The organism is Eggerthella lenta DSM 2243, assembly GCF_000024265.1.
Classification (GTDB): domain Bacteria; phylum Actinomycetota; class Coriobacteriia; order Coriobacteriales; family Eggerthellaceae; genus Eggerthella; species Eggerthella lenta.
In genome coordinates, this window is record NC_013204.1 from 3505687 (window position 1) to 3621029 (window position 115343).

92 protein-coding genes, 2 tRNA genes and 1 pseudogene (2 of these 95 only partly in view) are annotated in these 115343 nt (G+C 63.1%); 37 read left to right on the plus strand and 58 right to left on the minus strand.

The window, feature by feature from the left end:
* Both ELEN_RS15125 and ELEN_RS15130 read right to left on the minus strand, forming a co-directional pair.
* Positions 1-1144, minus strand: the 5' portion of a protein-coding gene (locus ELEN_RS15125) for an ABC1 kinase family protein (protein WP_015761504.1). It extends 581 nt beyond the left edge of the window; 1144 of the gene's 1725 nt are visible here — the first part of the coding sequence; its start codon is at positions 1142-1144; its stop codon lies off the left edge, out of view.
* Positions 1145-1426: 282 nt separating this feature from the next.
* A complete protein-coding gene (locus ELEN_RS15130) occupies positions 1427-3085 on the minus strand; it encodes an FAD-dependent oxidoreductase (protein ID WP_009305374.1) in 1659 nt (552 codons plus the stop codon).
* A 192-nt stretch (positions 3086-3277) separates the two neighbouring features.
* Between ELEN_RS15130 and ELEN_RS15135 the strand changes: the two genes are divergently transcribed.
* From ELEN_RS15135 to ELEN_RS15145, 3 genes are all read left to right on the plus strand, one after another.
* A complete protein-coding gene (locus tag ELEN_RS15135) occupies positions 3278-4735 on the plus strand; it encodes a helix-turn-helix transcriptional regulator (RefSeq protein ID WP_009305375.1) in 1458 nt (485 codons plus the stop codon).
* A 129-nt stretch (positions 4736-4864) separates the two neighbouring features.
* A complete protein-coding gene (locus ELEN_RS15140; RefSeq protein ID WP_009608508.1) occupies positions 4865-5842 on the plus strand; it encodes a DMT family transporter in 978 nt (325 codons plus the stop codon).
* Positions 5843-6552: 710 nt separating this feature from the next.
* Positions 6553-8031 carry a L,D-transpeptidase family protein gene (locus ELEN_RS15145; protein WP_009305377.1) on the plus strand — a complete coding sequence of 493 codons (1479 nt, stop codon included), beginning with the start codon at positions 6553-6555 and terminating at the stop codon, positions 8029-8031.
* 436 nt (positions 8032-8467) lie between these two features.
* On the opposite strand, the gene ELEN_RS15155 is transcribed toward ELEN_RS15145, so the two are convergent.
* The 6 genes from ELEN_RS15155 to ELEN_RS15180 form a co-directional block, all read right to left on the minus strand.
* Positions 8468-9598, minus strand: coding sequence for a 4Fe-4S binding protein (locus ELEN_RS15155; RefSeq protein ID WP_231566071.1), 1131 nt, complete (start codon positions 9596-9598; stop codon positions 8468-8470).
* A gap of 50 nt (positions 9599-9648) precedes the next feature.
* A complete protein-coding gene (locus ELEN_RS15160) occupies positions 9649-10665 on the minus strand; it encodes a 4Fe-4S binding protein (RefSeq protein ID WP_009305379.1) in 1017 nt (338 codons plus the stop codon).
* Between the two features lie 9 nt (positions 10666-10674).
* Positions 10675-11340, minus strand: coding sequence for a 4Fe-4S dicluster domain-containing protein (locus tag ELEN_RS15165; RefSeq protein ID WP_009305380.1), 666 nt, complete (start codon positions 11338-11340; stop codon positions 10675-10677).
* A gap of 346 nt (positions 11341-11686) precedes the next feature.
* Complete coding sequence (locus tag ELEN_RS15170) at positions 11687-12586, minus strand: dimethyl sulfoxide reductase anchor subunit family protein (protein WP_009305381.1); 900 nt, start codon at positions 12584-12586, stop codon at positions 11687-11689.
* A gap of 3 nt (positions 12587-12589) precedes the next feature.
* A complete protein-coding gene (locus ELEN_RS15175) occupies positions 12590-13249 on the minus strand; it encodes a 4Fe-4S dicluster domain-containing protein (protein WP_015761508.1) in 660 nt (219 codons plus the stop codon).
* A gap of 18 nt (positions 13250-13267) precedes the next feature.
* Complete coding sequence (locus tag ELEN_RS15180) at positions 13268-16849, minus strand: molybdopterin dinucleotide binding domain-containing protein (protein WP_015761509.1); 3582 nt, start codon at positions 16847-16849, stop codon at positions 13268-13270.
* Between the two features lie 269 nt (positions 16850-17118).
* Here ELEN_RS15180 and ELEN_RS15185 point away from each other — a divergent pair, with 269 nt between their 5' ends.
* The 3 genes and pseudogenes from ELEN_RS15185 (at position 17119) to ELEN_RS16640 (ending at position 19891) form a co-directional block, all read left to right on the plus strand.
* Positions 17119-17937, plus strand: a complete 819-nt coding sequence (locus tag ELEN_RS15185; RefSeq protein WP_015761510.1) for a hypothetical protein — start codon at positions 17119-17121, stop codon at positions 17935-17937.
* 18 nt (positions 17938-17955) lie between these two features.
* Positions 17956-18183: pseudogene (locus tag ELEN_RS16635) on the plus strand (UvrD-helicase domain-containing protein); the annotation flags it as partial.
* Between the two features lie 73 nt (positions 18184-18256).
* Positions 18257-19891, plus strand: a complete 1635-nt coding sequence (locus ELEN_RS16640; protein ID WP_015761511.1) for a DEAD/DEAH box helicase — start codon at positions 18257-18259, stop codon at positions 19889-19891.
* A gap of 84 nt (positions 19892-19975) precedes the next feature.
* Here ELEN_RS16640 and ELEN_RS15195 read toward each other — a convergent pair whose 3' ends face one another.
* From ELEN_RS15195 to ELEN_RS15205, 3 genes are all read right to left on the minus strand, one after another.
* A complete protein-coding gene (locus tag ELEN_RS15195; protein WP_009305386.1) occupies positions 19976-20917 on the minus strand; it encodes a PDDEXK family nuclease in 942 nt (313 codons plus the stop codon).
* A 330-nt stretch (positions 20918-21247) separates the two neighbouring features.
* A complete protein-coding gene (locus ELEN_RS15200; RefSeq protein WP_015761512.1) occupies positions 21248-21928 on the minus strand; it encodes a TorD/DmsD family molecular chaperone in 681 nt (226 codons plus the stop codon).
* A complete protein-coding gene (locus ELEN_RS15205; RefSeq protein WP_009608426.1) occupies positions 21921-22748 on the minus strand; it encodes a hypothetical protein in 828 nt (275 codons plus the stop codon). Before ELEN_RS15205 ends, ELEN_RS15200 begins: the two co-directional genes overlap by 8 nt.
* Before the next feature lie 200 nt (positions 22749-22948).
* Between ELEN_RS15205 and ELEN_RS15210 the strand changes: the two genes are divergently transcribed.
* The 8 genes from ELEN_RS15210 (at position 22949) to ELEN_RS15245 (ending at position 34234) form a co-directional block, all read left to right on the plus strand.
* Entirely contained in the window at positions 22949-23410 is a 462-nt protein-coding gene (locus tag ELEN_RS15210; protein WP_009305389.1) for a hypothetical protein, read from the plus strand.
* Positions 23411-23706: 296 nt separating this feature from the next.
* Entirely contained in the window at positions 23707-25416 is a 1710-nt protein-coding gene (locus tag ELEN_RS15215) for a LuxR family transcriptional regulator (RefSeq protein ID WP_009608458.1), read from the plus strand.
* 919 nt (positions 25417-26335) lie between these two features.
* A complete protein-coding gene (locus ELEN_RS15220; RefSeq protein ID WP_009608449.1) occupies positions 26336-27580 on the plus strand; it encodes an FhaA domain-containing protein in 1245 nt (414 codons plus the stop codon).
* A gap of 21 nt (positions 27581-27601) precedes the next feature.
* Positions 27602-28015 (plus strand): FHA domain-containing protein, encoded by a 414-nt coding sequence (locus ELEN_RS15225; RefSeq protein ID WP_009305393.1) that lies wholly within the window; start codon positions 27602-27604, stop codon positions 28013-28015.
* Positions 28015-29202, plus strand: a complete 1188-nt coding sequence (locus ELEN_RS15230) for a Stp1/IreP family PP2C-type Ser/Thr phosphatase (protein WP_015761513.1) — start codon at positions 28015-28017, stop codon at positions 29200-29202. The genes ELEN_RS15225 and ELEN_RS15230 overlap by 1 nt, the downstream gene beginning before the upstream one ends.
* The gene (locus tag ELEN_RS15235; RefSeq protein ID WP_015761514.1) at positions 29199-31973 is read left to right on the plus strand and encodes an FtsW/RodA/SpoVE family cell cycle protein; all 2775 of its coding nucleotides are present in this window, start codon (positions 29199-29201) and stop codon (positions 31971-31973) included. The genes ELEN_RS15230 and ELEN_RS15235 overlap by 4 nt, the downstream gene beginning before the upstream one ends.
* A gap of 87 nt (positions 31974-32060) precedes the next feature.
* On the plus strand, positions 32061-34052 hold the full coding sequence (gene pknB / locus ELEN_RS15240; protein ID WP_009305396.1) for a Stk1 family PASTA domain-containing Ser/Thr kinase: 1992 nt from the start codon (positions 32061-32063) through the stop codon (positions 34050-34052).
* Positions 34053-34158: 106 nt separating this feature from the next.
* Positions 34159-34234 (plus strand) — tRNA-Arg (locus ELEN_RS15245).
* 70 nt (positions 34235-34304) lie between these two features.
* Here ELEN_RS15245 and ELEN_RS15250 read toward each other — a convergent pair.
* The 16 genes from ELEN_RS15250 to ELEN_RS16385 form a co-directional block, all read right to left on the minus strand.
* Positions 34305-35621 carry a histidine kinase gene (locus tag ELEN_RS15250; protein WP_015761516.1) on the minus strand — a complete coding sequence of 439 codons (1317 nt, stop codon included), beginning with the start codon at positions 35619-35621 and terminating at the stop codon, positions 34305-34307.
* 50 nt (positions 35622-35671) lie between these two features.
* A complete protein-coding gene (locus tag ELEN_RS15255) occupies positions 35672-36595 on the minus strand; it encodes a sulfite exporter TauE/SafE family protein (RefSeq protein WP_009305398.1) in 924 nt (307 codons plus the stop codon).
* A 122-nt stretch (positions 36596-36717) separates the two neighbouring features.
* The gene (locus ELEN_RS15260; protein ID WP_009305399.1) at positions 36718-38025 is read right to left on the minus strand and encodes a glycosyltransferase family 2 protein; all 1308 of its coding nucleotides are present in this window, start codon (positions 38023-38025) and stop codon (positions 36718-36720) included.
* A gap of 166 nt (positions 38026-38191) precedes the next feature.
* Complete coding sequence (locus tag ELEN_RS15265; RefSeq protein WP_009305400.1) at positions 38192-38761, minus strand: QueT transporter family protein; 570 nt, start codon at positions 38759-38761, stop codon at positions 38192-38194.
* Between the two features lie 453 nt (positions 38762-39214).
* On the minus strand, positions 39215-39925 hold the full coding sequence (locus tag ELEN_RS15270; RefSeq protein WP_015761518.1) for a ferric reductase-like transmembrane domain-containing protein: 711 nt from the start codon (positions 39923-39925) through the stop codon (positions 39215-39217).
* Positions 39922-40596 (minus strand): TorD/DmsD family molecular chaperone, encoded by a 675-nt coding sequence (locus ELEN_RS15275; RefSeq protein ID WP_009305402.1) that lies wholly within the window; start codon positions 40594-40596, stop codon positions 39922-39924. Before ELEN_RS15275 ends, ELEN_RS15270 begins: the two co-directional genes overlap by 4 nt.
* Before the next feature lie 130 nt (positions 40597-40726).
* The gene (locus tag ELEN_RS15280; protein ID WP_009608419.1) at positions 40727-41389 is read right to left on the minus strand and encodes a 4Fe-4S dicluster domain-containing protein; all 663 of its coding nucleotides are present in this window, start codon (positions 41387-41389) and stop codon (positions 40727-40729) included.
* A 12-nt stretch (positions 41390-41401) separates the two neighbouring features.
* Positions 41402-43870, minus strand: coding sequence for a molybdopterin-containing oxidoreductase family protein (locus tag ELEN_RS15285; RefSeq protein ID WP_009305404.1), 2469 nt, complete (start codon positions 43868-43870; stop codon positions 41402-41404).
* A 248-nt stretch (positions 43871-44118) separates the two neighbouring features.
* Positions 44119-45069, minus strand: coding sequence for a nucleotidyl transferase AbiEii/AbiGii toxin family protein (locus tag ELEN_RS15290; protein WP_035584585.1), 951 nt, complete (start codon positions 45067-45069; stop codon positions 44119-44121).
* Entirely contained in the window at positions 45038-45628 is a 591-nt protein-coding gene (locus ELEN_RS15295) for a type IV toxin-antitoxin system AbiEi family antitoxin domain-containing protein (protein ID WP_015761520.1), read from the minus strand. Before ELEN_RS15295 ends, ELEN_RS15290 begins: the two co-directional genes overlap by 32 nt.
* A 124-nt stretch (positions 45629-45752) precedes the next feature.
* Positions 45753-46466, minus strand: a complete 714-nt coding sequence (locus ELEN_RS15300) for a response regulator transcription factor (protein ID WP_009305406.1) — start codon at positions 46464-46466, stop codon at positions 45753-45755.
* On the minus strand, positions 46459-48147 hold the full coding sequence (locus ELEN_RS15305) for an ATP-binding protein (RefSeq protein WP_009608487.1): 1689 nt from the start codon (positions 48145-48147) through the stop codon (positions 46459-46461). Before ELEN_RS15305 ends, ELEN_RS15300 begins: the two co-directional genes overlap by 8 nt.
* Positions 48148-48313: 166 nt before the next feature.
* Positions 48314-49315, minus strand: coding sequence for a ribosome small subunit-dependent GTPase A (gene rsgA, locus ELEN_RS15310; RefSeq protein ID WP_009608452.1), 1002 nt, complete (start codon positions 49313-49315; stop codon positions 48314-48316).
* Positions 49316-49345: 30 nt separating this feature from the next.
* Positions 49346-49960 carry a hydrolase gene (locus ELEN_RS15315; RefSeq protein ID WP_009305409.1) on the minus strand — a complete coding sequence of 205 codons (615 nt, stop codon included), beginning with the start codon at positions 49958-49960 and terminating at the stop codon, positions 49346-49348.
* Positions 49957-51477 (minus strand): TrkH family potassium uptake protein, encoded by a 1521-nt coding sequence (locus ELEN_RS15320; protein WP_009305410.1) that lies wholly within the window; start codon positions 51475-51477, stop codon positions 49957-49959. Before ELEN_RS15320 ends, ELEN_RS15315 begins: the two co-directional genes overlap by 4 nt.
* A 54-nt stretch (positions 51478-51531) precedes the next feature.
* A complete protein-coding gene (locus tag ELEN_RS16385; RefSeq protein ID WP_009608455.1) occupies positions 51532-51669 on the minus strand; it encodes a hypothetical protein in 138 nt (45 codons plus the stop codon).
* A 223-nt stretch (positions 51670-51892) separates the two neighbouring features.
* Here ELEN_RS16385 and ELEN_RS15330 point away from each other — a divergent pair, with 223 nt between their 5' ends.
* Complete coding sequence (locus ELEN_RS15330; RefSeq protein ID WP_009608478.1) at positions 51893-53275, plus strand: purine-cytosine permease family protein; 1383 nt, start codon at positions 51893-51895, stop codon at positions 53273-53275.
* Positions 53276-53408: 133 nt separating this feature from the next.
* Here the strand turns inward: ELEN_RS15330 and ELEN_RS16045 are convergent, their stop codons facing one another.
* From ELEN_RS16045 to ELEN_RS15355, 5 genes are all read right to left on the minus strand, one after another.
* Positions 53409-53786 (minus strand): HepT-like ribonuclease domain-containing protein, encoded by a 378-nt coding sequence (locus ELEN_RS16045; RefSeq protein ID WP_015761521.1) that lies wholly within the window; start codon positions 53784-53786, stop codon positions 53409-53411.
* Positions 53767-54336: a nucleotidyltransferase family protein gene (locus tag ELEN_RS15825; RefSeq protein ID WP_015761522.1), complete on the minus strand. Its 570-nt coding sequence runs from the start codon at positions 54334-54336 to the stop codon at positions 53767-53769. Before ELEN_RS15825 ends, ELEN_RS16045 begins: the two co-directional genes overlap by 20 nt.
* Before the next feature lie 261 nt (positions 54337-54597).
* Positions 54598-55440 (minus strand): nitrilase-related carbon-nitrogen hydrolase, encoded by an 843-nt coding sequence (locus ELEN_RS15345; RefSeq protein WP_009305412.1) that lies wholly within the window; start codon positions 55438-55440, stop codon positions 54598-54600.
* A 530-nt stretch (positions 55441-55970) separates the two neighbouring features.
* Positions 55971-57551 carry a hydantoinase/oxoprolinase N-terminal domain-containing protein gene (locus ELEN_RS15350; protein WP_015761523.1) on the minus strand — a complete coding sequence of 527 codons (1581 nt, stop codon included), beginning with the start codon at positions 57549-57551 and terminating at the stop codon, positions 55971-55973.
* Positions 57551-58660, minus strand: coding sequence for a DUF917 domain-containing protein (locus tag ELEN_RS15355; protein ID WP_009305415.1), 1110 nt, complete (start codon positions 58658-58660; stop codon positions 57551-57553). The genes ELEN_RS15350 and ELEN_RS15355 overlap by 1 nt, the downstream gene beginning before the upstream one ends.
* Positions 58661-58768: 108 nt before the next feature.
* Between ELEN_RS15355 and ELEN_RS15360 the strand changes: the two genes are divergently transcribed.
* On the plus strand, positions 58769-59731 hold the full coding sequence (locus tag ELEN_RS15360; RefSeq protein WP_015761524.1) for a DUF1177 domain-containing protein: 963 nt from the start codon (positions 58769-58771) through the stop codon (positions 59729-59731).
* Between the two features lie 106 nt (positions 59732-59837).
* Positions 59838-60791 carry an aminopeptidase gene (locus ELEN_RS15365; RefSeq protein WP_009305417.1) on the plus strand — a complete coding sequence of 318 codons (954 nt, stop codon included), beginning with the start codon at positions 59838-59840 and terminating at the stop codon, positions 60789-60791.
* Between the two features lie 182 nt (positions 60792-60973).
* Here ELEN_RS15365 and clpB read toward each other — a convergent pair whose 3' ends face one another.
* The 9 genes from clpB to ELEN_RS15410 all read right to left on the minus strand — a co-directional run bounded on the left by clpB (position 60974) and on the right by ELEN_RS15410 (position 70458).
* Positions 60974-63637: an ATP-dependent chaperone ClpB gene (gene clpB / locus ELEN_RS15370; protein WP_009305418.1), complete on the minus strand. Its 2664-nt coding sequence runs from the start codon at positions 63635-63637 to the stop codon at positions 60974-60976.
* Between the two features lie 18 nt (positions 63638-63655).
* On the minus strand, positions 63656-64048 hold the full coding sequence (locus ELEN_RS15375; RefSeq protein WP_009305419.1) for a heat shock protein transcriptional repressor HspR: 393 nt from the start codon (positions 64046-64048) through the stop codon (positions 63656-63658).
* Complete coding sequence (locus tag ELEN_RS15380; RefSeq protein WP_009608498.1) at positions 64048-64995, minus strand: DnaJ C-terminal domain-containing protein; 948 nt, start codon at positions 64993-64995, stop codon at positions 64048-64050. The genes ELEN_RS15375 and ELEN_RS15380 overlap by 1 nt, the downstream gene beginning before the upstream one ends.
* Positions 64996-65075: 80 nt before the next feature.
* Positions 65076-65792, minus strand: a complete 717-nt coding sequence (locus tag ELEN_RS15385; protein WP_015761525.1) for a nucleotide exchange factor GrpE — start codon at positions 65790-65792, stop codon at positions 65076-65078.
* 5 nt (positions 65793-65797) lie between these two features.
* The gene (dnaK, locus tag ELEN_RS15390) at positions 65798-67708 is read right to left on the minus strand and encodes a molecular chaperone DnaK (RefSeq protein ID WP_015761526.1); all 1911 of its coding nucleotides are present in this window, start codon (positions 67706-67708) and stop codon (positions 65798-65800) included.
* Positions 67709-68086: 378 nt separating this feature from the next.
* Positions 68087-68275: a 4Fe-4S binding protein gene (locus ELEN_RS15395; RefSeq protein ID WP_009305423.1), complete on the minus strand. Its 189-nt coding sequence runs from the start codon at positions 68273-68275 to the stop codon at positions 68087-68089.
* Positions 68276-68520: 245 nt separating this feature from the next.
* The gene (hypE, locus tag ELEN_RS15400; protein WP_009305424.1) at positions 68521-69543 is read right to left on the minus strand and encodes a hydrogenase expression/formation protein HypE; all 1023 of its coding nucleotides are present in this window, start codon (positions 69541-69543) and stop codon (positions 68521-68523) included.
* Between the two features lie 226 nt (positions 69544-69769).
* Positions 69770-70192: a nickel-responsive transcriptional regulator NikR gene (nikR, locus tag ELEN_RS15405; RefSeq protein ID WP_009305425.1), complete on the minus strand. Its 423-nt coding sequence runs from the start codon at positions 70190-70192 to the stop codon at positions 69770-69772.
* A gap of 11 nt (positions 70193-70203) precedes the next feature.
* Positions 70204-70458, minus strand: a complete 255-nt coding sequence (locus ELEN_RS15410; RefSeq protein ID WP_009305426.1) for a hypothetical protein — start codon at positions 70456-70458, stop codon at positions 70204-70206.
* Positions 70459-70563: 105 nt separating this feature from the next.
* Here ELEN_RS15410 and ELEN_RS15415 point away from each other — a divergent pair, with 105 nt between their 5' ends.
* Positions 70564-71019, plus strand: a complete 456-nt coding sequence (locus tag ELEN_RS15415; protein WP_015761527.1) for a hypothetical protein — start codon at positions 70564-70566, stop codon at positions 71017-71019.
* A 79-nt stretch (positions 71020-71098) separates the two neighbouring features.
* Here ELEN_RS15415 and ELEN_RS15420 read toward each other — a convergent pair whose 3' ends face one another.
* Positions 71099-72511 (minus strand): phosphohexomutase domain-containing protein, encoded by a 1413-nt coding sequence (locus tag ELEN_RS15420; RefSeq protein ID WP_015761528.1) that lies wholly within the window; start codon positions 72509-72511, stop codon positions 71099-71101.
* Positions 72512-73464: 953 nt separating this feature from the next.
* On the opposite strand from ELEN_RS15420, the gene galE reads away from it, so the two are divergent.
* Entirely contained in the window at positions 73465-74607 is a 1143-nt protein-coding gene (gene galE, locus ELEN_RS15425; RefSeq protein WP_009608482.1) for a UDP-glucose 4-epimerase GalE, read from the plus strand.
* On the opposite strand, the gene ELEN_RS15430 is transcribed toward galE, so the two are convergent.
* Both ELEN_RS15430 and ELEN_RS15435 read right to left on the minus strand, forming a co-directional pair.
* Entirely contained in the window at positions 74604-76466 is a 1863-nt protein-coding gene (locus ELEN_RS15430) for a GGDEF domain-containing protein (RefSeq protein ID WP_015761529.1), read from the minus strand. The genes galE and ELEN_RS15430 overlap by 4 nt on opposite strands.
* Positions 76467-76641: 175 nt before the next feature.
* Positions 76642-78237, minus strand: a complete 1596-nt coding sequence (locus ELEN_RS15435) for an LCP family protein (RefSeq protein WP_015761530.1) — start codon at positions 78235-78237, stop codon at positions 76642-76644.
* A gap of 390 nt (positions 78238-78627) precedes the next feature.
* Between ELEN_RS15435 and ELEN_RS15440 the strand changes: the two genes are divergently transcribed.
* Complete coding sequence (locus ELEN_RS15440; protein ID WP_009305432.1) at positions 78628-78903, plus strand: helix-turn-helix domain-containing protein; 276 nt, start codon at positions 78628-78630, stop codon at positions 78901-78903.
* Here the strand turns inward: ELEN_RS15440 and ELEN_RS15445 are convergent.
* From ELEN_RS15445 to ELEN_RS15455, 3 genes are all read right to left on the minus strand, one after another.
* Positions 78900-79379: a VanZ family protein gene (locus ELEN_RS15445; protein ID WP_009305433.1), complete on the minus strand. Its 480-nt coding sequence runs from the start codon at positions 79377-79379 to the stop codon at positions 78900-78902. The two genes, ELEN_RS15440 and ELEN_RS15445, sit on opposite strands and share 4 nt — an antisense overlap.
* A 12-nt stretch (positions 79380-79391) precedes the next feature.
* The gene (locus ELEN_RS15450) at positions 79392-80048 is read right to left on the minus strand and encodes an HAD family hydrolase (RefSeq protein WP_009305434.1); all 657 of its coding nucleotides are present in this window, start codon (positions 80046-80048) and stop codon (positions 79392-79394) included.
* A 54-nt stretch (positions 80049-80102) separates the two neighbouring features.
* Positions 80103-80177: transfer RNA gene (locus tag ELEN_RS15455), tRNA-Gly, on the minus strand.
* A gap of 372 nt (positions 80178-80549) precedes the next feature.
* Here ELEN_RS15455 and ELEN_RS15460 point away from each other — a divergent pair.
* Both ELEN_RS15460 and ELEN_RS15465 read left to right on the plus strand, forming a co-directional pair.
* Positions 80550-81176, plus strand: coding sequence for a type IV toxin-antitoxin system AbiEi family antitoxin domain-containing protein (locus ELEN_RS15460; protein ID WP_009305541.1), 627 nt, complete (start codon positions 80550-80552; stop codon positions 81174-81176).
* A complete protein-coding gene (locus ELEN_RS15465) occupies positions 81173-82132 on the plus strand; it encodes a nucleotidyl transferase AbiEii/AbiGii toxin family protein (protein WP_009305542.1) in 960 nt (319 codons plus the stop codon). Before ELEN_RS15460 ends, ELEN_RS15465 begins: the two co-directional genes overlap by 4 nt.
* A gap of 403 nt (positions 82133-82535) precedes the next feature.
* On the opposite strand, the gene ELEN_RS15470 is transcribed toward ELEN_RS15465, so the two are convergent.
* The 5 genes from ELEN_RS15470 to ELEN_RS15490 form a co-directional block, all read right to left on the minus strand.
* The gene (locus ELEN_RS15470) at positions 82536-84032 is read right to left on the minus strand and encodes an ABC transporter ATP-binding protein (protein WP_009305543.1); all 1497 of its coding nucleotides are present in this window, start codon (positions 84030-84032) and stop codon (positions 82536-82538) included.
* Positions 84029-84799, minus strand: a complete 771-nt coding sequence (locus ELEN_RS15475; protein WP_041691684.1) for an energy-coupling factor transporter transmembrane component T — start codon at positions 84797-84799, stop codon at positions 84029-84031. The genes ELEN_RS15470 and ELEN_RS15475 overlap by 4 nt, the downstream gene beginning before the upstream one ends.
* A 1-nt stretch (position 84800) precedes the next feature.
* Positions 84801-85451, minus strand: a complete 651-nt coding sequence (locus ELEN_RS15480; RefSeq protein ID WP_009305545.1) for an MptD family putative ECF transporter S component — start codon at positions 85449-85451, stop codon at positions 84801-84803.
* 84 nt (positions 85452-85535) lie between these two features.
* Positions 85536-87269 carry an ABC transporter ATP-binding protein gene (locus ELEN_RS15485; protein WP_015761533.1) on the minus strand — a complete coding sequence of 578 codons (1734 nt, stop codon included), beginning with the start codon at positions 87267-87269 and terminating at the stop codon, positions 85536-85538.
* A complete protein-coding gene (locus ELEN_RS15490) occupies positions 87266-89140 on the minus strand; it encodes an ABC transporter ATP-binding protein (protein WP_015761534.1) in 1875 nt (624 codons plus the stop codon). The genes ELEN_RS15485 and ELEN_RS15490 overlap by 4 nt, the downstream gene beginning before the upstream one ends.
* 248 nt (positions 89141-89388) lie before the next feature.
* On the opposite strand from ELEN_RS15490, the gene ELEN_RS15495 reads away from it, so the two are divergent.
* Entirely contained in the window at positions 89389-90807 is a 1419-nt protein-coding gene (locus ELEN_RS15495; protein ID WP_015761535.1) for an MATE family efflux transporter, read from the plus strand.
* Positions 90808-90974: 167 nt separating this feature from the next.
* Here ELEN_RS15495 and ELEN_RS15500 read toward each other — a convergent pair whose 3' ends face one another.
* Together ELEN_RS15500 and ELEN_RS15505 are read right to left on the minus strand one after the other, a co-directional pair.
* Positions 90975-92639: an ATP-binding protein gene (locus ELEN_RS15500; protein WP_015761536.1), complete on the minus strand. Its 1665-nt coding sequence runs from the start codon at positions 92637-92639 to the stop codon at positions 90975-90977.
* Positions 92640-92798: 159 nt separating this feature from the next.
* Positions 92799-94259 carry a GntR family transcriptional regulator gene (locus tag ELEN_RS15505; protein ID WP_015761537.1) on the minus strand — a complete coding sequence of 487 codons (1461 nt, stop codon included), beginning with the start codon at positions 94257-94259 and terminating at the stop codon, positions 92799-92801.
* 269 nt (positions 94260-94528) lie between these two features.
* Between ELEN_RS15505 and ELEN_RS15510 the strand changes: the two genes are divergently transcribed.
* The 14 genes from ELEN_RS15510 (at position 94529) to ELEN_RS15575 (ending at position 108593) form a co-directional block, all read left to right on the plus strand.
* Entirely contained in the window at positions 94529-94783 is a 255-nt protein-coding gene (locus ELEN_RS15510) for a hypothetical protein (protein WP_015761538.1), read from the plus strand.
* A gap of 446 nt (positions 94784-95229) precedes the next feature.
* Positions 95230-96525 carry an MFS transporter gene (locus tag ELEN_RS15515; RefSeq protein ID WP_009608932.1) on the plus strand — a complete coding sequence of 432 codons (1296 nt, stop codon included), beginning with the start codon at positions 95230-95232 and terminating at the stop codon, positions 96523-96525.
* A gap of 149 nt (positions 96526-96674) precedes the next feature.
* Positions 96675-97946, plus strand: coding sequence for a CaiB/BaiF CoA transferase family protein (locus tag ELEN_RS15520; protein WP_009305553.1), 1272 nt, complete (start codon positions 96675-96677; stop codon positions 97944-97946).
* Positions 97947-98074: 128 nt separating this feature from the next.
* A complete protein-coding gene (locus ELEN_RS15525; protein ID WP_009305554.1) occupies positions 98075-99232 on the plus strand; it encodes an acyl-CoA dehydrogenase family protein in 1158 nt (385 codons plus the stop codon).
* A 110-nt stretch (positions 99233-99342) separates the two neighbouring features.
* Positions 99343-100884 carry a class I adenylate-forming enzyme family protein gene (locus ELEN_RS15530; protein WP_015761539.1) on the plus strand — a complete coding sequence of 514 codons (1542 nt, stop codon included), beginning with the start codon at positions 99343-99345 and terminating at the stop codon, positions 100882-100884.
* A gap of 51 nt (positions 100885-100935) precedes the next feature.
* Positions 100936-101730 (plus strand): enoyl-CoA hydratase/isomerase family protein, encoded by a 795-nt coding sequence (locus ELEN_RS15535; RefSeq protein ID WP_015761540.1) that lies wholly within the window; start codon positions 100936-100938, stop codon positions 101728-101730.
* A 132-nt stretch (positions 101731-101862) separates the two neighbouring features.
* Positions 101863-103107: a CaiB/BaiF CoA transferase family protein gene (locus tag ELEN_RS15540; RefSeq protein ID WP_009305557.1), complete on the plus strand. Its 1245-nt coding sequence runs from the start codon at positions 101863-101865 to the stop codon at positions 103105-103107.
* 93 nt (positions 103108-103200) lie between these two features.
* Positions 103201-103662, plus strand: coding sequence for a MaoC/PaaZ C-terminal domain-containing protein (locus ELEN_RS15545; RefSeq protein ID WP_009305558.1), 462 nt, complete (start codon positions 103201-103203; stop codon positions 103660-103662).
* Between the two features lie 36 nt (positions 103663-103698).
* Positions 103699-104238 (plus strand): MaoC family dehydratase, encoded by a 540-nt coding sequence (locus ELEN_RS15550; protein WP_009305559.1) that lies wholly within the window; start codon positions 103699-103701, stop codon positions 104236-104238.
* Between the two features lie 281 nt (positions 104239-104519).
* Entirely contained in the window at positions 104520-105278 is a 759-nt protein-coding gene (locus tag ELEN_RS15555; RefSeq protein ID WP_015761541.1) for an adenine nucleotide alpha hydrolase family protein, read from the plus strand.
* Positions 105279-105294: 16 nt separating this feature from the next.
* The gene (locus ELEN_RS15560) at positions 105295-106179 is read left to right on the plus strand and encodes an electron transfer flavoprotein subunit alpha/FixB family protein (protein ID WP_015761542.1); all 885 of its coding nucleotides are present in this window, start codon (positions 105295-105297) and stop codon (positions 106177-106179) included.
* A 348-nt stretch (positions 106180-106527) separates the two neighbouring features.
* Positions 106528-107829, plus strand: coding sequence for an FAD-dependent oxidoreductase (locus tag ELEN_RS15565; protein ID WP_041691685.1), 1302 nt, complete (start codon positions 106528-106530; stop codon positions 107827-107829).
* A complete protein-coding gene (locus ELEN_RS15570) occupies positions 107826-108125 on the plus strand; it encodes a ferredoxin family protein (RefSeq protein ID WP_009304366.1) in 300 nt (99 codons plus the stop codon). The genes ELEN_RS15565 and ELEN_RS15570 overlap by 4 nt, the downstream gene beginning before the upstream one ends.
* A gap of 12 nt (positions 108126-108137) precedes the next feature.
* Positions 108138-108593, plus strand: a complete 456-nt coding sequence (locus ELEN_RS15575) for a MarR family winged helix-turn-helix transcriptional regulator (RefSeq protein WP_015761544.1) — start codon at positions 108138-108140, stop codon at positions 108591-108593.
* A 367-nt stretch (positions 108594-108960) separates the two neighbouring features.
* Here the strand turns inward: ELEN_RS15575 and ELEN_RS16390 are convergent, their stop codons facing one another.
* From ELEN_RS16390 to ELEN_RS15595, 4 genes are all read right to left on the minus strand, one after another.
* The gene (locus ELEN_RS16390; protein ID WP_009305565.1) at positions 108961-109110 is read right to left on the minus strand and encodes a DUF5679 domain-containing protein; all 150 of its coding nucleotides are present in this window, start codon (positions 109108-109110) and stop codon (positions 108961-108963) included.
* 147 nt (positions 109111-109257) lie between these two features.
* On the minus strand, positions 109258-112419 hold the full coding sequence (locus tag ELEN_RS15585) for a prolipoprotein diacylglyceryl transferase (protein ID WP_035584529.1): 3162 nt from the start codon (positions 112417-112419) through the stop codon (positions 109258-109260).
* A gap of 141 nt (positions 112420-112560) precedes the next feature.
* Positions 112561-113883 (minus strand): hypothetical protein, encoded by a 1323-nt coding sequence (locus tag ELEN_RS15590; RefSeq protein WP_015761546.1) that lies wholly within the window; start codon positions 113881-113883, stop codon positions 112561-112563.
* 24 nt (positions 113884-113907) lie between these two features.
* On the minus strand, positions 113908-115343 hold the 3' portion of the coding sequence (locus ELEN_RS15595) for a helicase C-terminal domain-containing protein (protein WP_233946906.1). Its footprint extends 1576 nt past the window's final position; the window shows 1436 of its 3012 coding nt (coding positions 1577-3012); the start codon falls outside the window, past its right edge; the stop codon is at positions 113908-113910.

Sequence of the window (115343 nt, forward strand, 5' to 3'; positions counted from 1 at the left end):
TCACCGTGGTGTACGAGACCAGCAGGTTGCCCAGCTGGCTGAGCAGCCGCCCGTGGTTGACCGGCCCCTCCGAGCGCACGGCGCCCAGCAGCGCTTCCATCAGCGCATACGGATCGTTCTCGGCCACAGCGCGGAACATGCGCCCGATCAGCGCGCGCTCGAGCGCCGACAGCTGGCCCACCATCCCCAAATCGATCCACACGATGTCGTCGCCGCGCACGAGGATGTTGCCCGGATGCGGGTCGGCATGGAAGAACCCGTTGTCCACGATCTGCGTCACGAAGCTCTCGGCCAGGCGCTGGCCCAGCTTCGCCGGATCAAGGCCCATAGCGCGCAGGGCGGGAACGTCGTTGATCATGGGGCCCTCGACGAAGTCCATGACCAGCACGTCGTCGGAACTGAGGTGCGGATACGGGCGCGGGCTTTCCACTCCCGGCTGATCGTCGAGAAACTGGCGGAACCGCACGAGATTGTGCTGCTCGACGCAGAAGTCAAGCTCCTGGCGCGTCGTGCGCTCCAGCTCGGTGACCAGGTCGTCCAGCGACAGCTTGATGCCGTCGGTTGCACGGGTGAGCCCTACGAGCGCAACCGCCTGGCGGATGAGCGCGAGATCCTGCGTCATCTGCTCCACCACGTGCGGTCGACGCACCTTGATGGCCACGTACGACCCCGCCTTCGGAGCGTCGGCAGGCAACGGGACCGCCGCGGCGCCGGTGCCCGCTCCCGCATCGCCAACCGCATGCGGCGCGATGCGCGCCCGGTGCGCTTGGGCGATGGACGCCGATCCGAGCGGCTTCTCCTCGATGCACGAGAACGTTTCCCGCCACGGATGCCCCAGCGATTCCTCGATGGTGGCGAGCACCGTGGAGAACGGCATGGGCGGCACGTCGGCGCGCAGCCGCTTGAACGCGTCGGCGTACGCGGGCGGGATGACGTCGCTGCGGTTCGCCGCGATCTGTCCCATCTTCACGAACGTCGGCCCCAAGTCCTCAAGCAAGCTGGTCGCCTTTTCCGGCGTGAGGCCCGACAGCACGCGATGCTGCCGCAGGATGCGCTCGATCTCGCGCAGGCGCCTCCCCGACCCCGACCCTTTGTCGCGTCGCGCCTCCACGGCCACCTGCGCCACTTCCTTGAGCGTGGCCACGCCGCACCTCCTCGTCTCGCCTGTTCAACCTACATTCGACAGCCCAGCGTACCATGGCACCATGCGGCGAGTGCACCGGTTGCCCAGCGGTTATCGGACGGATGCCGAGCCGGAGGAAGACGGGCGGAAACGCACGCCGCCCCGGCCTGCGCAGACCGGGGCGGTTGAAGGGGGCGCGACGCGGAGGGAGGGGAGAGAACGCGTGCGCCCCGTCGGATTGGATGATCGGTCGAGCGGCCGGCATGCGGGCGATCCCGCATGCCGGGCCGACGCCATTGCCGCTTACGCGTCGATCGTCTCGACGGCGTACTGCCCGGCCAGACGGCCGCCGCAGTAGGCGCACATAAGCGAGTAGCCTTCGTAGTCGCAGTACGGGGCGCTCATCAGCGTGCCGTTGTCGGCGCCGGCCACGTACAGGCCGGGGATGGCCACGCCCTCGCCGTCGATTGCTTGCAGACGGTCGTTCGTGCGGATGCCGCCGATGGTCACCCATGCGCTGGGCTCATACTGGAATGCGTAGAACGGGCCGGTGGTCACGGGCTGCAGGAAGCAAGCCGGCTTGTAGAACTGCTCGTCGTTGCCGTCGGCGCAGTAGCCGTTGTACTCGTCCAGCGTCTCGACCAGCTCGGGCGCGTCGATGGCCTGGGCCAGCGCCTCGATGGTGTCGGCCTTGAAAGCCCAGCCGGCGCTCACGGCATCATCGATGCTGCCCTGCACGTTCTCCAGCGGCTTGTCCTTGAGCGTCATCATGCCGGTGCGCCAGTTCACCTCGTCGGCGCCGCACAGCGTCCACGCGTCCTTGCCGGAATTCAAACCGTCCACGTACGCCTGGTCGACCACCGCGTAGTACTTGCCGCCGACCAGCGAGATGGCCCCGCCCAGCGCCAGCGGCAGATTCGCGAACTTGCCCTCGTTCGAGAAGCGGCGGCCCTGGTTGTTCACCAGCAGCGTGCCGTAGATGCCGATGGTGAACGCGGCGCTCTTGCGGTCGTACAGGCCGTCGGCTTTCTGGTTGGAGCCGGTGAACTCGTTGCCCGCGATGCCCCACTGCGTGGACAGCTGACCGCCCGCAGCCTGCACCATGTCGATGCCCTCGCCCACGGACAGCACGTTGCCCAGCGGGTTCACGAAGGTGCCGAACTTCTCGCGCATCATGTCGACGTTGCCCAGGAAACCGCCCGTGGCCACGATGACGGCCTTCGCCTTCACGTCGGTCACGCCGTCGCCCTCGCACTGCACACCCGTGCATGCGCCGTCTTCCATGATGAGGCGCTTGCCCGCCGTGTTGAACAGGAACTCGCCCCCCTTGCTTTCCACGAACTCTTGGAGGGGCTTCATGCGATCCTCGCCCTTGGCCTGCGTCTTCGAGTCCTTCGGGTCGCTCTGGAAGTTGGCGCGCACGGACGCATGCCCTGCGCCGTAGTTGTCGGGACGCAGGCCGGTAGGCACGCCGAAGTCGTCGGTGAACTGGTCGACCGTCTCGCCGGAGATGGCGACGGCTGCCTTGACGGCCGCAGCGTTCGTGGACCAGTGCGCGTACTCCATAATATGGTTGAAGGCTTCCTCCACCGTGAACTCGACGCCGGCTTCCTGCTGCAGCTTCGAGCCCACCATGAACGGGCCGCCCGCCAGCGAGCCGTTGGCCACGCCCACGTTACCGCCCTTCTCGATGACGACGACGCTCTTGCCGGCGCGCACGGCTTCGACCGCGGCCCACATGCCCGCGCCGCCCGCGCCCACGATGGCGATGTCGCATTCCTTCGTCTGATCGGCGGTCTGCATCGCGGAAGCTGCGTCGTCGGTCGCGCCCTTCGCGTCGGCGTTCGCGCTGCTTGACGCTTGCGGGGCGCATCCGGCAAGCGCGGCCGCGCCGCCCAGCGCCGCAACGCCGCCCAGCGTGAGGAAGCTGCGACGAGAAAGCCCGTTCTTTAAAGTAGCCATGTGAGGTCCCTCCTAAAGGATTCCCTGTGCGCTCGACCGTTCCGATCGAGCGGCGCGCCCTCCCGAGGCGCTGAGGAAAGCATGCCTCGCATCAGGCGGTTTGTCGCGGGTGAAGTCGCGCGCCGAGGGGTGAATCCGCGTTCACCCCTGCGCTCACCCCTGGTACAATGACACGACGAACAGGAGGTTCCCATGAAATCAAGCGACGTGGTGCGCGCGCTGGCGCCCGCAGATCAGGCCGGCGAGGACGAGCCTCTGTCGGCGCTCATGTACCCGCTGCGCTTCTTGGGGATGGGCCTGCTCATCGCCTGGCTGTGCTGCACGCACGTCGCCTCCATCTTCCCGGGCGACGTGTTCGACCCCGCGCTGCGCTCGGCATTCGACACGGGCATGCGCATCGGCGACATCGGCACATTCCTCGCGTTCGTTCTATTCGCGCCGCGCATCGGGCGGCTGAGCAGGCACAAGGCGTTCTCGTGGGCAGCGGTCGCCCTTACGACGGCTGGCACGGCGGCGGTGGGCCTCGCGCTCATTCCCGGCGGGGTCGGCGAGGCGGTCATCATACCTGCCAGCATCGTCACCGCCATAGGCGGCGCTGTGCTGTTCTGCCTGTGGGCCGAAGCGTACAGCCAGATGGGAGCCACGCGCACGCTCATGTACGGCGCGCTGTCCTGCATCGCGGCAGCCGCGGCGTCGTTCCTCATCTCCACGATGGAGGCGCCGTTCGGCGTTATCGCCACCGCACTGCTGCCCCTCGCATCGCTGGCATGCGCGCACCTGAGCTTTCGCCTGTTGCCAACCGAGCGCGCCGTGGCGAAAGGGGTGCACTACCCCATTCCGTGGAAGCTCATCGTGATCATGGCCATTGCAGGCTTGCTGTCCAGCTTCTCAGGCGCGTTCCTCTCGGCCACGGAATACGTCGGCGCCATCCATCGCGTCGCGGCCACCGGCATCGTGGGCGTCGTGATTCTCGTGATGGCCGTTTCGAAGCGCGACCGCTTCGACGCGCGTTTCCTGGCGAAGGTGGGACTGCCGGTCGCCGTCGTCGCATTCGCCGTCATCCCCTTCGTCGCCCCCATGCAGGGCTACATCGTGTCGGTGCTCATGCGGTTCGCTTACGTATGGTTCACGTTCTTCGTGCTGCTCATGCTGGCGAACATCTGCTACCGCTTCGAGATTCCCAGCCTGCGGCTGTTCGCCATCGCGCGCGCGTCAAGCGAGGCTGCGCTGCTGGCAGGCATCCTGGTGCGACGCGCCCTGTGGCAGACCGACCTGCTGGCGGATCCGACGACGCTCGCGGGGTTCGCCTTGGCCGGCATCGTCTTGGTGCTGGTGTGCGTGGTCATCTGGATGAGCGAGAAGTCCGTGAACGGCGACTGGGGCGCGTCGGGCCTGTCGCTGGCCGACCGGCTGCACGTGCCGGGACCGCGCGAGCGCTTCATGAGCCGCTGCGACGACCTGGCCGCGCAGTACGACCTGACCGCCCGCGAAACCGAGATCATGGGGCTGATAGCCCAGCGGAAGAGCCGCGCCGAGATCGAGCAGGAGCTGTTCCTGTCGCAGAACACGGTGAAGACGCACGTGCGGCACCTGTACGCCAAGCTGGGCGTGCACTCGAAAACCGACGTCATCGCGCTGTTCGAAGAGTGAGGGCGCCGCTCTGCGAGCCCATCTTCGCCCGAAAAACACGCCACAGAGGGCTAATGCGTGTTTTTCGGGCGAAGATGTTTCCCGGCGAGGTCGCAGTTGCAAGCCGCGCCCATGCTATGATGCTGCACTATGGCACGCATCGTGAAACATAGCGAGCATCCTCTTTGGATGTACAAGGCCTTCCTCCTGGTGGCGGCTGCCATCTGGGGATTGGGCACCGTGGTCATCAAGTCGACCGTCGACGAGTTCCCGCCCGCATGGCTCGTCGGCGTGCGCTTCACCGTGGCGGGCATCATTTTGGGCATCGTCATGTTGCCGCGGTTCAGAAAAGCGCTGGACCTCGACCACCTGAAAAAGGGCGCCATCCTGGGCGCGTTCCTGTTCCTCTCGTACTGGGCGAACTCCACGGGACTCACCGACACCACCGCCTCGAACAGCGCGTTCCTCACATCGCTGTACTGCGTGATCATCCCGTTTCTCGGATGGGCGCTGCGCGGGCCGCGCCCGACTCGCTTCAACATCGCCGCCGCCCTCGTGTGCGTGGCCGGCGTGGGCTGCGTCTCGTTCGCGGGGCTCTCGGGGTTCTCGCTGCGCTTCGGCGACCTGATCACGCTGCTGTCGGCGTTCTTTCTCAGCCTGCATGTGCTGTACACGGCGAAGTACGCGCGCGGTCGCGACATGACGCTGCTCACGGTCGTGCAGTTCCTGGTGGCCGGCGTTCTGGGCTTCGGCGCCGGGCTTGCGTTCGAGCCCATGCCCGCGTTCGCCAGCTTGGGGCTGGACACGTGGGTGAGCCTGGGGTACTTGGCCGTGTTCGCCTCGTGCATCGCGCTGCTGCTGCAGAACTTCGCCGTCGCGCACGTCGACCCCGCGCCCGCATCGCTGTTCCTGGCAACCGAGTCGGTGTTCGGCGTGACGTTCTCGGTGCTGTTCTTGGGCGAGATCCTCACCGGCCCGCTGTTCGCCGGGTTCGCCCTCATCTTCGCCGGCATCGTGATCAGCGAATACCTCCCCTTGCGCGCAGAGAAGAAACGCCGAGCGCGCGCGATGAAACCGCAGGAAGCGGAAACCTTCCCGTTCGAAGACGACCCCGAGCGGGAAGCATAGCCTTTCCACCTCTCCGCCGCCGATCACCTTGCCAAGCCCCATCCCGATGTTTCACGTGAAGCATCGGGCGCTTCGAGATGCCGCTATCTGGCGGCGCAGGAAACGCGCTAGATTGAGCAGCAAAGCACGCAAGAACCGCGCTGGATCCAAGGGCAACCCGCATGGAATTCGCGTGAGAACTGGGTCAGATTAGCGCTAGATTGAGAAAGATTCGCGCTAGACGTGCGCCATCTGCGCGTAAGACGAGGTCGTTATACTAGGGACACGGCCTTGTTGGGCGGAGAGGATAGCACCCTCTTTACATCCATTTCCGATTCTAGATAACGGAAGGGGGTGTCCTCTATGGATGGATTGGTGTTCGACCTTACCGGAGTTATCTTGCAGGTTCTCTGCTTGCTCGCTGCTCTCTGCAACTTGGGAGTGGAGGCGGCTGCGCTTGTTCTGCAAGTTCAGTCGAAAGATAAACCCCGGTCGCCCCAAGGGGACGAACCGGGACCCAAATAAATCCGAACCGCCGAAGCAAGTCCGAGGGCCGTGGGGAGTAACCAGCTCCCTGCGGCTCGCCTGCATTATACGCGACACGCCCCGTAGCTTCAACCGATTACCGTGATGAGATAACTCACCCTATCGTGGCGAGATGGTTTCCTTTAGAATGGGGCGACGCGCTCGACAAGGACGACGCACATTCGCCTCATCACCCAGGACGCCTTATGAAACACGCCGCACCCGCCGACCAGACGCCCGCTCCTGCAAGCTCGCCTGAAACCACCGCCCGACGGCGTTTCTCGGCGCCCAAGATCATCGGTATCGTCGCGGGCTCCATTGTGGGCCTGCTGCTGATCGCCTACGTGGCCGGCAGCCTTTACTTCACCGACCGCTTCATGCCGAACACCGTGCTGGGGGACCACGACGTGTCGCTGAAAACGTCGTCCGAAGTGCAAGCCATCCTCGACGACGCCTTGAGCGATTACACCGTGGCAGTTTCGGGGCAGGGCTTCTCGATGAAGCTCTCCGCGAAAGATGCGGGCGTCTCATTCGACGGGCAAGCCATCGTCGCCGACGCGCTGGGCAACACGAACCCCTGGCTGTGGCCGCTCGAAATCACGCGCGAGCACGACGAAACCGACAGCTTGGCTGCCTCCAGCGGGAGCAGCCTCGCGAACGCGGTGCGCACCGCCGTCGACGAGTTCAACGCCACGGCCACCCCGCCGACGGACGCGGTCGTCGCATTCGACGAGCAGAAGAACGCGTTCGCCGTGCAGCCCGAGGCGACCGGCACCGCCCTCGACGCCGATGCAGTGGCCAAAGCCATCGGCTCCGCCATCGCCTCGATGCAGCCCACGGCCAAGCTGACCGCCGACGCGCTGCAGCAGCCCGCCGTGCCCGCCACCGACCCGAAACTCCAAGCCGCTGCCGAAGCTGCGAACCAGCTAGTCAAAGCCGATATGCAGCTGATGATGGGCGGCGACGTGGCCGCGGAGGTCAACCCGGCCCTCGTCTCCACCTGGATCAGCTTCGACGAGAGTCTTACGCCCTCCCTCGACGAGGAGGCGCTCGTCGCCTGGGCGAAACAGCTCGAAGTCGCATGCGACACCGTGGGAACCGAGCGCACCTACACGCGCCCCGACGGCAAGGTGATCACCGTGGCGGGCGGCCCGTACGGCTGGCTGACCGACGGCGAAGCGCTGCTCGAACTCGTGAAGGAAGGCGTGGCGAACGGAACCGTCGGCGCAGTGGACATCCCCTGCAAAACCACCGGCACCGCGTACAACGGCGCAGGCGCGCAGGACTGGTCGGCGCGCTACTGCGACATCGACCTCTCCGAGCAGCACGTGCGCTTCTACGATGAAACCGGCACGCTGATCTGGGAAGCCCCCTGCGTCAGCGGCACGCCGAACGGCGCGCACAACACCCCCACGGGCGTGTTCTGGCTCAACCAGAAAGCAAGCCCGTCGGTGCTGAAAGGCACGAACCTCGACGGCTCGAAGTACGAATCCGCTGTGCGCTACTGGATGCCGTTCGTCGGCAACGTCATCGGCCTGCACGACGCCGACTGGCAAGCCGCGTTCGGCGGCACATTGTACCAGCAGGGCCGCGGCAGCCACGGCTGCGTGAACCTCCCCGTCGGATCGGCCGCCGACCTCTTCGGCATCATCCAGTCCGGCGACGTCGTGGTCTGCCACTGGTAAGGGCGAACGCGGAATGTCGAAAACGAAGCCGGTTCTGCAAGTTTTTCGACTCTGTGGCACGCGTGACAATGAGCGACCAGGGGTTTCTCATCAGCGCTTCGGCGCGCTTCGTCATCCCGTTTTGCCGCAAAAGCAAAATGCCTGGTGAGGGCTTCGGTCTTTCGTGGGAACTTGCCACAAAGTCGAAAAACTTGCAGAACCGGCTCGGAAACCGACTGGCCGGCTTCGACACAGATGCTTGATGGCGGATCGCCGCCCGCCGCTCGACGCGCGTTCACCGTCGCTCGATGGGCGGATCGCCGCCACTAGCTATTCCGCAGCTCGCCCATCAGCCCGATCGCTCCGCAACGAAACAGCCCCGCCTACCGGAGAAGGGGGGGTTCCGGTAGGCGGGGCTTGGGCACAGCGCTCCCGAGCGAAGAGGGAGAGGGAGCGCTTACCTCTCGAAAATGTCTGATCCTTGCATGCGAAGGCGCATGGTGTCCACCATCTGTTGGGCGGTGCCCAACTCGACCGGTCGCGGCGTCATGGCATAGCGATGCACCGCGCCTTCAAGCAAGTACGCAGGGCGAACCTCGTCGAGCAGCTCGATGGCGTTCTCGGGACATACGTCGCGACAGCTGCCGCACTTCACGCATTCGCCGGGATAGTGGTAGACGCCCAGCGTTCCATCGTCGTTGTCGAATTTGCGGATGGCGCCCGTCGGGCAGAACGTCGCGCACATGCGGCACGACGAGCACGCACGACCGTCGATCACCACGCAACCCCACAGGCGCGTCGCAACGCTGGGCAGTACGGGCTGGCCCAGCTGCGCCAGATTGTCCAACAGCGCCTCGCGCCGATCGGGAACGAAATGGGGCAACGTGCCGTCCTTCGTAACGCGCGGAAGCGCAGCGGGAGCCGCAGCCGCAGGAACAGCCGACGAAACCGCCATGTGCTCGTTGCCGCGGCGCTCAGCGAAGTACGCCGCCACGGCAGCCGCTGCCCCATCAGGGCCAACGCCCTCGACACAGGCGCCGGCAGGCACGCCTTCGACCACCTGCACCCGAGCATCGCTTCCCCAGGCTTCGAACAGGGCGTTGGACGTTGCGGCCACCAGGCGCGCCGTGGCAACGCCGTGCTCCTGCTCGCAACGCGAGCAGTCGCCGCATGCAAGCCGGATCCGGCGTACGCCTTCAACCGCAAGCCCGCTGGTCAGCGACTCGTCCACACGTCCCAAGCACACCACGTTCGCCACATGGCCTTCGTCGAGCAACCCGCCCGCCGCACGCCGCAGCTGCTCGCACGCCACCACCACTTCGTCGCCAACCCGCGCGCCCAGGCACGCTTGCGCAAGCTGCGCATCGCTGGGGTTGCGCGCTTCCAGCGCGCTCGTGGGGCACACAGTCGCGCACGTGCCGCATCCGATGCACTTCGCCGCGTCCACCCGCAGCTCGCCGTCCACCAGCGCGATACAGCCCGACGTGCATGCGTCGGCGCACTTCAAGCACGCGACGTTGCGGTTGCGCACTTTCGCGCACCGCTCCCGGTGCACCACGATGGCCTCGCTGGACACCCCGTCCAGCACGCCTACGATACTTCGGTTCGACCGCGATCGCTCGCTCGCGCGCCCGTCCATCACTCGGCCGTCTTCTCGTCGATGTCGGCCAGCACGACCGTGCTTGCCTGAGGCCCCGCACCCTTCTTCACCAAAAACGGCATGCTGACCGCCTTCGCCGGACACGCGTCCACACAGGCTCGGCATCGCGTGCAGTCGGCCAGAGTGCGCTCGCCGAAATCGGGATGCCGCAGGTTGATATCGGCCTCGCACGCGATGGCGCACTTGCTGCACGCTGCGCCGTTCACCGTCTCCAGGCACTTCGACTCGTCGATGACCGGCCGCCACGTCTTGCTGAAGCGCGACACGAGGTTCATCAGCCCCGCCATCGGGCAGAACCGCGTGCACCACTTGCGCAAGAACACCAGCTCCACCACTAGCAACAGCGGGATGAGCACCACCGACCACGTCATATCGCCCGCCGCGAACAGGCGCCACACCACCAGCACGGTGGCGAACGTCAGCCCGATGGGGCACACCAGGCAGAACACGGGAAAGCCGAAGACGGCCGTGGACAGCAGCGCGCCGCCCAACACGTAGTGGCGCGAATCCAGCTTCGCACGCACCCCCTTGCACGACGAGCAGCTCCCGCAATCGTGAGAGTACGCGCCGTCGGCCGCTGTCGGAGATCCTTCGACTCGCTTCGCTCGCTCAGGGGATGCCGCCGCCTCGCCCAGCTCGCTCTTCGCGATGCCCAGCATCTCCGAGCGCTTCGCCTGCTCAAGCGCCGTGCGCTTCTTGGGCGAGCGGAAGAACCCGCGCACGCGGTCGAGCAGCGGCACGGGGCAGACCCACCCGCAGAACGCGCGGCCCACCGCCAGCACGAGCACCGCCATGATGACGATGGACACCACCGCGCGCGGCACCACGGTCTTGGTGGCGATCATGGTGGCCAGCGCCCCCAGCGGGCACAACGCCGAGAACGTCTCCCAGCCGAAGCCCGAAAGCGTACCCATGCTCACGCCCGCGATCAGCCCGACGGACAGCACGACGAAGATCGCGGCCGCCACGATGGTGCGCAGCTTGTTCGAGTTCATTGCCGCCTCCTATTCCGCCGACTCGATCGGCTTGACGACGATGGCGCGCTCCTGCGCGCCCGACACGATGGACCCCGCCTTCAGCGATACGCACACACTCTCGCATGCGCCGCACCCGTTGCACTTGTCAGCCAGCACGGACACGTGCGGGTTGGCGCCCTCGCCCGTCAGCTCTATGGCCTCGTAGGGGCACGCGTCGTAGCAGTAACGGCACCCCGTGTCGCGGAATGCAAGGCACTGCGCCTCGTCGATCACGGCCAAACCCAAAAGCGTGTTCTCCGCCGTAGCGTCTGCGGGCAGCGCCAGCGCCTCGGTGGGGCACACCTTCACGCACAACGGCTCCCCGCCGTTCTCGTCGGCGCAGTAGTCGCAGAAATCGGCGTCGAACTTCAGCGCGGGCGAGCGCATGCCCAGCAGCCCGTCCTCGATATGCGCAGGCACGATGACGCCGCGCGGGCACGCCTCGTAGCACTTCTCGCATCGGATGCACGCCGACACGAGGCGCGCCTCGTCCTGCCCTCCCGGCGGGCGCACCAACGGGTTATGCCCCGCATAGCGCAGCGCCCCCAATCCCAGCAGCGCCGCCGTGCTTCCCGCGCCGATGAGCAGCGCGCGCCGCGACACGTCCAACGGCCCCTTCGCCCTCTTCGACGAAATCTCGTCCTCTTCGCTCATGTCTCCTCCTTTGCCCACTGGTCCTTATCAGTCAGCGAGGTTTGCTGTGGTGCCGCATATCGGCGCGTCGCACGGCCGAGCGTGCTTCGCACGAGAGGGGCACGTGCGAAAGCGTCGAGATGGGGTGCCACAGCAGACCGCAGCGTCGGCCCTTTCGTCGTTCGACAGAACGACGAAAGGCAGATGACGGGGCTTCCCTGCCTTGCGAGAAGCGGAGCTGTGCCATTCGAGAAGCCCCGTCCATCACATCTGTTTAAGAGCACCGGCCGCGCTGAGCGGCGCAACCGGTTCGGACGCTCGGACCAAGATCGACCAGAATCTCGGCCCGAGCGCGCCCTTCCGTCTCCTAGTACAAAGCGAAGATGCTGATAGCCACCACGTACAGGATCACGCGCCAGCACAATCCGCCCACGGCGACGCACGCCAGGGCGACGCCCGCGTACGCGGCCAGCTTCTTGCCGGTTTCCACCTTCTTCGCAAGCCACGTCAGCACCAGCGGAGCAACCAGGCCGACGGCCACCGTGCCCAGCCAGAACATCACGGCATTGGCACCGGCGAAGATGCTGCCCACGATGGACGCGCGGTCCACCATGGCCACGTCGGGCAGCGTCGGATCGAAGTAGTACTGGATGTCGGCCGAGTACAGCCCGGCCGAGCCGTTGATGATGAACGCGTAGGTGAACACGGCGATCAGCTGCAGCGCGCCGCCGGCCAAGGCCACCTTCACGCCCAGGTCCTTCGCGCTGTCATCGTTCGTCAAACCGGCGATGACCAGCGCCGTCAAGCCGCCCATGAACACGGTGTTCGCCAAGTAGTACACCGGCAGCAGCGGGGTGTTCCACGACGGCAGTGATGCCATGAGGTAGCTCATGCCCGTGATCACCGGCAGCGCCAGGCCCACGACGATGGCCAGCACACCGCACCATTTCGGCGCCATGCCGTCTTCGGCGCGGCGCATCATCAGGAAGTACAGCACCAGCACCACCGCGAACACGATGCAGCCGATGAACTCCAGCGTGATACCCGAGGTGATGTGGCCGAAGCCGTTGAAGATGCGCTCCCAATGCTGCAGGTGCATGAACACCGACAGCCCGCCGACCACCAACGCCGCCAGCGCGGTGACCAGCGATGCAAGCTGCATCTTCTTGCCCTTGCCCATGACGTTCAGCAGGCCTTGCGCGCCCAGCGCGCCGCCTGCGACGCATAGGAAGAAGGTGAAGAGAATAAGGGGCCATTCAGGATGCATAGTCTACTCCCTCCACTTTCGGCCCTCGCGCATGAGGTACATGAGCTTCGGCTCGTTGCCCACATCCGCAAGATGGTGGATATCGTTTTCGGTGTACGGCTCGACGTAGTCCTTCAGCTTCACGCGCGTCTGGGTCATCTCCTCGTACTGGCAGCCGGGGCTGTCGGGATGCGCCGGCCCCTCGAAGTTGTCGACGCCCTGATCGAGGTCGCCGAAGAAGCGGGCGCGGGCGCCGCACTGGGCCACGCACTGGGGAAGCTCGCCCTGCGAGATACGCTGCTCGCACAGCGTGCATTTCTCCACGACGCGCTCTTCCTGATTGAGGTAGCGCACGCCGTACGGGCACGCCATCGCGCAGAACTGGCAGCCGATGCACTTCGACTTGTCGATTTGCACCGTGCCGTCGTCGCGGATGTGGGACGCTTCCGTGGGGCACACCTTCACGCATTCGGGGTTCTCGCAGTGCTGGCACTGGACGGGAAGGAAGTACATCTCGACGTCCGGGAACGTGCCCGAGCCGCCCTCGATGGGATGTGGTCCGACGCGCAGCGTCTTGATCCAGAACGACCCCACGTCGACGCCGTTGATGGCCTTGCACGCAACCGTGCACGCAAGGCAGCCGGTGCAACGGTTCAAGTCGGTAACGATCGCGTAGTTTGCCATGTGGTGAACCTCCTTCCTTTACATCGATTTCGAATAGGCGCCCAGCGCATCGCCGCCCACGCTGCCGACGGCCAGCTTGCCGCCGGAGAGCAGGTCGGGGCTTTGGACGCTCGGCTGGCAGCCGACCGCCGCCATGTTCGCGAACGTGAGCTCCACCTTGGAATCCTCCAGGCGCGGATCGTTCGCCAACCATTCCTTGAGGCGCGGATCGTTTGCGTTCGTGATGACCGGATTGCCTTGCGGGTCGCACGGAACCGGGTTGCCATGCGGCGAGTTCTCGGGCGTCGCGGGGTACACGAGCACCGGCACGCCGCGCAGCTGGGACGCGCCGCAAATCCAACACTGCGCGTACTTGTCCATCGTGCAGTTGATGTTCACCAGCTCGAAGCCGTGCGAAGCGGTGTCGATCTCGGGATACCACCAGGCGTGGTTCGCGTTGACCGTGCCCTCCTTGATGCCGTAGTACAAGTCCACGACCTCGCGGATGGCGCCCCACGGGCTGCGGATCCAAATCCACTGCCCCTGCTCCAACCCCAGGCGCGCCGCGTCGTTGGGGTTCATCTCCAAACGAGGGCTGGGCCACAGCTCGCGGCACCACGGCAGCTGGCGATGCTCGGAGTGGAAGTACACCGGCTGGCGGGAGCCCGTCGTCATGATGAACGCGCTGTCCGGATGCGCCGTCAGCGCCTCCTTGTACTCCTCCACCAGATGATCGCCCTGGTAGTTGTCGTTGATGTAGGCGTCCGACGTCTTGATCTGGTCGACCAGCGAGGCGTCGAAGTACTCGGGATTCGATACGCGCGAGTTCTTCGGCTCCACCCAGTGCGGGAACTTGTCGATGTCGGGGATGTTCGGATCGACCGTGTTCGTGCTGGCGAAGGTGGCCGCGCCGTCGGGGATGTACGTTTCGGCGATGGTGGACCACACCTCCACCTTGGCGGTGGGGGTCATGAAGCCGCACTTCTCGTCGATGGCCGCGTACAGGTTGTAGCCACCCTGCTGGCGACGGTAGCCCATCTCCCAACGGCGGTACGTGCCCCAACGCTCGGGGTGCCACTTGCGGCAGTCGAACCAGCCTTCTTCCTGGAACTTCGCCGCGTACTGCGGGAAGTCGGGGCCGTCGGGGAACTCCTCGGTCTTCCACCAGTCGGTGGCGTCCTTGAGCACGCGGTACTCCTGCTCCTCGTAACCGACGCTACCGCCCATCTGCACGAAGTCGCGGTAGTCCAGGTTGTTCCATTCGTCGTATTCGGGGTCGCGGTTGTTCCACACCACGCCCATGGCCTTGTACAGGCAGATGACGGCAACCGGGTCGTAGATGCAATCGCCCATCGGCTCCACGCAGCGCTGCCCGGCGCCGAAGATGCCGCCCGCGCCCTGCGACACGCGGCCCGTGTTCACTTCAAGCCAGTGCAGCACGGGGATCACGATGTCGGCGCAGCCGTTGTTCGGGCAGGACCACAGGTTGAAGTCCAGCCAGAAGTCCAGACGGGTGAGCGCCTCCCAAGCCTCCAGCAGGTTGGACTCGTTCATGAAGTCGCCCGACATGCACACGCCGCCGTGGATCTGGTACGGCGTGTCGATGCCGTTGATGGAGTCCCAGATGGCAGCGGAGTCGGCCCATCGGTTCCAGTAGCGCAGCAGCGGGAAGCGCTCGGCGGAAATCTGCTTCTCGTTGCTGTCGAACGACGTCTTGAGCGCCGGCCACGAGCGGCTGGGCTTGTAGGCGCCGCCCTTACGCTCGGCGATCCAGCGCGCCTCTTCGGCGGTGGGAACCTTGTTGCCGTAGCGCTCGGCCAAGGGCGATTTCTCGTCGATGAGGTACTGCACGAAGTTCTGGATCAGCGGGATCTGGTCTTCCACGGACAGGTCGCGCGGGGTGTTGCCCAGCTCCATGGTGCCCACGTCCAAGCCCCAGTCCTTCGGCTCATGGTCGGTCACCAGCATGTTGGCGCGGCCGCAGCAGCCGTCCACCTGGGCCTTCGACGAACCGCGGTTGCCGGCGGGCTCGTCGGAGTTGCCGGTGATGCAGGCGATCAGCTGCAGCGCGCGGGTGTTCTGCACCGCGTGGCCCGTCTGGTCGGGAGCAAGCTGGTAGTGGATGCCGCCGTTGCCGTGCAGCGGGTTCAGGCGCGTCGTGTAGATGCGCACGCCCTCCTCGATCTTGTCGACCGGCACCTCGGTGACCTCGGACACGTACTCCAGCGTGTACTGCTCCAGGCTGTCGGAGAACGCCTCCCACACCGTGTCGGCGCTGATGGTGGAGCCGTCCTTCAGCTTCACCTCCACGCCGCCGGGGAACAGCGCCGGGTTCTTGGGCAGCCCGGCCGGGTTCGAGCGCTTGCCGCCCTCGTTGCCCTCGTCCCAGTAGGCGTCGTACTGCACGTCGGCCGGATTGGCGAACTTGGAGGGGTCGGGCAGCCAGGCGTCCGCGATGATGGGCTTGTACGGATGCTCGATCCAGGTGCCCGTCGTCGGGATCTTGTGCTTCTCGCCCTCCCACTGGCAGGCCTCGGCATCCCAGTACGTAGGCTTGTTGTTGTTCTCGTCCCAGCAGATGAAGCGCTGGTAGCGGCCCTCGTAGTCCCAGTACTGGCCGATCCACTCGGGGTCGCAGTCGGCCTCGGTCAGGATGCGGCTCTCCATGTCGATGCCGCCGTTCATTTCCATGAACCAACCCTTCGCCGTGCGGCCGTCCTTCTCGGGGTTCCACAAGAACGGGGCGTTCGTCCAACGGCGCACGAACGCGTCGTCGTACGCCTCGTTGTCGAGGATCCACTTGAGCCAACCCAGCGACAGGCACAGGTCGGTGCCCACGCGCAGCGGCAGCCACACGTCGGCTTCCTTGCCCAGCGGCGTCATGCGGGGATCCACCAGGATGTGCTTGTAGGCGCGCTGCGAGCAGTCCACCACCGTACGGTTCGTGGAGTCGTAGTTCGAGTACTCCGACGCGGTGCCCCACTGCACGTACACCAGAGGGCCCTGCTCCACCTCCATCCACGGCGAGCCGATCTCGTCGGTGAGGATGCCGCCGAAGTGGCGCGGGCCCTTGCAGATCTCGTAGGCCAGGTGCGCGTTCGGCGTGGGGAAGATGGACTTCAGCGTGCCGTACGGCGGCTGCGCCCACACACGCGAGGTGCCGCCCATGGCGAAGTTGGCTTCCCCGCCGTACTTCTCCACGATCTCGTTGAACTTGGCACCCGCCTCGTCGAACGCCTCGGCAAGCGTGATGCGCACCCAACCGGGGTCGTCCTCGCCTTTGGGGTTCGTGCGCTTCATGCAGTAGCGCAGACGATCGGGATGGTACAGAGCCAGCATGGACGACTGCGACTTCGCGCAGCAGTGACCGCGGCTGTGAGCGTTGGACTCGTCGCCCTCGACTTTGATGACCTTGTTGTCCTGAACGGTCACCCACACGCCGCACTCCACCTTGCCGCACGCGCGGCAGCAGGAGCGGATGCGCTTGATCTCGCCCGCTGAGGCGTCTTCACCTTCGGCCAACGCCGTCGAAGGCGTTGCTGCGAAGCCCACCGTGGTTGCCGCGGCAGCCATGGCAGAGGCCTTCAAGAAGCTTCGACGACTCAGTGATAGGTTCGCCATGTGCCCCTCCTCTCTTCCTTTTCTCGCTTCGTTCATCTCTGCCGGAACCCGGCGCGACCATACGCCGGAACCGGTTTCCCCATTCTAGGAACGGAGCAAAAGCCCAAATCATAAGGGGTGGATGGATGAAACGCGCCGATATCATCCCCAAAGGATTATTTTGCTTTTTGCGCCCAACCTATACTTGATGGCAGCGAAGAGGTTGCCGTTCGCGCCCGTCATCCGAGCGTGCGGCAACGGGAAGAAACCTGTGAACGAAGGAGACTGCCATGGCACAACCGCGTCCGTCATTGACGCTGATCCTCGACCTCGACGAGCGCCTCGACAGCGAGGACGTGCGCCTGGAAATCGACCGCTGCTACTCGTACGTAGGGTCGACACTGGTGCGCACCCATCCCGCCTGCGACGGCGAGCCGCAGAACATCATGCGCTTCCTCGTGAAGCTGGGCACGCGCCGCTACCTGCGCGCCGAGGACGAGGGCGCCGACGAGCTGTGGAACGACGTTATGGAGCGCTGGTTCTACAACGAGCTGTACAAGGTGAGTAACAACATGCTGATCTACAACCGCCGCCAGCGCGAAGTGGGCAACCCCCAGCTGGTGTTCGACTGGATCGACGTGGAGCTGCAGAACGGCCAGCTGCATGCGCTGCTGCATTGCGACAACGTCAGCGGCATCCGACCCGAGACCAGCGAGCTTCTGACGCAGCTGCGCGCAGCGTACAACGAAGGCGCTCTGGGCGAAGACGTCGTGCGCGCCTACCTGCCCGCGCCCGCTTCATACGAGGAAAAGAAGGCCGCCGGGCTGGCGGCGAAGGCCGAGCGCGACGCGCAGAAGGCGGCGGAGCTGGCTGCGGCAGAAGAGGAGGCCCGGGCTGCGGCCGCGGCGGCCGAAGCCGCGGCAGAGGAGGCGTTTCTGGAGCTGCCGCGTTTGGCCGACGACGCCGCCTCCGAAGAAGAGGCCGAGCCAGCTCTTGAGCCGTTCGCCCTGGACGAGCCCGACTTCGAGGTCGACTACCGCTTGTGGCTGATCGAATACGCCGACGGCAGCACGCGCACGTTCGACTCGCACGCCAGAACCCTCGCGTAACCGAAAAGGAGCCTTACCATGATCGAAACCATCGCCTCCTTCGACGGGCGCATCGCCAAGGTGCAAGGACCTGCGCGAAGCGGCAAGACCGAAGCGCTCGTTCGGCGTTGCGCCTGCCTCGTGCGCGGCGGCGCCGCCCCGGAAACCATCCTCGTGGAAACGTCGAGCGCCGCAGCGGCTCAGGCGTTCCGCCGTCGGCTTCGCCGCGCGATCGGCCCCGACCTCCAACACGCCGCCGACGACGTGCATGTGCGCACCGCGCTCGAAACGTGCGTCGCCGTGCTGGACGCGCCCGCCGCGCGCGCCGCCACCGGCCCGCGTGCCGCGCCTGTTGAACGATGCGGAGTACAACTTCTTCCTGGAGGATATGAAGACGCTCGGCCAGCCCATCCGCCGTTTGCGCAAAATGCTCGATTTCTTCTATCGCCAGATGAGCGACCTCGAGCCGCGCGACTCCTGGCTCGCAGGCGGCGAAGAGGAAGCCGTGCTGTCCCACCTCGAGCGCGTGCTGGCCTCACGCGGCGCCATGCTGGCGCAGGAAGCGCCCAGCCTGTGCGCCGCGTACCTGCGCAGCGACGCGGGCGAGGGCGTGCGCGGCAGCTACGCCTACGTGCTGTGCGACGACTTCCAGAACATGAGCCGCGCCGAGCAGACGTGCCTGTGCCTGCTGGCCGACCGCCAGCTCATCGCGTGCGGCAACCCCAACCAGCAGCAGGCCGCGCGCGCGTCGTTCCCCTGCGCCGAGGGCTTCGTGCAGTTCGACGCTCGCCGCCGCGACGTAGCCGTGTTCACGCTGTCCGGAGCGCACGGCAACCCCGCCATCGCCGCGTTCGCCGACGGGCTTTGCGACCAGGGCGACATGGATCCCGCCTTCAAAGCGGGCATCGCGAGCGACGCGCAGACGTCGGACGGCATCATGGCCGTCAAGTGGTCGACGCCGGAAGACGAGCTGGACGGCATCACGAAGTACCTGCGCATTCTGCTCGACGGCGAAGAGGACCTGCACGAGAACCGCACGTGCGTGCTCGTGCCCAACAAGCGCTGGGCGCTCATGGCGCAGCAGGTGCTCAAGCAGCGCGGTTTCGCCGTGGCGCTGGCCGGAGCGTTCTCCCGTTTGGGCGGCGACCCGCGCGACAGCGCCCGCGCCCGCGCGCTCGTGGCGTACACGAAGCTCAACCTGCTGGCCGATCCGCGCGACATGACGGCTTGGCGCAGCTGGTGCGGCTTCGACAACTACCTCACGAACAGCGATGCATGGGGCGGCTTGCAGGCTTTCGCTGAAAAGCGCGAGCTCACGCTCTACGACGCGCTCGCCCTGGCCGACCAGCTGGAAGACGAACCGTTCCTGCGCGCGCACGCCCTGGTCGAGCGCTGGCGCGCGGGCCAGAAGCTTATCGCCGCGAACGTCGGGCGCAAGGGCTTCGGCCTGCTGCAGGCCATCGGAGCCGACGGCCTGCCCGAGTTCGAGGAGACGGCGCGCGCCCTCGTGGGCGACGAGGATGCGGCAGCGGTGTTCGCCCTGCAGCGCGCCAACGTCACCGATCCCGCGCTGCCCGACGATCCTCACGTGCTGCACGTGGCCTCATACGGCGCCCTGTGCGGCGTCGAATACGACAACATCTTCGCCATCGCCGCCGTGGACGGCTTCATGCCGCGGCGCGATGCGTTCGAGGTGATCAGCACCGAGGAAGACCGCGAGCGCATCATGAACGAAGAGCGCCGACTGTTCTGCAACAGCGTGTCGAAGGCCAGCAAACGCCTGGTCGTCTCCTATTTCAGCAAAGCGCCGCTCGAGCTTGCCGAGCGTGCCAAGATGCAGGTGGTGCGCGTGAAGGCCGAGGGCAACGGCCGCGTGGCCTCGGTGCGTCCCACCGCGTTTTTGGCCGAAGCGGGAAACGCCGCCCCCGTCACCACCGGCGGCCAAGCCCTCCTCGCCCAGCACGGGTTGAACTAGCCGCCATCGCGCCGCCGCCCAGCGGCGGCGCGAAGCTGCCTTCGTACTGGCGCTCCAGACCAAGAAGAGCCTTCCGACGCGCGGCTACGCAGGCTTTCCCTGCCGCATATCCTGCAGCAGCTCTTTCCGCAGCCGGTAGCGCTTCATCATCCAGCTCGCGTCGTTCGGCGGAAGGCGCTTTCCCGTCAGCTTCGCCACCGCACGCGCCGATTCGTCGAACTTCCGAGCATCGAAGAACTGGTCGGGCGTAATCGAGACCACCGTTACTCCCTGGGAAATCAGCGCGCTGCGACGAGCCGAATCCCGCGTCTCGGCCGCGTTGCCGCTGTGATGCTCGCCGCTGTCGTACTCGACGGCAACGTGCCGCTTTCGCCAATACAGGTCGCATTCGAAGCGTTCGCGCTGAACCAACCCCTTCGTCCGAACCTCGATGCACGCGTTGAGCTCGGGAAGGTCCAAGCCGTATCCGCCGATCATCCGCGACAAGCACAAGGCCATGACCAGGTTCGTCTCCATAGGAGATGCCGACGAGTCCGCAATGAAGCGCAGCGCTCGCAGCGCCTTGTTCGACCCGATGCAGCCGCGCGACTTCTCGACGAAGCGCCTGAGCGAGCGCACGTCGGTCAAAGGCGTGCGTTTCCGAAAACCTCGCTTGTCGCCATCGTACGCATATCGCGAGCACAAGAGACAGCCATACCGAACAAGCTCGACCAGCGACAGCTCCGTCGCCATCTCCACGAAGGACCGCTCGGGCGAGCTGATGTACAGCCCGTCGCGCAACCGGACGAAAGATCCAGCCGGAAAACCGGCACTCCACACGTGGCACACGGGGCTGCCCGTCCGCACGCGATCGTTTGCCTGAGCGACCACGACGTGCAGCGGCACCCCAAACGCATCCAGCTCTCCATCCGTATCCCCCATACGAACGCCGCAGATCGGATGGGCGCGCGACGGCGTGGGAACCGGCAACGCATCGCTCACGCGCCAGTACTCGTAGGCAGACCAATATCCGATGTATACGCTCATGGTTGCAGCATACCGGGCGAGCGGACGAATGGCTAGCCGTCTTTTGGGTCCCCGAATCCCAAAACGGGAAAAAGAGCCCTCCGTGCAAGTTTTTCGACTTCGTGGCAAATACGGCAGAAGCCCACCTGGGGTTTTTCGTTCACAGTTCCGACAAGCACCCCCGCTTCATTCTCCATGGAACGAAAACGCCTGATGAACGGGTTCCCGTTTTCGAAAGCCTTGCCACGAAGTCGAAAAATTTGCACGGAGGGGCCCGAAAGGAACCCGGGCCCGCAGATCGTCTGCAGGCCCGGCGGGAGGGAGGCAATATCGAGAGGTTTCGGCAACCTACTATGCGGCGACTTCCACACTGTCCAGCAGCTCGGCGAGGATGGACGCATCCTCCTCGGCGAAGCCCATGGCAAGCTGGGCCAACCCCTGGTAGAACAACGTGCGCGAGAACAGCCGCATGTCGTTGGTCAATAGCGGAAGCCAGTTCAGCAGGTGGTCGTGCAGGAAGGTCCGCTGAGTGCGCAACTGCCCCACGGCCTCGTCCTCGTCGCCTGCCGCCAGCGCCTCGACCGCGCGCAGGCTCATGCGTTGCATGAACTCGAACTCCAGCGCCACGTGGTCCTCGCCCTCGTTCCATGCGCCGCGCTTCAAACCGTTCTCGCGCAGCGTCTGCAGCACTTCGGCGCGCGCCTCCTGCATCATCAGGCGACGTTCGGAGGTGTACACGCTCTCGTACGGATAGGCGGCCGAGTACGCGTTCACCCCGTGGCCGATGAACGTGCGCACGAAGTCGATGGCGAGCTCGGTGACGCTGTCGTCCCATGCGGTTTTCAGATAGTCGTACAGCAGATGGTACCCTTCGTCCACCTTCGCGTTGCCCGTAGCGGTGGGGAAGCGCATGGCTTGCAGCTCCCGCAAGGAGTCCGCGTCCACTTCCTCGCGGAACAAGTTTGCCAGCAGGCCGTACGTTTGAGCGCGCATGTTCATGAGCGCAACCAGGTCGACGGTTTCCTCAGACATGGTTCTCCTCCTTCTTCGCAGCGGCGGCTGCTTCCACCGCAGGCAGCATCGCACGTCCCAGATCGGTCAGACGCCACGCGTGCTCGCTCCATTCCAGCGCATCGGTGCGCTCCAGCATGTCGATGAAATGGCCGCCGAAACGCCGCGGGCTCTTCACCTCGTCGAACGTGTCCACCAGGTCTTCTATCTCGGGTTTCGTGCACGGGCGCTCGTCGACGGCGCGCATGACCGCGCGGTACACCTTCACGTAACGGCTGTCGCGATCGAGCACGATGTCGCGGAACGCAGAGCCCTGCGTCAGCCTCTCGTACAGCGCGCTTCCTTCTTCGGTAGTGCGCCACACAGGGTCGACGCGTTCTTTGATCTCGAGAAACGCAACGCCCGCCTCCACGTCCTCGTGCGGTTCGGCGGCTTCGGGCATCTCCAACGTCAAGGCGCCGGCACGTTCGAGCATGCGGCACAGCGTCATGGGCGCGTACACCGAGCGGTTGCTGGCCTGCGCCGCTTCCACGTGCTCGGCCACGCGGCTCGCCGCGCACCCGCCGCGGCACAACCCCATGATGCTCAGCAGCACGGGCCGGCGACCGGGGTTGTGATCCAGCAGCTCCAGCACGGCAGATTCCACGCCACCTTGGCGCTTGGGGGTGTACACGGCTTCGCGCTGCATGCTCTGGGGCATGTTGCGCATGGTGGGATAGTCGACGGTATCAAGCGGGTTGTCGTCGTCCATGTCCTCCTGGTCGATCTCCAGATCGTCGGCCATCAGAGGATCGAACTCGTCGTCTAAGCCCAGCACGTCGTCAAACGATACGGTAGGCATCATTCCTCCTTCTTCTCTCTTCGCTGCGTTCGAGTATAGGGGCTGCGCGCGACGGCTCATCATCCTACAAGGCGTAATTACGCAGGGATTCGCGCGCATCATACGCCGGGGCCGCGAAATCACCTTGACGCGCGCTTCGCCGGCTCCCTATAATCGGGGCGCGTTGCGAGAAGCGGGGCTTCTTAGGAAAGGAAGCTCCAATGGCCAACGTAGCTTGGGGCAAGAAGATTCTTGCCGTTGCGGTTCTGAGCTGCCTGTGCGCCTCGATCGCGGTTCCTGCCTATGCGTTCTACTACGTCCACGGCGAAGAGAACGTTGCTGCAACCAGCAAGGGCGTCATCGAGGTCACGTGCACGGTGGACGAAACCGCTCAGGGCGGAGGCGTGAAGACCTCGCTCATCATCGTTCCCGAAGGCAGCACCGCCGCTGCTTGCCTGGACGAGAGCGTGGTTTCCAGCAACAGTCAGAACGGCCTTGCGGCCATTCACGACTACAGCGTCTCCAGCTTGGCGGACGAGCTGTCCGGCAAGCAGTACACGTGCACGGTGCACAAGGCCGACAGCCAGAAGCCGGGCACGCACACCGCGTTCGACGGAAGCGGCACCGAGGGCGAGAGCACGCCGCTCGAGCGCTTCGACAGCGTGGTGTTCACGGTGGCGTAATCCGCCGCGCGGGGGTTCGGACGACCAGCCGGGCCCCCGCACACCTCCCGTTCCGGCTCGGCAAGCGCCCCGTTATTCTTCACAAGCCGGCCCGATGCAGCACCGCGACGCCTCAGCACGCCCTCGAAAGCAGACGGGCGCCCTTCCGAACATCATCCTCAGAGGATTATTTTTCTATTACCCCAGATCAAACGTTTGCGCATCGAGCGCAAAACCCTGATCGACTCGCTCACCTCGCTAGAAAAAACAACCTCTGCACGGTATGATGATGCCCAGGGAATCAAGGAGGGGGCTTCATGGGGATTCGCGTTCCTCGCATCACCGTCAACGCCGACTTCGGCGACGACACCGCGTTCGGCGACCTGAGCTTGCTCTCGGTGGGCTACGGACTGCACCAGGCTTGGGTGTACGCCGTCATGTTCGGAACGCCCACCATCTTCGGCACGCAAACCTACGTCACCGGCATGTACGGCAGCCACGCGTCGCTGCCGTTCCTCGTCTCCATCGTCGTGTTCGGGCTGTGCCTGTTGTTCGCCGGCATCACCGACCAGCGGCTGTTGAGGACGTACATCTCGAAGAAGACGCTTGCGGCGGGCGCGGCGCTCATGTCGGCCGGAACGTTGCTGCTGCTTGCGACGCCCGTGATCAGCGGCCCGGCGCTGGAAGCGGTATCGGGCGTCATGACGGGCATCGGCTCCGCCATCCTGATTCTGTTCTGGGGCGTCGCGTTCGCGCGCTGCGACAGCGCTTCCATCGTGCTGAACTCGTCCATCGCCATCTCCATCGCCATCGGGGTGTACGCCATCGGCCTGCATTACGGGCCGTTCCCCATCGCCGGCATCCTCGCGGGCATCATCCCGCTGCTGGAGCTCGCCATCCTCTGGAACAAAACGCCGGCGCCGTATTCCGAGCGCAACGAGGTTCCCATCTTCAAACCGCTTCCGGTGAACCATGCCAAGTTCTTCCTGCGCTTCGGCATTCCCGTGTTCGTGTTCGGCGTGGCGTTGGGCACGCTGCGGCAAACGTCCATCCAGTACATCGTGCCCGCCTCGAACGTAGGCGACCAGATCGCCATGCTGCTGGCCGCCGGATTCGCCTCCGTAGTCATCCTCGTGACCATCGTGGCCCTTGGCGGCGGCGACAAATGGAGCCGGTACTTCCGCCCGCTCGTCCCCTTCATCGCCGTCACGCTGTTCTTCCTGCCGCTTTCCGAAATGAGCGACAACACGTTCGCCACCATGTTCTTGGTGATGGGCTACCTGTGCTTCGAGGCGCTGATGTGGATATTCTTCGGCGAGCTGGCGCAACGCTTCCGCTTGTCGCCCATCTACGTGTTCGGCCTGGGACGCGGCATGTTGGCGCTGGCGGGGCTGGCGGGTTCGCTGTTTCCCATCGTGGCGGCGAACTGGGTGCATCTGCTTCCGTTCGGCGAACAGGGCGTCATCGTCATCGTGCTGCTGATTATGGTGGTGGCATACGCGCTGCTGCCGCGCGAGCGCGAGATCGAGGCCATCGTCGCACCGTGTCCGCTGGTGAAAGCCGTGTCGTTGGAATTGAGCGACCGCGTGCGGCCGCTAGGGCAAGCGGGATCGGCCGGCGAGGGAGCCGCCGCGGCCGCGCAATCTGGAAACAACGCGACGGCAGCGACCAACGCGCCTGCACCTGACGCCGAGATCGCGCCCGAACCCGAACCGACCGCGCGGCGCGCCCCTTCGCTGCTGGAACTCAGCAGCGCACGCCGAGCAGACGAGGGCGAAGAGCGAAAGGGAGGCGGCCGCTTCCGCGCGAAGTGCGAGACGGTTGCCAACACCTACCTGCTTTCCCGGCGCGAGACGGAGATCATGTTCTTTCTGGCGAAGGGGCACAACGCCGCGTACATCCAGGAAAAGCTCTACATCTCGGAAGGCACCGCGAAAACCCACATCCGCCACGTCTACAAGAAGACGAACGTCCACAGCCAGCAGGAGCTCATGCGCCTCGTCGAGCTTGCGGATCCCGCCGAATAGCGAGCTTGCCCCTCGCCGATTGCAGCGCGCGGCCTCCGCGACCGCTCGCAAATCCCGCGTTCCGTGCACAAACCTGGTCGTCGATCCGCAGGCGCGTTCGCACGATCTCGACACGCTCGCGCGGTTGCACGGCGTTCCCCTTCGCCGTCGTGCAGTTCGCGACGCAAGGTTTGCCTCACCCCAGCTCCCGCTGAAACGCCAGGCGCCTTCGCGCTCGCACAACCGCACGACATCCCTTGCAGCTACGCCGTCAACGCGAGCAAGAAACGGTTTTCGAGGGCGCTTCTGCAAATTTTTCGACCTTGTGGCAACGCCTCTTATTCATGAGATGTTCTGACCAGGCTTTTCTCCGCATCTCAAAAGCGCACGCACTACCGTGACAAATCGGCGAACACCTCGACCAGGGAAAACGATTGCCGCGCGTGCCACGAAGTCGAAAAACTTACAAATACGGGTCGTATTTCCGCTTTGGGTACGCAACCGACCGTCGACGCGCGACTACGAGGGAGAAACGCAAGCTCGCACCACGGCGCAACGAGCGCGCAAATTCGTCAGCAACCTCGCGTAGCCCTGCTTCCCAATCGTCCACGCCTTCGCGCAAACCCCGCCTCTCAGCCACCCGCACTCCGGCGTAACCCCTGCTTCCCAATCGTCCGCACCCTCGCAGATCCCGCTTCCCTATCGTCCACGCCCTCGCGCAAGCCCCGCTTCACAATAATGACGATTGCGTAAAGGATGGGGCGCGGGCAGGGGGTTTATGGCAAGATGGAACATTGCATAGTCATATGCAGGGACACACGAAGTAACCTGGTTGCGTTTGGGCACGCGATCGCGCGGAACACGCCAGCGCGGCGTTGCCTCCCGTGCGCGAACCCGGCATCCGCCGAGGTTCGAGCCACGCACCATTAAAGGAGATGCAATGGGCTTTCTTTCGAGATTCGAAGGCAGGATGGAAGACACGTTCGAGGGCGCTGCCGACAAGATGTTCGACGCCCCCATCTCGCCGGTCCAGATAGCGAAAAAGGCCGAGAAGCAGATGCGCCGCGAGAAGATGGTGGGCGCCGGCAAGCAGTACGCGCCCACTTTGTACACCGTGCTGGTGAACCCGGACGACGACCGCCGCCTGATGGGCTACTACCCCACGCTGGCGGGCGAGACGGAAACGTACCTGACCGCGAAAGCTTCCGAGCAAGGCCTCGTGATGGACGGCCAGCCGCTCGTGCGCTTCATCGTGGACGAGGACCTGAAGCACGGCAAATTCGACATCATCGCCGAAGCGGTGGCCGCTCCCATCATCGCGCAGCTGCGCGCCGAGGAAATGCATCGTTACGGCCTGGCCGCCGCTCCCGCGCCCGGCGGGTACGGAGCCCCCGCGCAGCCCTACCCCGCGCCGCGCCCCCAGGCGCCGGCTCCGCAGCAGTACGGCGGATACAACCAGGGCTATGCCGCCCCGGCTCCCGCGCCCGCTCCGTACGGCGGCTATGACCAGCACGATCCCCAGGGCCAGTACGACCCCGCGCCCATGAACGTGGACGCGTACGGCCAGCCCCAGCAGCTCCCCTACGTGCCGGAAGACGAGATCGACCGATCCATCGATTACGGCGAGTACACCTTCGACAGCCGCGACTTCGACGAGCAGCGCGACAGCATCCAGCCTCTCGACCGTCCCGAAGCCGTGGATCCGTTCGCCATCGGCGCAGCCGCAGCCGGTGCGGGAGTCGCCGCCGGCGCCGTTGCCGGAGCGGGTATGGGCGCCGCGACGTCGCAGCCCTACCCCGCCCCGCAGCCGCAACCGCAGGCCCAGCCGCGCATGGCCGCCGAAACCGTCGTGTTCGCCGGCGGGCAGCAAGCGGCGACCCCCATGCCCGCGCAGGCCGCGGTGCGCGCCCGCCTCATCGACACCACGAACAACCGCGCGTACGACCTGGCGTCGGCGCGCCTGCTCATCGGCCGCGAGTCGAAGAACGACATTGCCGTGCACGACGTGAACGCATCGCGCACGCACGCCGAGCTGCGCTTCGAGCCGCAAGGCGTATGGACCATCACCGACCTCGGCTCCACGAACGGCACCCTGGTGAACGGCCGCGAGGTTGCCACCCAGCCGCTCTCCGAAGGCGACCGCATCACTATCGGCATGACGAACTTCATGTTCACCCAAGCCTGAGCGGAAACGGAAGGATAACCCGTGATCGACGTCGTACTTCTTATCGTACGCCTCCTGTTCGTCGCGCTACTGTACCTGTTCCTGTTCGCAATTATGAAAACGGGCATCGGGCTGGTGCGCGGCCAGCGCAAGAAGGAACGCACCTGGAACCTCTCGGTGGAGAAGGGGCCGAAGGAGCTGCGCGGCGTATCCATCGTCGTTCGCGGGCCCGTCATCGTGGGCCGCAGCCCCGGAGCCGACATCGTGGTGGGTGCCGGATACGTGTCCGGCCGCCATGCGCGTTTCCAGCTTATGGGGCAGAACCTGTTCGTTGAGGACCTGGGATCCACGAACGGCACGGGCGTGAACGGCCAGCCCATCACCGAGCCTACCGCCCTTCGGAACAACGACGTCGTGAACGTGGGCGACGTGGCCATTCGCGTGAGGTTCGCCTAATGGCCGCCGATCGTTCGTACAAATCCACTCCGCGCACCCGCAAGGGGGCGCTCACCTCGTTCGGCAGCCGCACCGACATCGGCTGCCTTCGCGATCACAACGAGGACAGCCTCGTGGTCACGCCGCCCCTGTTTGCCGTCGCCGACGGCATGGGCGGCCACGCCGCAGGCGAAGTGGCGTCCGAGATAGCCGTGCGCGTGCTGTCCGAACTTGCCCCCGAACATCCTGACGTGGAAGCGCTCGGCCGCGCCATCGAGGAGGCGAACCGCGCCGTCATCCAAGCAGCGCGCGAAGGGCGCGGCCGCCAAGGCATGGGAACCACCATGACCGCGGCCATGCTGGAAGGCGAGCGACTGGTCATCGCCCAGGTAGGCGACTCGCGCGCGTACCTGCTGCACCAGGGCAAGCTCCAGCAACTCACGCGCGACCACAGCCTGATGGCCGACATGATCGAGGCCGGGCAGCTCACGCCCGAAGAGGCGCGCACGCATCCGCAGCGTTCGGTGATCACGCGCGCGCTCGGCAGCGACGCGCACCTCCACCCCGACATCTACGAGATCAACGTCGAAACCGGCGACCGCCTGCTCATCTGCTCCGACGGCCTGTCGGGCATGATCTTCGACGACCAGATCGAGAACACCCTGCGCCGCGTGCAAGACCCGCAGCGCTGCGCGTCGCAGCTGGTGAACGAGGCTATCGCGGCGGGCGGCCACGACAACGTCACCGTCATCGTGGCCGACGTGACCGGCTACGCCGAAGTGCGCCGTAAGAAGCTTGCGCGCAAGACCAAGCTGTCCATTGCGCTGGTGCTGGTGCTGTTCGCGGCCATCATCGCCGGAGCCGCCTGGGGCACGCAAACCTACCTGAACACCGCCGCTTATCTGGCAAACGACAACGGCAAGGTGGCCGTTTATCGGGGGGTTCCCGGCTCGGTGCTGGGGCTGTCGTTCTCGCATCTGGAGCGCACCACCGACGTGACGGTGGCCGATTTGCAGCCGGGCGTGGCCAACCGGCTGAACGAGGGCATCCGCGTGGACGACATGGAAGCGGCCGATGCTCTCGTGAAGGAGTACGAGGACGAGATCGCCGCACGCTCCAAGAACCAGGCGGAAGGCGGCAACGCCGAAAGCGGCCGAAACGCGGACGCGAAGGATGCGTCGGACGCTAAGAACGGCGGTGCCGCGTGACGCGCCGCAACGTAGAACTCGTCCTGCTGCTGGTGGCGGCGCCCGTGGTGGCGCTGCTGTTCGCCATGATCGCCATCAACCAGGGGCAATCGCTCGACATGACCACCCTCGGCGTACCGGCGGCCATCTTCGTGGCCTTCGTCATCGCGCACCTCGCCGTGCGCAAGTTCGCCGCCAACGCCGACCCGGCCCTGCTGCCCCTCTCGTTCGCGCTGTCCGGAATCGGCATCGCGTTCGTCACCAGCCTGGCGCCCAACCTGGCCGTCGGCCAGGTGATGTGGCTGTTCGTGGGCGTAGCGTGCATGGTGCTGGTGCTGGTGTTCGTACGCAACCTCGACAAGGTGGCGAACTACAAGTACACGCTCATGATCGTGGGCTTCCTGCTGCTGCTGTCGCCGCTGGTTCCGGGCCTCGGCCAGGAGATTTACGGCAGCCGCATCTGGCTGCATATCGGCAGCTACTCCTTCCAACCGGGCGAGATCGCCAAAATCGTCATCGTGCTGTTCCTGGCGGGCTACCTCGCGCAGAACCGCGAGATGCTGTCGGTGTTCACCTGGCGCGTGGGCCCGTTCAGGCTTCCCGACATCCGAACGTTGCTGCCGCTGCTGCTGATGTGGGGCATCGCGCTGGTCATCGTCGTGTTCGAGAAGGATCTGGGCAGCGCGCTCGTGTTCTTCTTCGTGTTCCTGGTCATGCTGTACGTGGCTACGGGAAAGAAGTTCTACCTGGTCATCGGTTTGGGTCTCATCGCCATCGGCGGCATCGGCGCGTTCATGGCCTTCGGCCACGTGCAGGTGCGCGTGAACACCTGGCTCGACCCCTTCGCCGATGCGCAGAACACGGGCTACCAGCTGACGCAGGCCATCTACTCCATCGCGGACGGCGACTTGTTCGGCGTCGGCATCGGGCGCGGCCTGGCGGATCAGATCCCCGTCGTTGAGAGCGACTTCATCTTCGCGGCCATCGCAGAAGAGATCGGCCTTCTGGGCGCGGCCGGCGTGCTGCTGCTGTTCCTGTGCTTCGCCGTGCGCGGCTTCGTGACGGCGGCGCGCGCGAAGAGCGACGTCAGCTCGTTTGTGGCCGTGGGTCTCACGTCCATGATCGTGCTGCAGGCGTTCATCATCGTAGGCGGCGTGACCAGGCTCATCCCGCTGACGGGTCTTACCCTGCCCTTCATCAGCCAGGGCGGCTCGTCGCTTTTGGCCAGCTTCATCATCGTAGGCTTCCTGCTGCGCTGCGGCGACGAGGGCACGGGCGTGGGTCAGGAGATGGCCAGCGCCACCACCTCGCTGCACGCCAACAGCGTACTGGGCCGCGTGTCGCTGGGCAAGCGCCTGAACCACAGCATGCTCTTGTGCTCCGCCCTGTTCGCGCTGCTGGTAGCGAACCTCACGCTCATCATGGTGGTGCAGGCCGACTATTACCAGAACATGCCGGGAAACAACCATACGCTTGCGAAAGAAGCGCGCTCGGAGCGCGGCACCATCGCCACGTACGACGGCGTGGTGTTAGCGCGCAGCGTGAAGGAGGAAGACGGCACCTACGAGCGAGAGTACCCGGCGGGCGACTTGGCCAGCCACGTGGTAGGCTACTCGTCGCCTCAGTTCGGCAACTCCGGCATCGAGAAGGCGTACAACGACACGCTGAAAGGCGAAGAGAACTTCGCATCGTGGACCGACGTGCTGAACTCGTTCGCCGGCATCGGCACCGCGGGAAACGACGTGACGCTCACCCTCAACTCGAAGATCCAGCAAGCCGCGCAGGATGCGCTTGCCGGACGCAAGGGCGCGTGCGTGGTGATGGATCCCGACACAGGCGCCATCCTGGCCATGGCCTCGGCTCCCACATACAACGCGGCCGACTTCGCGGCGGTCATCGAGCAGGCGAACGCGAACCCTGACGACAGCACCCTCGTCGATCGCGCGGCAGGATCGCTGTACGCACCGGGCTCCACGTTCAAGATCGTCACGCTGGCCACCGCGCTCGAGGACGACGTGGCCGGCGAGGACACGGTGTTCTCCTCGCCCGGCACCATGGAGATCGGCAACGCAACCGTCTCTAACTTCAACAAAGCGAACTACGGCAGCCTCACCTTGGCCCAAGCAACCGAGCTTTCGTCGAACACGGTGTTCGGCCAGCTAGGCGTAGAGATGGGCGCTGACAAGCTGGTCGCCGGAGCCGAGAGCTTCGGCTTCAACAAGGAGATCGACTTCCCGCTGTACACGCCCGAATCACTCATGCCCTCGGCCGAGGACCTGCAAAAGAGTCCCTGGGAGCTGGCATGGGCAGCCGCCGGCGAGCCGGTGGGAGACACCACGCGCCCCGGCCGCGAGAGCCCGGCCGGCCCCCAGGCCACCGTGCTCGAGATGGCCATGGTGGGCACAGCCATCGCCAACGACGGCGTCATCATGCAGCCCTACCTCGTCGACAGCGTGAACAACGCCAACGGCGAACGCAGCTTCTCGGCCTCTCCGACGAAACTGATGCAAGCCGTCAGCAAGACCACGGCCGGACGCGTGCGCGACGTGCTGCTGGGCGTCGTGCAGAACGGCACCGGCACCGCGGCCGCCATCCCCGGCATCGACGTAGCCGGCAAAACCGGCACCGCCGAGAAGGAGAACGGCAACGACAGCTGGTTCGTGGGCATGGCGCCGGCCGAGGATCCGCGCGTCGTGGTGGCCATCGTCATCGAGGACGGCGAAGAGGGAGTGGGAACCGCTAAAGCGCAGAATGTATTGAAAACAGCTTTGGAAGTTCAGGGACTTTTGTAGATAAGGTATGCTGATGGCCCGTATACTGTCTGGAAGAAGTATACAGCCCAGCATGTAACCTAAAGGAGCTAAAACGTGACCGGAAACATGATAGGCAGGGTATTCAACAACCGCTACCAGATAACCGAGCGCATCGGCATCGGCGGTATGGCAGAGGTGTACCGGGCGCAGGACAACGTGCTTGGCCGTCTGGTCGCCGTGAAGGTCATGCTGCCCCAATACGCCGCCGACCCGAACTTCACGCAGCGCTTCAAGCAGGAAGCCGCCGCTGCAGCCAACCTCCAGAGCCCCTACATCGTGAACGTGTACGATTGGGGTCAGGACGAGGGCACCTATTACATCGTCATGGAGTTCGTGCGCGGGTCCGACCTTAAAACCGCCATCATCGAGCGCGGCGCCATCAACCAGCGCAAAGTCGCCGAGATCGGCTCGCAGGTATGCCAGGCGCTTTCCGTGGCGCACGGACTGGACATCATCCACCGCGACATCAAGCCGCAGAACATCATGGTGCAGCCCGACGGCAACGTGAAGGTCATGGACTTCGGCATCGCGCGCGCGAAGAATTCCGTCATGACCCAAACCTCCTCGGTGCTGGGCACGGCTCACTACATCTCCCCCGAGCAGGCGCAGGGCAAGGACCTCACCGCCACCAGCGACATCTACTCGCTGGGCATCGTGCTGTACGAGTCGGCCACGGGACGCTTGCCGTTCGACGGACCCGATGCCGTGAGCGTGGCCATGAAGCAGGTCAACGACCTGCCCGTGCCGCCGCGCGAGATCAACCCCGATATCGATCCCGCGCTCGAGGCCATCATCATGAAGGCCATCGCGAAGAACCCGGCCGACCGCTTCGCCACCGCGAAGGACATGCGCCTCGCGCTGAACGACTACCTGGCCGGACGGCCCGTCAACCTGGGCGAAGGCTTCACCAGCGCCGAGACCGTGGTCATGGGCGGCGTGGTGCCCCCCGTCGGCGTGGCCGACGGCACGGCCGTCATGCCCGCGATGGGCGGCGTCAGCCCCGCATCCCCCACCGCGGCGCAGCGCTCCTACAACGCGAACAACACCAGCGGGAAGAAGAACAACAAGAAGACCATCGCCATCGTCATCGGCATCATCGCGGCTCTTGCCGTGGTAGGCGGCATCGCGTTCGCCCTCATGTCGGGCAGCGGGAACGACAAAGACAAGGTCGCCGTTCCCAGCGTGGTAGGCCAGACGGTGGATCAGGCCACAGCCGCCATCGAAGGAGCCGGTTTCGAGCTGGGGAAGGTGGAGGAGTCGTTCGACGACAAGGTCGAATCCGGCAAGGTGATCAGCCAGGATCCGAAGGGCGACAGCAAGCAGGCCAAGGGCACTAAGATCAACCTCACCGTGTCGAAGGGCGTGCAAGAGATCACCGTGCCCGATCTGACGGGCATGACTGCCGATCAAGCGCAGAAAGCGCTCACGGCCAGCGGGCTGAAGTACGCAAAGGGAGCCGCCGAGTACTCCGACACCGTCGAGAAAGACCACGTGGCGCGCCAGGACATCGCAGCAGGCGAGAACGTAGCCAAGGACACCGTGGTCACGTACTACCTGTCGCTAGGCTCCGAAGGCATCGAGGTTCCCAACGTGGTGGGCATGTCGCGCGGAAACGCCGTGACCACGCTGAATAACGCAGGCCTGATCGTGGATACCGACAACTACACCTACGAGGCCAGCGACCAGCCGGAAGGCACGGTGCTCGCCCAAACACCCGCAGCAGGCTCGAAGCTGCAAAAGGACGGCTTGGTGGCGCTAACGCTGAGCAAGGGGCCCGAGAAGAAGACGTTCTCCGTCGCGGTCAACGCGAATGGAGGCGGCAAGATCTCGGCCAGCGCTTCGTCGGTAACCGAGGGCGACAGCGTCACCATCACCATCACGCCCGATAGCGGCTACGAAGTAGCATCGGCCAGCGGCTTGGACGACGTGCCGAAGTCAGGCGGCACCTTCACCATCTCGAATGTGAAGGCGAACGTCAACGTGAACGTGACCTTCCAGGCAGTTACGCCATCCCCCACGCCGGATCCCAAGCCAACCGACGACACCAACAAGAACTAGGAATCTCCGCGATGCGTCTTCGGGCGCATCGCTTTTTTTATGCGTCCTGCAAGGCGTCCTGCAAGCTCGGGGCAAGCCGGACGATTAATGCTACAATATCAAACGCGCCTCCGTAGCTCAGGGGACAGAGCACCGCTCTCCTAAAGCGGGTGCCGCGCGTTCGAATCGCGCCGGGGGCACCATCTGATCGCAAAACGGCGCCTCTCGGGCGCCGTTTCTTCTTGCAAGCCGGAAGCGCGTTCCGCCCTCCTCCTACTGGTACTCGCGCAGAGCCCCTTCCTTCAATACGAGGATCACGCAGGTTCCCTTGCCGAGCTCGCTTTCCACTTCCATATGCGTACCGGGACCGAAGTAGCCGCAGATTCGATCGTGCACGTTCTTCACCGCGATGCCGAGGCCGAGCGACGATTCGGGATGAAGAATGTTGCAGCGCGCCTCTTCGGTCATACCCACGCCGTTGTCGCACACGCGCACAATCACGTCGTTGCCCGTGACCTCGCCCGTCACCTCGATAGTCAACTTCCCCTCGCTCGGCATGGCGTGGCGTACAGCGTTCTCCACGAGCGGTTGCAGCAAAAAAGGCGGCACCAGCATGTCTTCCACACGAGGATCGATGCGCATCTCCATCTCCACGCGGTCGGCACCGAAACGCGCCACTTCGAACGTGAAGTACCGCTTCGTTTGCTCCATCTCACGCGCGAACACGATCAGATCGGCGGAGTCTTCAAGCGTTCGGCGATAGAACACGGCGAATTCGCGCAGCAGCTTGCGCGCCGTTTCGGGGTCGGTGCGAATGAGTGAGGCGATGGTGTTGATGGTATTGAACAAGAAGTGCGGGTTGATCTGGCTTTGGAGCATCTTCAGCTCCATGCGCGTGGCCAACTGCGTCTGCTCTTCCAGCGCCGATGCCGCCATCTGCGTGGACAGCAGTTTGCCGAACCCTTCGGCGATGGACTTCTGCGTCTCGCTGATATGCTTCGCTCGGCGATAGTAGAACTTGAGCGTGCCCTCGACGTTGCGGCCTATGGCAAGCGGCACGATGATGGCTGCCTTGATATTCGACGACTCGCTGGGGAAGCCGATATCTTCGGGCGTGAACAGGATGCGCAGCTTGCCGTCGGCGAGCGTGGCATGGGTCGCGTGGGTGCGGATGATGCTGCCCGGCAGGTTCTGAGCTTCCTCGAAGCCTGCGTATCCCAAAATCTGCTTTTTGTCGGTGATAGCCACGGCGATAGCCGCGGTGGACGGCAGCAGCAACCCGCAGATCTTCTGCGCGGCCTTGTAATCCATGCCGTCGTTCATGCAGGTCAGCGTTTGGCTAGCCAGCTTCAACATGGAGTCAGACTGACGAGCGCGCACCGAATCGGGATCCATGATGAGACGGATGACCACCACTATGGACAGCGTGAACACCACGCCTGCGCATACCATGATTGCCACGTTGCGGTACGGCACCGCGATGGACCACAGCAACACAAGACCCGAAAGCGCCGTCACCGTGAACATGAACATCTCGAGCGTGAAGAAGCGCGGCAGCGCCGATTTCGACTCCCCGGTCTCTTCCTGCATGATACCTCCCCGCGTTGCTCAACCCCGCCCAAGCAGCGCGCTTGAGCCCATCAGCCCAGTATACCGAATTCGTTGAGAACAAGTATGACGGCGGCCACAATCAGGAAGAAGCCGAAGACGAAGCGCAATGCGAGCTCGGGAACCACCCGCACAAGACGCGCGCCGATGACCGCGCCGGGAATAGAGCCCACGGCGATGGCAATGCCCGCCGCGTAATTGATGTTTCCCAGCAAAGCCTGCTCGACGACGCCGGGAATGGCGAGGATCATCACGGCGATCAGCGACGTGCCGGACGCCTGGCGCATCTCGATGCCGATAAGAGACAGCATGAGGGGCACCATGATGAACCCGCCGCCCACGCCGACGTAGCCGGATGCCACGCCCGCGCCCAGGCCGATCCCTGCGCCGATGAGCAGCTGCTTGCGCGTGAGTTTGCGCGGCACAGGGTCGACGGCAGCGCCAGCCTGTGCGCTCACCTTCGTCGGATCGTCAATCGCGTCGTCGTTCGCCGCAGCGTCGCCTACACGCTCGATGGCGGCTTCGTCCGGCTCGATCGTGCTGCTCGACGCTGCATGCTGTTGCGTGCGGTTCTGCGAGCGCATCTTGAAGGCCTTGCCCAGCATTTTCACCGCCGACCAGCCGATGATGAGCGCCGCAGCCACCATAATCATCCAGGCGGGCGAAATCTGCGCAAGCCACACGCCCAAAGGCGAGGTGAGCGCTCCGCCGAGGCCTGCCGCCACGCCAAGCGACACGATGCACGTTTTATGGCGTATATGGGATGCCGCGCCCGATATGGACGTGGGAATAATGGCGAACAGCGACGTGGCCGTGGAAACGACGGGGCTCATGCCGAACGCCAAACGGAAGATGGGAACCATGACCGTGCCGCCTCCGATGCCCAGCAATCCGGACAAAATTCCGATAGCCACGCCGGCAATAGCCGGCAGCACGAACATAGCGAGCACATCCATAGTTTGACGCCCGATCCTTTCCCGATCTCTCAACACGCGAGCCGCTCAACTGCACGCCATCGTACAGCTTAGACTGCGCCCCGTGGAGGCTCCGTCATGCAAACGTTGCCGAGCGTGCTTATTTATTCCGCGACGTTCAGGCGAATCTCGCTCGTCACACCCGGATCGATGCCGGCCGCCGCGATGGCCGCCTGCGCCGAAGCAAGTCGATCGGCTCCGTTGCCGGCGCTGGCCTGGCGCTGCGCGGCCGACTGCATAAGCGCCGTACGCAGGATCTGATCGTTCTCCATGCGCGCCATCAGCTCCGGCCACACGAACTGGAACTCGAAGTACTTCGAGCAGTTGCGCTGGGCATACGTCGTCGCTTCGCCGGTGGCCGCCTTCGCCGCTTTCCGGTACGCCTTCTTGTCGGGGCGCGCCAAGCTCCTCAGAAAGGCGGTCAAACGAATGCGCTTCGTGATGCCTGGCTCAAGGAACGGGCCCGGATACGGCTCCAGCGAAGACGGCTTCACCTGCAAAAGGTCGATCTGCGTGCGGCTGTACTCCATCTTCCGGTATTCGTAGAGCCATCGGAAGATATCCTGACGGAAGCGCGTGCCCTCGCTCTCGGTTTCGGGAGGAAGGTGGCGCAGGCTCCACTGATTGTCGAACCAGATGTCCGAACCGTACATACGCAGGTCAAGCATGTAATCGAGATCTTCGCCGCGCGCGATCCAAGGATCGAACGACAGACGCTTGAACGCCTCTTTATGCAAAGCAAGGCAGCCGCCGCACGTATGGTTCGATCGGGAAAGACGAGGGCCGCGCATGGCCTTCGAGATCCATTTGTTGAAGGCCTTTCCCTGCTGCCAGAAATGGTTGTACCACTTGTCCTGGCTCTTCGACAGGTAGGAGCCTTCGGAATTGAAGTAGAAGCCGGTCTTGGCCAGGATGGGAATGCCCTTCTTCGTGAGCTTGCCCAGGCCGTACATGGCCTTCTGCAGGAAGTCGGCGTCATCCACCACTTCGTCGTCGTCGAGGAACACCACCGAGTCGAAGCCCAGCACGTCGGCCATCACCAGACCCAGGTTGCGCACCGCACCGTAGCCGGACAGGCCGATCTCCTTCTGCAGCTTGCCCAAACCCAGCTGCTCCATGCGCTGCTGGATAAGTGCCAGCTCGGGAGCGCCGATGACCACGGTGTTCAGCGAGGGAAAGCGCGAGACAACGCTTTGAACCTTCTCGGCCGCCTGGTTCTCGATCGACGGCTCGCTGACCACGAGCACGATGATCTGGCCGGCGCCGCGCACCTTCTGCAACGACGCAAGCAAACGCGGGAGCTCGCCGGGTTGCGAGATGGGAGTCGCGTGATCATAGGTCGTGAGCACGCTGCCGCCTTCTTTGCGGCGACGCGCGGACACGAAAGTGGGGATCACAATAACGGGGTTCATGCACGTCCTTCACTCGGGTACAACTGCGAGGGCTCGGCCCAACCCCATATTGTAGCGATATACGCCCCGCAGCCTTGTCAATTCATCGAATCAGTGAAGGCGAGCTATTTGGTCATATATTAAAAGAAAGCAGGCGCGGCTCACGCGTTCCGCGCCTGCTTTCCCGCTAGCGGGCTACTGCCTTCTTCACCACGTCGAAGCGCTTGAGCGCGGAGAGCAGCGGAAGCCCCAACACGTAGATGACCAGGGCTTCGCCGAGACCGGTGGCCACCACGCCGAACAGGTACATGGGCAGGTACAGCCCGTCGAGCGCGATAGACGTGAACGGGATGGTGTAGTAGCCCAGGCCTTGCAGCAGAAGGGGTAGATACGCAGGCACGATGAGCGCGTTCGCGATCACGGGGCCCAGCAGCGCCAGCTTCGGACGCTCGCGCATTTTCCAACACCACAGCGCGCCAAGGAACGTGGCCAGGCTGCCGAACACCACGTCCAGCATGCCCAGCGCCCCCGTTCCGTTGATGGCGAGCGCCATAAGGTTCGCGATGATGCACCCGACAGTGAGGCCGGGCACGGCCGCCGGCGTAAGCACTGCCAGCACGCACACCGCCTCGGAGATGCGGAACTGCACCGGCCCCCAAGCCAGTCCTTGCAGCGCCAAAAGCGTGATGAGGGTGGCAGCCGCGTACACGGCCGCGATCATGCCCGCTTGGGCGACGTACGTCGTCTTCTTGTTCATGGATATGCTCCTGTTCTCCGCGCGGCGCGGTGCCGCGGGCTTTGGGCAGCTAGTAATCCGCGAGTGCAGGGCCCAACGATGCAAACGCGGAGCCGTCGACGGATGCGAGCGTGAGTTTCGCAACCGGCAAAGGCCGAAAGGAAGTATAGCAGAGGCGCGGCCGAGGGCGCACGGTAAAAGCACGAGGGGCGCCGCATGTCGCAAGCATCGAACACGGGGACGAACCGCCCTGCTTGCTATGCACGCCATGAAGCGCTTTTTGCACAAAAACCCGCGACGTTCGATAACAAGAAGGCCCGAAAGCGCGCCCAAGGGTGCAGCTTTCAGGCCTTCGATTATGCACGATGCTCTGACCTGGCGCTTCACATTATCGCGCAGAAGCCTATCGCAAGCGAACGGTCAGCGAAATCACACATCGGCACTTTTTGTGCGTAGAAGCGCGCGGAGCGTGCATCACGCTGGATTCTGCACGGCATCGCCTACGCGCCCGGACTCCTCCTTGCGGCGGTCGATCGCGGCGCGGCGGATGCGAAGGACGGCGTAGCCCACGAACACCACCGAGTACACGACGACGGCCATCTGCGCAGGAGCGCCGCCGCGCAGGGCGGAGGGCACCAGCATGAGCAGCAGATGCACGTACACGAGGCCCCAGAAGGGATACGCCAGCAGCTGCACGCGCTTCCACGTCTCCTTCTTCATGCGCTTCTTCACCACGTTGAACGACGTCACCCCCAGCACGACCAGCAGCGCGAACAGCGCCAACGCAAGCGCAAGCGCCACGGCGACATTGGTTTGCGGCAGCCCCGTCGAGAGGTTGGCCGCGTACGAGGAGAGGTAGATGGCCATGTGGCCCAGCGACAGCAGCCACGCCATGATGGACAGCTCGGCGCGGATGGGACGCAGGTACGTCGCCACGCGCGAGTCGCGCGCGAACACCCCGATGTACATCACGACGGCGAACAGCGCGGTAGCCAGCGTGCACTTGTGCAACAGCAGGAACAGCGCGTCGTACAGCATCGGCGGTAGTCCCGCGAACGAGCCGACCACGAACAGCACGTCAAGCGTGGCAGCCAGGGCGTAGAACGCCAACGGACACGACTTGATGGGCCGCTTGCATGCGAACGCGAATGCCACAGCGCCCGCAAGAACCAAGATGAGCGTCATGAGTGCACCTCCATCACCGTCAACGCCAGCGCCGCGAACGCGCAATAGGGCTTCTCGGCCGCAAGCTCCTGCGTGCGCTGCATGAACGCAGGGAGCCACGCTTGCGCATGCTCGCGCTCAAACGTCTGAATGCGCTCGGTCCAAGCAGCGACAGCTTCGGCATCGTCGCAGTTCAGAGCATCGGCGAGCTTCGCGTACAGATACGACAGGAATTCGAACTCCTCGAACACGCTATCGCACGGCTCTTTGCGCGCATTCTTCGCCACCACGCCCGCCTCGCGCATCAAGCGCTCTACATCCAGCGTCACCGGCGTGCGGAACAGCGCGGGAACGCCTTTCATCCCCCGCTCCACGTGCAGAAACGCGCTTTCGTACGGGAAGATGGGGGTGTGGCCGCCGGGTGCCAGGTACAGGCGCGAGTACACGATGCGCATATCGGCCAACAGATCGGCCGCCGACGCATCGCGCCAAGCAGCAAGCGCTTCAGCCGTCGAATCCGCCGCCGCCGGGTCGGCGCCCGCATCGAGCAGGCATGCCCGGGCATCGTCGGCGAACGACCCGTCGACCAGCCCTTGCGCCAGGCGCTCATCGGGATACGCGAACGCGCACGACAACAACTCGAACGCATCGGCCTTCCCCACCGCCCGCTTCACCGCTTCTTCTCGCCCCATAAGTCCCCCTTGTTCCGACATCTTCGCCCCAAAAACACGCCACAGCGCGTGAGGCGTGTTTTTGGAGCGAAGATGCCCCGTGCGCCGGAGCCTAAAGGGGGCGATCCCCTTTAGGCCGTCAGCGCCTTATTTACTGCAAGTAGTATACGCTCGGTTTCGTGCCGGCTTCCTCGTTGAGGAACATCGTCTCGCGTCCCTCGATGGCCTTCGACACGTCCGACTCGGGATCGTCTAGGTCGCCCCAGTAGCGCGCGCGGCCCGGGCACAGCTGCATGCAGGCGGGCACGTCGCCGCGGTCGATGAGGTTCTTGCAGAACGTGCACTTCTCCACCGTGCCACCCTTATGCGGCGGGGCATCGTACTCGCCCACCACGACGTCGAGGTAGTACTCGGGGCTCTTGATCAGCGTGCGCACGCCCTCGTACGGGCACGCCTTGATGCACGACTCACACCCGATGCACAGCTCGCTGTCCACCGAAACGATGCCCGTCTCCTCGTCCTTGGCGGTAGCGCCCGTCGGACACACATCGAGGCACGCAGGCTTCTCGCAATGCTGGCACTGCATCGGAAGGAAGTTCAACGTGCAATTGGGGAACGTGCCACCCGCGTTGTCGTTTGCGAGAGCCCCGCGCACCACTGCCGTCCCCAGCGTGTTCCAGTCATCGTCCGCCTTGGTGTACACCACATTGTACGAGAGGTCTTTCGGAAGGTTATTCGCAAACTTGCAAGCAGTCGCACAAGCTTGGCAGCCAATGCAGCGACGAAGATCAATAGCCATTCCGTATCGAGTCATATTCCCAACCTCCTAGAGCTTTTCGATGGCCACGGCGCAGTCGAAGTACGACTGGTTCCTGCAAGCCTGGTTGTAATCATTGAACGTGGTACGTGCGAGATCGCCATCTATATGCTCACGCGTCAGGAAGCTGCGAGGGCAATGGAGCGACTTGCGCTGCTGCCCCGCGTTGAGCACGGCGAGCAAGGTGACGGATCCGCGATCGTTGTAAAGGCGAATCTCATCGCCCTCTTCAATGCCAAGCTCGGCGGCATCTTCGGGATTGATGCGGCACACCGGCTGCGCTTCAAACTCTTTCATATAATCCACGTCGTACCATTGCGTGTGCGTGCGCGTGCGCATATGCTCGCAGCAAATGGTGAAGGGGAACTGCTCGCGTATGGGATTGCCGAGATCTGCCTCGCGCGCCGGCTCCCAGTAGCAGGAGAACTTCTCCTTCTCAAGATCAACCTCTTGACCCATGTTGTAATCAGGCTTAGGAGCTTCACGATAGAACATGGCCCGCTTCGATGCCGTCTTGAAGATACCGCCTTCGAAAGCGACAGCCGGCTCGGTGTCGCAGCGCAGGTAGTTCTTCTCGCGCACCTTGTCGATGGTGATTCCGTTCTCCTTGCCGAAGGGCGTTGAGAGGCAGGTGTTCAGGTATTCGTCAGCAGTGAACTGGAAGAAGTCGCCATAGCCCATGCCCTCGGCCAACAGCTTGTAAATCTCGAAGTCGGGCTTGCTCTCGTACAAAGGCTCGATGGCTTTCTGGTTCCACAGCAGATAGGGGTTGCCGTAATAGCGCACACGCAGGTCCTCGGTTTCGAACCAATGGCACGCAGGCAGCAGGATGTCAGCGTATAGAGAAGTGTCGTTCATGGTCATGTCTTGGATAACGATGAACTCGAGCGCCTTCATAAGCTCGATGGTCTCGTTCTGCTCCGTCTGGTTTGAGACGATGTTGGTGCACGAAGCGTAGAAAGCCTTGACGGGGAACGGCTCGCCAAGCTTTTGACCGCTCGATACGACATTGAAGAAGTCGCTCCAGTTGATTATGGCACCCACTCCTTGAGGTACCTCGCCTGTCGTGCTCGGCAGCTGGAGGCAGGCTTGCACGTTGCCTTCTCCGAAATTCGGCTCACCCGTGTACAGGCCCGAACCCGGCTTGCCCATCTGGCCGGCGACCAGAAGGAGCGTGTTAACGCACTTCGAGCTGTAGATGCCGTTGTTGTAATGATTGAGGCCGAATTTCATATCCGTCTGCACGTTGCCTTCTTGCGTGTACAGATGAGCGAGATGTTTGATGTCGTCAGCGCTCACGCCGGTCACTTCCGAGGTATGTTCCAAAGTCCACGGCGCGACGGCTTCTCGGATCATCTCCATCTCCGTTTTCACGGCATGCCCGGCAATCTCGGGAACGTCGCCCATAGCAGGCTTCTTGGCTTCGCTGTGAGCAACGGCCTCGCCGGCTTCTTCGTCCCACACAACGCACGGATCGACCTTCTCTTCTTGGCCTTGCGCGTTGGTGGTCGTAGTAGGTTCTACCCCCAAATCGCTCATGCGCAGGAACATGCCGTCTTCTTTGATGAGGAACGGCGCTTCGGTATGATCTCGCAGGAAGTCCGTCGCTTCCCAGCTCTGTTCGAGAATCTCGCGCACGACTCCCAGAGCAAGCGCGCCGTCGGTCGCAGGATGAACGGGAACGAACCAGTCGGCTTTCGAAGCCATGGTGCGGTAGGCGATGTCGATGACTACGAGCTCGGAGCCGGCATCGCGGGCCTCGAGATAAAAATGCGTGCGCTGCTTGTCCGACACCGCAGTGTCACCACCCCAGATCACATGATGGTCAGCGTTGGGAACGTCCGAAGCACGGTTTCCGGCCGAGCCGGGGCCGAACATGTAGGTCCAAGACATGGGCGTGGCGATATCGCGGTCCGGCAGAACACGGCTCGCCCCCATGACATTGAGCAGACGCGCCATGACGGAGCCTTCCGGGGCTCCTCCGCCAAGTTCGGCGGTGTTGCCACTACCCAGGAAGAACGCAATGGACGTGGGACCAAACTCGTCAATGTACTGCTTCCACTTATCGGTGATTTCGGAGATGGCCTCGTCCCAGGTGATACGCTCGAACTCTCCCGCGCCACGTTCGCCGACGCGACGCATGGGATATTGCAGACGCTCAGAGCTGTATACGCGCGCAGGCTGCGAGAGCCCCTTGGGGCAGATGCGGTCGAATTCCGGGCCGTCCTCGAAATGGCCCGCCGTGGTGCGGACGACCTGCCCGTCGCGAACATGGACATCCAGATAGCAGCCCTGGCCGCATTGGGAGCGGCAGGCACCGGAGAAGATTTGCGTCTCGGGGGCTCCCTTTTGCGGTTCGGCTTTTTCCAGGTTCTGGGTTTGGGGGCTGCAGCCTACCAGCGCGCCTGTCGCCGTCAGCGCCGCCGCACCCTTGATGAAGCTCCTGCGGGTGAACCCATGCGTTGCTTGTTCAGCCATGTGTGCTCCTCTCTTTTTCACTCCTCGGCCGCAAGGCCTTCCGATGCTCGCCCTTCGCAGATAGCGGGGAGGGGATCGCGTTCTGCGAAGGGCGGGGTGAAAAGCCTCGTTCCCCTGGCCTTTCATGAGTTTCACTTTACGGAGCGCCGAAGGATATTGCGATAAATCGGAAATAAGTTTTGCGTTAAAAAATTCTTAACCACGTATTAACGCCGCTGGTCAAAGAGCTGTTCGAGGCATTACAGCGATCAAGCGCCATCCAGCTCGAGCAACCAGGCATTGACGACCTCCGCCGCCTCTTCAGCGCTCATCCTCAAGTCAACGGCCTGAGCAGCCGCAAGGTAATCGTTAGCCCAATGTGGATAGACAACGACCTTCGTAGGCCATACCCTCGGTTCACGATCGGCCTTCACCGCCTCTTTCGCACGGGCTTCGAAAATGTCGACGACGGCACGCTTGATATCCGACTTAGAGGGATGCCCTGTCGAATCGGAAAGCTGCTTGATCAGCACGAGGTCGACCAGGTCTCTCGGTCGATTGTTTCGATACCCCTTGTCAGGGTCATGAGGATCGGTTGCCGCATGAATTTTTTGAGCCGCTTGATAGCACATGGCCATACCGACAAGCTTTTCCGGAGTAGGTATGCCAAAACCCTCAAGCGACGGCGCGGCGAAAGGCTCCTGGGCTGAACCCGCCATGCCTTCATCAGGAGACACTTCCACTTTAATCTTGCGCCAGGTTTTGTTCCTCAGAGAAACGGTTACGACGAACCTGCGCGGGCAGATGCTTTTGCCTGGCACCCTAATCTGCTCAATCTCCGAACGAGCGAACTCGAACGGCCCCCAATTTCCGCTTACGAACCGCTCGTCCATCAGTTCCAAGAATTCGTCCAAATCCCCACGGACTATCCCGTCGATATCTTTAGTGGCTCTTGAAGCGAGGCCGAACACGTGCTGGAGAAGCGTGCCGCCCTTCAGCGAGAACCTGCACGCATTGTCATCATCGACCACTTGTTGAAGCATGGCGGTTATAACCGTCGAAGCGATGAGCCATCTCACCCTTCCACTCGCAGCAATACCGAAATCAGCTTCGGCATGATCGATCCATGAGTCTAGAACACCAGCGTTTCTGGGCTCTTTGCCTCGGGGCTTCATGCCGGCCATCAGCTCATGAAGGCTCTCCTCTTTGTTCTTGCTCATCAGCTCCCCCTACCGTCGCTTCGAACCGCTCGGCCTCCCTTTTTCCCAGCAGCCCCCTTTTCCTGCCGTTTTCGACAGCCTGCTCCAACAAGTAGCGCGGCGTTCCGGTAGCCGCGCACTGCTCGATCGCAGTAGCCAGCTTTACGCAGCGCATCCCTTCCCACCAACCAACTTGTTTCGCGTCCACCGTTTCATAATGGATCGCATAACCCTCGCCGCCCTTCCTACGAATCCGGCGCCCGCCATCAACTACTACATGTATCGAAGTGGGATTCACATCGCAAACATCGTACGCATCGAGCGCCGTTTCATGGCTGAGCGCAGCTTCGTCGCACCCCGTCCACAAGAGCGCCAACATGAACCTATCGAAGCTCGACGGAGGTACTTGGGGAACGCGATAGACGCTGCGAACGACGCGCTCGAGCCTTCCTCTTTTTACAAGCATGGCCAGAGAAGGCGCACTTACCCCTGCTTCTTCCGCTTGAGCAGTCGTCACGAACCCGTACTGGTCTAGAGCCACTTCGCGAAGACGATCTATGTCGAATACAACTTCATTCATGTCAAAATATTAACACGGTGTGAATATTTTGACAAACCAAAGCTAGGCTCGCAAAAAGTAAACACGGTGTTCACTTTTTTGCAAGCTTGTTGCTCCGCGGAAGCCGAAGCCGCGGCAGCGGCTCTCACTCCAAGGTGTCGGCCATCTTGTAGCCCACCCGCTGGACGGTAAGCAGGTACTTGGGCTCCGAGGGGTTCTCCTCGATCTTCTCGCGAATCTTGCGGACGAACACGGTGATGTTGTTCGTGGGCTTGCAGTCGGCATCCGACTCGCCCCAGATGTACTCCTGGATCTGGCTGCGCGTGAACACCTTGCCCGGATGCGCGGCCAGAAACGCCACGATCTCGAACTCCTTCGTGGTCAGCGCCACCGGGCGCCCCTTCACGCGCACCTCGTATTCGCCGAACCGCACCTCCAGCTCGCCGATGCGCGCCACGCCCTCGCGGTTGCGGCAGCGGGCGAAATCGATGGTGTCCTTGTGGCGACGGATGTTCGCCTCGATGCGCAGCAGCAGCTCGGTGGAATCGAACGGCTTCGTCACGTAGTCGTCGCCGCCGGCGCGGAAGCCGATGCTCTTGTCCACGATGTCGCACTTCGCAGACAGGAAGATCACCGGGATGCGGCGGCCCTGCTCGCGGATGCGCGCGCAGAGATCGAAGCCGTTCGTGCCCGGCAGCATCACGTCCAGCAGCAGCAAATCGGGATGCTCGCTGGCCAGCAGCTCCAGCCCGCTTTCCGCATCCCTAGCGCCGCAGAACGCGTAGCCGTTCGACACCAGCAGCTGCTCGAGCGCTTGCCGCAGGTTGTCCTCGTCGTCGATGACCATGACCTTATACATCGTCCTCCCCCTCTATCTCGCCCACGATCGCGCTCGCGGGAATCGTGATGACGAACCTGCTGCCGCGACCGAGCTCGCTTTCCACCGACACGGCGAACCCTTGCATGTCGCCGTATTCGCGCACCAGTGCCAAACCGAGGCCGCTGCCGTTGTACTTACGCGTGGACGTGCTGTCCACCTGCACGAACCGCTCGAAGATGCGCGCCTGGTCCTCGGGCGCGATGCCGATGCCGTCGTCCACCATCGACAACGTCACCACGCGCGCCTCGGCGTCGTACGCCACGCGCAGCTCGATGGAGCCGCCGTCGGGCGTGAACTTGATGGCGTTGCTGGCCAGGTTCTCCAGCATGCGCGTCGTCTTCTCGTAGTCGCCGTTGACCAAGGGCACGTCCGACGCCACCTTCGTGCTGAACGACACCTCGTACTTGCGCGCCAGCGGAGCCATGGTGCCCTTCACCGATGCCGCCACGTCGCCCAAATCCATCGGCTCGCAGGTGGCGCGCATGCCGCCCGCATCCGAACGCGCGATGTCCAGCATGTTGTTGATCATGTTGAGCAGGATGCGACTGTTCTTCTCGATCTCCTCCCACGAGCGACGGTCGTGCTCGTTGGCCGGGTCGCACGCCTCGCGCGATATCTGCGCGAACGTGATGATGGACGTCAGCGGCGTGCGCAGCTCGTGGTTCACCATGCTTAGCAGGTCGGACTTGAACTGCGTCTCCTGCGCCAGGTCGGCGTTAAGCTGCTCCAGCTTGTCGCGCTGGCGTTCCAGCAGGGCGTTCGCCTCGCGCAGGTCCACCGTACGCTCCTGCACCTGCGATTCCAGATGCTCGTACATGCCCCGCAGCTCGCCCGCCATGTCGTTGAAGCCGGCGATGAGGCTCCTCACTTCCTTCGCGGCGAAGCGCTGGCTGACGGACGCGCCCAAGCGTCCCTGTTTCAGCTCGCCGAACGCCGCGTGCATGCCGCCCAACGGCCGCAGCACGAACACAGTGGTCACCACCAAGATGACCAAGCCGATGAACACGGTGATCAACAGGAAGTACGCCATGTCTCGGATGACGTTGCCGCGCATGGCCGCCTGCTGCTGATCGAGGGGGATCACGATGCTGATTGCCCCGCCGACCGACTCGAGCGTCCAACCTTCCTTCGCGTGGTCGGTGATGTCGAGCTCGCCGACCGGCTCGCCGTGGCATTCGAGGCAGCTGTCGTCCACTTCGAGCGCTTGCAGGTAGCGGAACCGATCCTCGCCGTCGAACGGGGCCACGCCGTAGTACTCGGTCACCGAACGATCGGCGTTGAACGCCTCGAGCGCCTTCGTCTCGAACTCGTCGGGAATATCCTGCTCGCTGCGCGGGTCGAAGTTCGTGTACCGGATGTGGTAGTCGCTGCCCGCCGAGAACAGCCGGCCGACGCTCTTGCCCACCACCGAGCAGTGCAGGCCCTTGAACTCGTAGCCGCCGCTGGACGAATTGTTGATGATGCTTTGGGAGTTGTCCATGAACTGCCACACCGCGTCCATCTCGCGCGCGAACGTGCGCGCTTCCTCCAGCATGGCCTGCTCGGTCTGCCGCTGCTGCGAGTACAAATCGAACGCGACGAACGCGAAAAACGACACGGCGAACACCGCCGTCAGAGCGGCAAGATAGATGGTCTTCAGACTGAAAGCATGCTTCCCCATGAGCGCCCCCTACGCTGCGTTCGGAAAAATTCGCAGCGTGCAAGCACCGTAGCATAATCGTCTGATCGAAGCAAAGCTGCGACAAGGAATCAGCGACCTGGGGAAACACATGCATTCGCATCGCTCATCTGGCTATTATGATCTCGTTGCTCAAAGAGCGAAAACCTCAGCGCTTCTTGCGCGGCCTGCCCTTTTTGGGCGTTTTTCCCCGGTCGGAGGCTTTTTCGCCGCGCATGCGGCGAGCCTCTTCGCGGCGCGCGCGCAGGTCTTTCGTCTCCTGGCGAAGCGCCTGGTACGATGCGTAGCGCTGTTCGCTGATATCGCCCGACTCGACGGCGGCGCGCACGGCGCATCCCGGCTCGTCCTCGTGGCTGCAATCGCGGAATCGGCAGCGCTCGGCCGCCTCCTCGATATCCGCGAACGCTGCGCCGATGCCGGCATCGGCCTCCCACAGGCCCAGTCCGCGCACGCCCGGCATGTCCATGATGAAGCCACCGCCGGGAATGGCCACCATCTCGCGGCTCACCGTGGTGTGCCGGCCCTTGCCGTCGCGGTCTCGCACGGGGGTTGTTTCTTGCAACTCGTGTCCTACCAGCATGTTGATCAGGCTCGACTTCCCCACGCCGCTTTTGCCGATGAGCACGGCCGTGGTGTTCGGCGGCACAAGCGCGCGTACCGCTTCCACGCTGGAAGGATCGTCGGCCGACACGACGACGGTCTGCACGTCGGGGCCGGCCAACGCGCGCACGCGATCGCGCACCGACGCCACTTCGGCATCGCTTTCGGCGAGATCGGCTTTCGTCAGCACCACGGTCACGGCCGCACCCGTCTCGTAAGCCAGCACCAGCTCTCGCTCGAGCCGCCTCACGTTCACGTCTGATAGCGGTTGCGCCACGAACACACGGTCGAAATTCGCAGCCAGCACCTGCGGGAGCGCGCGTTCGGTGGGATCTTTGCGCACGAACGCGCGCGTGCGCGGCAGGATACTCTCGATGATGCCCTTGTCATGGCCCTCCGGCACGGTCACCTCGACGAAGTCGCCGATCACGGCGCGCACTTCCTCGCCTTTCACCAGCGCGGTGGCATGCTCGCAACGCACGAACGACCCCTCGTCGGTGCGCACGAGCGGATATCCTCGATCAAGCTTGACGACCTGGCCTCTTTGCAAAAGCCCTCCTTCGAGTCACGAACAGCGCGCCTACCGCTGCCGTTCCCTCAGCCAATAGAACACGCCCAGCATCACCAGTCCGACGACCACCACGACAATGCCCGGAACGAACGCGTTGAAGTCGAACTCGTCGGGATGGCGTTCGCCCGGCGCGATGACGGTCACCGCCTCCGCATGAAGGTCGCTCTGGCCTTCATGATCGGCGCACACGAGATGGAACGTGCCACGCACTTGCAAGATGGTGCCCGTAGTACCATACTCGCCGAACGTGTCGATCTTCGATGCCGATTCGTTGCTCATATACACCGAGATCGTCGCAGAATCGCCCTGAGAGGAAAGCGTGATCCACCGATGCCTCCCCGACACGCCGGCACGGATGCTGTCGCCGATGACCTCGCCTGTTACCTGCACGGTCTGATTGTCGTAATAGGCATCGGCGCCGCTGAGGTCGACGATGGACGTGTCGTAGATGAACGAGCTGTCGGGCAGTTGCTGCGTGTTCACCGCATTGTCGCCCTCGGCAGGCTCATCGGCATGCGCGGCAGCCGGCAGCGCAAACACCGCCGCAAGCAGCACGGCCAGCACCGCGACGAAACGCACGAACGCAATCGGCAGCGGCAGCGGTTGACGGGTTCCCCACCTCATGACTTCAACACCCGCCTTTTCGGATTGAGCGACACGATAATCTCCGCCACCAGAGCCAACAGGGTGACGAATTCCAGACGACCTGCCCACATCTGCGCGATGTAGAAGAGCTCCAACGACGGAGACATGCCCGGAGCGGCAAGCCCCGACGACACGCCGCCGTTGCTGGCCATGGCCACCGATTCGAAAATGGCCTGCGGCGCCTCGTAGCCATGCGCGATGCCCACCAGCGTGCCCACCGCGTACGTGGCCACGTACAGCACGAACACCGTCATGGCCTCCTTCACGACTTCCGGCGAAAGAATGCGCCGGCCCACATGGTTGTACGACACCACGACGCGCGCCGAATCGGGCGCGAGCGCCTCCTTGATGGTAGCGACGATGGACTTCATGATGATGCCCATGCGGCTGAACTTCAAGCCGCCCGAAGTGGATCCGCCGCTGCCGCCCACGGCCATGAGGATGGCCAGCACGAAGAAGGCGCCCGACGACAGCGCGGTTGTCAGCTCGTTGGTGGTGATGTTCTGGAAGCCGGTGGTGGAGAACGCCGATATCACCATGAACAGCCCGCGTCGCAACATGGCAGGCAGACTGGAAAACTCGGGGCTTGCGCTGAGCGAGGCTGCCAGCACGCATGTCATCACGGCCAACCACAGCACCATCGTGCGGATTTCCAGATCGCGGAAGAAAACCTCCACGTGCCCTTTCCACATTTCGGAGTGCAGAACGAAGTTGATGGAGCCCAGCAACATAAGCAACATGAGCACGATCTCGAGCGGGAACCAATGATAGTACATGACGCTCTGGCTCATAGGGGCAAAGCCGCCCGTAGTGAAACCCGAGATGGCCAACCACAGCGATTGCAGGAACGCGCGCAGCGGTTCCATGCCGAGGAACAGGCACATGGCCGTGAGAATCACCGTGGCGACAAAGATCATGCCCATGCCGATCTTCGCGATGAACTGCGTGGTCTGCACAACGTTGGGCACCACATGTTCGCTACGACCCTCGGACATGTACAGGCTGGCTCCAGCGCGTTTGCCGAACAGACCGAACGACAACGCCACCACGATAAGACCGAAACCGCCCAACAGGTGCATCATGAAACGCCACATGTTGTCGGCGTTCGACAGGTGATCGAGATCGACGATGACGCTTGCGCCTGTGGTGGTCAGACCCGACACGCCGTCGAACAGGGCATCGAGGTAGCTGAGGTAATGGCCCGACAGGTACAGCGGCACCGCCGCCACGAACGCGAGCACGATCCACGCGAACCCGGTAACGGCGAGCGCCTGCTGGCGATTGAGCCGACCCGGATCGATGCGCAGGAACCGCAGCGCCGATCCGACGATAAGCGCAATGCCGATGGTCAGCAGATAGTGCGTCGCAGGAGTCCACTCAGCGCACGCAAGAGCCGTGACGAACGGCACCAGCAGAGCAAGGCTGGAGAAGAGAACGAGCACGCCGAGATAATGGCCGATGACCCGAACGTCGTACAATGTGAACCGTTGCCACATTCTGCGTCTACCTTTGCCTCGAACCGCGCAAACGGGCGAGTGTTTCGATGTCGATCAACCCAGCACGATCCTTACCAAGATGATAAGCGCCCACAGCAGCAACAGGAAGCACGACAGCGACAGCAGCACCACGCTGTAACCCAGCAGCGGCGTCTCGATGGCCTGTCGGATGTCCTTGTTCCTTTTGCGCATGCGGGTATTCTAGTACAAATGGCCGCTGTGCGATACGCCCGGCGCGGCAACAGACACAATGATGATGACTTGGGCGCCGCGAGGCTCGCAGGAAGGCCGTTCGACGCTCTCCATAATAAAGTTTACACGCGTAGCTATCGAAGCACGCATGAGCAAGGTATAATCCCACCATTCTTTGATCATTCGATCAAAAAACGCGAAGAGGAACGAGAAAGGTACGATCATGGCTCCTGAAAACGACATCGATTACTCGCTGTCGCGCGTTCCTGATGAAGCGAAACAGCCATTTTGGCGGATTCTTTTCATCAGGATCGGCGCGATCTGCTGCGTATCCCAGCTCATGTTGGGCGCGGCACTAGGCTACGGCCTGACGTTCTGGGATGCCTTCCTGGCAACCATGCTCGGCTCGGTGCTGCTTCAGGTGGTCAGCTGGGCGCTGGGCACGGCGGCCGCGCGCGAAGGCTTGTCCACCAGCCTGCTGTCCCGCTGGACCGGGTTCGGCAAGGTAGGATCCGCCCTGTTCGGCGGCGTGGTGGCTATCTCCATGGTGGGCTGGTTCGGCGTGCAGAACGCGGTGTTTGGCCAGGGCATGGCTGAAATCGTCCCGTTCACAGATTTCCTCGGCACGCAGGAGATCCTGCCCGGCATCATGGCTGGAATCACGCCCGAGTACATCTTCTGGGCCATCATCACCGGCCTGGGCATCACGCTGCTCGTGGTGTTCGGCATCAAGGCCATCGCGAACTTCGCCACGGTGTTCGTGCCGCTGTTCGTGATCGTGGTCATCGTAGCCGCAGCCATCATCCTGCAGAACCATTCGCTGACCGAGCTTCTCACCACGGCCCCTCCGGGACCGGCGCTGTCGCTGGGCGCGGCAACCACCATGGTGGCGGGCGGCTTCATTGCGGGCGCCATCTGCACGCCCGACTACGCGCGATTCCTGAAGAACGGCACCCAAGCATTCTGGATGACGCTCATCGGCACGTTCGTGGGCGAGCTGGGCATGAACCTGCTTGCCGTGCTGCTGGCGCACGCCATGGGCACCGAGAATATCGTCGACATCATGATGGGCACGTCGGGCATCATCGGCGTCATCATCGTAGTCGCCTCCACGGTGAAGCTGAACGACATCAACCTGTACTCGTCCAGCCTGGGCTTGGCAACCATGATCAACGCGCTGTTCAACAAGGCCATCAGCCGCAACGGACTCGTGTGGGCGCTCGGCATCGTGGGCACGCTGCTGTCGGTCATCGGCATCATCAACTACTTCACTAACTTCCTCACGCTGCTGGGCGTGGCCATCCCGCCCGTCGCCGGCATCATGGTGGTGGACTACTTCATCTTGAAGCGCAGCCGCGCGACGCTTGACGCTTCGCGCGCCAAGGGCGAGCTGCCCGAGAAGGTTGAGAAGTGGAACCCCATCGCCATCGTCTGCTGGATCGCCGGTTTCGCCGTGGGCGAGGTCACCAGCATCATGAACGCGGGCATTCCGGGCCTGAACTCGCTGATCCTGGCCGGCGTGCTGTACTGGATCGTGATGAAGGTGTACGCCTCCATGAAGAAGGTGGACACCGTTACGTTCACGGAAACGGACCAAGTGCTGTAAGGCTCGCCGCAGCGCAACGCGGCGGGCGGCAAGCGGGGCGGACGAAGCGAAAAGCACCCCTCTCTGTCGCGAAAGCCCTGATCAGCAATGCAAAGCCCCCGATGTTTCACGTGAAACATCGGGGGCTTCTTCGTTATTCCAGATCAAGACCGTTGTCCTCGCAATACAGAGCGCATGATGCAAGCAACTCGTCAAAATCATGTTCGATGACGGCCCATATTATCTCGCGATCGACATCCCCGTAAGCATGTGCGAGACGATTCCTCACACCCAGCACTGCATGCTTTTCGAACCCATAGCGCTGCGATACCTCGTCGGAAAGCCGCCCGACTTCCTCAGTGACACGCAGCACGCGATTCATGATGCCTTCTGCGATCAGATCATCTTCGTCGTTGTCAGGATCGCAAAATCGAGAACGAGTGAACTCGAGCGCGCGCAGCTGACGCTTGGTCTGCAAAATTATGTCGTGGATCTCCTGAAGACGAGATAAGTCATCGCGCTTCGCGTTCATAAACCAGCTCCTTATCCCTCTCTATGGCCGCAGCCAAGCCCTCCTTTTTAATACGATCAGCGGAAACCACGTCGACCTCGCGCCCGGTAGCCTGCTCGATGCGCTTCCCGAACTGCGACACATCATGCAAGTTGAAGGACATGCCATGGTCGTATTCGATGCGGACGTCGACATCGCTATCCGAACCGAACGTACCCCTCGCGAAAGAGCCGAACAGGTACGCGCGCTCGATTGCGGGGAACTCCGAGGCGGCTTGAGCAACGGCTTCGCGCACGAAAGCAGCCTCCTCGGATCGATCGCCTCTTTTTTCCAACAGCATGCCTTTGATCTCCGAAAGCTGCTCTTTGATTTCGACAAGCTGATCCAAACGAAGCTCTCCCCGCTCCGCATCCATCCCCCTGCGAAGAAAATGAAGGAAAGCATCTGTCTTGCTCATCCGATTTTCGCTCGCATACCGATCCACAGATTCGACCACCTGAACGGGAAGCCGCAGCGACAAGGGCACGCGCTTCGGCGCACTCGAATTGGAATCGGTTTCGAAATAGTCCATGCTCGCCTCCGTTCGTACGCTGATCATGAGGTCACTATAACAATTTTGTATTGCAATTGCAATACAACCAGTTTCGGCAAGCGACTTGAAGGGAAAGGCGCGAAGGGCCTACAGCGAGGAACCTTGTTCGCACAAGCGAGGGTTTTCACCGCGAAAGCCCTGCTCAGCAATGCGAAGCTCCCGATGTTTCACGTGAAACATCGGGGGCTTCTTGCTTTGCGGCGACGTCTTCAGACGCAAGATCCTGTGTCGGACTTCGTTTTATGGGAGCAGCACCAGATCGTAAAGGTCGGGGCGACGGTCGCGCAGGTAGGGGCTGCGCTGGCGATAATCGACCACTTCGTTCAGGTCGAGCTCCACATGCAGCACCCCTTCGGCCTCTTCGGCCAGCTCGGCCACCACGTGGCCGCGCGGGTTGCACACCTTCGTGTGGCCCGGCATGACCAGCTGATCCTCGACGCCGTAACGGTTCACGGCCGCCACGAACGCAGTGTTCTCTAGCGCGCGGGCGGGCGCGTTCACGTCCCACACGTCCATATCCTCCTGGCACCACGCCGAGGGGCACAGGATAAGATCAGCCCCCTGCAGCGCCAGCATGCGCGCGACCTCGGGGAAGCCCATGTCGTAGCAGATCATCACGCCGATGCGCCCGAAGTCGGTGTCGAACACCGGGCAGTCGCAGCCGGAGCGGAAGTAGAAGCGCTCGAGCGCCCACAGATGCTGCTTGTCGTACGTGCCCAGAAGCTCCCCCTGGCGATCGATGACGACCGAGCTGTTGAACGGGACCCCAGCCATATCGTACGCGAGCGCGAGGCCCGCCACCACGTAGCAGTTGCCTGCGCGGGCAGCGTCTTGCAGCGCACGCACCGTGGGGCCGTCTACCGGCTCGGCCAGTTCGGGCACGTGAGGGCCGACAATGTTCAGCTCGTAGCCTGTAGAGAACAGCTCGGGCAACACCACGAGGTCGGCGCCTTCGGCAGCCGCCTCGGCGATCATCCGGCACGCCTTTTGGGTATTCGCTGCCGGATCGCACAGCACGCTCTCGAACTGAACCAGTGCCAAATGCACCGTGCGGCCGCCAGCCGCTTGTTTCGTTTCGGTCATGGGTTTCTCCTTCAACGCCTCAAACCGTTTCGCTGCATTATCTCATGATCAAAGCGCCTTGCACGCCCTCAGTTGAACCAGCGCTAGAAACGCGTCGGAATACCGGGCAAGGTACGTAGAAATAGCATTGGAACCGCGTGGAATCTGTGCGAGATTCGAGCGACTTTCCATAGTGATGCGCGCCATCGAGACGTAAGACGAGCTGCCTATACTATATAGCGCGGATGCAGCGAAGGCGGCGCGGTGCCTCTCCCCCTCATAATTTTGATGGATGGAGGTGAAGACCGTGACCGCTTGGGATTTTATGGTGCTGGCTAGTGCGCTTTTGGAGTTTGTTTCTCGCGTCATCGAGCTTATTTTGGTGATAAAAGAGGCGCTCCTAACCCATCGGGGAAAGGAGCGCAAACACTAAACCCAAACCGCCTGAGCGATCCGATAGCCGTGGGGAGTCTAGCCCCTCCCTGCGGCTTACCTCATTATACAAGCAACGCGTACGCGAGCCAAGGCAACGACGAACCGACAAAAATCAGTTAAAGCATCAGATCGCCGACGGCTTTGACGCGAATGCAGAGCGCATCGCCCAGATAGGCCATCGGGATGTCCTCGACGTCGACCACTTCCACGGTGCTCGGATCGGCGCCGGCTTCGATGGCCTCGTCGCACGCACGCTGCTTCGACTCGGCAAGCGCCTGCTCGCGCGGCGTCTCGGTCAGCGAGAACACCTTGGCGATCTGGCCGGACACCTGCGCGATGGCCGAACCCACCGCGTTCGCCACGCCGAAGTTCTCAGGGCGCAGCACGTTGTCCGAGCCTTCCAGCTGGTCGGGCGCCAGGATGGAGCCGCCGCCCACGAGAATCACCGTCACGTCGCCGGCCGAAGTCTTCATCGCGTCCACCGCGTCCTCGATGATGCGCGTGATCTCGGCATAGGCCGCGTCCACGAGCGCCGGCTCGAGGTCGGCCACCAGCGTCGGATCGCCCACGCCCTCGGCCAGGCCCTTCGCCACCACGATATCGGTCGCAGTCAGCGTGTCGCCGCCGAAGCACCGCGCCTTCTTCGTGACCAGGTAGCCCACGCTGTCGGGGCCCACCGTCACGCTGCCGTCCTCCAGCTGGCGCACGAGCGAGCCGCCGCCGAGGCCCACCGACACCAGGTCGGGCATGCGGAAGTTCGTGCGCACGTCGCCGATTTCCACGGCCACCATGCTCTCGCGCGGGAAGCCGTGCGCCAGCACGCCCACGTCGGTGGTGGTGCCGCCGATGTCGACGACCACGGCGTCCTTCTCCTGCGTCAAGAACGACGCGCCGCGGATGGAGTTCGTAGGCCCGCACGCGATGGTGAAGATGGGGTAACGCTTCGCGTAGTCCACGCTCATGAGCGTGCCGTCGTTCTGGCCCAGGTACACAGCCACATCGGCGAGGCCCTCAGACGCGAGCGCCGCCTCGAAGCTGTCGGCCGTCGTGCGCGCCACGTCGTACAGCGCCGCGTTCAGGATGGACGCGTTCTCGCGCTCGAGGAAGCCGAGCGACCCGATCTCCGACGACAGCGTGATGGGGAAGCCCTCGCCCAGCTCCTCGCGCAGAACGGCGGCGGCGCGCTTCTCGTGCGCGTCGGACACCGGCGAGAACACGCTGGTCACGGCCACGGACTCGAAGCCCTCTTCGCGCACGACGCGCGCGACCTCGCGGATCTCGTCTTCCGACAGCGCGCTGATCTCGCGACCGTCGAACTCGTTGCCGCCGTGCACGAGGAAGTCGCGCACGCGCATGGCGTTCTTCAGCTCGTCGGGCCAGTCAGCCATGCAGCTGATGGCCGTCGTGGCCGGAGCGCCCACGCGCAGCGCGGCCACCTTGTTCAGGCGCTTGCGCTCGACGATGGCGTTCGTGCAATGCGTGGTGCCCAGCATGGCGAACCCGATGTTGCGCGCCTCGTCGGCACCGATCTGGGTGATCACCTCGTGCATGGCGGCCACGATGCCGCTCATGACGTCCTCGGTGGTGGGGCTTTTCGTCGCGGCCACCAGCTTGAGGTCGCCGTCGATGACCACCGCGTCGGTGTTCGTGCCGCCCACGTCGATACCCAGACGCCAGATGCGCTTCTGATCTGCCATTACGCCTGCACCTCCTCGTTGTTCATCGCGGCGACGCGCTGCTCAACCGGCACGTAGTCGATGTCGTAGCCGAACGCGCGCGGCCCTACCACGGCCAGGCCCTCGGGCGTGCGCCACTGCGGCGCGCAGGGCATGCCCACCACCACAATGCGAGCGCCGTACTTCAGGCCCTCGGTAGTCACGGGCGAGCCGGACTCCATGTCCAGCGACATGATGAGGTCGGGCGACGTGGTCACCGGCTGGCCGTCGCGCAGCGCGATGAGGTTCTCGTTCTGGAACTCGATGATAAGCTGGCTGCCCTTGTCCTGGTCGAGCCCGTCCACCACGGCGCGACCGCGCACGAACATGCCGTCGGTCTTGCGCTCGACGTCCACCACTTTGCCGCGGAACAGGCGAAACCCGTTCGTCACGTTCAGCACGGCCTCGATGGGGTCGGCATGCTGCTCGCGCGCCTCGCGCAGCGTGCGGCCGATCTCCTCGCACAGCGTAGGCGTGTCGGGGATGCAGTAGTCCTTGAGCTGGCGCCCCGTGCACGGATACGACGCCAGGATGGTGTAACCGCCCATCACCGACGTGGCCTGGCGCGAGATGCGCTCGAGCCACTTGTCGTCGATCGCGCGCACCGTGACCGTGTTGCCCTTCTCATCGGCCATGACGGCGGGCTGTCCCTTCACGCCGTTGATGCCCAGCGTGGTCATCTGCAGCTCGGGGAACGCGCGGCCCATGAGATCGCAGTCCACCACGGGGATGCGGCGCGTGGCCGCCAGGATGAACGGGATGGTGGAGTTCACGCCGCCGGCTTCCACCGCGTAGATGGCGTACGGCTCCTGGCCCAGCTCCTTCACCAGCTCGTCGTACGTGGCCATGGGCTCCAGGCCGCTGCAGATCTTCTCCACCATGATGGTGGGGGCGCCCATCATCTGGGACACGCACACCACGGCGTCGTCAGGAACTTCGTCGGGCGAGATGAGCTCCACCTCGCCGTACTTCTTGATGGCCTCGATGGCCATGAGCTTGCCGACGTACGGGTCGCCGCCCCCGCCGGCGCCGAGAACCGTCGCGCCAAGCGCCATGTCCTCGATCTCTTTGATGCCGATTTTCCTTCTCATGATGGAATGGAACCTTTCGTCGAAGATGCTATGAACCGCATTGAACCGTATTATCATGGAATCGAACGAGGAAAGCGACCGCGATACAAACAAAAGGAGATACCTCCCATGATTTTCAAACAGTTGATCGAACTCTACGACCTGCTGGACTCGCCCTCCGCAAGCGGCGCGGGCGTGGTGGAGTACCTGCGCGGCATCGACCCCGCGTGCGATGCCGAAACGTACGTGCTGGAGGGGCCGAAGGGCTCCACCGACATGGTGCGCGTGCGCATCCCCGGTTCGCGCGGGCGCGCCGCCGGCGGCGAGGCGCCCACCATCGGCTTGCTGGGACGCTTGGGCGGCTTGGGCGCGCGGCCCGAGCGCATCGGCTTCGTGTCAGATGGCGACGGCGCGCTGACCGCGCTGGCCTGCGCGGCGAAACTGCTGTCGATGCACGCACGCGGCGACGTGCTGCCGGGCGACGTGTTCGTCTCCACGCACGTGTGCCCGCACGCGCCTACGTTCCCGCACGAGCCGGTGGCGTTCATGGGATCGCCCGTGGCCACGGCCGACGTGAACCGCGAGGAGGTGGGCGGCACGCAGCTGGACGCCGTGCTGGTGGTGGACACGACGAAGGGCAACCGCATCATGAACAAACGCGGCTTCATGATCTCTCCCACGGTGAAGCAGGGCTGCATCATGCGCGTCAGCGAAGACCTCGTGTCGCTGGTGGAAATCGCCACCGGGCGTCGCGCGCGCACATATCCGCTGTCCATGGCCGACATCACGCCGTACGGCAACGGGCTGTACCACCTGAACTCCATCCTGCAGCCGTGCACCGCCACCGACGCGCCTGTCGTGGGCGTGGCCATCACCACCGAGACGGCCGTACCCGGCTGCGCGACCGGAGCCACCCACCTGACCGACCTGGACGAGGCGGGGTCGTTCATGATCGAGGCGGCGAAGGCGTTCGGCGAAGGCAAGTGCGCGTTCTACGACGAAGACGAGTACGCCCGTTTCGTCGAACGCTACGGAAGCATGACCCACCTGCAAGGCATGGGCGCCTTGCCCGCCGAGGATCCGGAGGCGTAAGCGCTGTTCGCCATCCCGAACACAGTACGCGGGTCGTCATCCCGAGCGAAGCGCCGAAGGCACGAATGTTTCACGTGAAACATTTCATGACTTGAAAGGTTATCCTATGGATCTACAGCAACGTGCACGCACCATTATCGAAACGAATCTTGCGCTTCAGCCAGGCGAGACGCTGCTGGTCGTCACCGATGACCCCACCCGCGAGGTGGGCGAGCTGTTCTACGAAGCGGCACGCGCCATGGATCATCGGGCTCTCATCATGCAGATGCCCGAAGGCTCGGTAGCCGGCGAGGAACCGCCCGCGCCGGTAGCGGCGGCTATGAAGGCGGCCGACGTCGCACTGTGCCCCACGGCGAAGTCCATCACGCACACGAACGCGCGCATCAAGGCAGCAGCGGCGGGCACGCGCGTGGTCACCATGCCCGGCATTACCATGGACATGCTGCGCGACGGCGCCGCCTGCGCCGACTACGACCAGGTGGAGCGACGCACCCGCCAACTCACCGAGCGCCTGACGCACGCGAAGCATGCGCGCATCGAGAAGGATGGCCATGTGCTGGAACTTGCGCTGACAGGGCGCGACGGCGTGGCCAGCCCCGGCGTGTACCGCGAGCCGGGTGCCAGCGGCAACTTCCCCTCGGGCGAGGCGTACATCGCACCGCTCGAAGACGGGGCGAACGGGACGGCCGTCATCGACGGCTCGATGGTGGGCATCGGCACGCTGACCGAGCCGATGACGGTCACCATCGAGAACGGACGCCTCACGCGCATCGAGGGCGCCGACGCGCAGGGCCCCTACGCCGAACGCCTGAGCGTGCTGTTCGAACAGCCCGAAAACGGCACCATCGCCGAGCTGGGCATCGGCACGAACGAGGCCGCGAAGCTGTGCGGCATCATCCTCGAAGACGAGAAGCTCTACGGCACCGTCCACATCGCCTTCGGCACGAACACCTCGTTCGGCGGCATCACCAAAGCGGACTGCCACCTCGACGGCATCATCCTCAACCCCACCCTCTACCTCGACGACGAATGCGTCATCCGCAAGGGCGAGTTCCTGTAGCGAACTAGCAACCCTCCGCAACCGCCTGGGTTGTTCCAAGTGAAACACTCCTGCGGACGGGGCGGTGAAACGGGGCGCGGAGCCGACGGATCGGCGCCGCAACACGTAAACGGCCCGGCAAATGCCGGGCCGTTTACGTGTTGCGACCTTGCGGGAAGCCGCGCTCGTTCTGTCCAGACGACTTACTTATCGCCTTCGGTCAGCAGGTCGTCGAGGGGCATGGCGTCCAGCTCCAGGGGCTCTTCCACGGTGCATTCGTAGTTGCCGTCCTGGTCGATGCTGATCAGCACATGGCTGCGATCGCGCAGCTTGCCTTCCACCACCTTCTGGGCGATGCGGTCGACGATCTCCTTTTGGATGAGGCGCTTCAACGGACGCGCTCCGAAGATGGGATCGTAGCCGTCGATGGACAGGTGCTCCATCGCCGCCGGCGTCACGTCGAGCGTGATGCGGCGGTCGGCCAGACGGTCGCGCACTTCTTCCAGCTGCAAATCGACGATAGGCTCGATGTTCGTCATGTTCAGCGCGTTGAACACCACCACGTCATCGATGCGGTTGATGAACTCGGGGCGGAACGTCGCGCGCAGGGCGCCGTCGATGGCCTGCTTCATAGCCTTCTCGTCGCCGTGCTCGGCGAACTCGCGGATGAACTGCGATCCCACGTTCGACGTCATGATGATGATGGCGTTCTTGAACGACACCACGCGGCCCTGGCCGTCGGTCAGGCGGCCGTCGTCCAGCACCTGCAACAGGATGTTGAACACGTCCGGGTGCGCCTTCTCGATCTCGTCGAGCAGGATCACCGAATAAGGCTTGCGGCGCACGGCCTCGGTCAGCTGGCCGCCCTCGTCATAACCCACGTACCCCGGAGGCGCGCCGATCAGGCGCTGCACCGAGAACTTCTCCATGTACTCGGACATGTCGATGCGCACCATGGCCTTCTCGCTGTCGAACAGGTACTCGGCCAGCGCCTTCGCCAGCTCGGTCTTGCCCACGCCCGTGGGTCCCAGGAACAAAAACGAGCCGATGGGACGGTTCGGGTCGGACAACCCGGCGCGGTTGCGGCGGATGGCGCCGGCCACCGAGGACACGGCCTCGTCCTGGCCCACCACGCGCTCGTGCAGCTTGTCCTCCAGGTCGACCAGCTTGGCCATCTCGCCCTGCATCATCTTCTGCACGGGAATGCCCGTCCACGTGGAAACGACCTCGGCGATCTCGTCGTCCGACACCTCCTCCTTGAGGATGGCGCCGTCCTGCTGCTTCACGTTCAGCTCTTCCTCGGCCGCATGCAGCTGCTGCTGCAGCGCGGGAATGCGCGCGTAGCGGATCTCGGAGGCCTTCACCAGGTCGCCCTCGCGGGTGGCGCGCTCCTCTTCAAGCTGCGCGCCCTCGAGGTCGCTCTTGAGGTTCTGCACGTGCTCGATGGCGTCCTTCTCGTTCTGCCACTCGGCCTTGCGCTTGTCGAGGTCCTCCTGAGCCGTGGCGATCTCGCGGCGCAGCGCTTCCAGGCGCTCTTGCGAGGCCTGGTCGCTCTCCTTCATGAGCGCCTGCTCCTCGATCTGCATCTGGGTGAGCTTGCGCTCGGCGGCGTCCACCTCCTCGGGCATCGAGTCGATCTCGATGCGCAGGCGGCTGGCGGCCTCGTCCATGAGGTCGATGGCCTTGTCGGGAAGGAAGCGGTCGGAGATGTAGCGGTTCGACAGCTCGGCCGCCGCCACGATGGCGGCGTCGGTGATGCGCACGCCGTGGTGGATCTCGTACTTCTCCTTCAAACCGCGCAGGATGGCGATGGTGTCCTCCACCGTGGGCTCGGTGACCAGCACGGGCTGGAAGCGGCGCTCGAGCGCGGCGTCCTTCTCGATGTACTTGCGGTACTCGTCCAGCGTGGTGGCGCCGATGGCATGCAGCTCGCCGCGGGCCAGCGCGGGCTTCAGCATGTTGCCCGCGTCCATGGAGCTGTCGCCCGTGGAGCCGGCGCCCACGATGGTGTGCAGCTCGTCGATGAACAGGATGATGCGTCCTTCGCTCTGCTTCACCTCGCGCAGCACGGCCTTCAAGCGGTCCTCGAACTCGCCGCGATACTTCGCGCCGGCCACCATCGCGCCCAGGTCGAGCGCCACGAGGTCGCGGTCCTTCAGCGAAGAGGGCACGTCGCCGGCCACGATGCGCTGAGCCAGGCCCTCGACGATGGCCGTCTTGCCGGTGCCCGGCTCGCCGATGAGCACGGGGTTGTTCTTCGTGCGGCGCGACAGCACCTGGATGGTGCGGCGGATCTCCTCGGCGCGGCCGATGACCGGGTCGAGCTTGCCTTCGCGCGCCTTCTGCGTGAGGTTCTGGCCGTACTGCTCCAGCGCCTCGAACTGCACTTTGTTCTGCTGGTCGGTGACGCGCGTGTCGCCGCGCAGCTCCTCGTAGGCAGCCTCGATGCTCTTGCGCGTGACGCCGGCCGTAGTGAGGATCTTGCCCGCGGCGCCCTTCTCCTCGGACAGCGCGATCAGCAGATGCTCGCTGGTGGCGTAGCTGTCGCCCAGCTTCTCGGCGATCTTGACGGCGTTGTCGATGAGGTTCATCAGGGCCGGGCCAGGCACGCCGCTCATCATGCCGGGGTTCCCGCTGACCTTCGGCATGCGCTGGATCTCGGCATCCACGTTGGCCTGCAGCTGGAACGGCTCGGCACCGATGCGCTTGATGATAGCGGACAGGTTGTTCTCTTTCGATTCCAGCAGAGCCTTCAACATGTGAATGGGCTCTGCCTGCGATGACTCGTTCTCGGAAGCGATGACAATCGTCTGTTGCAGCGCTTCCTGAGCGGTCAGGGCTAGCTTGTTCAGGTTACCCATGTTCATACAACGTTCCTCCTTCGCTTAGGGCAGCTGCCGCAAAGCAGTCGGTAAGTCGGATACGCGCACGAGGGCGTTCACGCTTTCGCGCGTTTCAAGCTCGTGCACGCGATCGGCCAGACGGCGCACGCGCTTGTGCAGGTCGTCCAGCTCGGTGTCGCGCTCCTCCAGGCGGCCCTGGAGGTCGAGAATGCGGATGACGCCCGCCAGGTTGATGCCCTCGCTCGTCAGCTCGTTGATCAGCTCGAGCCGCTCGATGTCGGCCGGCGAGTACATGCGGGTGTTGCCGCTCGTGCGCTGGGGCGATACGAGCCCCTTCTGTTCATATGCTCGCAGCGTTTGCGGGTGAACGCCCGCCAGCTGCGCGGCCACGCTGATCATGTACAGCGGGCGGTTGCGGTCGGTTCGGTCGCTCATCACCAGCTCCTCACATCATCGGTCGTAGCCGCTAAATAATCTTCCATGGCCTTCTTCTGGCCTTCGTTCATCTCCTTGGGCACGACCACCTTCACGGTGATCTTAAGGTCGCCCGAGCCGTCGCCCTTCACCTTGGGGGCGCCTTTGCCCCTCACCGACAGCACGGTGTCGTCCTGCGTGCCCTTCGGCACGCGCACGCGCACCTTCGTGCCGTCGGGCGCGGGAACCACCACGCTGGCGCCCAGTGCAGCTTCCGCCACGCTCACGGGCACGTCCATCAGCACGTCGGCGCCTTTACGAGTGTAGTACGGATGCGGATCGATCTTGGTGGTGATCAGCAGGTCGCCTGCAGCACCGCCGTTCTCGCCCGGGCCGCCCTTGCCCTTGAAGCGCAGGCGCCCGCCGTCCACGGCGCCCGCCGGGATCTTCACGGTGAGCGTCTCGGACTCGCCGCGACCGGGGACACGCACGGTCACGCGCTTCTCGGCGCCTTTGAAGGCCTCGTCGAACGTCACGTTGAGGGTGACGTTCATGTCCTGGCCCTTGCGCGGACGCGGCTGGCGGCCGCCCCCGAAACCGGACATATCGTTGAAGTCCCAGTCCGTTCCGAACGCGCCTTCGCCGTGGCGGATGCTTTCCAGGATGTCGGCCCAGCTGCCGAAGCCGCCGCCCGCGCCGCCGAAGATGTCCTCGACGTTGACCGAGCCGCCGCCCCAGCCCTGGGGGATCTGGTTCTCGTTCGCCGTGCCGTACTGGTCGTAGAGCTTGCGTTTCTTGTCGTCCGACAGCACCTCGTACGCTTCGTTCAGCTCTTTGAACTTCGCCTCGTCGCCGCCGGCGTCGGGGTGATGGGTGCGCGCGAGCTTGCGAAAGGCCTTCTTTATCTCGTCGGCCGTCGCCGTGCGTGGAACGCCCAGCGTCTTGTAGTAATCAGGAGTCGCCGCCATAAAACGCTCCACCTCCTCAATCTATCGAGTAAACCAAAAGCGGGCAGCCTCTTGGCCTTGCCCGCTCTGGTCGTTTGCTTTTACTTTTCCGCGTCTTCCTGCGGTTTCTCCCGTTTGGGACCGCCGGAGGTGACGGTTACCATTGCAGGCCTGAGAACTTTCGTTCCCATCTTGTAACCTCGTTGGTATACCTCGGACACCGTCTCGTCGGGCACGCTGGCATCGTCCACCGTGGCCACCGCTTGCGCTTCCAGCGCGTCGAACGCTTCGCCGGCCGGGTCGATAACCTCAACGCCGTCCTTCTTCAGCACGTCGACGAGCTTCGCATGCACGGCCTTTACGCCGTCGAACAGGCCGCCTTCGCCGTTCTTCGTCGCGTAGTCGATGGTGCGCTCGAAGTCGTCGATGACGGGCAGCAGGCTGGTGACCAGCTTCTCCGTCGCGCGCGCCTTCTCGACCTCGCGCTGCTCGGTGGTGCGGCGGCGATACGTGTCCCACTCGGCGTGCAGGCGCAGGTACTTGTCCTGCCAATCCTGGGCCTCCGCCTTGGCCTGAGCCACCTGCTCGTCAGCCGAAGGGCCGGCGTCTTCGATGACCTCGGCCTCGATCGCCTCGCCTTGCGGCGCCGCTTCCGCGGCGGCAGCGTCGGAAGAGGGGGTTTCCTTGCTGCCGCTCGCGTCGGCGGGCCGGGCCTGCGGCTGGGCTTTCGCATCCGCAGGACGGTCGTCTTCGACGGGAATGCTCTTGCCTGCGCCTTGAGCCGCGCGCTCGGGCGTGGGCTGGTTGGGCTGGGCCATAGCGATTACTTCCCTTCCTTCTTGTCGTCGTCCTCGACGACCTCGTAGTCGGCTTCGATGGTGTCATCGGCCGGGGTGGACTCGGCGGCAGCGGCCTGCGAAGCGGCGTCCGGGCCCTGCGTGGAGTACACGACCTCGGCCAGCTTGTAGCCCGCCTGCTGCATCTTCTCGGTCGCGGCCTTGATGGCGTCCATGTCGGAGCCCTCGAGCGCCTGCTTCGCCTCGGCGATGGCCTCCTCAGCGGCGGACTTCACGTCGGCCGGAGCCTTGTCGCCCACTTCCTGGAGCGTCTGCTCGGTGGCGTTCACCAACGCGTCGGCGTTGTTGCGAACCTCGATCTCTTCCTTGCGCTTGGCGTCTTCCTCGGCATGGGCCTCGGCGTCCTTCACCATGCGCTCGACCTCGTCGTCGTTCAGCGCGGTGGAGCCGGAGATGGTGATCTGCTGCTGCTTGCCGGTGCCCAGGTCCTTCGCCGACACGTTCACGATGCCGTTGGCGTCGATGTCGAAAGTGACCTCGATCTGCGGCACACCACGGCGCGCAGCCGGGATGCCGGTGAGCTGGAACTTGCCCAGCGTCTTGTTGTCGGAGGCCATCTGGCGCTCGCCCTGCAGCACGTGCACCTCGACCGACGTCTGGTTGTCGGACGCGGTGGAGTAGATCTCGGTCTTGCGGGTGGGGATGGTGGTGTTGCGCTCGATCATCTTCGTCATGACGCCGCCCATCGTCTCCACGCCCAGCGACAGCGGGGTCACGTCGAGCAGCAGGATGCCCTCGACGTCGCCGGCCAGCACGCCGCCCTGGACCGCCGCACCCATGGCCACGACCTCGTCCGGGTTCACGGACATGTTCGGATCCTTGCCGGTGAGCTTCTTCACGAGGTCCTGCACGGCGGGCATACGGGTGGAGCCGCCCACGAGGATGACCTCGTCGATGTCGCCCGTCTTGAGGCCGGCATCCTTGAGCGCCTGCTCAACGGGCTTCTTCACGCGGTCGAGCAGATCCTTCGTGATGCGCTCGAACTCGGCGCGCGTCAGCGTGTAGTCGAGGTGCTTCGGGCCGGAAGCGTCGGCCGTGATGAACGGCAGGTTGATGTTGGCCTGCGTGGTGGAGGACAGCTCCATCTTCGCCTTCTCGGCGGCTTCCTTCAAACGCTGCAGAGCCATCTTGTCCTGGCGCAGGTCGATGCCGTTCTCGGCCTGGAACTTGTCAGCCATCCAGTCGATGATGCGCTGGTCCCAGTCGTCGCCGCCCAGGTGGTTGTCGCCCGCGGTGGACGCAACCTCGAACACGCCGTCGCCCAGCTCCAGGATGGACACGTCGAACGTACCGCCGCCCAGGTCGAAGACGAGGATCTTCTCATCCTTGTTGGTCTTGTCGAGGCCGTAGGCCAGCGCGGCGGCCGTGGGCTCGTTGATGATGCGGAGCACTTCGAGGCCCGCGATCTTGCCGGCGTCCTTCGTGGCCTGGCGCTGCGCGTCGTTGAAGTACGCGGGCACCGTGATGACGGCCTGCGTCACCGGGGAGCCCAGCTGCTTCTCGGCGTCGTTCTTCAGCTTCTGCAGTACCATGGCGGAGATTTCCTCCGGCGTGTAGTCCTTGCCGTCGATGTCGACCACCGCGCGGCCGTCCTTGCCCTTCTGCAGCTTGTAGCTGACGGTCTTGCGCTCTTCCGGCGTCTCGTCGTAGGAACGGCCGATGAAGCGCTTCACGGACGACACGGTGTTCTCGGGGTTCGTGACGGCCTGGTTCTTCGCGGCCTTGCCCACGACGCGCTCGCCGTCCTTGCGGAAGCCCTCGACCGACGGGGTGGTGCGGTCGCCCTCGGCGTTCACGAGGATTTCGGGCTCGGAGCCCTCCATGACGGCCATGGCGGAGTTCGTCGTGCCCAAGTCGATACCAAGAATCTTGCTCATTATCCTGCTTCCTCTCTGTTGGAGTTGTTACCTAAGTAAGTCGTTAGCAGTCGGTTTCTGTTTATGCGCCAAAGCACGCCCTGAGGGCGCACTCGGTGGACGAAGGGCGGCGGCTTGGAGATGCGATCCGCAAGCTCAACCTCGCTTCGACAAATTGGACTATATAATCTAAGTCTCATGCTGTCAAGTTAGTTACCAATTTGTCATATAAGTTTTGTTAACGTCCCAAACTATAGCTATCGAATGCCTATTGCGCTCCTCTCGCGCCGCACCGTTACGCCGCTTCCACGCACTTGTTTCCCGAACGCAAAGAACCCCCGCCTCATGAAAGAGACAGGGGTTCTCGTTGCGCTTGTCGAAAGCGAATTGAGCGGGAGGTTAGTCCTCGATGACCTCGGGGATCGCACCCATGGGGCACTCCTCGACGCAGTCGCCGCACGCGATGCAGGCGTCCTCGTTCACGACCTCAGCGACGCCGCCGACCACTTCGAGCACTTCCTGCGGGCAGGCATCGACGCAGATGCCGCAACCGATGCACTCATCGGCTTCGATAACCGGGTGAGACATAGTTAACTCCTTCTCGTCTAAAGCATTCCGACGGGATGCGTCGGGTCACTTCCCCAAAAACTTTATGCCCGCAAGATACCATTGTTGTCCGCAAATGCAAGAAGAAATGGCGAATTTCTCAGGGTGCGGCGGCAAATTCTCTATCGAAAGCGCCGCCGCTTTCATGCCCCGAAAGGCGCTATCGAAGGCCTTTGCGCATGTCAGCGCTCTCTTCCATACGCATGAGGGTGCTGCATGGAGAGCTTCTAGCAAATGCGCGGCAATTGCTCGCCCACCAGCATGTCGAGGATGCGCGTACCGCCGAACGCCGTGCGCAGGAACACCTTGGAGCCGCGCTCGGGACGGGCGGCCGACACCTCGCCGATGATGGCCGCATCGGCGCCGTACCGGTTCGCGCGCATGGCCGCGAGCGCTGCGTCGGCCTCCTCGGCCGCCACAACGCACACCATCTTGCCCTCGTTCGCCACCTGCAGCACGTCGTAGCCCAGCATCTCGCACGCGCCCTGCACGGCCGGCTTCACGGGGATGGCGTCTTCCTCCACCGTGATGTCCGTGTTCGACTGGGCAGCCAGCTCGTTCAGCGTGGAGGCCAGGCCGCCGCGCGTCGGGTCGCGGAAGCAGCGCGTGTTCGGCGCCGCCGCCAACACCTCGGCGATGAGGTGGTTGAGCGGGGCCGCGTCGCTTTCCAGATCGGCCGAGAAGCTCAAGCTCTCGCGGCAGCTCATGATGGTGATGCCGTGATCACCCAGCGTGCCGGTGACCAGCACTTTGTCGCCCGGCTTGCACTGCGCGCCACCCAGGTTCACGCCTTCGGGAATGGTGCCCACGCCGCTCGTGTTGATGTACACGCCGTCGCCGTGGCCGCGGTTCACCACTTTCGTGTCGCCGGTGACCAGATGCACGCCGGCCTCCTGCGCGCATTCCGCCATGGAGGCGCAGATGCGCTTGAGATCCTCAATGGGGAAGCCCTCCTCCAGCACGAAGCCGCAGCTGAGGTAGCGCGGCACGGCGCCGCTCGTGGCCACGTCGTTCACCGTGCCGCACACGGCGAGGCGTCCGATGTCGCCGCCCGGGAAGAAATGCGGCGTCACCACGAAGCTGTCGGTGGAGAACGCCAGCCGCTCGCCCGGAGCGGGCGCGGGCAGCACCGCCGCGTCGTCGCCGCGCAGCAGCTCGTCGCCGGCGTACGCGGCGAAGAACACATCGTCGATGATGCGCTTCATCATCGTCCCGCCGCTGCCGTGCCCCAGCATGACCGTGGTATCCATAAAGCTCCTTGCCCTTCTCGTGAGTCGATGCGAACGAATGTTTCACGTGAAACACCGCCCGTCCTGCAAAGCCGACGAGGGTTTCCGCGGCGCCCGAGATCGCTCCGCTTCGCGGCCGCGCGTGCTTCGCGCGCAAGGGAAAGCGAGCAAATGGCGAGATCGGGTGCCACGGGAAGCCGCAGCGTCGACCCGTTCCGATAGCCGGTAGGCCGCCGGAACCGTATACCTATATATGCTGCCCCGTCGTGGTGACCACGAGACGACCGTTCTTCACGCCCTTCGTGCCCAGGATGAGGTTCGCGATGTCCTGCACGAGACCCGTTTCGCCGCGCAGCACGATGACCTCAAGGCAATGGTGCGCGTCGAGATGCACGTGCATGGACGAGATGATGGATTCGAAGTAATCGTGCTGGATAGCGTGCAGCTTCTCCTGCAAGTCGCTGGCGTGATGGTCGAAGACGATGGTCAACGTGCCCACCACCTCCATGCCCGGCGTGGAGCACTCGTCCTCCACCAACGCGTCGCGCACGAGGTCGCGCACCACTTCGCTGCGGTTTTTCGCCAGCCCGCGGCGCGCGACCAGCTGGTCGAAGCGAACGAGCAGCTCCTCGGGCATGGCCACCGAGAAGCGCATGAGATCGTTGCTCATACGTGCGGCGCCTACACGAGGTTGACGGTGACGTTCGCCGAAGCTTCGGCATCGTCCTCGAGGGCATCCTTGGCCTCGTCGAGCAGCGCGCGCACGTCGTCCAGCATGGCCTGGGCGGCATGCATCTTCTCGGAAACGGTGGCGAAGCCGGCATCTCCCGCCATATGCCCCAGGTTGTGCGCCCAGCGACGCTCCAACTTGATATGGTCGTCGATCTGCTCGATCATCTGCTCGAATTGCCCTGTGTTGATTCCGTTCGTGCACATACGCGCTCTCCTATCGTGATGCCGCCGCAGCGCCCATGCCGCGGCGGGCGTTTCTTGCTATCATTACGGTTATACGGCGAACCTATCTCGACCGCAAGGGATCGTGTGAAAAAATCTGCGAATGGTAACATGTACGAAGTGGCTCTCGACGAAGCGTGGGAGCTGTTCGACGAGCACCTTGATGGGGCGCGCTTGGCGCTCGTGTGCGTAGCGAGCGGAAGCGCCCTGAGCGAGCGCAGCCGAGCAGCGCTGAACAGCGCGATGGCTTCGTTGGGATACGGAAGCGGCGCGTGCACGTTCGCCGCCGTGGAAGGGCTGGACGACCAGGCGCTGTTCCTGCTGGTGGAGGGGCTCGACCCGCTCTGTCTGATCGCGACCGATTCGACAGCGGCCGCCGCGCTGGGACGCGCGTACCGCTGCGAGGTTCCCTTGGGAAAGCCCGGCCGCGCGTTCGGGCGCAGCGTGGTGGCATTCCGCGACTTCGACGCGATGCTCGACGACGGGCAAGACAAGCAGATCGCCTGGGCGCTGCTCAAGAAGCTGCCCCGCTTCGGAGAATAGGAAACGCCCCGAAAGCTCGATGCCTCCGAGGCGTTCTACGTACAAATGTTTCACGTGAAACATTCGCTTCGCTCTTCGTTTAGGACACGACCACGCTTTCGGCGGCCTTCAGGAGGTCGTGGACCTCGTCCACCGTCTCGGCTTCAGCGTAGATGCGCACGAGCGGCTCGGTGCCGGAGGGGCGCATCATCACCCACGCGTCGCCTTCCAGGTAGAACTTCACGCCGTCGCGACGATCCACGTCCACCACCTGCTTGCCGCAGATCTCGGCAGGCGCGTAGTTCGGCACGATCTCGGCGCGGAAGTTCGCCATCTGCTCGTCAGTGATCTTCAGGCCTTGGCGCTCGAACTCCAGCTTGCCCACCTTCTGGAACATATCGTCCACCAACTGACCCAGGCTCATGCCGCGCTGCGCCATCGTCTCGCACAGGAGCAGCGCCATCAGCAAGCCGTCGCGCTCCATGACGTGGCTGGGGATGCCGATGCCGCCGGACTCCTCGCCGCCCAGCATGACGTCGCCCTTCTCCATCTCGGCGTAGATCCACTTGAAGCCCACCGGCGTGCTGGTCAGCTCCAGGCCCAAGCGCTTGCACTGGCGAGCCAGCATGGCCGACGCGGTGATGGTGGACACGACGCGACCGGTGAGGCCCTTGTCCTCGGCGAGGTGCGAGGTAAGCAGCGTGATGATGCGATGCGGGTTCACGAAGTTGCCGCGCTCGTCAACCGCGCCGATGCGGTCAGCGTCGCCGTCGTTGATGAAGCCGGCGTCGTAACCCAGCTCGGGAACCTTCGCGATGCAGCGGTCGACCCAGGGCGGAATAGGCTCGGGGTGCAGTCCGTCGAACGTCGGATCCTCGGCGTTGTTGATCTCGCACACTTCCACGCCCAGATCGCGCAGCAGCTGCGCCAGATAGATGCGGCCGGCGCCGTACAGCGGATCCACCACCACGCGCAGGTTGGCGTTGCGGATGGCCTCGACGTCCACGCGCTCCTTCAAGGTGGCGAGGTACGGGGTCATGAGGTCGACCGTTTCGAACGCACCGCGCGCGTCGGCGGGTGCGTCGGCGAACGCAGCCTCCACGCGGTCGGTGAACTCCTTGCCCGCCGCGCCGCCGTCGTTCATGCGCAGCTTCACGCCCAGGTATTCGGCCGGGTTGTGGCTGCTGGTCAGCATGATGCCGCCCACCGCGTCGGCGTCCTGCGCCACCGACCAGCACAGCGTAGGCGTGGGGCAGTAGTCCTGCGTGAGCAGCACGCGGAAGCTCTGCGCCGCCGCGACCTCGGCCGCCAGCTGCGCGTAAGCGTGCGCATCCTGTCGGCAATCGTGACCGACGATGAGGGTGCCGGGCGCGTCGGCCGGACGGCCGGCTGCAACCGCGTCCTCCTTGAACACGCGCGCAGCCGCGTCGATGACGCGCACGAGGTTGTCGTTGGTGAAGTCCTCGCCGATGATGGCTCGCCATCCATCGGTTCCGAAATGAATTTCTGCCACGGAGCTTCCTTTCTCAAAGCCTGTTGCTCACCAGTATAGTCAATCGGCCGAGCAAGGCGCGGTTTCGTCGCAAAATAGACAGGGGAACGGATGTTTCACGTGAAACACTCGCCCGAACACGAAATGCATGTAAAGCCTCCCCGAACAAAACCCGTGCCGTCCTGATACGACGACGAGCACATACAGCACGGACGACCTGCACAGCAACGGACGACCCATCCGCCTCTATTTTCCTTCGCCAAATGCGATGCCGGTCATCCGACGAGGCCTCCGATGGCAAAAAAGCATCGAATTCGGAAGCCCGGAGTCGTGCCTTACACGCGCCGACGTCACGCCGAAAACGCTCGCCGCACAGAGCACCAGGTTACAGGCGAGACCCCTTTCGCCTTCGCGCGAAAAGTTTGCCCGAAAGACGGGATGATTTCCGAATTCGGTTGCTTTTTGCCATTTCGAGCGAGCAGGCTGACTAAGGCGCCCGCAAAGGAAGGCAATCCCGAGCATGATGCGCCAAGCAAGGAACCGAAACTGTTGTTTCGCATGCAGAAACCGAGGAAGGCATGCTCCGAGGGCGAGGGGCGGACCGAGAGGCGAAGGAGAAGGCGCACAGGCGCAACGGGCGCACGTCGCGCAAAATGACTCCGAAAGCAGCACAGGCCGCGGGGGGAAGCGGCCTGTGCTTGGACGAGTGAAACGAGGAGAACCGTTGGAGTCGGTGTGTCCACGAGTCATACTTTACGACGTTTATTATCCTGTGTCAAGAATAATATTCCTGCCTTTTCCGAATGTTTCACGTAAAACATTCGTGCGGCTTCCCGCGGCGCCGCACGGGGCCCCGCGCGAGCCCGTGCGGCCTTGCCGCCGAGCGGAACGCGGGCCATGTGCCTTTTGCTGAATTTGCGCGCGATCTGTTCCACCTGCTACTATGGCAACAGTCAGTCCCGAGAGGAGCTTCAATGGCGAACAAGAGCTTGGCCAAGGATCATGCCGATATCTGCGTGCTCGTAACGGGCGGAGCCGGGTTCATCGGAAGTCACACCTGCGTCGAATTGCTGGATCAGGGCTACCACGTGGTCGTTGTGGACGACCTGAGCAACTCGAGCGAGCTCGCGCTTGACCGGGTGCGACAGATCACCGGCCTGGCGGCAAACGACGACCGCCTGAAATTCTACGAGGCGAACATCCTCGATCGCGCGGCGCTCGACCGCGTCTTCTCCGAGAACGACGTGGACGCCATCATCCACTTCGCCGGCTTCAAGGCCGTGGGCGAAAGCGTGCAGAAGCCGCTGGAATACTACTGGAATAACTTCGCGGGCACGCTGGCCCTGTGCGACGTGGCCCGCGCGCACGGCGTGAAGAACCTCGTGTTCTCGTCGAGCGCCACGGTGTACGGCGAGCCGGAGTTCATCCCCATCACCGAGGATTGCCCGAAGCACGACGCCACGAATCCCTACGGCTGGACGAAGTCCATGCTGGAGCAGGTGCTGACCGACCTGTACGTGGGCGACGACGAATGGAACGTTGTGCTGCTGCGCTATTTCAACCCCATCGGCGCGCACGAGAGCGGCCTGATCGGCGAGGATCCCAAGGGCATCCCCAACAACCTGCTGCCCTACGTTGCGCAGGTGGCCGTAGGCAAGCTGGAAAGCGTCGGCGTGTTCGGCGACGACTATCCCACGCACGACGGCACCGGCGTGCGCGACTACATCCACGTGGTGGACCTTGCGCGCGGCCACGTGGCGGCGCTCGACTGGATGGGCGGCAAAGTGGGCACCGGCGAAGCGAAAACGGCCGGCACCATGGCGGGCGAACCGGCAGCGGACGGCACGCGTCGCGGCGTGGGCATTTTCAATCTGGGAACCGGCACGGGCTCCAGCGTGCTGGACGTGGTACATTCCTTCGAGCGCGCCTGCGGACGCGAGCTGCCCTACCAGATCAAGCCGCGTCGCGCGGGCGACGTAGCTGTAAACTACGCGGCCTGCGACAAAGCGCGCGACGAGCTGGGCTGGGTCGCGCAGTACGACCTCGACCGCATGTGCGCCGACGGATGGCGCTGGCAGTCGCAGAACCCGGACGGCTACGCGACCGCTCGGGCCTAGACCGAATCCTCGACGCGGCCCTCGTTCTTCTCGTCGTACATGGCCCGATCGGCCGCGTCGAACAGCTCCTGATAGGTAGCGCCATCCTGAGGATAGCGCGCCACCCCGACGCTCAAAGCGATGGGCACCCCCAACGAGCGCGAGGCTTCTGCGATCAACGAACTCAGAGCCTCGCGCTTCGCTTCGATAACCGCATCGTCGTTTGCGCCCACGAGGAACGCCACGAACTCGTCGCCGCCGACGCGCCCCACCGGATCACGATGACGGAACACGTCGAGCAACGAACGCGCCACCTCTTCCAGAACCCGGTCGCCCATGCTGTGACCGTATTCGTCGTTGACCTGCTTGAATCGATCCATGTCGATCACGAACAGCAAGCCCCTGCCCGTCTCGGGCAGCAATGCCGCCATCTTCTCCTGGAACGCCATCTTGTTGAACGTCTTCGTCAGCCCGTCCATTTGCGACTTGCGCGTGAGCAGCTCTTCGGTTTCGCGCTGTTTCGTGATGTCGACGATCTTTCCCACGGCCATGTACGGCTGGGAACCTTCGTACAGATACCGGCACGTGAACGAGAACCAACGATATTCGCCCGACAACACGCGTGCGCGACAGGTGATGGTGCGCAGCTCGTTCGGCGGCGCAGGGTTTTCGAACGCCATCCGGACACGCTTGTAATCATCTTCCAGGAAATCGATGAGAGGAATGCCTTTGGCCAGGTAGCCTTCGGCTGAAAGGGAGCTGAGGGAGAACATCCCGCGCGCATTCGGCGTCAGCTCAAGCGTGTCGCGCGGATAAGAATACTCGAACAGCACCGTGTCGGAAAATTCAGCGAGGACCTCGTAACGCTCCGCACTGCGACGCGCCCTTTTGCGGATGCGGCCAACCACCAGCGCCACGGCAAGGCATGCCGCCGCGCTGATGACGATAAGCAGCGCAGCCGTGTACACCGTCAAACGCAGAATGCTCTCCGAATGCTCGACCAACGAACTTTCCTGCGTGAAGTTCACGATAGTCCAATCGTTCACATCGAGGCGAATAGACGTGAGAAAGGTCATGTAGCCGTTCTGCTTGCCCAACATGACCGTTGCCACATCTCGCTCGTTCTCGATGCTGGCACGTACATCGGCGATCTGATCGGAAGACACGCCCCTTCCCTCAAGCACCTGGTACAGGGTGGATCCCTCATAACCTTCGAATTCCTTCGACACGGGAACGACGGTTCCGTCCTCTTTGATCAGCAGCGTGCCGAGCAGCGTAACCTGCGAGCTCGCCTGGCTCGTATCCAGAAGCTTCTCCGCTTTCACGATGCTGCGCAGCACGCCGACCACGCGCCCGTCGCGATTGACGGGCTTGGCTATGCTGAAGTAGTAGCCGTTCAGGCGGTTCGACTTGCGCACGTCGGACACCACCGTCTCGCCTGCGTACAGATGCCGAAGCGTTTCCTCGTCTCGCTCGTTGCGATTGCTCGCAACGCCCTGCTCCAGCTCCTCGATTGGAGTATAGGTAACCTGGAACGACCCCTGCTGGTTCCATTCCTCCAGATACGCAGCGAACGTCGAGCCGGAAGGATCGATGTCCGGGGACTCGGCCAACACGCACATGGTGGAGATGACGGAGCTCACCTCGCTGATGAACGACTCGACTTCCACCTTTTGCGCAGCCGTGTAGTCGTCCATGCTGACGCTGGCTAAATCGTAGAATTCGTCGCTGAGCTCGTTGGAGTAGACGCGGAAGATCGCGAACATCACGAGGCAAACCGCGATGATGGAGACGATCACCCCTATCACGGTGCGCAAAGAGCTGGCAGGGCCGACGCCCTTGTTCTCTTTCGCATGTTCGTGATTGTGTACGTCGCTCATGTCTTTGCGAGCCCCATCCGTCTTTGCAACCGGTGATCACCAGTATCCCGCAGAGGGTACGAAAACTCAACAGGAGAGCCGAAGCTCAACCTACCGGTTGAGGAGCCGATTAAAAAGCGGCATCGATCGAAGCCGATGCCGCTTGCGCAGTTCGAGAATCCCAACGAGACGCCGGCTAAGCAGCGGATGCCGTCCCGTCGTAGGCGCCCGGATCGGTATAGCCGGGGTCGTATCCGCCTGCACCGTCGGTACCGCCCGCACCGCCAGCAATAGTTCCATTGTCGTACCCGCCGGTTCCACCCGCTCCGCCGGTGTTGTCAACGTAACCGTTGTCAACGTAACCGTTATCAACATAGCCGCCGTTGTTAGCCCCTCCGGTTCCCGATGCATCGGTGTAGCCCGGATCGTAATAATTGGTGTTTCCTGCGCCGTTGCCGGCGCCCGAACCAGTGCTGCCGTAACCGTTGCCGTACGTGCTGGCACCGCCTGTGGTGTCGCCCGGATCAACGTATCCTGACGAGACAACCGAGCTCGGATCCTCTCCAGCCTCAACCAGCTTCATCATCTCCTTCGTCGCCACGGGATCGTTGATGACGTACGATACGTCGCCGATCATCGCCGTGGTAGAAGGAACCATCGCAGAGTAGATGGTAAGATCGCCGTCATCTTGGAACTGCTGGGCCAACGCGGCGATATCGCCCACCGCAAGATCCGTGGTCACGCAGTTGGCCGCTGCTTGAACCGCACCCAAAAGCTCGGCGGTGTTCAGTGCCAGCACCTTGTTGACGATGGCCATGATCAGCTTGCGCTGGTTCGCCGTGCGCGTGAAGTCTCCGTCGGGATACGCGCGGCTGCGCGCGAACACCAGCGCTTGGTTGCCGTCGAGGTGCTGCTCGCCTTCCTCGATGATGACGCGCGGCCACTCGGGATGAGCCGTGGTACCGTCTGCGTCGGGATCATCGACGCGCTCGGTCACTTCGACGTCCACGCCGCCAACTGCGTCGACCAATTCCTTCAACTTGCCGAAGTTCACTTCCGCGTAGTGCGATATCTCGATGCCCAGCAGCTGATTCGCTTCGCGGATGGTTCCGGCAGCGCCGCCGTAAGCGTAAGCGGCGTTGAACTTGTTCGTCCCGTAGCCGTCGATGTCGATCTTCGTATCGCGGGGGATGGATACCATCGTGGCCTGGTTCTTTGCAGGATCGATGCGCACCACGATGTTCGTGTCGGAACGATGCATGTCCTCGGTGCTGTCCTCGGCCTCGTCGGTGCCGATGAGGATCATGTAGAAGGGCTCGGTGAAGGTCATGTCCTTTTCAGGCTTGAGCGCATCGTTGATGGCCATGATCTCTTCGTCAGACTTGTTTCCCTTGATCAGCTTCTCGTTGACGGAGTTCTTCCACAAGGCGAACGCCGAACCGCCCCCCACGGCCACCACGAGAATCGCGATGATCACGCCGAGGGCTATCTTCTTGCCGCGCCCGGCTTTCTTGCGGGCTGCCGAGTAGCTTGGATTGTTGCGCGAATATTGACTTGCCGCAGTCTGCCGGGCGTACGCGCCGTTCGCGCCGGAACCTTGGCTGCCGGGCGTGTAGGCCGCACGGTACGAAGAGCCATCGCCATACGCATCGCGGGAGAAAGCGCTTGCCTGGCTGTACGGGGCGATGCGACCCGACTGCGCGGCCTTGGCCGACCGCACGGCGCGAGCAGACTGAGGAGCCCGCGATGAGCGCGCTTCTTTACGGTTCGTTCGAGAGTTTCTTGACGCCATATGGTCTCCTCATCGACTCCGAACACGTCTGCCAAAGCAGGCACCGTACGTCGCGTACCCCTCGCGACACAGCGCTTCGATTGTCGAAGCCTTCATTTTCTCATACCTACGAGAACCCGCTTTCGCCGGCGATTACACCATTTCCGCAACATAACCCGAGGTCGACGCGCATAGATTCTCACGTATGGCAAACATTGTAGCATCGTTGACCTACCATCATAAAATAGGCATGGGCTGGGTACAAACCGCACATTTTCTAAAAATGAACCGAAACGTATTCATGCGGTTACAGCCTTCTGCTCGCACGCCGGTACTCTAGTGGACATGCAAGCCGAGCACGAACATAGTCCGCTGAATGATGACGAGCCTGATCAGAGCAGGTTCTCTCCCGTGCTTGGCGAGAACGTCAGACGCATGCGCTCGTACAGCAACATCACGAAAACGCGCCTCGCGCTCATGGTGAGCATAGGTCGCCCGCTGCTCAATAGGATAGAGGACGGCACGGCGGACGTACGGCTATCCGTCGTCACGAAACTGGCGGATTCCCTTGCCACGACACCGAGCTTCCTGCTGGCGAAGCACAGCGATGAGGACATCCGCCACGAAATCGCCCATCGGAAAGCAAGCTCCCCCGTCGCTGCGGTGCGACACGCGCGCTTTTACTAAGAGCGGGCATCTCTTTTTCGCAGCACCGCGTACGCGATCCCGGAACCCAGCGCGCTGCCCGCAGTATCCACCATCCAATCCACCGGGTCGCACATGCGCTCGGGCACGAACAGTTGATGAACCTCGTCGCTCACCCCGTACAAGCTGGCACAGGCGATGGCGATGAGGCACGCACGACGCAGCGGCATGTGGCAGCGCAGCGCGTTGGCCAGAAGCGCGCCGAACATCGTGTACTCGCAGAAGTGCGCGATGGACGACAGCGCGTCCACCCCAGGCCCCAGCAGCTGCTCCTGCACGGCCTGCATTGCCCGGTAGATGCTGGAGAAGATGCCGAGCCCCGTGTTGAGACCCGTGCCGGTGTTCGAAGACATGAAGAAGATGAGGAACGCCCACGCCGCCACGAGAGCCCAGCTGACGATGACGAACCGTTTCGACGGGCGGGGCTGATTGGAGAGGGTCGACGGCTGATGCTCCATAATGCCCGCCGCCTAGCGCTCGACCGCGAACTGCAGCAGTTCGCGCGCGTCTTCGATAACGACGTCCGCGCCCGCCTTACGCAAGGCGTCGGCGTGGTGATAGCCCCACGACACGCCGATGGCGAACGCGCCGGCGTTGCGCGACACCAGGACGTCCCCCGGCGAATCGCCCACGTACGCCGTGCGGGCTGGTGCGGACCCCAGCTCGTCGATGCAGCGCAGCAGCCCCGTGGGGTCGGGCTTGCGCGGAATCTCGTCGCATTCGCCATACTGCACCGGGAACAAGCCGGGAAGATAGGCGTCGATCACGTCATGCACGCCCTGGTCGAACTTGTTGGACAGAACGCCCAGGCCGATGCCGCGCTGGGCGAGGGCAGCCAGCGTCTCTTCCATATGCGGGTAGGGCTTCGTCAGCTTGTTCCCGATGACGGGATAGAGCTCCATCCAGCGGCGCATGGCGGCCTCGGCCTGCTCGGGCGAAGCATCGGCGGGCACGGCCTGGTACATGAGCGCGCGGGCTCCGTTGCCCACGAAGCTGTGGATCTCGTCGGCCGTGCGGCTGGGGAAGCCCTGCTCGTTCAAGGCGGCGTTCGTCAGAACCACCAGGTCGGGCAGCGTATCGAGAAGCGTGCCGTCAAGGTCGAACACAAAGGTATCGAAACGAGCCATGTCAATCTCCTCGCTAAATGAAAAATCCAAGCCGAAGCTTGGATCGTAGGTTCATGGAGCGGGTGACGGGACTCGAACCCGCGAATACAAGCTTGGGAAGCTTGGGCCTTACCACTTGGCGACACCCGCATGATTGAGGATTATAGCGCAAGATGCGCGAAGTGAGAAACAGTAACGAAAATTCGCGCACTGACCACGAATACCGATGACGCGGCGAACAGAGCGAGCACGACGCGCTGTTGCCGCCTCCACGCATCCTGCCAGCCCGTCGCAGCGATGCCAGCTGTTTTCCGAAAACCTATAAGAAGACACGGGCTTCGTGTTTCTAGCCGAAGCAACTTTCACCGCTCTCGCCTTGTCCAGCGAGCCGCCCCAATCCCTCTCCGACCGCTTACGAGCATCATCGCTGGAGACGAACCTGTCGAACGCAAAGACGCCTGAGCAACACCAAGCTACGTTAAGAGATGTTGCAAAAGTATCGTATTTCGATACAATTGAAACATGAACAAGAACCGCCACACCTCTGCGATAGAAGAGCTCTCGGCTTCGGAAGGCGTTTTCACCACAGCGCAGGCCGAGCGTCTCGGCATCCCCCGCAATGCGATCGCCAAAGCATGCGAGGCGGGGAGGCTCGTGCGCGTCGCCCATGGGGCGTATCGGATGGCCGGGGTGCCGGCATCGCAGCTCGACGACCTGGCGGCCCTCTGGAAGCTCACCGATCCCGCGAAGATGACGCACGAGCGGATGCAGGCTGGCGAATGGGACGGCGTCACCGTTGCGGGAAGCACGGCCGCATCGATTCTCGGCATCGGGGACTTCTACCTCTCCCCCTACCGTATCCTCGCCCCGAGGCGCATCAACTCCCGCAACGCCGAGGCAAGGTTCGGCATACGCGGCGTACCCCGTGACGACGTGTCCTTCATCGAAGGCATACCCGTGACGGGAGCCGAGCGAACCCTCGTAGACCTTGTCCTGGACGGCGAGGAGCCGTCGCTTGTGCAAGACGCGTTTGCCGACGCTCGGGCGAAGGGGCTCGATACGGAAAAGCTCGAGCGTCTTGCGGCGGAAGCGAAGGCCTCCGCCAGGGAGAGAAAGACGATGGAGCGGCTCTTCGGAGGGGAGGCATGATGGTGTGCAAGACCCCGGCAGCTCTGGAAATGGCTATAAAGGCCGCGGCCAAGGCTTCTCCCCTCGAAACCGGCAGAGCCGTTTCCGGCTTCTACTTCCACAGGCTCTTATGTCGCGTGTTCAGCAAGCCTGACTCCCCTTTCATGCTCAAAGGCGGCCAGAGCATGCTGGCGCGCACCATGGACGCGCGCGCCACCCGGGATATCGACCTGCTTTCGGAGGAGGCAGACCTCGACGCCGCGCTCGCCGAGCTCAGAGCCCTCGCAGAAGCCGATCTCGGCGATTTCGTGGTCTTCGAGTTCGTAGGAGCCGTGCCGATCAAGGTCGAGGACGAGTACCGATCGGGGCTCAAGGTCGCCTTCGTGCCCTTGCTTGGAGGAAAGCGGCTGCAGGAGGTCTCGATAGATTTGGTGGCCGACCGCGTTGCCTGCGGAGAGCCTGAGATAGTGACGCCGGCCGACAGGATCGACGTTGCAGGCGTTCCGATGTTCGACTACCGCGTGTATCCCCTTGCGAACTCCCTCGCCGACAAGCTCTGCGCCATGGTCGAGACGCACGACGGCAAACCTTCGTCTCGCATAAAGGATCTCGTCGACGTTGCGATCTACGCAACTACCGTCGATATCGATGGCGGCGAACTCTGCAGGCGGGTGCGCAGCGAGGCGGGCGCACGCGGAATAGTGCTCCCTGACAGGTTCTCGGTGCCGGATGAATGGAAGCAGCTGTACGAGGGCGCTTTCAAGAAGCTGGTTAGCCGTACCGGTCTTTCTTCCGAGCTCTCCGACATCGCGGCGGCCGAAGCACTTGCCGCAAGTTTGTTCGATCCTGTTTTGGCTCGAAAGGCTGGCGATCTGCATTGGGATCACGAGAGTCTGAGTTGGGAAGGCCTTGTCCTCGAGCATGGCGAGGATGGACGCCGCACCTCCGAGCTTCTCCGACTATTGCACGATTGCTGACACGATCTCTTCGGGTAGAGTGGTATGCGGACCGCTACGATGCCGACGCGGCGGCAGAAGAGGGCTCTCCCCATGGCAAGAAACCATCGAATTCGGAAGTTTTGCGCCGGGCTCTGGATGCACCGGAAACCCTTCTTCCGCATAGCGCCTGGTCGAAAGGAGGCGAGCTTCCGCGACCGCGCGTCTCGGACGGCGAAGGCGCGCGGCCTCTTCCGAATTCGATGCCTTTTCGCCATTACGGGCGGCTCGCCTTGCTCGCACGCGGCCCGGACAAGCGGCCCTGAAGCGCGAAGGATGTTTCACGTGAAACATCCTTACGAGAAAACGGAACGTCCGGACGGGCGGCACCCGGGCGCCCGGATGTTTCACGTGAAACACTCCCAGCTCCCCGCCCCTTCTGCCGTCAACGCGCGCGGCGCTCGTCCTCGTCCGCACCTGCGCCTTCGAGCGCGAAGACGTGGGTGCAGCACTCGCGCATGAACTCGTTGTCGTGCGTGATGACCACCACGGCCGCCCCCTCCTCGGCTGCGCAACGCAGCGCGTCGGCCAACCGGCGCATGCTGAGGGCGTCAAGCCCGCTGGTGGGCTCGTCCAGGATGAGCACCGACCGCCTCGACGCCAGCCCGCAGGCAATGGACAGCCGCTGCTTCTGGCCGCCTGACAGCGAGGACGGATGCCTATCCCCCAGCTCGGCCAGGCCCAACCGGCCCAGCACATGATCGGCGTAGCGGCGCGCCGCGTCGTCCTGATCCGAGAACAAGAGCACTTCTTCGTCAACCCGGGAAGAGAAGAACTCCATGCTCACGTCGTTGGGGCTGTACCACACGCGGCGACGCAGCTCCCGCCGGGACAGCTTCCGCCCTCCCACGCGCACGCAGCCCTCGTCGGGTCGGCCCAAGCCAACCGCGACCTGCGCCAGGCTCGTCTTGCCCACGCCGTTTTTTCCCGTCAGCGCCATGATCTGCCCCGGTTCCACGGCGAAGCAGACACAGGAGAACAGCAGATTTCCACCGCGAGAAACGGCCAGGCCGTCCACCTCCAGGGACGCGGCTTCCAGACGCGCGCCGAAAGCTTCGCCGGACGCGGCCCGCTCGCCTTCCCGCGCGAGCCCCGCGGCAAGAGGCGCAGGCTTCAAGGAAGGCCGGGGGACGAAAGCAGGGCTGCGAACGCCCATGGCAACGCGCTCGGAGCCGTCCATGGCGAACACATCGTCGCGAGAGAGAACCGCCCGCATCCGCCCGGCCTCCATATAGCAGAACCGGTCGGCGCACTCCATCAGGTACGAGATGCGATGCTCGGCCACCACCAGCGCGTAGCCCTGCCGCTTCAGCTCCATCAGCACCGCGCCCAACTCTTGAGCCGCATCTTCGTCGAGGTTCGAAGAGGGCTCGTCCATCACCACGAGCCTCGGCGCAGGAGCAAGCGACGAGGCGATAGCCACGCGCTGCTTCTGCCCGCTGGAAAGCTCGTCCACCGCTATCGTGCGCAAACGGTCCAGACCCAAACGGCCGATCGCCGCATCGGTGCGCCTCACCACCTCCTCGGCGGGATAGCCGATGTTCTCGCACCCGAACGCCACCTCGCCCGCCAGCTGACTGGAGAAGAACTGGGCGGTCGGGTCTTGAAACACGCTTCCCACCAGCTCGGCTCTTCGCCACGCCTCCATATCGCGCGCAGAAAGCCCGCCCAAGAACACGTCGCCGGAAACGCTGCCGCGATAGTAGCCCCCGGCCAGGCCGTTCAAGACGCGCACGATCGTGGTTTTACCGCTGCCCGACGCGCCCATAAGCACGACGCATTCGCCGGCATGCACGTCCAAATCCACGGCATGCAGCGTTTCCGGAGCGCCGTAGTACGAGAAGCTCGCGCCTTTCAGCTGCGCGACAAGATCGCCGGTCATCCGAACCACCCTCCCCGCACAACCCAGACGCACGCAGCCAGCGCCGTCGCGACGGCCGCCAGGCAAACCGCGTCCGCCACTCCGAAAGGACTGCGATAGTAGCTCGTCCGCCTGGTCGGCGCTTCGGCGGCGCGGGCGATGGCGGATGAGGAAAGGCGGTCGGAGCTGTCCACCAACGAGAACATCAAGGGAACCAGCGCATGCTCGAGCGCCTGAACGGGGCTGCGCGCGACGTTTCCCGCCGAAAGCACCCCGCGCCTTTTGCACGACTCGGACAAACGCCGGAAGCTCGAGCGAACGGTGGGGAAGAACCTCAGCAGTACGAGCACGCCCACGATCAGGCGCTTCGGAATGCGAGCCTTCGCCAACGCGGCGCTGATAAGCCCCGGAGGGGAAAGCGCCACCGCGAAGAACGCAACCATGATGGGATAGGTTTTGATCGCGGCGTAAAAATGAACCGGCGAGAAAACGATCACAGTCATCTTCCCGTATGCAAGCGCCAGGCACGCGCCCCACAGCGCCGCGAAGAAAACCAGCATCTTGAAAGCCATGGAACGCTGTCCGCACGCAGCAAGGTAGAGCAGTAAAAAGCAGGTCAGCGCAGGCGACAACCGCACGCTGTCCACCAGGGAAACCGTCGCGATCGTCGCAGCCAGCACGATGGACTTCGTCGCCATGGAGAACCGTTCCCCGTCGGGCGACGCCGACGAACGCTCGACGGCGCGAGCGCCCGATGAGAACCGCTCGTTTCGGATGCCCTCCTCCACGTCAGATCACCCCTGCCTTCAGGAAGTGCTTCCTCATCAGACGCTTGCCCACGAGGGCTCCCAGGAATCCGGCGAACGCCGTGAGAGCGACTATGAACACGATCCATTCTGCATTCCCGTAGTACTTGAGGTACGCGTTCACGTACTCCTCGCCCATCATCCTCACTTCGGCAAGCTCTTGCAGGTACCCCTGAAGGTTGACCAGTATGGGGATGATCGACGACAGCGAGTACAGCGCGCTGAACGTCGCCCACGCCGCTACGATGCGGTTCGGCTTAGCCCGCTGCGCGGCCGTGCGCAGGAACAGCGCATCGATAGCCAAACCTCCCACCAGGTAGAACGGCAGCATGTACCACAGGTTTCCGAACATGAGGTACACCAGCGCCATCACGCACGCGTAGAACGCCGTGACGCCGAAGCGGTTCACCCTCATAACCATGAGCATGTACAACGGCGCAACCACCAAAACGTACGTCGCCGCCATGAACAGCATGGAGAAATCCACACCCAGCATGGTAACCGACCCCACCACGAACATGACGACGATCATCAAGGCGCTGAACAGCACCGCGGTGACGACCTCCTTGACGCCCCACATCTCGAACGCGGCCCCTTTGCGGGACTTCGACGTCTCATAAGGCGAATGTTCCATATCGACCTCTCTTTCCCATGCGTTTTGCATGTCTTGGTTCATCTGATGTTCCGGCACCGAACGCGCCGGATCGAATCCGAAGCGCTACTGCTCGCTGGCCAGCCGCCAACCGGCCGCCTGCTGGCGCTCGCGCCAAAACGACCGATACCGGCCGGGCACCTTCACCAGATCGCCGTGGGTTCCCTGCTGGGTGATGCACCCCTTCTCTAGGACGGCTATCTGATCTGCGGCGGCGATGGTGGACAAGCGATGGGCTATGGCGATGACCGTGCGATCGCGCGCCAACTCGTGCATAGCCTCCACGATGGCCGCTTCGTTTTCCGCATCGAGCGCGGCCGTGGCCTCGTCGAACAGCACGATGGGCGAGTCCTTCAGCAAAGCGCGCGCGATAGCGACGCGCTGGCGCTCTCCGCCCGAAAGGCGGCAGCCTCCCTCGCCCACGGGCGTGTCCCATCCCTGCTCCAGACGGGCGGCCACCTCGTCAAGGCGCGCGACGTGCGCGGCGCGGCGCACCTCCTCGGGCGTTGCGTCGGGGCGCCCCGCCAGCACGTTCTCCTCGATGGTTCCGTCGAACAGGTACACGTCCTGGAACACGAGGGATATCTGCTGCATGAGCTCGTCGGGACGCATGTCGCGCACGTCCACCCCGCCGATCGAAACGCTGCCCTCGGAAACGTCCCAGAAACGCGCGACCAACCGCGTCAGCGTCGTCTTTCCCGAGCCGGAAGGGCCCACTAAAGCGGTCAGGCTGCGCTCGGGGCACGTCAAGCTCACGCCTTGCAGCACCGGACGGGATTCCTCGTAGGCAAAGCCCACGCGATCGAACACCACGCTGGATCCGCAAGGAACGCGGGGGTTGCGGGTTTCGGGCAGAGGGGGCGTCTTCAATATCCCCTCGGACGCGTCCAGCGCGTTCTTCGCCACGCGCAGCGCCATCCCCTGCGACCCGATGAGCGTCAAAGGATCGACCAGCCTCAAGGAGAGCACCGCTACGAACACGTACGATGCCACGTCGATCTGGCCCCAGGCCAAAAGAGCCGTGGCCGTTGCGAACACGACGGCGAACACGACCTGGATCAGCATCGTGTAGCGCGCCACGGGTGCCGATGCCATGCGCAAGGTGGCAACCGTCGCCGCACGGTCCCGCTCGATGGCCTGCTGCAAAGCGTCCCAGCCCTCCACCGAACGCTTCGTCGCGCGCAAAACGGGCTGAGCGTGCGCGAACTCCAACACCCGGGCCGCCACTTCAGCGTTCGAGAGCTCCTCCTGCCTATGGCCTTCGCCTGCGGCCTTCGCCATGGCGCGCGAAGCCCACAGCAGCAGCGGAGCCGCAATCACGAACACCAGGCCGATGCGCCAATCCACGAACAGGAACAACACCACCACCGCAGCCGGCGTGGTGACGGCGATCACCATCTGGCGCAAAAACGTGCTAGGCACGTCCATGGCCATCTGCAGCTCCTTGGTGAGCAGAGCCGCAACCTGCCCCGAGCGCTCTTTCGTGAACCACCCCAGCGGCAGGCGCACGATATGGTCGCCCAAGGCGTCCTGCAGCGCATGGCAGATCTGCTCGATGCCGATATAGTAGCCGCGATTGTCCGCGAAAAAGCCGATCACGGAATGCAACAGCGCCAGCGCCGCAGCCAGCGCCACCAGATACCCCGCCGCAACGTAGTCGCCCGCTATCAGCGAGCGCAGCAGCGGAAGCAGCGCCACGTACACGGCCGCCTCCGCCAGGCCGCACAGCACGTACAGGAAAGCCTGCGTCTTCACGCCGGTCGGCCGCCCTACCAGATCGTCGATTTGGGTCGTTATCATCGTTCCTCGCTTTCGCGCGAATCGGCACCGTTCGGCTCCGCTTCGCCATCCGCTTCTTGCGGCCCCGCGGCCGCGCCGCGCATCGCGGCTCCTTCCACAAGTAGCGCCTTTTCCAGCGCATCCACCTGCTGAGATCGCCACAGTGCCGCATAATGGCCGTCGGCCGCCAGCAGTTCCTCATGGACGCCGCGCTCCACCACCTTGCCCCCGACCAGCACTAATATCTGGTCCGCATGCACGATGGTGTCCAGCCGATGCGCGATCACGACGGTCGTCCTGCCTTTCGCCAACGCGTTCAGCGCTTTTTGGATGGCCGTCTCGTTCTCAGGATCCGCATGGGCGGTCGCCTCGTCGAGCACGAGAATAGGCGCATCTTGGACGATGGCGCGCGCGATGGCCACGCGTTGCGCCTCGCCGCCCGACAGATCCGAGCCTTCGCTTCCCAGCACCGTGTCGTAGCCTTGCGGCAACTCCATTACGCGATCGTGAATCTGGGCCTGGCGCGCGGCGGCCTGCACCTGCTCGTCGGTGGCACCGGGACGGCCCAAACGGATGTTGTCCGCGATGCTCGCTCGCAAAAGCATGCTGTCCTGGAACACCACGGCAACACGCGAAAGCACCTCGCCGGAGGCCATCTGGGGAAGCTCCGTTCCGTTCATGCGCACCGACCCTGAAACGGGATCCCAGAAGCGAGGGATCAAGCGGGCGAGCGTCGTCTTGCCGCTGCCCGAATCTCCCACGAGGGCCGTCACCGTTCCCGGCTCCAACGCGACGTCGACGTCTTGCAGCACGAAAGGCAGGTTCTCGCCGTACGCGAACGCCACGCCCTCGAACTCCATGCACACGGGTCCTTCGGCCGCCGGGCGAGGCCGCTCGGGTTCGGCCAACGGAGCCACGTTGAGAACGGAGGCCAGATGGTCGGCGGCCTGCAGCGACATCTGCAGCATTCGAATGCTTCGAAACAGGTTGACCAGCCCCGCGGGAATTCCCACGCCCAACACCAGAAAAGGGACGCACCGCTCCAAAGGCAAAACGCCGTTCGCGACGAAGGCCAGCGTTGCAGCCAGCAGAACCACCAGCATTGCTCCCGGCGAGAACAAGGCCGACACCCAGCTGAACGCGTTGCCATTGCGCTTCGTCCACACATAGCACGCTTTCGCCAGCTCCTCGGTAGCCGCCCGGTACCGTGCGCCCGCACGGCTTCGGGAACCGAAGGTCTTGATGACGGCGATGCCCTCCACCATCTCCACCGCAGCGGAGGAAACCTCCACCATCGCTTCGTTGAACCTCTTGTTGAGAGGACCGAAATCCCTCATCATGAACGGCCACGCAACGCCTATCACCACGACGAAGTACGCCACCAGAAGAAGGGCGAAGCGAACGTCCACCGTGAACAGGTACACCAAGGGGATCAAGGGCGAGAGCAGCGCGGCGGTCACGTCGACCGGCGCATGCCCGACCGATTGATGCAGGTTGAGAACGTCATCGGTGGCAGCTTGCTTCACCTGCGCCGAGCTGTTGTCGTTGAACCATCCCAGCGGAATCTTCCCCAAGTGCTCTATCAGCACGGTGCGCACGTGAACGCGAAAATCGGCGTCGGCGTAATGACAGCGGCCGGTGGCCATGCTGAACAGCATCCTTCCCGCCGCCGCGCCCGCGACGGCGACCAGAACCCACATCGCCAGCACGTCGGACGGGGGAACGCCTTCCGTGATGGACAGCTGGGCAACGCGCGCGATTGCGAGATAGGGGACGAACTCGCACGCCGACGACAAGGCCGCGATGGCGACGTTGCCTATGATCCTCCCTTTCACCGGCTCGATCAGACGCAGATACGTGCGCCGAGCGGCGGCACTGTCGACAGATTCCATAAGCGGCACTCTTTTCTCTCTCGGAAACAGGGGCGGCGGCGGAGCAAGCCGGCCGATGTGCAGATGTTAGCCATAGCTAACTTCAAGAAATGATTTTGGGGATTTCACCACATAATCTACATACATTCTTATTCCGCACTTGCATGAGTCGGAAACAACAAGTAAGTTAGACATGGTTAACATATAGCGAGCAGACCCGCTCCCGACGTTCGGGCGGCTTATGCCCGACAAGGAAAGCGAGGAAACTCATGGCTCGACAGGTTCTACAGCAAGACAAACGCGCGCTCATGCTCACGCAAACGCCCGGCAAGCTCATGATGTCGCTCAGCCTGCCTGCCATCGTCGGCATGGCGGTCATCGGGCTGTACACGTTCATGGACGCCGTGTACGCAGGACAGCTTATCGGGATGGAGGCCATGGGAGCCGTGGCCGTGGCCTACCCGTTCACGTTCATCAATTCCGGCGGCGCTTCGATGATCGGCATGGGGTCGGCCTCGGTGCTGTCGCGCGCCATCGGCGCGAAAGACCAGCGCACCATCGACCAGGTGATGGGCAACCTCGTGGTCATGAACCTGGTGCTGTCGCTCACCGTCACGATCGTCGGCACGGTGTTCGCGCGCCCGCTGCTGGCCCTCACCGGCGCACAGGGGCAGGTCCTCGACCTGGCCGAATCCTACCTGCGCATCATGCTCGTCGGCAGCCTGTTCGTGAACTTCGCGCAAAGCTCGAACATGGTCATGCGCGGCAAAGGCGAGCTGGCGCGGGCCATGGCCATCATGGGAGGAGGCGCCGTCCTCAACATGGTGCTGGCCCCTCTGTTCATCCTGGCCCTGCGCGACCAAGGGCTCGGCATCCAGGGGGCGGGCTGCGCCACGGTGATCACGCAGATGATCCAAGCGGGCGTCATGCTGTGGTGGTTCGTCAAGCGCGAGAAGACGGCGCGTATCGTCCGCGTGGCCGTTTCGCCCGCGATACTCCCCGAAGTGCTGAAGGTGGGCGCGTCCGCCATGCTCATGCAGGTGCTCGTGCTGGTACAGCAAGCCATCGCCTACCGCGCGGCCGCCGCATGGGGCGGCGCGGAATGGCAGGTGCTGCTGGGAGCTGCGCTGCGCATCCAGGCGTTCGCCTTCATCCCTTTGTGGGGCATGAGCAACGGCCTGCAGCCCGCGGCCGGAACGAACTACGGCGCCGGACTCTACGGTCGCGTGCGCAAGCTGACGATCGTCTTCTGCCTGGGCTCGATGGCGCTGGCGCTGCTGTTCTGGGTACCCGCGATGCTGGCGCCGGAAGCCACGCTGTCGCTGCTCGTCTCCGACCCGGCCGTCGCCGCGATGGGCGCCGACGATTTCAGGGTGTTCTTCTCCACCTACCTGGTTGCAGGCCCCATGGTCATGGGCATCACGCTCTTGCAAGCGCTCGGACAAGGCGGCAAGGCGGCGATCCTCACGTTCGCGCGACCCGTGGCTCTGTTCGTCCCACTCGTGCTGATCCTGCCGAACGTCGCAGGGCTCGGCATCCACGGCGTATGGGCCGCATCGGCCCTGTCCGACGGCGTCATGATCGTGGTGGCGGCGTTCATGGTGGCAAGCGTGATCCGCAACCTGGGAAAGGACGAAGGCTCCGCAGCTGACCGCGTGACCATGGAAGAGGAAGCCGCCCGAGCCTAGCGGGCCGGCGCGCCGCCCTCTTGCCGCTGCCGTCTTGCTCGTGCATCATGCAGGCGTTACCCTCGAAGAGCTGGCAGCGCAACGGTTCTGCGCATACGGCATCACGAGCAAACCGCCCGATGTTTCACGTGAAACATCGGGGTTCGCACGCTGCCCCGTCGCCTCGTTCAGCCGCAAACCTTTCCGAGCACGCATGCAAGCCCGTCTATGTCGACCGGTTTCGCCACATGGGCATCCATGCCCGCATCGAGCGCGGACTTCACATCTTCGGCAAATGCGTTGGCCGTCAGCGCGACGATCTTCACTTCTTCCGAGCGGGCGCTGCTGCAAGCGCGCAGAGCGCGCGCTGCCTCGTAGCCGTTCATCACCGGCATCATCACGTCCATGAACACCGCATCGTAATATCCTGCCGGGTGCTTCGAGAATGCATCGATCGCCTTTTCGCCGTTCTCGGCCCACTCCACTTTCGCGCCGCGGCAGCCGAGAAGCTCTATCAATATCTCAGCGTTCAGCTCGTTGTCCTCGGCCAGGAGAAACCTCTTGCCCTCGAATCGATAGGAGGTGCTCTCCGGCACGACTTCAAGCGGCGGACAAGCATCCGCCGACGAGACGACGCGAAGTTCCAATGTCACGCGAAACGAGCTGCCTCGTCCTTTTTCGCTGTCGACCTCGACAATGCCGCCCATGGCGTCGATCAGCGCCTTCGTTATGGACATCCCCAACCCGGTTCCCTGTATCCGCGCGATAGACACCTCTTCGCTGCGCTCGAACGGATCGAAAATACGCTCGACGAATTCCGGCGACATGCCCATGCCGTTGTCGGTTATCGTGAAAGCAACGCTCGCATAGCTGGGCCGCGTTTTCGCCAGCTCCTGCACGACGAGGGCTATGGAGCCGCCCTCCTGCGTGTACTTCACCGCATTGGACGCAAGGTTCAAAAGGATCTGGCTTATGCGCAGCTCGTCTCCCGAGAACGCCTTATGCTTCATCTTCGAGCGATCGATGCGCAGCTCTTGACTCTTCGCCTGAGCCTGAGGACGGATGATGGCCTCTACCCCGCCCACGACGTCATCGATGTCGAACCGACGCTCCTGAAGCTCCATCTGCCCGCTTTCGATGCGCGACATGTCCAGAACGTCGTTTATAAGCTCCAGCAAATGACGAGACGACGCGGTGATGGCATCGAGGCAACCGGCTATCTTCTCGCTGGCCTCGCCGCTTTCCCGTGCGATCTTCGTCATGCCCACGATGGCGTTGATGGGCGTGCGTATGTCGTGCGACATGTTCGCAAGGAACTGGCTCTTCGCCTCGTTCGACGATCGTGCGATATCGAGCGCCTGCTCGAGCATCAAACTTCCTTTTTGCTCGTTCGTGCGATCGGACAGCACCAGCACGTACTTATCCACCCCTTTGATGGATTCCCGGTACAACGTTTCCTGGTACCAGCGACGCTCTCCTGTGCGCGCTTGAATGCGCTCGCGAAACACTTGAAGGCACTCGCCCTCTTCCAACGACGCAATGTCATCGATTCGAGGGTCGGACGATGGATCGGCCGCCGAATCCGACAGCGCTCGTATGTTGTTCTTCACCGCTTCGACCGACACGCCCAAAAGCTTCTCCACATTGGGACTGACGTATTCGACCTCGTACGCATCGGGAGAGAACATAACGTAGATATCGTCGGCATTGCGCACCAGCATGCTGAACAGCTGCTCGCGGCTCTCGATGGCCAGCTCCTTCGCATCAGCCCGGCGCCGCACGCGGCGAAGCAGGGTCAGCAAACCCGCCAACCCGAAGATGCGCGTCCAGCGCGCATTCGGCGCTCGCTTCATGCGTCAGCCAATCTCTGAGCCATCGACATCCCCTCGATCAAACCGACCTGCCTGAGTGCAGAAATTGTTATACCTGATCAAACATAGCCTTATTGCATGCGGTGTCAGAGTATAGCACCCTATTGGGAAGGAGGTAAACCGTCGGAGCCCGCCGCGGTCCTAGGGCACGATCGTGCGGTCGACGTCAATCATACCCGCCCTCTCGAGAAACGCGAGCACGGACTGGAGCATAAGGCGGTAATACGCGGTCATCGATTGGGAGAACCCCTCGTCGTCGGCTCTGCGCGCCTGCCCGAGAGCGATGCTTTCGAGAGACGAGAGAGCGGACGCGCTTTCTCGCGAAGCCGCGAACAGCGTAAGGAAGGCTCCCCAGCGCAGCAAATCGTTCAGCTCCCGCAGAATCGTCTGCAATGCGCAAGGCTCCGTGCATTCGATCAAACCCGTTATGAGAGCCTTCGACACCGCCCAATCCCCCTCCTCGACCGCGAGGGCGCGTTCCGCAGAAGAGGCCACCTCCTCCGCATGACCTTGCACGCGGCTCAATGCAGCAGGCAGCACGGCGCACATCATCTGCGCCGCATGGACGTACGTGCCCACATCTCTCTTGAACGAGTGATCTTCCAGCCAGCGCTCGCTGAACGTCGCATTGCCCAACTGCACGCGCGTGCCCAACCCGTTGACGGTGCGCGCGACGCCTATGACGTTGAGCGCGCCGTACGCTTTCTGCACCGTGGAAGCGGAGACTCCATACTGCGCCGACAGCTCGGCGATGGAAGGAAGCAGCTGGCCGTCAACGAATTCCCCCCGAACGATGCGTTCCACAAGATTGCGAGCTATTTGTCCGTGCACGAATTCCAACCCGGCCTTCGCATTCCACGCGTACCCGAACGATCCGATGTCCACGGCGGGGGCATATGCGTTCTCGAGCGCGTCGAAATACGCCCCGACGCGCTGCGCGACGCCGCGATACATGCAACCGAACCGATACTGCACCTCATCAGCATCGCGCAAAAGCAGAGAGGAGAACATCCACGTCATCAAACCCCCGTCGACGTCGACCGCACGCGAGGCAAAAGGGCTTTCGAAACCCGGAACCACCGGCACCAGACCGATGCGCTCCAAGCTTGCGAAGCACGACGTGAACAACGGGTTGCCTGCCTTTGCCACCAGGCCGTGCAAAACAATCGATGCGTGCGATATGCGCCACCCTTCCGATACGCCAGAGCGATCAACGCGCTTCGCATCCTGAGCCAAAGCGAAAAGATCCTCGTCAGAGCAGCATCGAGCGGCTAAGTGGAACAACGGGGGCATGACCAGTTCGAGGGTTCTGTAGCAATCGGCAACCACCTCGCGACGCGCCAGCAGCGCACGGATGCGACCGTCATCCGCGTCATCGGCCGGACGGTACGCCACGACAGCGCGCTTTCGCTCCTCCACGACAATGTACCCGTCGGCCTTCAAAGCACGCTGCACGTCGCGGATGGTTCTGATGCCCACCCGAAATCGATCGCACAAGTCGTGCAGCGACGGCAACGCGTCGCCATAGCGCAGCGCTCCCTGCTCGATGTCGCTGACAAGCTGACGATACACGTACTCGAATAAGGTGGCTTTCTTTTCCAAACCTCTCCTTCGCCGCTTCCATGATGCGGTATTGTACCGCGGCGGCTACCAATCAAGCAGATTGCTTATCGAATGAAGCAGAAAATATTTTATCGGATATCTAATGAAATCCCCGGTCAAACAGCTGCTACGACAACGAGAGGAAGCAAACGAGCACCGATGTCGATTCACCATGCTAAACGTGGTTGACATTAAATGTTTTACCGTCTAAACTACTGGAAGTCGTCATAATTTGACGAATTCACGGGGAATGTTAGGACATGGTGTTGATGTTTGAGCTGAACGTCAAATCCTACATCAAGCGGAACCCACGCTTACGCCAAGCGAAGATGGGTATGCTCATGAGCAAATGGGCTTGGAACCGCAAAGTCTGCCCCCGCCAGTTCAAGCGCTTCTTCTCCAGCTTCACGTTGCCGAAGACTTCCGCGCTGTTCGCCTCGTTCTTGAATACTCGCCGCGTTGCGTATTCCTCCGCAAACTACGGAGACGCCTCGGCAACCAAGCTCTTCATCTTCCTTTCCTAAGTTGGTGCCCCTCGGGGGAAGTGCGCCCTTCGTCGGGTCGCGCTTGCCTTGTATCGTTGTGCCCGAAGTAAGGAGAGAAAGGGGGTGAAGGCAGGACGTTGACGTCCTACCTTCCCGGAGGATCTCCGGATGCCCCTAACAACCGATCCTTCTCACCAGATCGTTGCCAAAAGTATACGAACACCAGCCGATCTCAGCAAGAGTTCGGCAAGCGGTCGCATATTTTCCTCCGATCTCCTATCGGTAGTTAGGTTCCGCATCCCGCCTCCCGGAAGGCGACGCGAAAGTCGAGGGCACGGCTCAGCGTCACTCCACTGAACATCGTTTTCACCAGGACCGCCTCATAGCGGCCAGGGCGAAGCACGGTCTGCGGTGGATATCGATCCGCAAGAATCGTAACTGAATCGCGGACGGTCCCTGCGACCGAACGCACACAGGAGGTAAACATGGCTACCACTACAGCCAAAAAGAAGGGGATCCACTTCGCATGGTTCGTCCTCATCGGCGTTCTGCTGATGATGGGTCTGTGCCGTGGCGGCATCAACAGCGGCATGGGCTTGTTCTTCCAGCCTATCAGCGCCGACATGCACATCGGCGTGGGCGAAGTGGCAATGATGTCGTCCATCTCGGCATTGATCACTATGTTCTGGAGCCCGTTCGCGGGTCGCCTGCTCGACAAGTTCGACATCCGCATCATCACCGTAGTCGCCGTCGCCATCCAGGCGGGCTGCTTCGCCGCGCTGTCGCTGGTCGACGCAGTGTGGGGCTTCTACGCGCTGGCCGGCATCATGGCGTTCGGCTCGGTGTTCGCCACGCAGCTGGTGGGTCCCATGATGATCAACCGCTGGTTCAAGGATAAGAACGGCCTGGCCATGGGCATCATGATGAGCTTCGTGGCCATCTGCTCCGCCGTTCTCTCGCCGGTCGTCGCCTCCATCATCGCATCGAACGGCTGGCGCATGGGCTATATCGTGCTGGGCGTGCTCGCGCTGGTTATCGTGATCCCGGCCGTGCTCATCTGGTTCCGCACGCCCGAGCAGAAGGGGCAGCTGCCCCTCGGCGCCACCGAGGCCGACATCGAAGCCGCCAAGAACGCCGATCCGAAAGCCGCCGCCGAGGCCGCGAAGAACCTGCCGGGCCTCACGTCCAAGCAAGCGCTGAAGACCCCCACGTTCTGGTTCTTCTTCATCTTCATGGTGCTGCTCACCGGAACGCTGGCGTTCGCCTCCATCGTTCCCACCCTGGCTATCGAAGCTGGTTTCGATACCGTGACCAGCGGATTCGCTATGACGGCGTACATGATCGGCACGGCTATCGCCGCCGTCGTGTTCGGCACGATCTCCGACAAGCTGGGCCCCCTCAAGGCCACGATGGTGGCGTGCGCGTGCGGTTTCATCGCCCTCTTGGGCCTCATCTTCTTCCGCACGAACCTGTACATGTTCTTCGGCTCGCTGTTCTTCTACGGCTGCCTGTCCGCCACGCTGGGCGTCATCGGCCCGCTGGTGCTAGGCACGCTGTTCGGCCAGAAGGAATTCGGCTCCATCTACGGCATCGTCATGATGGCCACCGGCATCGGCTCCATGATCCTCATCCCGGCGTACGGCTTCATCTACGATGCGACGGGCAGCTTCACGCCCGCCCTCATCATGATCTTCTGCTTCATCGTCGTCTGCCTGATCTCCATGATCATGGCCTTCAAGACCGGCAAGAAGGTTCAGGCCATGTGGATGCCGAAGGCGTAAATCAGACGCGCCACCCGGCGCTTTGCGCGGAATGCGCTGCGCGCCACCCGTTTGGTTCCACTGCGGGGCACGAGCCCCGCAGCCGGCGGGCACCGGAAACAACCGGACCGCCCGTCACACTACAGTCCTTTTGAAAGAGGAGGAAACACATGGCTCTGAAACTTCTGGAAGGCATGAAGGTCATCGAGATCGCCGCGTTCATGGCGGCTCCGATGGGCGGACGCATCCTGGGCGAATGGGGCGCCGACGTCATCAAGGTCGAGCCTCCCACCGGCGACAGCAACCGCGGCATCGGCCTTGCCCGCCATATCTACAACGGCGACCAGGCCGGTTGGGACTCCATCAACTCCTGCAAGCGCTGCATCACGCTCGACACCCGCAAACCCGAAGGGCTGGCCATCCTCAAAGAGATGCTGAAGGACTGCGACGTGTTCCTCTCGCATCTGCGACCGAAGGATTCCAAGAAGCTGGGTCTGGACTACGAGAGCCTGTCGAAGATCAATCCGAAGATCATCTGCGGCAACACCTCCGGCTACGGCACCAAGGGCGAGTGGGCTCCCCGCGGCGGGTTCGACGCGGCCTCCTACGCCGCGCGTGCAGGCTACGACTTGGACTGCCCCATCAAGGGCGACAACCCGATGATCCCGTACTTCGGCTTCGGCGACATCCCCACGGGCACCTATCTGGCCATGGCCGTGCTGGCCGCCTACATCGAGCAGCAGCGCACCGGCAAGGGTCAGGAAGTGAACGTGGCCCTCATGCACGCCGGCATGTGGAGCGTGGGCGTCCCCATCGTGACCGCCGCCTACGGCGACGAGTACCCCACGGATCCGAACTCCGTGCTGCCCCTGGCCCGTCCGTACATGTGCTCCGACGAGAAGGCCATCGCCCTGATGGGCCTGCAGTGGCACAATTCCTGGCCTGAGTTCGTGCATGCCTTCGGCATGGACGAAGACCTCATCGCCAAGTGGCCCGACTATCAGACCGCGCTGGCCGCTTCTGCCGAGATCACGCCGATCATCACCGAGGTGCTGGCCAACGTCACGCGCGACGAGGCCATCGAGAAGCTCATGACCACCGATATCCCGTTCGACCTCTGCCAGCATTTCGCCGACCTGCAGGATGACCAGCAGGCTTGGGACGCCGGGTTCTTCCAGGGCATAGATTATCCTTCCGGCAAGCACATCGGCATCGTCAAGGCTCCGGCCATCTTCTCGTCGGGCGAGGCCGAGTTCGGTCCCTCCGGCTATCCGGGCGAGTACACCCGAGAGGTGCTCAAGGAATACGGTTTCGACGACGCGAAGATCGACGAGCTGCGCGAGCAGGGTCTCGTGACCGAAGAGGATCAATGGGACAAGGATCAGTACAACATGGAGAAGCTGATGGCCCAGGCCGCAGCCGCCAAGAAGAAGGCCGAGTAACTGCTGAGACGCCGTTAGTGGAAAGCGGATCGCCAGCTGCGACGGCGATCCGATGAAGTACCGTTTTCAACCGCGCGGATACCGGTGATCCGCGATCCGCGCAAAACAACCGCCAAGGAGGCACAGAAATGATCGATTTCTCTAAGACCGAGGAACAGGAACTGCTCATCGAAAGCATCAAAGAGCTTCTCGAGCGCGAGATGCCGGCCGAAAAGGAGCGCGAATGCTATCGCAACGGCGAGTTCCCCTGGGATGCTTGGAAGGCCATGGCCGAGGCCGGCTTCACGGGCTTGGGCCTGCCTGAAGAAGTGGGCGGCACCGACGTCGACCTCATGACGGTGGCCCTGGCCAACTTCACCATCTCCCGCTACGGCGGCCCGCTTGCCGCGTTCTACTCCATGGGCATGCCCACGATGTACGACGTGTGCGAGTTCGGCACGCCCGAGCAGATCGAGAAGTACGTGAAGCCTTACATCGCGGGCGGGGCGCCGCTGGCCCTGGGCATCTCCGAGCCCTCCACCGGCTCCGACGTGGCCGGCATGCAGACGTCCTACGCGTGGGACGGCGACACCGCGGTCATCAACGGCGGCAAGCACTACACCACCTGCGGCATGGAAGCTCCGGCCATCATCGTCATCGCCAAGGATCCGACGGTTGACAACGTCCATCGCGGTGCGACGATGTTCTTGGTCGATCGCGACACCCCCGGTGTGACTATCAACAAGCTTCCCAAGATGGGCCACGAGAACGCCCCCACCAGCATCTGCGAGGTGTTCCTGAACGACGTGCGCGTGCCCCGATCGGCTATCCTGGGCGTCGAGCACAACGGCTTCATGCAGACCATGGCGAACTTCACCCGCGAGCGCATCGCCAACGTGTCCGGCGTCATCGCCACGGCGGTCAATGCGTTCGAGGATGCCTGCGCCTACGCCAACCAGCGCGAGCAGTTCGGCCAGCAGATCGGTCGCTTCGAGCTGGTGCAGGAGATGATCATGGAAATGTCCTGCAAGATCGAGAACATGATGAACATGCTGTACAAGCTGTGCTGGCAGGCCGATCAGGGCCAGGACGTGCGCATCCTCGCCGGCATGGCCAAGTACTACTGCTCCAAGGCCACCTGCGAAGTGGTTGACGACGCCATCCAGGTGCTGGCAGGTATCGGCGTGGTGGGCGACCATCGTGTGGGCCGTTACTACATCGACATCCGCAGCGCCCGCATTGCCGGCGGTTCCGACCAGGTCATGGTGTTCAACACCGCTCCGCAGATCCTCAAGCGCTACCGGTAAGACGACAGAACGAGCAAGGGGCGGGCTGACGAAAGCCTCGCGTCCGCCCCGTTCAACGCACATGAGGAAACGGGCAGCGCTTGCTGCTGCAGAAGGAGGTGAGTAACGCGATGGATCGATGTGACGGCATACCGATTGACAGGGTTGCTTTTTCGAAACAGCTTCAACAGCTTGCCGAAAAGTGGGGGGACGAGACGGCTCTCGTCGATGTCTCCCGCGACGGATCGGAACGGGCGTTGTCTCGTCGAGAGCTGTTCGAGGCGATCGAGAAGGTCGCCTGCCATCTCAATGATCGAAACGTTCAACAGGGAGATTACGTCGTCATAGCCCTTCCCAACGGTTACGAGAACGTCGTTGCGACGCTTGCCGCCTGGCAGCTGGGAGCGTGTTGCGTATTCATGTCCCCCAAGGGAACCGATGAAGAACGCAACCATATACACGCGCTGTTCGAGCGCAAGCTGCTGATATCGACATGGGATTGCGACGACGAGGATTGCATATCGCAGCAAGACGTGCGGAACTGGATCCGAGGAGAGTTCCCCCATGGAGCCGAGATCCTGCCGTTCTTCGCCTGCGAGCCCTCGCGGGCTATCCCGACGGGAGGGTCGTCGGGAAAACCCAAGCTCGTCGTGCAAAAAGTCAGGCCGGCCTACTGCGAGATGGATCTGTCGGCTTGGACGGCGATGACGGGGCAGACCCCTTGGTCGAAACAGCTTATCCCCGGTTCCCTGTTTCACAACCTGTACAGCAATGCCACGTACATCGGACTGTTCTTCGGGCAGACCGTGTACCTCATGGAACGCTTCGACGAAGGACAGGCGCTCGAGCTCATCGAAAAGCATGGGATTCAATTCATAGGCTTGGCTCCCACGATGATGGACAGGATGATGCGCCATCCTTCCTTCCAAACCAGAAACCTGGAAAGCCTGGAGGCCGTGTTCCACAGCGGCGGCCCCTGCCCCGACAAAGTAAAGCTTGCCTGGATCGAGCGCGTCGGCGCGAGAAAAGTGTACGAGATGTACGGCGAGACCGAGATGATCGCAAGCACGTTCATACGAGGCGAAGAATGGCTGCAGCACCGCGGCAGCGTGGGACGCCCCTTCGGTTGCGAGCTGCAGATACGCGACGAGGAGGGTCGGGCGCTTCCCTGCGGCGAAGTAGGCGAGATATTCGGCAAGCCGGCTATGGGGCTTTCCGCAAAGTACGTGGGGCCGCAATCCATCAAATCCGAGGAAGACGGGTTCTTCAGCGTCGGCGACCTCGGTTGGCTCGACGAGGAAGGCTTCCTGTACATCTCCGACCGTCGTTCGGACATGATCGTGACCGGCGGGAAGAACGTGTACACCGCCGAGGTGGAGAACGCCATTTTCGACTATCCCGGTATCTCCGACGCTGTGGTTATAGGCATTCCCGACCAGCAATGGGGTCTTAGGGTGCATGCGATTCTCGAGATCGAAGGCGCGGAAAGCGAGTTTTCGACGGATGGTCTCAAAGAATTCCTCCACACCAAGCTGAGCGGATACAAATGCCCGAAGACCTACGAAATCGTACAGGACATGCCTCGCAACGAAATGGGGAAAATCCGGAGACGCGAACTGATAGAGCAACGTGTGTCCAGCTTATCCGAACGCGAACCCGGAACGAAAGCGTGAGAAAGCGATGCAAGAGTCGCATCGCGAAGATTAAAGAAAGGGAGTTTCATTATGGCAGAACGAGAGCTGAAGGCGACCTTGGCCGAAAAGCGCGACGGCGTGGGCATCATCACGCTGAACCGGCCTGAGAAGCTGAACGCCATCAATCAGGACATCATGGACGACCTGTACTACCTGTTCGACGCGTACGAGGAGGATCCCGAGGTCCGCGTCATCGTGCTGACCGGCGGCGACGGCAAGGCCTTCTGCGCCGGTGGCGACATCGAGGGCGAGATCCAGATGGACGTCGTGGGCTCGTACCATGGCGGCATCGAGGGCAACCGCCTGAACACCCGCATCGAGAAGTGCCGCATTCCCGTCATCGCCGCTATCAACGGCTTCTGCCTGGGCGGCGGCTTCGAGATGGCGCTCGCGTGCGACATTCGCCTCGCTTCCGAGCGCGCACGCATCGGCCTGACCGAAGTGAACATGGGCGTCATCCCGGGCTCTGGCGGCACCCAGCGCCTGCCCCGCCTCATCGGCCCCAGCCGTGCGAAGCTGCTCATGATGACGGGCAACCACTACAAGGGCGAGGCTGCGCTGGCCATGGGCCTGGTGGACATGGTGTTCCCGGCCGAGGAGCTGCTTGACGCAGCCGTGAACATGGCCAAGGAGATGGCCGCGAAGCCGCCGCTGGCGCTCGAGTACGTGAAGTGGGCCGTGAACGAGGGCATGCAGATGGATCTCGACCGCGCGCTGCTGTTCGAATCGGCCTTGTTCGCCCACTTGTACAGCACCGAGGATCAGAAGGAAGCGATGTCGGCATTCCTGGAGAAGCGCCCCACGCGTCCCTTCCAGGGCAAGTAGGAAACGCGGCTCATCCGCAAAGGGCGGGAAGGCCGCAACGACATGCCCGCCCCGGCGGAGCCCCGCGCTCCGCGAAACATGATTTTGAAACAGCTGCGCGCATGAGGCCGCAGCGAGTGAAAGGAACGAGCAATGTCTGATTTGAAGCTTCTTGATGGCGTCAAAGTCGTCGACATGTCCGCGTTCGTCGCGGCACCGATGGCCGCCGAGATCCTGGCCGAATACGGTGCGGACGTCGTTCGCATCGAACCGCTGACCGGCGACGGCATCCGCGGCTCGGGCATGACGCAGAACATCTACAACGGCGACGCCCCGCTGTACGACGCCATCAACGGCAACAAGCGCCACATCGCGGTGAACACGCGCACGGCGGAGGGCATGGGCGTGCTGTGGAAGCTGCTGGAGACGGCCGACATCTTCATCTGCCACATGCGCGAGAAGGATATGGTCAAGCTGGGCATCGACTGGGATACGCTGCATGCGAAGTTCCCGGCGCTGATCTATGCCAACACCACCGGCTACGGCAGCACGGGCCCGCTGGCCAGCCGCGGCGGCTTCGACATGATCGCCTACGCCACGCGCACGGGACTCACCACCGACGTGGTTCCCGAGGGCGCGCATCCCTACATGCCCTACCAGGCGCAGGGCGACATCCCCACGGGCCTGTACCTGTCCATCGGCATCATGGCCGCGTACATCAACCGCCTGCGCACGGGCCTGGGCGACCAGGTGTCGTGCAGCCTGTACGGCTCCGGCATGATGAGCGCGATGGTGCCCATCCTCTCCGGCCAGAAGCCCTACAACAACCTGTGGCCGAAGGGCCGCGAGAACGTCCTTCCGTTCTCCTGCATGTACCGCGGCTCGGACGACCGCTGGATCATGGTTGCCGGCCTGCAGTGGCATAAGGACTGGCCGCGCTTCGTGGCGCGCCTGGGCCTCGACCCCGAGCTGGTGACGAAGTACCCCGACTACATGACCGCGCTGGCCAAGTCCAACGAGATCATCCCCATGCTGGACGAGTTGTTCGCTACCAAGACCGTGCAAGAGTGGAGCGACATCCTCACCGAGGAAGACATCCCCAACGACATCTGCCTGAAGTTCAGCGAAGTCGCCGACGATCCCGCGGTGCTGACCGGCAACCTTATGAAGGAAGTCGAGATGCCCAGCGGCGAGGTCATCAAGATGCCGCGCACCCCGGTCTACTTCCGCGAGGCCGGCGCTCCCGACCCGGTCGTTGCTCCCACCGTGGGTGCCGACACCGAGGTCGTGCTGAAGGAATGCGGCTACACCGACGAGGAGATCAAGAAGATGGCCGAGGAGAAGGTCGTCGGCCTGGGCGACACCTGGGATCGCTCCATGTACGTCATCAAGTTCTAACTGCATCACGAAACGATTTCGCGGGTCGCACGGAGCATCGCGCGCGACCCGCGCATCGGAACAAGAAGCGCAACCAACTGAGGAGGAGTCAGAATGCTGCAAGCACCTTTGTATTTCGAAGACGTCGAGGTCGGCTACAAGTTCCAGTCCCCCGGCGGCCGCACCATCACGAACGCCGAAGTGGTGAACTTCGCGCAGATCACAGGCGACTACAACCTGGTTCATCTGGACCACGAGTTCGCGAAGACCGGCATGTACGGCGAGAACATCGCCCACGGCGCCCTTACGCTGACGCTGGCCGGCGGCATGTTGAAGCGCACCGAGTTCTGGTCGGCCACGGCCGAGACGCTGGGAGACCTCACGGGCTTCAAGCACGTGAAGTTCATGGCCCCGGTGAAGTTCAACAGCACCATCCACCTGGAGTGCGAGATCACGGACAAGACGGACAACGGCGACGGCACGGGCACCATCGAGCTGGCCGTGCATGGTATCGACCAGGACGGCACGCTGGTTCTGGACAACGTGCGCTACTACAACATCGCCAAGAAGAACTAGCCCTCGCCCGCCATCATCCTGAAGGAGGAATTCAACATGAACGAGCAACTGCAAGCTGCTTTCGACAAGAAGTTCAAGGACACCTGGTTCTTCGAGGACGTGCCGCTGAACCATGCGACCCCGGCCACCACGGGCCGCACCATCACCGAAGCCGACATCCTCAACTTCGCCGGCATCTCCGGCGAATGGGCGCCCATCCACATGGATCTCGAGTATTGCAAGGCCCACGGCCATGACTCCGTGCTGGCTCAGCACATGCTGATCTATACGTTCACGCCGTCCATCAACCCGTCCGATCCCATGATGGCGAAGATGAACAACTCCATTCTTGCGACCAAGGGCACGAAGAACTGGAAGTTCTTGAAGATGCCGGCCGTGGGCGACACCGTGTACACCACGTCCGAGATCGTCGCGAAAGACGACAACAAGCCCGAGCGCGGCGTCATCATCATCCAGATGTCGATGATCGACCAGAACGGCGACGTGCTGCAGACCGGCGAGTACCACCTCGTCGTAGCCAAGAAGATCTTCTTCGAGAAGCAGTTCGAAGCTGCCGCCGCCAAGGCGCAGCAGTAGCACCCCGCTCGCCCGTTGCCGCGGCCTTGGAGGGAGGGTCGCGGCAACGCCCGCGGGCATGGACATGCCGGTCAAACGGGAACTGACCCTTGTCATCCTGAGAGAAGCACCGCAGGCGCGAAGTCGAAAGATCCCGTGCGGCGCCAGCCGCAGCACTCCCTGTTAACGCAGCACGGGATCTTTCGACTTCGGCTTACGCTCGGAACGACAGGCAAGCAGTTTGCCCGGCATGTCCATGCCGCAGAACGGCAGGACGATAGGAGAAGAAAGGAAAGGCATCCATGAACATCATTGTTCCTATCAAGGTGCTGGCCGACGATCAGGACATCGTCGTAGCCGCCGACCGGAGTCTGGACGACTCGAAAGCCCATCGCATCGTGTCCACGTACGACCTGAACGCCATCGAGGCCGCCGTGCAGCTCGCCTCCGCCCACGCGGACTCGAAAGTCGTCTGCGTGTCGGTCGCCGACGCGAAGGCCGACGACTCCAAGCTGAAGAAGGGCATTCTCGCCCGCGGCGTGGACGAGCTGGTCATGATCGCCGACGACGCCTGCGCCGACCTCGACGCCCACGCGACGGCCGCCATGCTGGCGCGCCTTGTAGACGGGCTGGACGCCGCCGACCTCATCGTGTGCGGCGACGGCTCCGCCGACAACTACGCGCAGCAGGTGGACGTGCAGCTGGCCGATGCGCTGGGCCTGCCCGTGGTCACCGCCGTGTCCGCCGTGTCGGTGGAGGGCGCCGTCGCCACGTGCGACCGCATGCTGGAGACCCAGTTGCAGACCGTGCAGGTGGACTTGCCCGCCGTGATCAGCGTGGTCCCCGACATCGCGCTGCCCCGCATCCCCGGCATGAAGGACATCCTCGCCGCCGGCAAGAAGCCGTCCTCCGTGAACGCCGCTTCCGATGTGGAGGCCGCGGTCGTCGACGTCGTGGAGACCAAGGCGCCGCAGCAGGCCGAGCGCAAGATGGAAATGCTGGACGCCTCGGTCGACGGCGATCTGGAGAAATTCGCGGCCGCCCTCAAAGCGGCCCTGTAGGAAAGGTGATGTGGACATGAAAGCATGCGTTATCGCTGAAACCTCCGCCGCCGCCCGCGCCCTGTGCGCCGGCGCCCGCGGCATGGCCGACGAAGTGGTGCTGATCGCCCCCGGCGTCGAGGCTCTGACCGGCGTGGCCGACAAGGCCGTGCATATCGACGTTCCCTCCGGAAACGCCATCGACGACGCGTACGCCAGCGTGAACTCCGTCGTGGACGCCGAGGCTCCGGGCATCGTCCTGGTCGAGCCCACCCGTTCCATGAAGGTTCTGGCCGGCAGGCTGGCCGCCCATCTGGGCACGGCGGCCATCACCGACGTCATCGAGTTCGAAGGCGACCTGGCCACCACCATGTACTTCGGCGGCGTGGGCCAGCGCAAGAGCAAGGCCAACGGCACGGCCATCTACACGGTGGGTGCCGGCGTGTTCGACGAGGCCTCCGCTTCGGGCACCGACGCCGTCGAGGAAGCCCCCTTCGCCGCCCCGGCTCGCGCCCTGCGCGTGACGGGAACGAAGGATCTGCCGAAGAGCGACGTGGACCTCGCAGCAGCCGGCGTGGTGGTGGCCGGAGGCCGCGGGTTCGCCGAAGAAGCCGACCTGCAGCTCATGCGCGACGTGGCCGCGAAGCTGGGCGGCGAGTGCGGTTGCTCGCGTCCGCTGGCCGAAGGCGTGGACTGGATGCCGCGAGAGGCCTACATCGGCGTGTCCGGCATGATGCTGGCGCCGAAGGTGTACCTGGGCATCGGCATCTCCGGCCAGATGCAGCACATGGTGGGCGTGAACCGCGCGGGCACGATGTTCGCCGTGAACAAGGACAAGAACGCCCCTATCTTCAAGCAGTGCGACTACGGCCTCGTGGGCGACCTGAAGGACGTCCTGCCGAAGCTGGCGGCGGCTCTGTAGGCCTTCTCGACCTGACCGGGAGGGTACCCGGCATGCCCAGTCGCTCGGCAGTCCTGGCTCGCACGGACAGTCCACTGGACTGTCCGGCTCGATGGGTGCGGCGCCGCGGAGCGAAGCGGAGCAAGTCCCCGAAGGGGAAACTCGCTTGGTGGGCACGCCGGGCACCCTCCCTTCGATTCACGTCGCTGCCGCCCGCCTTGGACGGTGGGACGGCTTTGGAGAACTTGAGGGATGCCCTGGAGAGAGGCGGCCCCCCTTCGGGTGGCCGCTTTCGCCTCCGTGATGCGGGGGGGGGCAGGGCGCCCTTACCGTATTGGAAAAAAGAGAAGGAAGAGAGAGGAGAGGAACGTGGCTGAGACCGATTTCGACGCGATCGTCGTGGGCTCCGGGTGCGCGGGCGCCGTGGCGGCCTACGAGCTCGCGAAGGCCGGCAAGTCGACCCTCGTGGTCGAGCGCGGCAACTTCGCCGGCGCGAAGAACATGACCGGCGGGCGCATCTACTCGCACTCGCTGAAGAAGGTGTTCCCGGACTTCGAGTCCGAGGCGCCGCTCGAGCGCAAGATCACCCACGAGCGCATCGCGCTCATGGACCCGGCCTCGCAGACGGCGGTCGACTTCACGAGCCCCGAGCTCGCCGAGGAGGGCAAGGACTCCTACTCGGTCCTGCGCGCGCCCTTCGACCAGTGGCTGGCCTCCAAGGCCGAGGACGCCGGCGCCGAGTACATCTGCGGCATCGCCGTCGAGGAGCTCCTGAAGGACGGGTCCGGCAGGGTCGTCGGCGTGCGCGCCGGCGAGGACGAGATCACCGCCGAGGCGACGATCGTCGCCGAGGGCGTGAACAGCCTGCTCTGCGAGCGCAGCCTGGGCAACCCCCGCCCGAAGCCCTCCCAGATGGCGGTCGGGATCAAGCAGGTGTTCGAGCTGCCGGCCTCCCAGATCGAGGACCGCTTCCTCGTGCCCGAGGGCGAGGGCGCGGCGATGCTGTTCGTCGGCGACTGCACGCACGGAAACGTCGGCGGAGGCTTCCTGTACACGAACAGGGACTCCATCTCGCTCGGCCTCGTGGCCACCATCTCGCTGGCCGCCGACGGCGCGAACGAGACGCCGGTGTACCAGATGCTCGAGGACTTCAAGAACCACCCGGCCGTGGCGCCCGTCATCCGCGGCGCGAAGCTCGTCGAGCACTCCGGCCACATGGTGCCCGAGGGCGGCTACGGCATGGTCCCGAAGTACGTGTTCGACGGCTGCCTGGTGGCCGGCGAGTCGGCGGGCCTGTGCATGAACATGGGCTACCAGGTGCGAGGCATGGACTTCGCCGTGGCCTCCGGCCAGATGGCGGGCCAGGCGGCCGTGCGCGCGCTCGACGCGGGCGACACGTCGGCAGCGGGCCTGTCCTCCTACAAGGAGGCGATGGAGGGCTCCTTCGTCATCCAGGACCTGCGCACCTTCTCCAAGTGGCCGCACGTCATGGAGGGCTGGGACCGCATGTTCACCGAGTACCCGGCCATGGCGCGCGACGTCTTCAACGCCATGTTCAGCGTGGACGGGAAGCCCCAGAAGCCGCTGATGAAGCGCATGATGCCCATAGTCAAGCAGCGCGGCCTGTTCAAGCTGGCCGGCGAGGTTCGGAAGGCGGTGAAGTCGCTGTGAGCGAGGTCAAGGAGATCACGGTCAACGTCGACGAGTACCTGGCGCTCGACAAGTACGAGGTGGACGAGGAGAGCGCGCACATCGAGCTCGTGGACGACCCCGACATCGAGGAGTTCCTGAAGCTCGTGCGCGTGTGCCCGGCGGCGCTCTACAAGATCGACGAGGACGGCAAGAAGTCCTTCGACTACGCGGGCTGCCTGGAGTGCGGCACCTGCCGTATCGCCTGCGAGGGCACCATCGTCAAGAAGTGGGAGAACCCCCGGCCCACGATGGGCGTGGAGTACCGGTTCGGGTAGGAGGAGAGCAGCATGCGCGAAACGTACAGTACCATCCGCCATCTCCTACATCTGGCGACGGAGCTTGATCGCGCATGCGCGCTGTTCCTCAGCACGCACGTCAGCATCACCCATGATGAAGCCCGCGTTCTGCTGGAACTGGGCGCGGCTCAGCAATCGTTGCGCCCCGGCGCGCTTGCGAAGCAGCTGAACTTGCAGCCCAGCACATTATCGCGCGTGTTGAGAAACCTGGAGAATCGCGGCTTCATCGAACGGCACCGCACCACCGAGGATGCGCGCAGCCTATCACTGAGCCTTACCTACTTGGGAGCGCGCACGGCAAAAGAGACCGAGCAGACGCTTGATCGGTTCTTCGACGGGCTCGGCAAACATTTGGGATACGACGACCTCGACGGTCTTTTGAATACTTTTCAGGACGCAACCGACTATCTGTCGAGCTGCTGTCCTTCGTGCGAAACCCCATCGTAGGAAAAGACGCGTCCTTTCCCATCTAGCGGGAAAGAAAACCTCGGAGCTACGTTCGTCTGCGCTTCATGCTTCATGCGTCAAGCGGACGAACGCAGCTCCGAGGAAGCTGTCGAAAATAGCGAGCGCCGATTGTTTCACGTGAAACATAAATCGTAAAGTCTCACAACAATGCGACAAGTGTTTCACGTGAAACATGTTGATACGGATAGAGCATCCGTTATCGCCCGTCGAAGACCGAACCCGACCTCTCATCTGCCTCGATCGTTCCTCGCCCTTACTATCCTCATTGATTGTTTCACGTGAAACACCTTCATAATGCAAAAAAGGACGGCCAAGGCCGTCCTTTTCATCATCAGTGAGAGCGAGGTTATTTCGCAGCGCCGATACGGCAAATCGTGGTACCGCAGTCGGGGCACTTGCCCTTCGTGATAGGCTTGCCGTTCTTCGTCAGGCTCTCAACGGGATCCTTCATCTCTTTCTTGGCCTTGCATTTCACGCAATAAGCTTCAATAGCCATGGCTGCAAAAACACCTCTCTGTTCTGTACTTGAGCAGGACGCTTTCATCCCGCACCTTTTCGTGGCATACCCTGGCAATAACCAGCGCATACAAACCCGTATTATAAGGCAGGCTGAAAAACGCCCACCGAGGACGGATAGGGGCACCTATATATTCTTCAACAACTCCATAACAAAGTCGGCATTCGTTTCAAGCGTTTGCTCGTCAACGTTTTCCAACACATCATCGCCTTGCGCAAAGAACGCCGGTTTCGCTCCGTTCATGCCTACCAGATGCATTGCCTGGTACCCTTGTTTGATGGCGTAGGAAGCAGCGCTGTCCTTCCATTTGATCTGCGCGCCGCCCACGTTCAAACCGGTGGCTTGCGAAGCCTTCTTGATGTAACGCTTCATACGCGAAGACGTCTTCACCGTCCGGTACATGCCCTCCTGCTCGATCATGCAGAGGTCGCCAGCACCCAAGCCGTCGAGATCGATGATGATAGAGCCGCGTAGCTCCTGCTGATGTTCGGTGATGAATGCGCGCATACCGCCGTTTTGAGCGAGCTCCGAACCCAGCGCGACGAACCACACTTCCGTGTTGATGTCGGGGTTGCGGAACTGGTATATCTGCTTGAGCTCGGCAGGAACGTCGGGATCATCGAAATCGAGGGATTCAGACGATTCGTTCGAAGCGCTGTTGAGGTCGAGTTCGGCCTTCTCCATACGACGGGGCGAGAAAGCTCCGCCATGCCAAGGACGACGCTCGTCAGGCCCGTATCCGTCATCGTATTCGTCAACGCCCTCATAGTCGTAAGAGCCGTCGAATCCGTCTTCTTCGATCGTATCGTACTGGCCGTTCTCGTAGCCCGCGTTGTAGGGATCCAATTGTGTTGTCGCACCGGGATCGACGACTCCCTCATCCTCTCGGAAGCTTTCCCAGCCGCCGCGCTCAGCTCCCACCGTGCGAGCATCGAAAGACTCATCCACTTCAAGCCACTCCTGAGGCGAAGGCTCTTGGTCTTTGCTCTTACGGCGCAGACGGTCGAACAGACGATGAACGCGCGATTTGGGCATTTCCACGTACCCGGGGCCGGCGAAGGCTCCCGACTCGGTGAAGTTCTGCTCGTACGCGGAATCATCAGCATCGTCGATGTAGATATCTTCAGGGTCGACATTATCCAGCAGCTCATCGCCAATAGGCGCGAACGTGCCCGTTGCTCCCGCAGGAACGAACGCGCCCGCTGCGCTGACGTTCGAAGTTTTGCCCTCTGACGCATCGGCGCGGCTGATCGAACCCGAAAGCGATGGCAGCATCGAGCGGAGCGAATGCTTCTTCTCAACCGAATCGCCGCTCGCGTTCGAAGCGTTTTCCCCCGATGCGCTTTCCGTCGAATCGCCGCTCACGTCGATGGAGGGAAGCATGCTCAGCAGGCTCTTCGCGGCAGATTTACCAGACGTCTCAACATCTGCCAACGGAGCACGTTGCTTCGGCAGCTCTGATATGGGAGGCAGATTCGTAGCCGAAACTCCTATATCAGGCAACACGATAGGCCGATGGGCAGACGTTTCGGCCTGAGGGACGGCTTCCTCGGTGGAAACCTCGTAGCTTTCGATGTCGACGTCGATTCGTCCGCTTGCGCCGATGGGGGCGCCCGTCACGTCCACTCGGTTGCCAGAGCGCTGCATGTCGGCTTGAGCAGCGCGGGCTTCTTCTTGCACCTTGCGCGGATCCAGGAACGAGGGCATGGGAACATCGCTGATGGGCGGCATGTCATCCGGACGAAGCCCGCTTACGTCAATAGGCGGCATGGCGGTTGTCGAGAACGGATCGCCTTGAGCATCCTCGACGGCAGCCTCGTGCGCGGCGCTCGACGGAGCTTGCAAGCCCTCCTCGCCGGACGGGACCTCGTAATCGCCATCGTCAGAGAGACGCTGCGAACCGTCCGCAGCGCTTGCTTCCGTCATGTGCCATTGGGGAGCCTGCACATCAAGAGAATCGTTGCTACCGGAATCGGATACATCCGCCGTTCCATGATCCGAGGGCTTGCTCGCCTCGGCGAAACTTCCGGCGCTTTCGCTGTCGGCTGCATCAAGAGCGCTTGCGAAACGAGAGCGTTGCACCGGCTTGTCTGCGTTACGGGGCTTCTTCGCCTTCTCCTGAGCTTTCTTGAACCAGTCCGGAACCCCGTTGCTCGTTCCGCCCGCCTGGCTCACGGCATCGTACGACGATGCCGCCATGCCGGCCGTTGCCGCCGCAATGGCGGCCGCCTCCTCGGCGGCGCGACGAGCTTCCTCGGCAGCTGCAGCCTCGGCGTTCGCCAGAGCCTCCTGCATGGTATCCTCGGGAATGCTGGACAACGCTTCGCGCGTCTCGTCGCGCAGCTCTCGATAGCCTTCGTCAGTAGCCGCAGGCAACGGGGGTTCTTTGATCTGGACGAGGTTCTGAGCGATATCCGACGCTGTAACCCCTGAAACGGGCTTGCCTGACAGCGCGGCGATGGCGGCTTTCGCTGCAGCCAGGCGTGCTTCGGGAGTCTGCGGAGCAGGCGCAGGAGGCTTCACGTTAGCGGCTTCGTACACCAGCTGCGCGCCTTCAGGAACCAACCCCGCCTTGCGCGCCGCATCTTCTCCGTGGATCGCAGCATCGGCGTTCGCGGCCAGCTCGGCTTCGCTCACACGGCCTCGGCCTACACGGCGTGCGACTTCCAGCATCACAGCCGTGCCCGCGGCGTTGCAGTTCGCTCCTTCGTTATACGAAGCCAGCTTGTGCAGCAGTGCGAACACCAGGGGCAAAGCAACCAGAACCAGCGCGATGCACGCCAGTACGTTCAACACGATGGCGGTAGCGCCTTCGGCGTTGAGGAATACCACGTTACGAACGATCAGCAGCACTGGCAGGAATACCATGGCGCCGAACGTAGCCCATTGCAGGATGGGAAGAATCGAGAGCAGCGGGCCGTTGAGCTCGGCGTTCACCTTGCCGCTGTCGTAGCGCGATACCACGATCACCTTGCGCCGACGCGATCCGCCCGTTTCGGCCGAGTAGCCGGGCTCGTACTTCGCCACGACATTCTGGCTGACACCTCGTGCGAAAGCGCGGGACAGCACGGGTCGGTTGAACACCTCGGCGGCGAACAGGAGAGCCGCTAACAGCGTGACCACGATGGACACTACACCCGCCGCTGGCAAAAACAGTGCAAGAATAGTGACTACCAGCGTAGCCGCGCAGCAGATAACGCGCGGGGCTTCGGCTCCGGGAGCTCCGCTGAAATCTTCTATGATTGCGGAAAGACCCGCATCCTTCTGCATCTGCTCGGTAATGTACAACGCCGCTTGCTGCTCTTCTTCAGTCCCCGCAGGACGAGGTCCGATTTCCTGTGATAGATATGCGACGTGATCTAGTATGTCCGGCATACTCTTTTGCCTTTCGTTGATGATTCTACAAGGCACACATAATGCAAGTATACGCTATTTGCTCTCCGCACCCAAATAATCACTAATAAAAGCGTCTGCGCTGCGCGCTTGTAAACGTGCTGTTGAATAGGCCTTTGCAACATCCGCCGTGGCTTCTGCGAAGGCTTCGTCGATGATGACTGCAGGATCTTCGGGAAGCGATTTCGCAAGCACCGCCGCTTCGGCATCGGCGATGTTGTAAGCATTGTTCTGAGCCGTGGCTTCTTCCTTGTTCTTTGCCAGAATCGCATCGTCCGACGCGATGGCGTAACCAAGCGATTCCTGACGCTTGCCAATATAATCGAAGTACTGCGAGAAATCAGCCGACGCATACGTCGATTGAACGTCCGAAAAAGCCTGATAAGCCTCATCGAAGGCAGCCAGCGCTTCTTTCGTCTTGTTCTTAGACGCCTCGACGTTTTCAGCCGTCGTCTCGGTGACCAGCTGAGCGGCCTGGCGCGCCAAATCGTCGCCTTTCAAAACGGTTTTCCAAGCACGATCCACCTGCTCGGCGGCGAGCTGAGCCTCCGTCGCGGCGTTCATGAGAAGCTGGCCCTGTTCGACAAGCGTGTAGCGCGCTGCGATCGCCGCTACCGTTTGGTTCGCAGCCTCCTTCTCGCGAGCACCGTTCAGCTCCAGCGAGACAGTGCGCGCTTTTTCATCAGCATCCTGCAGCTTTCCTTCGACATCCTCGAGCTGCGCTTGAATATCAACACGCTGCTCATCGCTTCCATCAGCAAAAGGATTCTTCACTACCTCATCGAGCTTTTCTATGGTCTCGTCAGCCTCTTTGACGAGCAGCAACGCATCGTCAAGTACCGCAACGTGTCCTTGTTGGGTTTGATAATCGCGATAGAGGTACACGCCTCCCGCACTCAACAGGCCGGCGCTCACCACCACGACCACCGCAATCGCAAGCCATTTGCTCAGACGACGCCGCGCTTTGCGGAGAGCTATCTCTTCTTCGGGAGAGCGTTTTGGTTTGACAGGGGCAACCGCTAGGGTCGTGGAAGGGTTTTTCTCCGTCGAGCCGGACGAACGCGACGGCGGAGCAATCATTCCAAGCTTCGACGTCGGTCCACTATCATCAACCGACACGAAACCGCCAGTTGAAAGCGGTAATCCACGTTCCTTGGTCGGCGTGGGAGCAGGCTTTTTCCGCTTGCCCGGAAGAGTGAAGAGCGAGATGCGGCCTGGCCTGTGCTTCAGGCCGTCGTCATCGCCTTCCAGCGCGTTCTTAGCCGCGTCGAGCACGCTGAACGATATCTCGTTCGACGTGCCGCGCGTATGCCTTTTGATATGCGCGGCACGCGTTATCTTGTCTTCCCTCTTACCCATTCGTACCAGCCGGATCGCCTTGCGTTACCCGTTGTTGGAGCGCTCGAGATCGGCTACAATCTCAGCCGCCGTCATCACCTTGATGGTCCTGCTCGGAAGGGAATTAAGGAACGCTTTGCCGTAGCTTTTCGTCAACAAGCGACGATCGGCGAGAATAAGCACGCCCGTATCATCGGCCTTCCTGATAAGTCGACCAGCAGCCTGTTTCGTCTCAAGAACGGCGGCGGGTAGCACGTAGCGCCTCCACGCCTGATCGTCGCGAGCCGCCCGTTCGCACGACAAAGGATCGGTCGGCTTCGCGAAGGGCAGCTTGGGAATGACGACCCCTTTGAGCGTAGCGCCCGGAGCATCGAATCCCTCCCAAAAGCTTTTGAGCGCGAAGAGCGAAAGATGCTCGTCCGCCAGAAAATCATCGCGCAAACCTTTTACCGACACACCCCATTTTTGACACACGACGCGCAGGTCGTCGACTTTGAGTTGGGGTTGTACCTCGTCAAAGCAACGCTCCATCTCGCGACGGTTCGTGAACAAGGTCAGCATCGAGCCGTTCTGCGCACGGTGAACGTCCACCAGCAGGCGCTGCAGCGCGGCAAGATACGCGGCTTCGTTCGGTTCCGGCATATCGCTGGCCACGTACACTGTCATATGAGCGTCGAAATCATAGCTTGAATCCAGCTTGCACATCTGACAGGTCGAATGCTCCGAAGCGTTCAATCCCAGGGCGCTTTCGAATGCGTCGAATTTATCGTCCACAGCCAACGTGGCAGACGCGAACACCGTCGAGTGCGTGCGCTCGAACAACGTCTCGTTCATCGCTTCGCCCACGTTGATCAGCAGCGCTTCCAGCTTTTCCGCGACGCGATCTTTCTTGCGACTCAAAGTGGCCGCATAGGCATACGTTTCCGGAGCCCTGTCCAAGATGATGTCGGCGGCGTTCATCTGGTCTTTGAGCTCCATCGCGGTCGATGCTATCTCGCGCTGGATCTCTGCCGCGCCTTCGAGCTCTTCCAGATATCCCACGAGCTCCTGACACACGCGCACCAGCTTCTCCGCTGCTTCGGTCATCGCTCGACCATAGCTTTCTACCTGGGCAAACGTTGCGCTGGAACGCACATCTGAATTGATCCACAGCTCGACGATCTCGTAGCCTTTTCCTTTTTTGTTCTGATCGAAGAACAGAAGGTCCTTGAGGTGAGCGGAGAATTCCCGTGCAGCATCAGCGTAGGCCTTGCCCGCAGAGCGCGCCTTGCCGGTAAGGGCGTAGAACAGCGAAGAACCCTCTTCCATGCCGGGCACCACCACACGGCGCTCGGCACGCACGAACACGTTACGGGAAGCCTCATCGGCACCGACACGGTTGGCCAGGCGCGTTATGTCCTCGGCCGAAAGAGACAACGAGAAAGCCCGACGAGCTTCGGCTTCGGCTCCATGGGCCTCATCCACCACCCAATAGCGGATCG

Coding starts and splice junctions, on each gene's coding strand:
- ELEN_RS15130 (WP_009305374.1), bottom strand. CDS start 3,085: ATGGCTACTTTAAAGAACGGGCTTTCTCGTCGCAGCTTCCTCACGCTG.
- ELEN_RS15510 (WP_015761538.1), top strand. CDS start 94,529: ATGTTTGAGCTGAACGTCAAATCCTACATCAAGCGGAACCCACGCTTA.
- ELEN_RS15210 (WP_009305389.1), top strand. CDS start 22,949: ATGGCCAACGTAGCTTGGGGCAAGAAGATTCTTGCCGTTGCGGTTCTG.
- ELEN_RS15300 (WP_009305406.1), bottom strand. CDS start 46,466: ATGTATAAGGTCATGGTCATCGACGACGAGGACAACCTGCGGCAAGCG.
- ELEN_RS15350 (WP_015761523.1), bottom strand. CDS start 57,551: ATGGCAGATCAGAAGCGCATCTGGCGTCTGGGTATCGACGTGGGCGGC.
- ELEN_RS15525 (WP_009305554.1), top strand. CDS start 98,075: ATGATCGATTTCTCTAAGACCGAGGAACAGGAACTGCTCATCGAAAGC.
- ELEN_RS15160 (WP_009305379.1), bottom strand. CDS start 10,665: ATGAACTCGAACAAGCTGCGCACCATCGTGGCGGCCGCGATCTTCGTC.
- ELEN_RS15360 (WP_015761524.1), top strand. CDS start 58,769: ATGATTTTCAAACAGTTGATCGAACTCTACGACCTGCTGGACTCGCCC.
- clpB (WP_009305418.1), bottom strand. CDS start 63,637: ATGAACATGGGTAACCTGAACAAGCTAGCCCTGACCGCTCAGGAAGCG.
- ELEN_RS15220 (WP_009608449.1), top strand. CDS start 26,336: ATGGGCTTTCTTTCGAGATTCGAAGGCAGGATGGAAGACACGTTCGAG.
- hypE (WP_009305424.1), bottom strand. CDS start 69,543: ATGGATACCACGGTCATGCTGGGGCACGGCAGCGGCGGGACGATGATG.
- ELEN_RS15395 (WP_009305423.1), bottom strand. CDS start 68,275: ATGTCTCACCCGGTTATCGAAGCCGATGAGTGCATCGGTTGCGGCATC.
- ELEN_RS15355 (WP_009305415.1), bottom strand. CDS start 58,660: ATGAGAAGGAAAATCGGCATCAAAGAGATCGAGGACATGGCGCTTGGC.
- ELEN_RS15520 (WP_009305553.1), top strand. CDS start 96,675: ATGGCTCTGAAACTTCTGGAAGGCATGAAGGTCATCGAGATCGCCGCG.
- ELEN_RS15825 (WP_015761522.1), bottom strand. CDS start 54,336: ATGGACTATTTCGAAACCGATTCCAATTCGAGTGCGCCGAAGCGCGTG.
- ELEN_RS15535 (WP_015761540.1), top strand. CDS start 100,936: ATGGCAGAACGAGAGCTGAAGGCGACCTTGGCCGAAAAGCGCGACGGC.
- ELEN_RS15285 (WP_009305404.1), bottom strand. CDS start 43,870: ATGGCTGAACAAGCAACGCATGGGTTCACCCGCAGGAGCTTCATCAAG.
- ELEN_RS15560 (WP_015761542.1), top strand. CDS start 105,295: ATGAAAGCATGCGTTATCGCTGAAACCTCCGCCGCCGCCCGCGCCCTG.
- ELEN_RS15410 (WP_009305426.1), bottom strand. CDS start 70,458: ATGTGCACGAACGGAATCAACACAGGGCAATTCGAGCAGATGATCGAG.
- ELEN_RS15550 (WP_009305559.1), top strand. CDS start 103,699: ATGAACGAGCAACTGCAAGCTGCTTTCGACAAGAAGTTCAAGGACACC.
- ELEN_RS15575 (WP_015761544.1), top strand. CDS start 108,138: ATGCGCGAAACGTACAGTACCATCCGCCATCTCCTACATCTGGCGACG.
- ELEN_RS15200 (WP_015761512.1), bottom strand. CDS start 21,928: ATGTCTGAGGAAACCGTCGACCTGGTTGCGCTCATGAACATGCGCGCT.
- ELEN_RS15260 (WP_009305399.1), bottom strand. CDS start 38,025: ATGAACCCCGTTATTGTGATCCCCACTTTCGTGTCCGCGCGTCGCCGC.
- ELEN_RS15380 (WP_009608498.1), bottom strand. CDS start 64,995: ATGGCGGCGACTCCTGATTACTACAAGACGCTGGGCGTTCCACGCACG.
- ELEN_RS15135 (WP_009305375.1), top strand. CDS start 3,278: ATGAAATCAAGCGACGTGGTGCGCGCGCTGGCGCCCGCAGATCAGGCC.
- ELEN_RS15590 (WP_015761546.1), bottom strand. CDS start 113,883: ATGGGTAAGAGGGAAGACAAGATAACGCGTGCCGCGCATATCAAAAGG.
- ELEN_RS15430 (WP_015761529.1), bottom strand. CDS start 76,466: ATGAGCGACGTACACAATCACGAACATGCGAAAGAGAACAAGGGCGTC.
- ELEN_RS15170 (WP_009305381.1), bottom strand. CDS start 12,586: ATGCATCCTGAATGGCCCCTTATTCTCTTCACCTTCTTCCTATGCGTC.
- ELEN_RS15185 (WP_015761510.1), top strand. CDS start 17,119: ATGGCACAACCGCGTCCGTCATTGACGCTGATCCTCGACCTCGACGAG.
- galE (WP_009608482.1), top strand. CDS start 73,465: ATGGCGAACAAGAGCTTGGCCAAGGATCATGCCGATATCTGCGTGCTC.
- ELEN_RS15495 (WP_015761535.1), top strand. CDS start 89,389: ATGGCTCGACAGGTTCTACAGCAAGACAAACGCGCGCTCATGCTCACG.
- ELEN_RS15255 (WP_009305398.1), bottom strand. CDS start 36,595: ATGGATGTGCTCGCTATGTTCGTGCTGCCGGCTATTGCCGGCGTGGCT.
- ELEN_RS15385 (WP_015761525.1), bottom strand. CDS start 65,792: ATGGCCCAGCCCAACCAGCCCACGCCCGAGCGCGCGGCTCAAGGCGCA.
- ELEN_RS15545 (WP_009305558.1), top strand. CDS start 103,201: ATGCTGCAAGCACCTTTGTATTTCGAAGACGTCGAGGTCGGCTACAAG.
- ELEN_RS15195 (WP_009305386.1), bottom strand. CDS start 20,917: ATGAGCGTATACATCGGATATTGGTCTGCCTACGAGTACTGGCGCGTG.
- ELEN_RS15295 (WP_015761520.1), bottom strand. CDS start 45,628: ATGAATGAAGTTGTATTCGACATAGATCGTCTTCGCGAAGTGGCTCTA.
- ELEN_RS15450 (WP_009305434.1), bottom strand. CDS start 80,048: ATGGCTCGTTTCGATACCTTTGTGTTCGACCTTGACGGCACGCTTCTC.
- ELEN_RS15365 (WP_009305417.1), top strand. CDS start 59,838: ATGGATCTACAGCAACGTGCACGCACCATTATCGAAACGAATCTTGCG.
- ELEN_RS15315 (WP_009305409.1), bottom strand. CDS start 49,960: ATGAGGTGGGGAACCCGTCAACCGCTGCCGCTGCCGATTGCGTTCGTG.
- ELEN_RS15320 (WP_009305410.1), bottom strand. CDS start 51,477: ATGTGGCAACGGTTCACATTGTACGACGTTCGGGTCATCGGCCATTAT.
- ELEN_RS15305 (WP_009608487.1), bottom strand. CDS start 48,147: ATGGGGAAGCATGCTTTCAGTCTGAAGACCATCTATCTTGCCGCTCTG.
- ELEN_RS15250 (WP_015761516.1), bottom strand. CDS start 35,621: ATGCAGGAAGAGACCGGGGAGTCGAAATCGGCGCTGCCGCGCTTCTTC.
- ELEN_RS15460 (WP_009305541.1), top strand. CDS start 80,550: ATGAACAAGAACCGCCACACCTCTGCGATAGAAGAGCTCTCGGCTTCG.
- ELEN_RS15175 (WP_015761508.1), bottom strand. CDS start 13,249: ATGGCAAACTACGCGATCGTTACCGACTTGAACCGTTGCACCGGCTGC.
- ELEN_RS15205 (WP_009608426.1), bottom strand. CDS start 22,748: ATGCCTACCGTATCGTTTGACGACGTGCTGGGCTTAGACGACGAGTTC.
- ELEN_RS16045 (WP_015761521.1), bottom strand. CDS start 53,786: ATGAACGCGAAGCGCGATGACTTATCTCGTCTTCAGGAGATCCACGAC.
- ELEN_RS15490 (WP_015761534.1), bottom strand. CDS start 89,140: ATGGAATCTGTCGACAGTGCCGCCGCTCGGCGCACGTATCTGCGTCTG.
- ELEN_RS15145 (WP_009305377.1), top strand. CDS start 6,553: ATGAAACACGCCGCACCCGCCGACCAGACGCCCGCTCCTGCAAGCTCG.
- pknB (WP_009305396.1), top strand. CDS start 32,061: ATGATAGGCAGGGTATTCAACAACCGCTACCAGATAACCGAGCGCATC.
- ELEN_RS15140 (WP_009608508.1), top strand. CDS start 4,865: ATGGCACGCATCGTGAAACATAGCGAGCATCCTCTTTGGATGTACAAG.
- ELEN_RS15345 (WP_009305412.1), bottom strand. CDS start 55,440: ATGACCGAAACGAAACAAGCGGCTGGCGGCCGCACGGTGCATTTGGCA.
- ELEN_RS15445 (WP_009305433.1), bottom strand. CDS start 79,379: ATGGAGCATCAGCCGTCGACCCTCTCCAATCAGCCCCGCCCGTCGAAA.
- ELEN_RS15275 (WP_009305402.1), bottom strand. CDS start 40,596: ATGGGGCGAGAAGAAGCGGTGAAGCGGGCGGTGGGGAAGGCCGATGCG.
- ELEN_RS15280 (WP_009608419.1), bottom strand. CDS start 41,389: ATGACTCGATACGGAATGGCTATTGATCTTCGTCGCTGCATTGGCTGC.
- ELEN_RS15215 (WP_009608458.1), top strand. CDS start 23,707: ATGGGGATTCGCGTTCCTCGCATCACCGTCAACGCCGACTTCGGCGAC.
- ELEN_RS15270 (WP_015761518.1), bottom strand. CDS start 39,925: ATGACGCTCATCTTGGTTCTTGCGGGCGCTGTGGCATTCGCGTTCGCA.
- ELEN_RS15555 (WP_015761541.1), top strand. CDS start 104,520: ATGAACATCATTGTTCCTATCAAGGTGCTGGCCGACGATCAGGACATC.
- ELEN_RS15180 (WP_015761509.1), bottom strand. CDS start 16,849: ATGGCGAACCTATCACTGAGTCGTCGAAGCTTCTTGAAGGCCTCTGCC.
- nikR (WP_009305425.1), bottom strand. CDS start 70,192: ATGAGCAACGATCTCATGCGCTTCTCGGTGGCCATGCCCGAGGAGCTG.
- ELEN_RS15165 (WP_009305380.1), bottom strand. CDS start 11,340: ATGAGCGAAGAGGACGAGATTTCGTCGAAGAGGGCGAAGGGGCCGTTG.
- dnaK (WP_015761526.1), bottom strand. CDS start 67,708: ATGAGCAAGATTCTTGGTATCGACTTGGGCACGACGAACTCCGCCATG.
- ELEN_RS15530 (WP_015761539.1), top strand. CDS start 99,343: ATGGATCGATGTGACGGCATACCGATTGACAGGGTTGCTTTTTCGAAA.
- ELEN_RS16385 (WP_009608455.1), bottom strand. CDS start 51,669: ATGCGCAAAAGGAACAAGGACATCCGACAGGCCATCGAGACGCCGCTG.
- ELEN_RS15330 (WP_009608478.1), top strand. CDS start 51,893: ATGGCTCCTGAAAACGACATCGATTACTCGCTGTCGCGCGTTCCTGAT.
- ELEN_RS15480 (WP_009305545.1), bottom strand. CDS start 85,451: ATGGAACATTCGCCTTATGAGACGTCGAAGTCCCGCAAAGGGGCCGCG.
- ELEN_RS15540 (WP_009305557.1), top strand. CDS start 101,863: ATGTCTGATTTGAAGCTTCTTGATGGCGTCAAAGTCGTCGACATGTCC.
- ELEN_RS16390 (WP_009305565.1), bottom strand. CDS start 109,110: ATGGCTATTGAAGCTTATTGCGTGAAATGCAAGGCCAAGAAAGAGATG.
- ELEN_RS15265 (WP_009305400.1), bottom strand. CDS start 38,761: ATGAACAAGAAGACGACGTACGTCGCCCAAGCGGGCATGATCGCGGCC.
- ELEN_RS15470 (WP_009305543.1), bottom strand. CDS start 84,032: ATGACCGGCGATCTTGTCGCGCAGCTGAAAGGCGCGAGCTTCTCGTAC.
- ELEN_RS15375 (WP_009305419.1), bottom strand. CDS start 64,048: ATGAGCGACCGAACCGACCGCAACCGCCCGCTGTACATGATCAGCGTG.
- ELEN_RS15230 (WP_015761513.1), top strand. CDS start 28,015: ATGGCCGCCGATCGTTCGTACAAATCCACTCCGCGCACCCGCAAGGGG.
- ELEN_RS15435 (WP_015761530.1), bottom strand. CDS start 78,237: ATGGCGTCAAGAAACTCTCGAACGAACCGTAAAGAAGCGCGCTCATCG.
- ELEN_RS15290 (WP_035584585.1), bottom strand. CDS start 45,069: ATGAGCAAGAACAAAGAGGAGAGCCTTCATGAGCTGATGGCCGGCATG.
- ELEN_RS15485 (WP_015761533.1), bottom strand. CDS start 87,269: ATGATAACGACCCAAATCGACGATCTGGTAGGGCGGCCGACCGGCGTG.
- ELEN_RS15500 (WP_015761536.1), bottom strand. CDS start 92,639: ATGAAGCGAGCGCCGAATGCGCGCTGGACGCGCATCTTCGGGTTGGCG.
- ELEN_RS15515 (WP_009608932.1), top strand. CDS start 95,230: ATGGCTACCACTACAGCCAAAAAGAAGGGGATCCACTTCGCATGGTTC.
- ELEN_RS15465 (WP_009305542.1), top strand. CDS start 81,173: ATGATGGTGTGCAAGACCCCGGCAGCTCTGGAAATGGCTATAAAGGCC.